Origin of the sequence: Streptomyces sp. NPDC090106 (genome assembly GCF_044747265.1) — a bacterium.
Lineage (GTDB): Bacteria > Actinomycetota > Actinomycetes > Streptomycetales > Streptomycetaceae > Streptomyces.
In genome coordinates, this window is the sequence record NZ_JBIVDS010000014.1 from 156412 (window position 1) to 268588 (window position 112177).

101 protein-coding genes (2 of these 101 running past the window's edge) are annotated in these 112177 nt (G+C 72.1%); 52 read left to right on the top strand and 49 right to left on the bottom strand.

Annotation, left to right across the window (positions count from 1 at the left end; genetic code table 11):
* The 3 genes from ACIPSE_RS36835 to ACIPSE_RS36845 all read right to left on the bottom strand — a co-directional run.
* Positions 1 to 435, bottom strand: the 5' portion of a protein-coding gene (locus ACIPSE_RS36835) for a PTS transporter subunit EIIC (RefSeq protein ID WP_401671650.1). It extends 930 nt beyond the left edge of the window; the window shows 435 of its 1365 coding nt (coding positions 1-435); the start codon lies at positions 433 to 435; its stop codon lies off the left edge, out of view.
* A 16-nt stretch (positions 436 to 451) separates the two neighbouring features.
* The gene (murQ, locus tag ACIPSE_RS36840) at positions 452 to 1381 is read right to left on the bottom strand and encodes an N-acetylmuramic acid 6-phosphate etherase (protein WP_401671653.1); all 930 of its coding nucleotides are present in this window, start codon (positions 1379 to 1381) and stop codon (positions 452 to 454) included.
* 69 nt (positions 1382 to 1450) lie between these two features.
* Positions 1451 to 2371, bottom strand: coding sequence for a MurR/RpiR family transcriptional regulator (locus ACIPSE_RS36845; protein WP_401671655.1), 921 nt, complete (start codon positions 2369 to 2371; stop codon positions 1451 to 1453).
* Between the two features lie 55 nt (positions 2372 to 2426).
* Here ACIPSE_RS36845 and ACIPSE_RS36850 point away from each other — a divergent pair, with 55 nt between their 5' ends.
* Together ACIPSE_RS36850 and ACIPSE_RS36855 are read left to right on the top strand one after the other, a co-directional pair.
* Positions 2427 to 2813 carry a hypothetical protein gene (locus ACIPSE_RS36850; RefSeq protein WP_401671658.1) on the top strand — a complete coding sequence of 129 codons (387 nt, stop codon included), beginning with the start codon at positions 2427 to 2429 and terminating at the stop codon, positions 2811 to 2813.
* Positions 2810 to 3079 (top strand): DUF4031 domain-containing protein, encoded by a 270-nt coding sequence (locus ACIPSE_RS36855; protein WP_401671660.1) that lies wholly within the window; start codon positions 2810 to 2812, stop codon positions 3077 to 3079. Before ACIPSE_RS36850 ends, ACIPSE_RS36855 begins: the two co-directional genes overlap by 4 nt.
* A gap of 28 nt (positions 3080 to 3107) precedes the next feature.
* Here the strand turns inward: ACIPSE_RS36855 and ACIPSE_RS36860 are convergent, their stop codons facing one another.
* Together ACIPSE_RS36860 and ACIPSE_RS36865 are read right to left on the bottom strand one after the other, a co-directional pair.
* Positions 3108 to 4214 carry a GNAT family N-acetyltransferase gene (locus ACIPSE_RS36860; RefSeq protein WP_401671662.1) on the bottom strand — a complete coding sequence of 369 codons (1107 nt, stop codon included), beginning with the start codon at positions 4212 to 4214 and terminating at the stop codon, positions 3108 to 3110.
* A 27-nt stretch (positions 4215 to 4241) separates the two neighbouring features.
* Entirely contained in the window at positions 4242 to 4880 is a 639-nt protein-coding gene (locus tag ACIPSE_RS36865; RefSeq protein WP_401671664.1) for a hypothetical protein, read from the bottom strand.
* Between the two features lie 114 nt (positions 4881 to 4994).
* Here ACIPSE_RS36865 and ACIPSE_RS36870 point away from each other — a divergent pair, with 114 nt between their 5' ends.
* Positions 4995 to 5687 carry a copper homeostasis protein CutC gene (locus tag ACIPSE_RS36870; RefSeq protein ID WP_401671666.1) on the top strand — a complete coding sequence of 231 codons (693 nt, stop codon included), beginning with the start codon at positions 4995 to 4997 and terminating at the stop codon, positions 5685 to 5687.
* Between the two features lie 526 nt (positions 5688 to 6213).
* Here the strand turns inward: ACIPSE_RS36870 and ACIPSE_RS36875 are convergent.
* Positions 6214 to 8250: a HelD family protein gene (locus ACIPSE_RS36875; protein WP_401671669.1), complete on the bottom strand. Its 2037-nt coding sequence runs from the start codon at positions 8248 to 8250 to the stop codon at positions 6214 to 6216.
* A 325-nt stretch (positions 8251 to 8575) separates the two neighbouring features.
* Between ACIPSE_RS36875 and ACIPSE_RS36880 the strand changes: the two genes are divergently transcribed.
* A complete protein-coding gene (locus tag ACIPSE_RS36880) occupies positions 8576 to 8758 on the top strand; it encodes a hypothetical protein (RefSeq protein WP_401671672.1) in 183 nt (60 codons plus the stop codon).
* A gap of 19 nt (positions 8759 to 8777) precedes the next feature.
* Here ACIPSE_RS36880 and ACIPSE_RS36885 read toward each other — a convergent pair whose 3' ends face one another.
* On the bottom strand, positions 8778 to 10421 hold the full coding sequence (locus ACIPSE_RS36885) for a DNA repair helicase XPB (protein ID WP_401671675.1): 1644 nt from the start codon (positions 10419 to 10421) through the stop codon (positions 8778 to 8780).
* A gap of 130 nt (positions 10422 to 10551) precedes the next feature.
* Here ACIPSE_RS36885 and ACIPSE_RS36890 point away from each other — a divergent pair, with 130 nt between their 5' ends.
* Complete coding sequence (locus tag ACIPSE_RS36890; RefSeq protein ID WP_401671677.1) at positions 10552 to 11094, top strand: hypothetical protein; 543 nt, start codon at positions 10552 to 10554, stop codon at positions 11092 to 11094.
* Between the two features lie 4 nt (positions 11095 to 11098).
* Here the strand turns inward: ACIPSE_RS36890 and ACIPSE_RS36895 are convergent, their stop codons facing one another.
* The gene (locus ACIPSE_RS36895) at positions 11099 to 13621 is read right to left on the bottom strand and encodes a helicase-associated domain-containing protein (RefSeq protein WP_401671679.1); all 2523 of its coding nucleotides are present in this window, start codon (positions 13619 to 13621) and stop codon (positions 11099 to 11101) included.
* 157 nt (positions 13622 to 13778) lie between these two features.
* Here ACIPSE_RS36895 and ACIPSE_RS36900 point away from each other — a divergent pair, with 157 nt between their 5' ends.
* Together ACIPSE_RS36900 and ACIPSE_RS36905 are read left to right on the top strand one after the other, a co-directional pair.
* Positions 13779 to 14735: a hypothetical protein gene (locus tag ACIPSE_RS36900; protein ID WP_401671681.1), complete on the top strand. Its 957-nt coding sequence runs from the start codon at positions 13779 to 13781 to the stop codon at positions 14733 to 14735.
* Positions 14736 to 14768: 33 nt separating this feature from the next.
* Positions 14769 to 15422, top strand: coding sequence for an HAD family hydrolase (locus ACIPSE_RS36905; RefSeq protein ID WP_401671683.1), 654 nt, complete (start codon positions 14769 to 14771; stop codon positions 15420 to 15422).
* A 16-nt stretch (positions 15423 to 15438) separates the two neighbouring features.
* Here ACIPSE_RS36905 and ACIPSE_RS36910 read toward each other — a convergent pair whose 3' ends face one another.
* The gene (locus tag ACIPSE_RS36910; protein ID WP_401671686.1) at positions 15439 to 15687 is read right to left on the bottom strand and encodes a hypothetical protein; all 249 of its coding nucleotides are present in this window, start codon (positions 15685 to 15687) and stop codon (positions 15439 to 15441) included.
* A 226-nt stretch (positions 15688 to 15913) separates the two neighbouring features.
* Here ACIPSE_RS36910 and ACIPSE_RS36915 point away from each other — a divergent pair, with 226 nt between their 5' ends.
* Complete coding sequence (locus tag ACIPSE_RS36915; protein ID WP_401671688.1) at positions 15914 to 17608, top strand: recombinase family protein; 1695 nt, start codon at positions 15914 to 15916, stop codon at positions 17606 to 17608.
* Positions 17609 to 18134: 526 nt separating this feature from the next.
* Here ACIPSE_RS36915 and ACIPSE_RS36920 read toward each other — a convergent pair.
* Positions 18135 to 18437, bottom strand: coding sequence for a GntR family transcriptional regulator (locus ACIPSE_RS36920; protein WP_401671690.1), 303 nt, complete (start codon positions 18435 to 18437; stop codon positions 18135 to 18137).
* A gap of 37 nt (positions 18438 to 18474) precedes the next feature.
* On the opposite strand from ACIPSE_RS36920, the gene ACIPSE_RS36925 reads away from it, so the two are divergent.
* Together ACIPSE_RS36925 and ACIPSE_RS36930 are read left to right on the top strand one after the other, a co-directional pair.
* Positions 18475 to 18807 carry a hypothetical protein gene (locus ACIPSE_RS36925; RefSeq protein WP_401671693.1) on the top strand — a complete coding sequence of 111 codons (333 nt, stop codon included), beginning with the start codon at positions 18475 to 18477 and terminating at the stop codon, positions 18805 to 18807.
* Positions 18808 to 18938: 131 nt separating this feature from the next.
* Positions 18939 to 19478, top strand: a complete 540-nt coding sequence (locus ACIPSE_RS36930; protein ID WP_401671695.1) for a hypothetical protein — start codon at positions 18939 to 18941, stop codon at positions 19476 to 19478.
* 899 nt (positions 19479 to 20377) lie between these two features.
* Here ACIPSE_RS36930 and ACIPSE_RS36935 read toward each other — a convergent pair.
* The 4 genes from ACIPSE_RS36935 to ACIPSE_RS36950 form a co-directional block, all read right to left on the bottom strand.
* Complete coding sequence (locus ACIPSE_RS36935; RefSeq protein WP_401671697.1) at positions 20378 to 20854, bottom strand: helix-turn-helix domain-containing protein; 477 nt, start codon at positions 20852 to 20854, stop codon at positions 20378 to 20380.
* Positions 20851 to 21108: a hypothetical protein gene (locus ACIPSE_RS36940; RefSeq protein ID WP_401671699.1), complete on the bottom strand. Its 258-nt coding sequence runs from the start codon at positions 21106 to 21108 to the stop codon at positions 20851 to 20853. The genes ACIPSE_RS36935 and ACIPSE_RS36940 overlap by 4 nt, the downstream gene beginning before the upstream one ends.
* 2 nt (positions 21109 to 21110) lie before the next feature.
* On the bottom strand, positions 21111 to 21512 hold the full coding sequence (locus ACIPSE_RS36945; RefSeq protein ID WP_401671702.1) for a hypothetical protein: 402 nt from the start codon (positions 21510 to 21512) through the stop codon (positions 21111 to 21113).
* 929 nt (positions 21513 to 22441) lie between these two features.
* On the bottom strand, positions 22442 to 22633 hold the full coding sequence (locus ACIPSE_RS36950) for a hypothetical protein (protein ID WP_401671703.1): 192 nt from the start codon (positions 22631 to 22633) through the stop codon (positions 22442 to 22444).
* Between the two features lie 282 nt (positions 22634 to 22915).
* On the opposite strand from ACIPSE_RS36950, the gene ACIPSE_RS36955 reads away from it, so the two are divergent.
* Both ACIPSE_RS36955 and ACIPSE_RS36960 read left to right on the top strand, forming a co-directional pair.
* Positions 22916 to 23485 (top strand): recombinase family protein, encoded by a 570-nt coding sequence (locus ACIPSE_RS36955; protein WP_401671705.1) that lies wholly within the window; start codon positions 22916 to 22918, stop codon positions 23483 to 23485.
* A gap of 173 nt (positions 23486 to 23658) precedes the next feature.
* Entirely contained in the window at positions 23659 to 24042 is a 384-nt protein-coding gene (locus ACIPSE_RS36960) for a cold-shock protein (RefSeq protein ID WP_401671707.1), read from the top strand.
* Positions 24043 to 24098: 56 nt separating this feature from the next.
* Here ACIPSE_RS36960 and ACIPSE_RS36965 read toward each other — a convergent pair whose 3' ends face one another.
* The 4 genes from ACIPSE_RS36965 to ACIPSE_RS36980 form a co-directional block, all read right to left on the bottom strand.
* Positions 24099 to 24962 (bottom strand): 1,4-dihydroxy-6-naphthoate synthase, encoded by an 864-nt coding sequence (locus ACIPSE_RS36965; RefSeq protein ID WP_401671709.1) that lies wholly within the window; start codon positions 24960 to 24962, stop codon positions 24099 to 24101.
* On the bottom strand, positions 24959 to 25600 hold the full coding sequence (locus tag ACIPSE_RS36970; RefSeq protein ID WP_401671712.1) for a futalosine hydrolase: 642 nt from the start codon (positions 25598 to 25600) through the stop codon (positions 24959 to 24961). Before ACIPSE_RS36970 ends, ACIPSE_RS36965 begins: the two co-directional genes overlap by 4 nt.
* Positions 25601 to 25613: 13 nt before the next feature.
* Complete coding sequence (locus ACIPSE_RS36975; RefSeq protein ID WP_401671714.1) at positions 25614 to 26138, bottom strand: hypothetical protein; 525 nt, start codon at positions 26136 to 26138, stop codon at positions 25614 to 25616.
* A 75-nt stretch (positions 26139 to 26213) separates the two neighbouring features.
* On the bottom strand, positions 26214 to 27611 hold the full coding sequence (locus tag ACIPSE_RS36980; RefSeq protein WP_401671717.1) for an MFS transporter: 1398 nt from the start codon (positions 27609 to 27611) through the stop codon (positions 26214 to 26216).
* Positions 27612 to 27902: 291 nt separating this feature from the next.
* Here ACIPSE_RS36980 and ACIPSE_RS36985 point away from each other — a divergent pair, with 291 nt between their 5' ends.
* The 4 genes from ACIPSE_RS36985 to ACIPSE_RS37000 all read left to right on the top strand — a co-directional run bounded on the left by ACIPSE_RS36985 (position 27903) and on the right by ACIPSE_RS37000 (position 33395).
* Entirely contained in the window at positions 27903 to 28829 is a 927-nt protein-coding gene (locus tag ACIPSE_RS36985) for a DUF3027 domain-containing protein (RefSeq protein WP_401671719.1), read from the top strand.
* Positions 28830 to 28983: 154 nt separating this feature from the next.
* Positions 28984 to 32103 carry a sacsin N-terminal ATP-binding-like domain-containing protein gene (locus ACIPSE_RS36990; protein ID WP_401671722.1) on the top strand — a complete coding sequence of 1040 codons (3120 nt, stop codon included), beginning with the start codon at positions 28984 to 28986 and terminating at the stop codon, positions 32101 to 32103.
* Between the two features lie 199 nt (positions 32104 to 32302).
* Positions 32303 to 32434 carry a hypothetical protein gene (locus ACIPSE_RS36995; protein ID WP_401671724.1) on the top strand — a complete coding sequence of 44 codons (132 nt, stop codon included), beginning with the start codon at positions 32303 to 32305 and terminating at the stop codon, positions 32432 to 32434.
* Between the two features lie 46 nt (positions 32435 to 32480).
* Complete coding sequence (locus tag ACIPSE_RS37000) at positions 32481 to 33395, top strand: hypothetical protein (protein WP_401671727.1); 915 nt, start codon at positions 32481 to 32483, stop codon at positions 33393 to 33395.
* 158 nt (positions 33396 to 33553) lie between these two features.
* Here ACIPSE_RS37000 and ACIPSE_RS37005 read toward each other — a convergent pair whose 3' ends face one another.
* Both ACIPSE_RS37005 and ACIPSE_RS37010 read right to left on the bottom strand, forming a co-directional pair.
* Entirely contained in the window at positions 33554 to 35947 is a 2394-nt protein-coding gene (locus ACIPSE_RS37005; RefSeq protein ID WP_401671729.1) for an HAD-IC family P-type ATPase, read from the bottom strand.
* Positions 35948 to 36017: 70 nt separating this feature from the next.
* Positions 36018 to 36281 (bottom strand): DUF2530 domain-containing protein, encoded by a 264-nt coding sequence (locus ACIPSE_RS37010; protein ID WP_401671732.1) that lies wholly within the window; start codon positions 36279 to 36281, stop codon positions 36018 to 36020.
* Positions 36282 to 36424: 143 nt separating this feature from the next.
* Here ACIPSE_RS37010 and ACIPSE_RS37015 point away from each other — a divergent pair, with 143 nt between their 5' ends.
* A complete protein-coding gene (locus ACIPSE_RS37015) occupies positions 36425 to 37822 on the top strand; it encodes an NCS2 family permease (RefSeq protein ID WP_401671734.1) in 1398 nt (465 codons plus the stop codon).
* 30 nt (positions 37823 to 37852) lie between these two features.
* Here ACIPSE_RS37015 and ACIPSE_RS37020 read toward each other — a convergent pair whose 3' ends face one another.
* A complete protein-coding gene (locus ACIPSE_RS37020; protein ID WP_401671735.1) occupies positions 37853 to 38035 on the bottom strand; it encodes a ribbon-helix-helix protein, CopG family in 183 nt (60 codons plus the stop codon).
* Between the two features lie 151 nt (positions 38036 to 38186).
* On the opposite strand from ACIPSE_RS37020, the gene ACIPSE_RS37025 reads away from it, so the two are divergent.
* Together ACIPSE_RS37025 and ACIPSE_RS37030 are read left to right on the top strand one after the other, a co-directional pair.
* Entirely contained in the window at positions 38187 to 38624 is a 438-nt protein-coding gene (locus tag ACIPSE_RS37025; protein ID WP_401671738.1) for a MarR family winged helix-turn-helix transcriptional regulator, read from the top strand.
* Positions 38625 to 38651: 27 nt separating this feature from the next.
* Positions 38652 to 39995 carry an MFS transporter gene (locus ACIPSE_RS37030; protein ID WP_401671741.1) on the top strand — a complete coding sequence of 448 codons (1344 nt, stop codon included), beginning with the start codon at positions 38652 to 38654 and terminating at the stop codon, positions 39993 to 39995.
* 57 nt (positions 39996 to 40052) lie between these two features.
* Here ACIPSE_RS37030 and ACIPSE_RS37035 read toward each other — a convergent pair whose 3' ends face one another.
* A complete protein-coding gene (locus tag ACIPSE_RS37035; RefSeq protein WP_401671743.1) occupies positions 40053 to 40571 on the bottom strand; it encodes a GNAT family N-acetyltransferase in 519 nt (172 codons plus the stop codon).
* Between the two features lie 25 nt (positions 40572 to 40596).
* Between ACIPSE_RS37035 and thpR the strand changes: the two genes are divergently transcribed.
* Positions 40597 to 41175: an RNA 2',3'-cyclic phosphodiesterase gene (gene thpR, locus ACIPSE_RS37040; RefSeq protein WP_401671745.1), complete on the top strand. Its 579-nt coding sequence runs from the start codon at positions 40597 to 40599 to the stop codon at positions 41173 to 41175.
* A 524-nt stretch (positions 41176 to 41699) separates the two neighbouring features.
* Here the strand turns inward: thpR and ACIPSE_RS37045 are convergent.
* Both ACIPSE_RS37045 and ACIPSE_RS37050 read right to left on the bottom strand, forming a co-directional pair.
* Positions 41700 to 42689 carry an aldo/keto reductase gene (locus ACIPSE_RS37045; RefSeq protein ID WP_401671747.1) on the bottom strand — a complete coding sequence of 330 codons (990 nt, stop codon included), beginning with the start codon at positions 42687 to 42689 and terminating at the stop codon, positions 41700 to 41702.
* Positions 42690 to 42694: 5 nt separating this feature from the next.
* Entirely contained in the window at positions 42695 to 43405 is a 711-nt protein-coding gene (locus tag ACIPSE_RS37050) for a GDSL-type esterase/lipase family protein (protein ID WP_401671749.1), read from the bottom strand.
* 95 nt (positions 43406 to 43500) lie between these two features.
* Here ACIPSE_RS37050 and ACIPSE_RS37055 point away from each other — a divergent pair, with 95 nt between their 5' ends.
* A complete protein-coding gene (locus tag ACIPSE_RS37055; RefSeq protein WP_401671751.1) occupies positions 43501 to 44481 on the top strand; it encodes a WD40 repeat domain-containing protein in 981 nt (326 codons plus the stop codon).
* Positions 44482 to 44669: 188 nt separating this feature from the next.
* Entirely contained in the window at positions 44670 to 46187 is a 1518-nt protein-coding gene (locus ACIPSE_RS37060; protein WP_401671753.1) for a cellulase family glycosylhydrolase, read from the top strand.
* A 53-nt stretch (positions 46188 to 46240) separates the two neighbouring features.
* On the opposite strand, the gene serC is transcribed toward ACIPSE_RS37060, so the two are convergent.
* The 7 genes from serC to ACIPSE_RS37095 all read right to left on the bottom strand — a co-directional run bounded on the left by serC (position 46241) and on the right by ACIPSE_RS37095 (position 53334).
* Complete coding sequence (serC, locus tag ACIPSE_RS37065; protein ID WP_401671755.1) at positions 46241 to 47359, bottom strand: phosphoserine transaminase; 1119 nt, start codon at positions 47357 to 47359, stop codon at positions 46241 to 46243.
* Positions 47360 to 47447: 88 nt separating this feature from the next.
* Positions 47448 to 48701 carry a cytochrome P450 gene (locus ACIPSE_RS37070; protein WP_401671758.1) on the bottom strand — a complete coding sequence of 418 codons (1254 nt, stop codon included), beginning with the start codon at positions 48699 to 48701 and terminating at the stop codon, positions 47448 to 47450.
* A gap of 219 nt (positions 48702 to 48920) precedes the next feature.
* Positions 48921 to 50126, bottom strand: a complete 1206-nt coding sequence (locus tag ACIPSE_RS37075; protein WP_401671761.1) for a cytochrome P450 — start codon at positions 50124 to 50126, stop codon at positions 48921 to 48923.
* The gene (locus ACIPSE_RS37080) at positions 50123 to 50743 is read right to left on the bottom strand and encodes a GTP-binding protein (protein WP_401671763.1); all 621 of its coding nucleotides are present in this window, start codon (positions 50741 to 50743) and stop codon (positions 50123 to 50125) included. Before ACIPSE_RS37080 ends, ACIPSE_RS37075 begins: the two co-directional genes overlap by 4 nt.
* Positions 50724 to 51071, bottom strand: coding sequence for a DUF742 domain-containing protein (locus ACIPSE_RS37085; RefSeq protein WP_401671766.1), 348 nt, complete (start codon positions 51069 to 51071; stop codon positions 50724 to 50726). The genes ACIPSE_RS37080 and ACIPSE_RS37085 overlap by 20 nt, the downstream gene beginning before the upstream one ends.
* Positions 51068 to 51475: a roadblock/LC7 domain-containing protein gene (locus tag ACIPSE_RS37090; RefSeq protein WP_401671768.1), complete on the bottom strand. Its 408-nt coding sequence runs from the start codon at positions 51473 to 51475 to the stop codon at positions 51068 to 51070. The genes ACIPSE_RS37085 and ACIPSE_RS37090 overlap by 4 nt, the downstream gene beginning before the upstream one ends.
* Positions 51472 to 53334, bottom strand: coding sequence for an ATP-binding protein (locus ACIPSE_RS37095; RefSeq protein WP_401671770.1), 1863 nt, complete (start codon positions 53332 to 53334; stop codon positions 51472 to 51474). Before ACIPSE_RS37095 ends, ACIPSE_RS37090 begins: the two co-directional genes overlap by 4 nt.
* Positions 53335 to 53530: 196 nt before the next feature.
* On the opposite strand from ACIPSE_RS37095, the gene ACIPSE_RS37100 reads away from it, so the two are divergent.
* Together ACIPSE_RS37100 and ACIPSE_RS37105 are read left to right on the top strand one after the other, a co-directional pair.
* On the top strand, positions 53531 to 56374 hold the full coding sequence (locus ACIPSE_RS37100; RefSeq protein WP_401671772.1) for an FAD-binding and (Fe-S)-binding domain-containing protein: 2844 nt from the start codon (positions 53531 to 53533) through the stop codon (positions 56372 to 56374).
* Between the two features lie 231 nt (positions 56375 to 56605).
* Entirely contained in the window at positions 56606 to 57358 is a 753-nt protein-coding gene (locus ACIPSE_RS37105) for a DUF4232 domain-containing protein (protein ID WP_401671774.1), read from the top strand.
* A gap of 22 nt (positions 57359 to 57380) precedes the next feature.
* On the opposite strand, the gene ACIPSE_RS37110 is transcribed toward ACIPSE_RS37105, so the two are convergent.
* Positions 57381 to 58754: a helix-turn-helix domain-containing protein gene (locus tag ACIPSE_RS37110; RefSeq protein ID WP_401671776.1), complete on the bottom strand. Its 1374-nt coding sequence runs from the start codon at positions 58752 to 58754 to the stop codon at positions 57381 to 57383.
* Positions 58755 to 58926: 172 nt separating this feature from the next.
* On the opposite strand from ACIPSE_RS37110, the gene ACIPSE_RS37115 reads away from it, so the two are divergent.
* The 9 genes from ACIPSE_RS37115 to ACIPSE_RS37155 all read left to right on the top strand — a co-directional run bounded on the left by ACIPSE_RS37115 (position 58927) and on the right by ACIPSE_RS37155 (position 70555).
* Positions 58927 to 59949 (top strand): EamA family transporter, encoded by a 1023-nt coding sequence (locus ACIPSE_RS37115; protein ID WP_401671778.1) that lies wholly within the window; start codon positions 58927 to 58929, stop codon positions 59947 to 59949.
* A 519-nt stretch (positions 59950 to 60468) separates the two neighbouring features.
* Positions 60469 to 61263, top strand: coding sequence for a TIGR03084 family metal-binding protein (locus ACIPSE_RS37120; RefSeq protein ID WP_401671781.1), 795 nt, complete (start codon positions 60469 to 60471; stop codon positions 61261 to 61263).
* 50 nt (positions 61264 to 61313) lie between these two features.
* On the top strand, positions 61314 to 62927 hold the full coding sequence (locus tag ACIPSE_RS37125; RefSeq protein ID WP_401671978.1) for an acyclic terpene utilization AtuA family protein: 1614 nt from the start codon (positions 61314 to 61316) through the stop codon (positions 62925 to 62927).
* Positions 62924 to 64522 (top strand): acyl-CoA carboxylase subunit beta, encoded by a 1599-nt coding sequence (locus ACIPSE_RS37130; RefSeq protein ID WP_401671784.1) that lies wholly within the window; start codon positions 62924 to 62926, stop codon positions 64520 to 64522. Before ACIPSE_RS37125 ends, ACIPSE_RS37130 begins: the two co-directional genes overlap by 4 nt.
* A gap of 13 nt (positions 64523 to 64535) precedes the next feature.
* On the top strand, positions 64536 to 66380 hold the full coding sequence (locus ACIPSE_RS37135; protein WP_401671786.1) for a biotin carboxylase N-terminal domain-containing protein: 1845 nt from the start codon (positions 64536 to 64538) through the stop codon (positions 66378 to 66380).
* 83 nt (positions 66381 to 66463) lie between these two features.
* Positions 66464 to 67597 carry an acyl-CoA dehydrogenase family protein gene (locus tag ACIPSE_RS37140; protein WP_401671789.1) on the top strand — a complete coding sequence of 378 codons (1134 nt, stop codon included), beginning with the start codon at positions 66464 to 66466 and terminating at the stop codon, positions 67595 to 67597.
* A gap of 47 nt (positions 67598 to 67644) precedes the next feature.
* Positions 67645 to 69213 (top strand): 4-coumarate--CoA ligase family protein, encoded by a 1569-nt coding sequence (locus tag ACIPSE_RS37145; protein ID WP_401671791.1) that lies wholly within the window; start codon positions 67645 to 67647, stop codon positions 69211 to 69213.
* Positions 69210 to 69944: an enoyl-CoA hydratase family protein gene (locus ACIPSE_RS37150; RefSeq protein ID WP_401671794.1), complete on the top strand. Its 735-nt coding sequence runs from the start codon at positions 69210 to 69212 to the stop codon at positions 69942 to 69944. Before ACIPSE_RS37145 ends, ACIPSE_RS37150 begins: the two co-directional genes overlap by 4 nt.
* Positions 69932 to 70555 carry a TetR/AcrR family transcriptional regulator gene (locus tag ACIPSE_RS37155; protein WP_401671796.1) on the top strand — a complete coding sequence of 208 codons (624 nt, stop codon included), beginning with the start codon at positions 69932 to 69934 and terminating at the stop codon, positions 70553 to 70555. Before ACIPSE_RS37150 ends, ACIPSE_RS37155 begins: the two co-directional genes overlap by 13 nt.
* A 37-nt stretch (positions 70556 to 70592) precedes the next feature.
* Here the strand turns inward: ACIPSE_RS37155 and pdxH are convergent, their stop codons facing one another.
* Entirely contained in the window at positions 70593 to 71222 is a 630-nt protein-coding gene (pdxH, locus tag ACIPSE_RS37160; protein ID WP_401671981.1) for a pyridoxamine 5'-phosphate oxidase, read from the bottom strand.
* Positions 71223 to 71394: 172 nt separating this feature from the next.
* On the opposite strand from pdxH, the gene ACIPSE_RS37165 reads away from it, so the two are divergent.
* Positions 71395 to 72507 (top strand): citrate synthase 2, encoded by a 1113-nt coding sequence (locus ACIPSE_RS37165; RefSeq protein WP_401671983.1) that lies wholly within the window; start codon positions 71395 to 71397, stop codon positions 72505 to 72507.
* Between the two features lie 13 nt (positions 72508 to 72520).
* Here the strand turns inward: ACIPSE_RS37165 and ACIPSE_RS37170 are convergent, their stop codons facing one another.
* A complete protein-coding gene (locus ACIPSE_RS37170) occupies positions 72521 to 73549 on the bottom strand; it encodes an isopenicillin N synthase family dioxygenase (protein ID WP_401671798.1) in 1029 nt (342 codons plus the stop codon).
* Positions 73550 to 74203: 654 nt separating this feature from the next.
* On the opposite strand from ACIPSE_RS37170, the gene ACIPSE_RS37175 reads away from it, so the two are divergent.
* Entirely contained in the window at positions 74204 to 75601 is a 1398-nt protein-coding gene (locus ACIPSE_RS37175; RefSeq protein WP_401671800.1) for a PAS domain-containing protein, read from the top strand.
* Positions 75602 to 75763: 162 nt separating this feature from the next.
* Here the strand turns inward: ACIPSE_RS37175 and ACIPSE_RS37180 are convergent, their stop codons facing one another.
* Positions 75764 to 76519, bottom strand: a complete 756-nt coding sequence (locus tag ACIPSE_RS37180; protein WP_401671802.1) for an SIS domain-containing protein — start codon at positions 76517 to 76519, stop codon at positions 75764 to 75766.
* A 270-nt stretch (positions 76520 to 76789) separates the two neighbouring features.
* Between ACIPSE_RS37180 and ACIPSE_RS37185 the strand changes: the two genes are divergently transcribed.
* The gene (locus ACIPSE_RS37185; RefSeq protein ID WP_067120881.1) at positions 76790 to 77482 is read left to right on the top strand and encodes a metal-dependent transcriptional regulator; all 693 of its coding nucleotides are present in this window, start codon (positions 76790 to 76792) and stop codon (positions 77480 to 77482) included.
* Between the two features lie 542 nt (positions 77483 to 78024).
* Complete coding sequence (locus tag ACIPSE_RS37190; protein WP_401671804.1) at positions 78025 to 78912, top strand: alpha/beta fold hydrolase; 888 nt, start codon at positions 78025 to 78027, stop codon at positions 78910 to 78912.
* A gap of 21 nt (positions 78913 to 78933) precedes the next feature.
* Here the strand turns inward: ACIPSE_RS37190 and ACIPSE_RS37195 are convergent, their stop codons facing one another.
* The 3 genes from ACIPSE_RS37195 to ACIPSE_RS37205 are packed head-to-tail and all read right to left on the bottom strand — an operon-like array spanning position 78934 to position 81988.
* A complete protein-coding gene (locus ACIPSE_RS37195; protein WP_401671807.1) occupies positions 78934 to 80526 on the bottom strand; it encodes a transporter in 1593 nt (530 codons plus the stop codon).
* Positions 80523 to 81296, bottom strand: coding sequence for an ABC transporter ATP-binding protein (locus ACIPSE_RS37200; protein ID WP_401671809.1), 774 nt, complete (start codon positions 81294 to 81296; stop codon positions 80523 to 80525). The genes ACIPSE_RS37195 and ACIPSE_RS37200 overlap by 4 nt, the downstream gene beginning before the upstream one ends.
* A 29-nt stretch (positions 81297 to 81325) precedes the next feature.
* Positions 81326 to 81988: a bifunctional DNA primase/polymerase gene (locus ACIPSE_RS37205; protein ID WP_401671812.1), complete on the bottom strand. Its 663-nt coding sequence runs from the start codon at positions 81986 to 81988 to the stop codon at positions 81326 to 81328.
* 306 nt (positions 81989 to 82294) lie between these two features.
* Between ACIPSE_RS37205 and ACIPSE_RS37210 the strand changes: the two genes are divergently transcribed.
* Together ACIPSE_RS37210 and ACIPSE_RS37215 are read left to right on the top strand one after the other, a co-directional pair.
* Positions 82295 to 83680: a transcriptional regulator gene (locus tag ACIPSE_RS37210; RefSeq protein ID WP_401671814.1), complete on the top strand. Its 1386-nt coding sequence runs from the start codon at positions 82295 to 82297 to the stop codon at positions 83678 to 83680.
* 200 nt (positions 83681 to 83880) lie between these two features.
* On the top strand, positions 83881 to 85515 hold the full coding sequence (locus tag ACIPSE_RS37215) for a hypothetical protein (protein WP_401671817.1): 1635 nt from the start codon (positions 83881 to 83883) through the stop codon (positions 85513 to 85515).
* Between the two features lie 23 nt (positions 85516 to 85538).
* Here the strand turns inward: ACIPSE_RS37215 and ACIPSE_RS37220 are convergent, their stop codons facing one another.
* Complete coding sequence (locus ACIPSE_RS37220) at positions 85539 to 86846, bottom strand: ABC transporter substrate-binding protein (protein ID WP_401671819.1); 1308 nt, start codon at positions 86844 to 86846, stop codon at positions 85539 to 85541.
* Positions 86847 to 86963: 117 nt separating this feature from the next.
* Here ACIPSE_RS37220 and ACIPSE_RS37225 point away from each other — a divergent pair, with 117 nt between their 5' ends.
* Together ACIPSE_RS37225 and purU are read left to right on the top strand one after the other, a co-directional pair.
* Positions 86964 to 87464, top strand: coding sequence for a hypothetical protein (locus tag ACIPSE_RS37225; RefSeq protein ID WP_401671821.1), 501 nt, complete (start codon positions 86964 to 86966; stop codon positions 87462 to 87464).
* 46 nt (positions 87465 to 87510) lie between these two features.
* Positions 87511 to 88392, top strand: a complete 882-nt coding sequence (gene purU, locus ACIPSE_RS37230) for a formyltetrahydrofolate deformylase (RefSeq protein WP_401671824.1) — start codon at positions 87511 to 87513, stop codon at positions 88390 to 88392.
* Between the two features lie 106 nt (positions 88393 to 88498).
* Here the strand turns inward: purU and ACIPSE_RS37235 are convergent, their stop codons facing one another.
* Positions 88499 to 89911 carry an MDMPI N domain containing protein gene (locus tag ACIPSE_RS37235; RefSeq protein WP_401671827.1) on the bottom strand — a complete coding sequence of 471 codons (1413 nt, stop codon included), beginning with the start codon at positions 89909 to 89911 and terminating at the stop codon, positions 88499 to 88501.
* Positions 89908 to 90489 carry an RNA polymerase sigma factor gene (locus ACIPSE_RS37240; RefSeq protein ID WP_401671830.1) on the bottom strand — a complete coding sequence of 194 codons (582 nt, stop codon included), beginning with the start codon at positions 90487 to 90489 and terminating at the stop codon, positions 89908 to 89910. Before ACIPSE_RS37240 ends, ACIPSE_RS37235 begins: the two co-directional genes overlap by 4 nt.
* Before the next feature lie 367 nt (positions 90490 to 90856).
* Here ACIPSE_RS37240 and ACIPSE_RS37245 point away from each other — a divergent pair, with 367 nt between their 5' ends.
* Positions 90857 to 91231, top strand: coding sequence for an STAS domain-containing protein (locus ACIPSE_RS37245; protein ID WP_401671832.1), 375 nt, complete (start codon positions 90857 to 90859; stop codon positions 91229 to 91231).
* Positions 91232 to 91383: 152 nt separating this feature from the next.
* Entirely contained in the window at positions 91384 to 91896 is a 513-nt protein-coding gene (locus ACIPSE_RS37250; RefSeq protein ID WP_401671835.1) for an EF-hand domain-containing protein, read from the top strand.
* Here the strand turns inward: ACIPSE_RS37250 and ACIPSE_RS37255 are convergent.
* Positions 91875 to 93386: a class I adenylate-forming enzyme family protein gene (locus tag ACIPSE_RS37255; protein WP_401671837.1), complete on the bottom strand. Its 1512-nt coding sequence runs from the start codon at positions 93384 to 93386 to the stop codon at positions 91875 to 91877. The two genes, ACIPSE_RS37250 and ACIPSE_RS37255, sit on opposite strands and share 22 nt — an antisense overlap.
* A gap of 114 nt (positions 93387 to 93500) precedes the next feature.
* Here ACIPSE_RS37255 and ACIPSE_RS37260 point away from each other — a divergent pair, with 114 nt between their 5' ends.
* The 4 genes from ACIPSE_RS37260 to ACIPSE_RS37275 all read left to right on the top strand — a co-directional run bounded on the left by ACIPSE_RS37260 (position 93501) and on the right by ACIPSE_RS37275 (position 97732).
* On the top strand, positions 93501 to 94706 hold the full coding sequence (locus ACIPSE_RS37260; RefSeq protein WP_401671840.1) for an amidohydrolase family protein: 1206 nt from the start codon (positions 93501 to 93503) through the stop codon (positions 94704 to 94706).
* Positions 94706 to 95839, top strand: coding sequence for an acyl-CoA dehydrogenase family protein (locus tag ACIPSE_RS37265; RefSeq protein ID WP_401671842.1), 1134 nt, complete (start codon positions 94706 to 94708; stop codon positions 95837 to 95839). Before ACIPSE_RS37260 ends, ACIPSE_RS37265 begins: the two co-directional genes overlap by 1 nt.
* Positions 95840 to 95847: 8 nt before the next feature.
* Positions 95848 to 96723 (top strand): acyl-CoA dehydrogenase family protein, encoded by an 876-nt coding sequence (locus ACIPSE_RS37270; RefSeq protein WP_401671845.1) that lies wholly within the window; start codon positions 95848 to 95850, stop codon positions 96721 to 96723.
* Positions 96724 to 97243: 520 nt separating this feature from the next.
* Complete coding sequence (locus ACIPSE_RS37275) at positions 97244 to 97732, top strand: ATP-binding protein (RefSeq protein WP_401671986.1); 489 nt, start codon at positions 97244 to 97246, stop codon at positions 97730 to 97732.
* A 384-nt stretch (positions 97733 to 98116) separates the two neighbouring features.
* Here the strand turns inward: ACIPSE_RS37275 and ACIPSE_RS37280 are convergent, their stop codons facing one another.
* Complete coding sequence (locus tag ACIPSE_RS37280) at positions 98117 to 99043, bottom strand: cyclase family protein (protein ID WP_401671847.1); 927 nt, start codon at positions 99041 to 99043, stop codon at positions 98117 to 98119.
* Between the two features lie 99 nt (positions 99044 to 99142).
* Here ACIPSE_RS37280 and ACIPSE_RS37285 point away from each other — a divergent pair, with 99 nt between their 5' ends.
* From ACIPSE_RS37285 to ACIPSE_RS37300, 4 genes are all read left to right on the top strand, one after another.
* Positions 99143 to 100051 (top strand): SDR family oxidoreductase, encoded by a 909-nt coding sequence (locus tag ACIPSE_RS37285; protein WP_401671850.1) that lies wholly within the window; start codon positions 99143 to 99145, stop codon positions 100049 to 100051.
* Positions 100052 to 100079: 28 nt separating this feature from the next.
* Positions 100080 to 101225 (top strand): acyl-CoA dehydrogenase family protein, encoded by a 1146-nt coding sequence (locus ACIPSE_RS37290; RefSeq protein ID WP_401671853.1) that lies wholly within the window; start codon positions 100080 to 100082, stop codon positions 101223 to 101225.
* Positions 101225 to 102274 (top strand): Zn-dependent alcohol dehydrogenase, encoded by a 1050-nt coding sequence (locus ACIPSE_RS37295; RefSeq protein ID WP_401671855.1) that lies wholly within the window; start codon positions 101225 to 101227, stop codon positions 102272 to 102274. The genes ACIPSE_RS37290 and ACIPSE_RS37295 overlap by 1 nt, the downstream gene beginning before the upstream one ends.
* A gap of 93 nt (positions 102275 to 102367) precedes the next feature.
* Positions 102368 to 103621, top strand: coding sequence for an MFS transporter (locus ACIPSE_RS37300; RefSeq protein WP_401671857.1), 1254 nt, complete (start codon positions 102368 to 102370; stop codon positions 103619 to 103621).
* Here the strand turns inward: ACIPSE_RS37300 and ACIPSE_RS37305 are convergent.
* Positions 103555 to 104580 (bottom strand): GlxA family transcriptional regulator, encoded by a 1026-nt coding sequence (locus ACIPSE_RS37305; protein WP_401671860.1) that lies wholly within the window; start codon positions 104578 to 104580, stop codon positions 103555 to 103557. The two genes, ACIPSE_RS37300 and ACIPSE_RS37305, sit on opposite strands and share 67 nt — an antisense overlap.
* A 72-nt stretch (positions 104581 to 104652) precedes the next feature.
* On the opposite strand from ACIPSE_RS37305, the gene ACIPSE_RS37310 reads away from it, so the two are divergent.
* Positions 104653 to 105972, top strand: coding sequence for an MFS transporter (locus ACIPSE_RS37310; RefSeq protein ID WP_401671862.1), 1320 nt, complete (start codon positions 104653 to 104655; stop codon positions 105970 to 105972).
* Between the two features lie 132 nt (positions 105973 to 106104).
* Here the strand turns inward: ACIPSE_RS37310 and ACIPSE_RS37315 are convergent, their stop codons facing one another.
* From ACIPSE_RS37315 to ACIPSE_RS37335, 5 genes are all read right to left on the bottom strand, one after another.
* On the bottom strand, positions 106105 to 106686 hold the full coding sequence (locus ACIPSE_RS37315; protein WP_401671864.1) for a flavin reductase family protein: 582 nt from the start codon (positions 106684 to 106686) through the stop codon (positions 106105 to 106107).
* A 56-nt stretch (positions 106687 to 106742) separates the two neighbouring features.
* Complete coding sequence (locus tag ACIPSE_RS37320; protein WP_401671865.1) at positions 106743 to 107597, bottom strand: enoyl-CoA hydratase/isomerase family protein; 855 nt, start codon at positions 107595 to 107597, stop codon at positions 106743 to 106745.
* Positions 107588 to 109813, bottom strand: coding sequence for an acetate--CoA ligase family protein (locus tag ACIPSE_RS37325; protein WP_401671867.1), 2226 nt, complete (start codon positions 109811 to 109813; stop codon positions 107588 to 107590). Before ACIPSE_RS37325 ends, ACIPSE_RS37320 begins: the two co-directional genes overlap by 10 nt.
* A 173-nt stretch (positions 109814 to 109986) precedes the next feature.
* A complete protein-coding gene (locus tag ACIPSE_RS37330) occupies positions 109987 to 111174 on the bottom strand; it encodes a flavin-containing monooxygenase (RefSeq protein WP_401671870.1) in 1188 nt (395 codons plus the stop codon).
* A gap of 275 nt (positions 111175 to 111449) precedes the next feature.
* Positions 111450 to 112177: the 3' end of a subtype B tannase gene (locus ACIPSE_RS37335; protein WP_401671989.1), read on the bottom strand. The gene runs 901 nt beyond the window's last position; 728 of the gene's 1629 nt are visible here — the last part of the coding sequence; the start codon falls outside the window, past its right edge; it ends in the stop codon at positions 111450 to 111452.

Below are 112177 nucleotides of genomic sequence, written 5' to 3' on the forward strand. Positions count from 1 at the left end.
CGCCGACGCGATCGCGGTCAGCGCCGGGGTCACCCCGGTCAGCCGGCCGGAGTTCACGAGCAGCCCGTTGACGCCCGCGAGGACGCCGCAGCCGATCAGCGCGGGGATCAGCGGCACGAAGATGTTCGCCACCCGGCGCAGGAGCAGCTTGAGCGGGGTCGCGTTGCGGTCCTTCTGCCGCTCCTTGCGCAGCAGCGCCTCGAACTCGGCGGTCACCCGCGCGACGACCCCGGGGCCGAGCACCACCTGCCAGGAGTCGCCGTCCTCGACCACGCCGAGCACCCCGGGCAGCGCCCGCACCGCCTCCCCGTCCACCCGTGAGCCGTCCGCGAGACCCAGCCGCAGCCGGGTCATGCAGTGGGCCACGGACGTCACGTTGGAGGGGCCGCCGACAAGGGGCAGGAGGGCGGTGGCGAGGTCGTACGAGGTGGGCATGGCACGAGCGTGCTGGTCAGCTCCCCGCCGCCGCCAGCGCGGCGCGCAGTCGGCCGCCGGACTCCTCCAGAAGGCGGGTGGCACGCGGCCCGTCGACTCCGGCGAGGAGCACGAGGATCGCGTCCTTCACCTCGCCGTCGGTCGCCGCGAGGGCCCGCTCGATCTCCTCGTCCCCGGCGCCCGTCGCGAGGGCGACGATCCGGCGGGAGCGGGCGCGCAGCTTCTCGTTGGAGGCCCGCACGTCCACCATCAGGTTCCCGTACGTCTTGCCCAGCCGGATCATCGTGATCGTCGACAGCATGTTCAGGACCAGCTTCTGGGCCGTGCCCGCCTTCAGCCGGGTGGAGCCGGTCAGCAGCTCGGGGCCCACGACGATCTCGATGCCGTGGTCGGCCGCCGCCGCGAGTGCGCTGTGCGCGTTGCAGGACAGCCCGACCGTCAACGCGCCCCGCGCCCGCGCGTGCGCGACGGCGGCGATCGCGTACGGGGTGCGGCCCGACGCCGAGACGCCCACCACCGTGTCGGCCGGGCCGAGGGCGATCCCGTCCAGGTCCGCGCGCGCCAGCTCCGCCGAGTCCTCCGCGCCCTCCACGGACGACACCATCGCCGCCGGGCCGCCCGCGAGGACGCCGATCACCTGGCCGGGGCCGGTGTTGAAGGTCGGCGGGCACTCGGAGGCGTCCAGCACCCCGAGCCGGCCCGCCGTGCCCGCGCCGGCGTAGACCAGCCGGCCGCCGCGCGCCATCCGCTCGGCGAGGGCGTCGATGGCGGCGGCGATCTCGGGCAGCTTCTCCCGCACGGCCGTCGGCACGGTCGCGTCCTCGCCGTTCATCAGGCGGGCGATGTCGAGGGTGGGCAGCCGGTCGATGTCGGCGAGCTCCGGGCGGAACGCCTCGGTGGTCAGGGTCTCCAGCTCGGCGCGCAGGTCACGGGGGGCAGAGGTCATGGGGGAGCGGCTCTCTCGGATCCAGGACGGTACGGAAGGCTCTCTACGGTCGGCGCTCTGGGGTCGGTCTCATCGGCGGTGCCGGTGCGCCAGCGCCTCGTAGGACGCGGACAGCGCGGGCGCGGCGGTGTCGTACGTCCGCTGCGCCACCCCGACGAACAGACAGTCCACCACCAGCAGCTGGCTCGTGCGCGACGACATGGCCGCCGGGCGCAGCTCGCTCTCCCGGGCGGTGGACGTGGTCAGGACGTGGTCGGCGTACTGGGTGACCGCGCCGTCCGGGCGGCCGGTGATCGCCACCGTCGTCGCCCCGCGCTCGAAGGCCACCCGCAGGGGTTCGATGACGTCCCCGGTCGAGCCGGAGTGGGTGATGGCGATGGCGACGTCGCCCGCGCGCAGCTGCACCGCGTTGGTCACGGCGAGATGCGGGTCGCTGTGGGCGTGCGCTATCAGGCCTATGCGCAGGAGCTTCTGGGTCAGGTCCTGGGCGACCAGGCCGGAGGCGCCGATGCCGTACACGTCGATGCGGCGGGCGCTCGCCGCGGCCGACACCGCCGCCGTGAGCTGGACCGTGTCCAGGCCGGCCGCCGTGTCGGCGAGGGTCTGCTGCTCGTCGTACGCCAGTTTCGCGACGACGTCCGCGATCGGGTCGTCCACCGCGATGTCCGTGGTGATCGCGGGCGCGCGCCCCGACTGCTGCTGGGCGGCCAGCCCCGCCAGGGCGAGCCGCAGATCGCGGTAGCCGGGGTAGCCGAGGAGGCGGGCCGTGCGCACGACCGTCGCCTCGCTGGTGCCCGTCAGTCCGGCGAGCCCGGTGACCGTGAGGGCCGCGCAGCCCGCCGGGTCGGCGGCGACGGCCTCGGCGACGCGCTGCATGGAGCGGGTCATGGACGGGGCCAGGGTGCGCACCTTGGCGGCGAGGGCGGCGGGCGCGGGCGGTGTGCTCGGGGCCGCGGCGCCGTCGAAAATTTCCTTCACCTTCTGGGTCACCTCTGAAAGATATTTTCGGGCCGGTGGATCGGTCAAGAGTGCGCACAATGGGTGCATGGATCCCTCGGTCAGTCCCCTGGAACAGGCGTTGCACGCGGCACGCGCCCTCGTGCTCGCCGATCTGGTCGCGGGCGAGGTGGCCGAGGCGGACGTGGTGTCGCTCGTCGAGGAGTCCGTCGTCCAGCGGCGGTGGTGGGTGGAGCAGTGGCCCGAGGGCGTCGGCTTCGTCGCCGGGCTCGTCGCGCAGGACGTGCAGGACGCGCTGCTGGAGCGGTACGGACGCTGGCCGCTGTGCCCGGTGTGCGGCGCGGGCGACCCGCACGCCCTCGACGTCGAACCGGAACTGGGGCCCGACCCGCACTGGGTGTGCCACAAGGCGGGCGTGAAGGTCGCCGCCGTCGGCTCCCTCGCACCGGCCGGCGGCGGGGCGCCCGCCTCGTGACCGTCTACGTCGACCCGCCCACCTGGCCGGGCCACGGCCGCCTCTGGTCCCACCTCGTCAGCGACGTCTCCTACGACGAGCTCCACGCCTTCGCCGACGGCCTCGGCGTGCCCCGGCGCGCCTTCGAACGCGACCACTACGACATCCCCTCCCACCGGTACGCGGACGTCGTCGCCGCCGGCGCGGTCGAGGTCAGCAGCCGCGAGGTGGTCCGGCTGCTCACCGCCGCCGGCCTGCGCCGCCCCAAGGGCCGCCCGAGCGCGTAGGCAGGCCCTGGGCGCTGGGCGTGCCGGACTAGGCGTGCCGGACGTACAGGCGCAGTGCCTGGTCGTGGTCGCGTTCCTCGTTGACCGCGCGCTCCTCCTCGGCCGGGGCCCGCCGGAAGCCGGTGCGGGCGACCACGCGCTGGGAGGCGGCGTTGTCGTGGTCGATCGTCGCGACCAGGGAGCGGACCCCGTCCTGGGCCAGCGCCCATTCCGTCATCGCGGCGAGCGCCTCGGTGGCGTACCCCCGGCCCCGCGCGGACGGCGCCAGGTCGTAGCCGACCTCCGCGCGGCCGTCCTCGTCCGGGGCGCTGTGGAAGCCCATGCCGCCGACCGCCCGGCCGTCGTCGCGCCGGACCAGGACGAACACGCCCCACCCCGGGCGGTGCGTGCCCTCCTCGTACGCCTTGGCGAGCATTCCCGACGCCTGCCGGGTGCCCTCGAAGGGGCCGTCCTCCACCCACGCGAAACCGCCGTCGCCGCCGAGGTGCAGATCGAGCGCGGCGGCCGGCGTGAGCGCCTCCAGGGTGAGCCGGCCGGTGTCGAGGACGAGGTTGTTGTACCAGGCCCAGTCCCCGGTGACCGGCTCCCGCCCGGGCAGCTCCCCGCGGCCGGTGGCCCACAGCAGGGTCCGCCAGTGGTCGGCGTCCGGCCGCACGTGCGGGAACATCCGGGTCAGGACGAACTCGGCGAGCTCCCCCGGGGGTTCGTAGACCAGCTCCAGGCCCTCGGCGATGTCGTGGGTGTGCAGCAGCACCTCGCCGACGGCCAGCGCCGCGAACCCCTCCGGGTTGGCGCTCAGGAACGGGCGCGGGTGATAGGCGCGGACCCGCGGGGGCGTCGTACGGACCGTCGCCGCGAGCAGGGCGCCGCCGCCCTCGACGAGCTGGAGCGCGCGGGCGTTGTCGGTGCTGTCGTCCACGACCACGTCGAAGGGGCGGTAGGCGTCCTGCACCCGGCTCGCCAGCCGTCCCGCGTACACGATCAGGTCCTGCGCGATGTGCACGGCGGTCTCGTGACAACTCCACTCCACCCGGCCTGCCCTGACCGCCTTCCAGTCCCGGTCGACCGCCGTCCGCAGCACCGCCACCGCACCCGCGACGGCCTCGGCCACCCGTTCCCCGCCCTTGTGTTCCATGCGGGGAAGGCTAGGCGGCGCCCGCCCTCACGGCGACAGCAATGCGACTTCCCCCGCGAGGTTGTAACGGGCCGTGGCCTCCCAGTGCTCCGCCCCGTACGGCGTCCGGAACAGCCGGGGCAGCTCCAGCAACTGCCGCAGCACCGCCGAGCGGCCCTCCCGGAACGCCTCGTCCGGCACGAAGTGGTACTCCTCGCGCACGGCCGCCGTGTACGCCGCGTACGCCGACGGGGGCGCCGCCAGGATCGCCAGATCGGCGTCGCACAGCACCTGGCCGTCGCGGTCGTCCTCGCCGGGGTCGTGCGTCACGGTCAGCAGCACCAGCCGGGCCACCTCCGCGGCCTTCGCCGCCGCCACCCCGGCCTCGGTGAGCGCCCGTTCCGCGATCCGCGCGGAACGCTCCTCGTTCGTCGACCGCTCCGGCAGATACACCGCGTCGTGGAACCAGGCGGCCAGCCGCACGGTGCCGGGGTCGTCCGCGTACGCCTCCAGCGTGTCGATGTGATCGAGGACGGCGGTGAGGTGCGCGAGCGTGTGGTACCGCCGCTGGGGCTCCCGCCAGCGGGCGAGGAGGTCGTCCGCGTACGGCAGGGGATCGGGTCCGGTGTCCCGGGCACCGTCCAGGGCGTGGACGAAACGGCTGCGAAGGGCGTCGAGATCGGCCATGCCCTGATTGTCGCGCGCCGCTGGCGTAGGGTGTGATTGGACTAGACCTGTATCGACGAGTGTCGACCCGTACCGCTCCTCGCCGGACGAAGCCAGTGACATGAATGGGGTGCCATGAGCAAGCGCGCAGTCCTGGAGGTGATCGCCCTCGACGCCGAGGACGCGGTCGCGGCGCAGGCCGGTGGCGCCGACAGGCTGGAACTGGTCACCGACATGGCGGCCGACGGCCTGACGCCCTCCGTCGCGACCTTCGCGCGCGTCCGGGCCGCCGTCGACATCGACCTGCGGGTGATGCTGCGGCTGTCCGACGGGTTCGCCGCGGGCGACGTCCACCGGCTGGTGCGGGTCGCGGGGGAGCTGCGGGCGGCCGGCGCCGACCAGTTCGTGCTCGGCTTCCTGGACGCGGAGGGCGGGGTCGACCTCGACGCGGTCGAGACACTGGCGGCGGCGATCGACGGCTGCCGCTGGACCTTCCACCGGGCCCTCGACCACGCCGCCGACCGCGACGCCCTGCGCAAGCAGCTCGCGGACCTGCCCGGCCTCGACACCTACCTCACGGCAGGCGCCCCCACCGGAGTCGACGACGGCCTCCCCACCCTCCTCACGGAAGCCGCCCGCACCGGCGACCCCGGCTACGAACAGCACCTCCTCATCGGCGGCGGCCTCCACCTCCCCCACGTCCCCCGCCTCCGCACCGCGGGCATCGACGCCTTCCACATCGGCGGAGCAGCAAGACCGAACGGCTGGCAGTCCCCGGTGTCGCAGGAAGCGGTACGGGAGTGGCGCAGAGCAGTGGACGACAACTGACCCACACGGGCTCCGCCGCCTGACCTCAGGGGCGCGGGACTGCATTGCTCGGCGGCTCCGCCGCGTGGGCGAGATCGGGTGGAACGCGGGCTGCGGTGCCTGACTTTAGGGGCGCGGGGAACTGCGCGAACGGCCACGGCGGGCCCGCACCCGGCGGCGGGGAGTGCGAGGCACTCTCTTGGCCGCCGAGCCGTGGAACGCGGGCTGCGGTGCCTGACCTCAGGGGCGCGGGGCTGTATTGCTCGGCGGCTCCGCCGCGTGGGCGCGATCGGGTGGGGCGCGGGCTGCGGCGCCCAGGGGCGCGGGGAGCTGCGCGAACGGCCACGGCGGGCCCGCACCCGGCGGCGGGGAGTGCGGGGCACTTTCTTGGCCGCCGAGCGGTGGAACGCGGGCTGCGGCGCCTGACTTCAGGGGCGCGGGGAACTGCGCGAACGGCCACGGCGGGCCCGCACCCGGGGGTCGGCGGCGCGTGGCCTCCGTCCCCGCGCACCCGGGGGTCGGCGGTGCGTGGCCTCCGTCCCCGCCGTCACAGCTCGGCCGGCAACGCCATCTCGTGGGTCACGATCAGGCCCGAGACCGCCCGCGTCAGCGCCACGTACAGGCGTCGCAGGCCGGTGCGTTCGTCGGGCTCCCCGTCCACCACCGCCTGGGGCTCGTCCAGGACCACGTAGTCGTACTCCAGACCCTTGGCCAGCGACGCCGGCACCAGCGTCAGCCGGGTCTCCTCGGTGGTCTCCTCACCGGGGCCGAGATACCCGATCCCCGCGCCCGCCAGCGCAGCGCCCAGCTCGGCCACCCGCGCGTCCGCGACGATGAGCCCGGTCGACCCCTCGTTGCGGAGCAGCTCCTCGCACGCGGCGACCACCTCCGCCACGCCACCGACCTCCCGCACCGAGAAGAACCCCGGGTTCTCCCGTACGGAGGCGACCGGCGTCAGCCCGGGCGCGATGTGCGGCAGCAGCCGCGACGCGTAGGTGATGACGTCCGTGGGGACACGGAACCCGGCCGTCAGCTCCTCGATCACCCCGTCGGCCTTGCCGAGATGGGCCAGCGCCTCGCCCCAGCTCCGCGTCGCCCACGGCGTCGTGCCCTGCGCCAGGTCGCCGAGGACGGTCGCGCTCCCGGTGGAGCAGCGGCGCCCCACGGCCCGGTACTGCATGGGGGACAGGTCCTGCGCCTCGTCCAGCACCACATGCCCCAGCGAATGCGTCCGCTCGACGATGTCCGCCGCCTCGTCGATCAGCACGGCGTCCGCGGCGGACCACCGGGCGGACTTCACCGACCGCACCGGCTTCGCCCACAGGATCGTCCTGCGCTCGTCCTCGTCGAGGATCCCGTCCGCGTGCGCGGCCAGGAAGTCCGCGTCGGTGAGCAGCCGCAGCACGAGCTTCGCCGGGTCGACGGGCGGCCAGATCGCCTTCACCGCCGCCTTGACCGCCGCGTTGCGTGCCACCGCGTCCTGCACCCGGTCGTCCGGCGCCTCGCCCGAGCGCTCCATCTGCACCAGCACGGCATGCGCGATGCGCTGCGGCAGGGCCTCGCGCGCGGCGCCGTACCGGATGCCCCGGTCGAGCAACTCGCGGACGATCCGCTCCAGTTCGTACGCCGGTACCCGCCAGCGCCGGGAGCCGCGCACCACCATGACGGGCTCGGTGGGCAGGGTGACGTGCGCGTAGACGGCCCTGCGCAGCACCTCCGCGAGCCGGGCGTCGCCCTTGACGATCGCGGCGGGCGCCTCGTCGGTGCCGCGGACCTCGACATGGGCGACGAGGTCGTCGACCGTGGCCTGCCGCACCGTCAGCTCGCCGAGCGCGGGCAGCACCTGCTCGATGTAGTGCAGGAAGGACTTGTTCGGCCCGATGACCAGCGTGCCGGTACGGGCGAGCCGCTCGCGGTGGGCGTAGAGGAGGTAGGCGACCCGGTGCAGGCCGACCGCGGTCTTCCCGGTGCCGGGCCCGCCCTGGACACAGACGGTGCCGCCGAGCCCCGACCGGACGATCTCGTCCTGCTCGGGCTGGATCGTCGCGACGATGTCCCGCATGGGACCGACACGGGGCCGCTCGATCTCCTGCTGGAGGAGCTTGCTGGTGGCCGCCGCCTCGGCGGGGTCCGACAGGTGCTCGTCCTCGTAGGCGGTGATGTCGCCGCGCGTGTAGCCGAAGCGGCGGCGCAGCGCGATGTCCAGCGGGTCCTTCTTGGAGGCCCGGTAGAAGGGCTGCGAGACGGGCGCCCGCCAGTCGATGACCATCGGGTCGCCGTCGTGGTCGTGGACGTGCCGGCGCCCGATGTAGAAGCGCTCGCCCTCCGCGCCCTCGGCCCGCTCGGCGCCGGGTGCGTGCAGGTAGTCGAGGCGGCCGAAGAACAGCGGGGTGTCGCTGAGGTCGGCGAGGGCCTTGATGCGCTCGTCGATCTGCCGGGCGAGGATCTGGGCGTTGACCCAGTTCGCGGCGACGTCCTTGATGTCGAGGGACTCGACGTCCTCGCGCATCGCGCGCAGGGCCGCACGGGACTCGGCGAGATGGGTGCGCTCGCGGCCGAGGGGGTCGTCGACGTGCGTGGACAAGGGGGTGCCTCCGAAGGTGCTGCGGGCGGGTTCGCTGCTGCGCGCGGCGGGCGGGCCGCCGCTGCGGGATACCGACCGGTTTCCGTCCGGGCGGCGGCACTCCGGGTGGGAGGCGGGCAAGAGCGGAGATTCTAGAGCAGCGCCCCGGCACCCCGCGAACGCATTTCCCCGCCTCCGCGGGTGATCCCCGGGGGTGGCCGCCCCCTAGGGGATCACCCCTCCCTCCATCGGGTGAGGCGGGACCCACAGGCCGTCCTCAGGTATCACAGCAAGTCGGGACCTTGGACCGATGCCCTCCTTATGCCGTGAAAGCCACCATGGAGTCATGAGCGCAGCGACCATCACCCCGGCCCGCGGTCGCCCCTCCGGAGCGACCTCCCTCACCGACACCCACCGCACCCACCGCCTCGGCGACGCCCTGCGCGCGATACGCGTGTACACGCGCGCCGCCTTCGACGTGGTGATCCTCGGCGACTACGACGAACGGGCGGGCGTCCGCCGCAGGTGACGCCCGGCCCGCACCCGGCTCAGCCCTCCGCGAGGAGCTCGTCCGCGTCGACGATCCGGTACGCGTACCCCTGCTCCGCCAGGAACCGCTGCCGGTGGGCGGCGAAGTCCTGGTCGATGGTGTCGCGGGCGACCACCGAGTAGAAGTGCGCCTGATGCCCGTCCGCCTTGGGGCGCAGCACCCGGCCCAGCCGCTGCGCCTCCTCCTGCCGTGAACCGAACGTGCCGGAGACCTGGATGGCGACCGTCGCCTCGGGCAGGTCGATGGAGAAGTTCGCCACCTTCGACACCACCAGCACGCTGATCTCGCCCTCCCGGAAGGCGTCGAAGAGCTTCTCGCGCTGCGCGTTGGACGTCTCGCCCTTGATCACGGGGGCGTTCAGGTGCTCGCCCAGCTCGTCGAGCTGGTCGATGTACTGGCCGATGACGAGGATCTGCTGCCCGGCGAACCGCCGCACGATCGCCTCGGTCACCTTCCGCTTGGTGGCCGTCGTCGCACAGAACCGGTACTTCTCCTCGGCCTCCGCGGTCGCGTACGCGAGCCGCTCGGAGTCCGTCAGGTTGACCCGCACCTCGACGCAGTCCGCGGGCGCGATGTACCCCTGCGCCTCGATCTCCTTCCACGGCGCGTCGAACCGCTTGGGGCCGATCAGCGAGAACACGTCCGACTCACGGCCGTCCTCGCGCACCAGCGTCGCCGTCAGGCCGAGCCGCCGCCGCGCCTGGAGGTCCGCGGTGAACTTGAAGACGGGAGCGGGCAGCAGATGCACCTCGTCGTAGATGATCAGCCCCCAGTCCCGGGAGTCGAACAGCTCCAGGTGCGGGTAGACGCCCTTCCGCCGGGTCGTCAGCACCTGGTAGGTGGCGATCGTGACGGGCCGGATCTCCTTGCGGGTCCCGCTGTACTCGCCGATCTCGTCCTCGGTCAGCGAGGTCCGCTTGACCAGCTCGTGCTTCCACTGCCGCGCCGAGACGGTGTTCGTGACGAGGATCAGCGTCGTCGACTTGGCCTGCGCCATCGACCCGGCCCCGACGAGCGTCTTGCCCGCGCCGCACGGGAGCACCACGACTCCGCTGCCGCCGTGCCAGAAGTTCTCCACCGCCTGCTTCTGGTACGGGCGCAGCGCCCACCCGTCCTCGGCGAGGTCGATGGGGTGCGCCTCGCCGTCGACGTACCCGGCGAGGTCCTCGGCGGGCCAGCCCAGCTTCAGCAGCGTCTGCTTGATCTGCCCCCGCTCGGAGGGGTGCACGGCGACCGTGTCCGGGTCGATCCGCGCCCCGACCAGCGGCGCGATCCGCTTGGAGCGCAGCACCTCCTCCAGCACCGGCCGGTCGGTCGTCGTCAGCACCAGCCCGTGCGTGGGGTGCTTGCTCAGCGTCAGCCGCCCGTAGCGGTCCATGGTCTCGGCGATGTCGACGAGCAGCGCGTGCGGCACCGGATACCGGCTGTACTGCACGAGCGCGTCCACGACCTGCTCGGCGTCGTGCCCCGCCGCCCGCGCGTTCCACAGGCCCAGCGGCGTCACCCGGTAGGTGTGGATGTGCTCCGGCGCCCGCTCCAGCTCCGCGAACGGCGCGATGACCCGCCGGCACGCGTCCGCCTGCTCGTGGTCGACCTCCAGGAGCAGGGTCTTGTCCGACTGGACGATCAGCGGTCCGTTCACGTACGCCATCCCTTCGCACCGGCCAAACGTCCAGTGTGCCTGACCGGCGGGCGATCAGGGCGGGCCGTGCAACCCTGCCCCCGTTTCGGCTGTCTTGACCGGCGGGAGACAGGGCGGGGAGGAGCGCACGGTGACGACGGGCAGATGGGTGGTCGGCGGGGGAGCCGTGGTCGTGCTGGCGGCGAGCGCGGCGTGGGTGGTGCGGCCCGCCGACGTCGACGACCGGCTGTGGGCCCAGGTGCGGCCCGCCATAGAGGCGAGGCTGGTGGCCGCGTCGCAGGGCACCGGGTACGGCGAGAGCGTGCCGCGGCTCGACGCGCACTGGTTCTGCGAGGCCGAGGCGCTGGAGCTGGACGAGCGGGACGGCGTCGTCCGGGCCGGCGTGGACACGTTCTGCGTGGAGTACGGGGTGCGGGCGGCGTCCCTCGTGGAGTGCAGCAGCTCGCGCTTCCCCCAGGTGGTGCGGCTGAAGCGGGGCGCGGACGGCGGCTACCGGGTCCTCACCCGGGAGGAGCCGCCGGACGGGGAGGGGTACGCGCGGTGGACCTCGTCCCACTTCGGCCACTTCGCCGTCTCCGAACTCGGCGGGGCCGCCCCCGAGCCCACCGCCCTGGAGGCCGCCGCCCGTACCCACTTCGGCCTGCCCGCCGACGCGCCCGTCAGCCCGTGCTGAACCCTCAGTCCTCGGCCAGCTCGGCGACCCCGGTCACCCGGTGCAGCGGATACGTCCGCACCTCGTCGGCCGTGTGGTCGTACGCCGTCACGAAGCCGCCCTCGACGCGGATCGGGGCGATCACCCGCTGGCTGGCGGCGCCGTCCGCGTTGACGTAGCCGATCCACAGGGCCTCGCCCGTCAGGACGGCGGCCTGCATGGTGGCGAGGGTCTCGGCGGAGCTGGTGCGCGGGAGGTCACCGCCCGCGGGCGGTGCCTCGCCGGACTGCTTGCGCGGGGCCGTGGAGGCCAGGTCGCCCGCCCTGATCGCGCGGATCGCCGCCGACAGCAGCGTGGCGTCCGGGACGGGCGGACCGTCCGGGACCGGCTCGGGCGCGGTGCGCGGCGGGGTGCGGTGGGCGTGCGCCCGCGCGATCAGCACATCGCCCTCGGCGGACTCGGCGGCCGGCGCGAACCCCATCGCCCGCAGCCCGTCGAGCAGGCTCGCGGGGTCGGCCTGCGCGGCCAGCACCGTCGGCGCCAGGCGGCGCAGCCCGAGGGACTCGGCCCGCTTGTCGGCGAGGATCTCGTTGAGCAGGGCGTCGTCGTCGCAGCGGACGTACGCGGAGGCCGCGCCGACCCGCAGATGCCCGTGCCTGCGGGCCACGTCGTCGATCAGATACGCGAGCGGCTGCGGCACCGGGGTCCGCGAGTGCGCCGCCAGGAAGGCCTGGAGGTCGGAGGCGGACCGCCCGGCGTCCAGGGCCCGCCGTACGGAGGCGGGCGTGAACCGGTAGACGGTCGCGCCGCCCTTGGACTCCACGTCCGCGAGCACGTCGAGGGTCTGTGCGAGGGGCCGCTGGAGCGGGCCGGGCGCCACCGCCGTCAGGTCCGCCTGGAGCAGGACGTGGTCCAGCGGCTCGGGCAGCAGCGGGGCCAGCAGCCGGGCGGCGGCAGCGGAGGCGACGGCCTGCCCGGCGGCCGAAAGCGGCTCCGGGACCGGCGGGGCGTGGTGGTGATGGTGCACGGGCAGCTTGTCGCCGGGACCCCGCGGCTCCGCCCGCCCCGCGGCCTTCGCGGGGGCCGCCCCGAGCAGCGCCCGGCCCTGGGCCGACAGCGCGCCGCGTCCCGTGACGCCCAGCAGCTCCGCCTCGGTGAGCGTCCAGCCGGCGAGCCGGGCCCGCAGATCGTCCTCGCGGCGCGGAGGCCGCTCCCAGGCCAGCCGCGCCCGCACGGACCCGGGGCTCGGCGCCGCCCCCTCCGGCAGCCCGGCCAGCAGGGTCAGCACCCGGTGCCGCACCTCGGGCGCCGCGCTGCGGTCGAGGCCCGGGCCGAGCGCCGACAGGGAGCGGTCCTTCGCGTCGCGCCCGCCGACCACCCCGGAGGTCCGGGTCGCCGTCAGCCACGCCTCGGCGAGCCCCGCCCACCGCTCGGCCGCCGGACGCTCCAGCCACTCGTCGTAGGCCGGGGTCGCCGCGTACCGCTCGTCGGCCTCCCCGTCGGAGGCCAGCAGCCCGGCCGCGTAGGCGAGTTCCACCCAGAACGCGGCGACCGGCTCCGGCACGTCCAGCGCGACCGCCGTCCGCTTCAGGTCGCGCACGCTCAGCCCGCCCGCCCGCAGCACGGCCGGCCCGCCCTCGTCCCAGTCCTTCAGCAGCTCCTCGACGGTCGCCAGCGCGGTGTACGCCTGTCCGGCCGCCGTCGCGTCCACGACCGTCGCCGCGTGCGTCGCAGCCGCCTCCACCACGGGCGGCACCGGTTCCGTCGTCCGGTGCGCGAGCCCGCCGCGCAGATGCAGCGCCACCTCGCGCGGCAGGACGACCGTGCCCGGCGTGGTCGGCAGCAGCAGCCCGAGGTCGAGCAGCGCGCGCAGCCGGGGCGCGGGATCGGCGGTGACCTGCCCGTACGGCGGCCCCCACACCAGGCGCCGCAGCACCTCCAGGGACTCCTCGGGCAGCGTGCCGAGCAGCGCGGCCATCCGCGCCCGGTCCGTGAACAGCCCGGTCAGCGCGGTCACCGCGGACACCGAGTCATGGGTCGAGGCGAGCCCCGCCGCGCCCACGATCGTCTGGATGCGGCCCGGCGACATCCCCGCGGTCGCCTCCTGCACGGTCGGCCCGAGCCCGGTCGGCGACGGATGCTGCGGGGAGGGCGCGAGCAGCTCCCGCGCGGTCCGCACCAGCCGCAGCCGGTCGTCCTCGCCCCAGACGAGGGCCTGCGCGCGCAGGGTGCGCAGCGCCCGCGGCAGCGCGGCGGCGACGGCCGGGTCACCGGCGTCCCCCGCCATCAGCCCCAGCAGCTCCCCGGACGACGCCGGTTCGCCCGCCACGGCCAGCGCCTCCGCGCTCTGCAGCGCGAACCGGTCCAGCCGCTCCAGTGCCCGGACGACGGAGGCCCGCGTCCCGGCGCGCGTGGCGAGCTGGGTCAGGTCGGTAGGGACGGGCGTGATGAGGTCGGGGCGGGCACGGAGAAGCGCGGCGAGGAAGTCGTCGTCCCGCGCGCGGAGGGCTTCGGCGAGGGAGCGGGGCGAGGGTGCCGGGGTGCTCATCCGAGTCACGGTACCGGGTGGTCATGACGAGCGGGTTCCGCTCCGCTCATGCCTCCTGCCCGCCCCGCGGCACGGCCCGGCGCAGCTAGGTGGTGGGGGGTGTGCGCGATAACGTCGTCCCTCGGGGTTTCAACGCACCACCCCCCGGAGGGACTTCGTGGATATCGAGAGCGACCAGGTCGTCTACGAGTATCTGAGCCGCGTCGGTGACGTGGCCCACCAGCGGCAGTTGCCCTCCGGGGCACGGATGCGGCTCGTGTCGGAGTTGCGCGCGGAGATCGACCGGCGGCGGGCCAGGACCCCCGTCGACAGCCCGGCGGCGGTCCGGCGGATCATCGACCGGCTCGGCAGCCCGGACGACGTCGTCACCGCGGCGGGCGGCACCACACGCCCCGAACCGGCGCCCACCCCCACCGCCGTCCCCGCGCAGCGGGAGGCCGAGCCGGTACGGCCCAAGGGGCTGCGCCGGATCGTGCCGAAGCCCCGCCCCGCCGACCCGGAGCCCGAGCCCCGGCCGACCGGCCCGCATCTGGCGACCACGGAGGAACGCGGCGACAGCACGCTCCACCCGGACTGGTGGCGGATCGACGACACCACGTTCGGACCCGGCGAGAGCGTGCCCGGTTTCGTCGGCGGCGTGGAGATCCCCGAACTGCTCAAGCCGCCCCCGCCGAAGGAGCCTTCGGGGAAACCGGAGCAGAAGCCGGTGGCCGCGGCGCCCGTGAAGGCGGAGGAGGAGGCGGCGCCCCGGCGGCGGCTGCTCTCCCTGCCCCGGGGCCGCTGGACCAACCCCCTGCTGCTCCTCGCCGCCGCGGCCCTGGTCGCCGGGGCGGTCATCGGGAACCTGATCGTGCTGCTCGTCGGCTGGGTCGTCGCGTACGCGTCGCGCCGGCTCAGCGAGCGGGAGACGAAGTGGGCGGTGATGTTCCTGCCCGGCCTCGCGCTCGCCACCGGTGTCGGCTGGCTGTGGGGCAGGACCGAGGGCCGCTGGGGCGAACCGATCCTCGAGGGACACATGAACGACGCGATCGCCGAGACCTGGCCGTGGGTGGTGCGGGGCGCGGCGATCGCCTCGGCCCTGTTCCTGGTCTGGCGTTCACAGAGGCAGCGCTAGACCCTTACGGGACCGTTCCGTGCCCCGGGCACAATGGCTCATATGGCCTCTACACCTGTTTCCGCGTCCGTCTCCGCGCCCACGGTCGGCTTCGACCTCGACATGACCCTCATCGACTCCCGGCCCGGCATCCACGCCTGCTACCGGGCGCTGGCCGAGCGGACCGGGACGTACATCGACGCCGACCTCGCGGTCACCCGGCTCGGGCCGCCGCTCGCGGAGGAGCTGATCAACTGGTTCCCGGCGGAGCAGGTGCCGGCGATGGCCGACCTGTACCGCTCGATGTACCCGTCGATCGCCATCGAGGCGACCCCGGCGATGCCCGGCGCCCGTGAGGCCGTCGCGGCGGTACGGGAGGCCGGGGGCCGGGCGATCGTGGTGACGGCCAAGTACGAGCCCAACGCCGAGCTGCACCTGGCGCACCTCGGCATCGCACCGGACGCGGTCGTCGGCGACCTGTGGGCGGAGCAGAAGGCGCAGGCGCTGCGCGAGCACGGCGCGACCGTCTACGTCGGCGACCACGTCGGCGACGTACGCGGTGCCCGCACGGCGCGGGCGCTCTCCGTGGCCGTCCCGACGGGCCCCTGCGACGCCGCCGAACTCACCGAGGCCGGCGCCGACGTGATCCTCGCCGACCTGACCCGGTTCCCCGCGTGGCTCACGGAGACCTACGGCACGGCGAGTTGACCCCGGTGGCCGGAAACTACCGGCCCGCCCGGGCCTGCCGGCGTCCCGCGGTGACCGATTGCAGTACGCCCGCGGCGGCCAGCAGGAAGCCGACGCCCATGAGCATGCTCAGCAGGAACATGTAGGTCGGAAATGGGGTCGTTCCGAGGAACAGCGGGGCCACGGTGACGAGAGTGGCGGCCGTGCCGAGGAAGAACACGATGGCACCGGCACGGATCAGTCGGTCACCGGGCCCGGCGGAATTCGTTTGGGTTTTGTCACGCACCGGACCAGGGTAGTTCCCTGCCCGAAGGAACAACCGGGCGACGTCTTGTCACCGGCCTGAAGACCATTAGCCTTGGTACCGGCGGGTCGTGGTCGACCCGCCCCAGTGCTATCAGGACCAGTTTTCCGATGCAGTTTTCCGACGAGTACGAGGACGAGGACAGACGTGCCTACCGGCAAGGTCAAGTCGGTTACCTAGGCACAGACTTCGCGCTAGCCTCGCTCCCATGACTCCTGGTCTGCGGTACCTCTCCTGTCTCCGCCTCTCTGCCGACTCGGACGGCTCGACGTCCATCGAGTGGCAGCGTGGCGTCATCCGACACCACGTCAACGCCCCTCAGCGCTCCGGCATCCTGGTGGGCGAGGCAGAGGACACGGACGTCTCAGGCTCCATCTCTCCGTTCAAGCGCCCCAGGCTTGGACGCTGGCTCACGTCCCGGGCCGATGAGTTCGACGTGATCATCGCGGCCAAGATGGACAGGCTCACCCGTCGCGCCATGCACTTCCATGAGCTTGCCCAGTGGGCACGTGAGAATGGAAAGTTCATCATCTGCGTTGAAGAGGGGTTCGACCTGTCGAATACTCAAGGCAAGATGATGGCGGGTATGACAGCCGTATTCGCTGAGGCTGAGTACGACACGATCCAGGCACGCATCCTCAACGGAGTACAGGAGCGTCTGGAGAACCGCTCATGGCTCACAGGTGCTCCGCCTACCGGCTACCGCATCAAGGCCGTAGAGGGAGGCAAGAGGAAGGTTCTGGAGATTGACCAGGACTTCCACCCCTACGTAGAAGAGATCTTCTCTCGCGTCCGTGAGGGTCAGTCCACACACAGGATTGCCCGGGACTTCAATAAGCGTGGCGTACTCACATGGGGAGACCACCTCAGGAAGTTGAAGGGGGAGGAGACTAAGGGGACGCAGTGGCAATCGACTATCATCAACAAGTTCATCCGCTCATCCTGGGTTCCCGGTCTCTATACGTACAAGGGTGAGGCTGTTCTGGATAACGAGGGAGAGCCCGTTATTCTTCCGGAGAAACCCCTAGCGACCATGGATGAATGGACAGATCTGGTCGACCGGATTAAACCCGCTCCCAAGCCTGTAGGGGCGGAAAGCCGTACCGGCGCTAAGAGTCTGCTTGCTGGTATTGCACGCTGCGGTCATTGTGGAGCGCCCGTTAGCTCACTGCTGGGTTCTGGTCATACCAAGAAAGACGGTACGAAGGTTCCTGGTCACAGGTACTACCGGTGCTCCAACAAGTTTAAGGGCGGAGCCTGTGCGGACGGCTTGTATGTCCGTGCTGACGCTCTCGATGCACACGTTGACCAAGCAGTCCGTGACAGCATCGGGGCGTGGGATATGTACGAGCGTGCCGGTACGGGACCTTCGCAAGCAAGGGAACTACAGGACACCAGGGCGCGCCTGGAGAATCTGGAAGCCAAGTACATCGCTGGGGAGTACGACGGAGAGGGACAGGAAGAGTCGTACATGCGGATGCACAAGAGCTTGTCGGCAAAGGTTGCTCTCCTGGCAAAGCTGGAAGCGGAGAGGGCTAACCCGACTCTCAAGGCAACGGGTAAGAAGTACGGGGAAGTCTGGGAAGCGAAAGACCAGGAAGACCGTAGGGAATTCCTCCGTGCCTATGATGTAAAGGTCTGGGCGTGGAGGGAAGGTGTCATTCTCAATGACTTGGGAATGGTTATGGATCTCGGAGATATTCAGGCTATGGCGCAAGAGCTGAACCTGAATAAGGAAGAGGAAATGGATAGGATCCTGGTTAGCCAGAACGCGCCTAGTCACTGGACTAATCCTGAACTCACGGCAAGTCCAGAGATTCTGGAGATAGTTCGGAAGACTTATCCGGACGCACCTGATGGCATCCCGGAATTCCTTAGGGGATTCTGGAGAGAATCGAAGTGAAGAGATAAGGCTCTGCCGAAATGGCGGGGCCTTATTCTTTTTCCGGATTGTTTATGAATTTGACCACCCCCTACCATTACCAATCGAATACAAATGAGGGGTGGTGTGGTCTTTCGAGTGGATATGCATTTCCAAGGGGTAGGCAGTAGCTGCCTCTCCAGGAAAACTCCCTGGTCAGGACCGTGATGATCTCCATCCCTTGACAAACCCAATCGATCCCGGTATCACGCGCACGCGCCCGTTATTTAGCCCTAAGTAGGGCCTATAAGGGTTGTATAGCTATAGCTATATGGAGAGAGTATATGTATCTAACTCAATCCAGACATTAGGTATTAGGGGGAGTGTGAGGGGGAGATGATCTTGAGGGAGTCCTACCCCTGGAATCGCCGCACGGCTCCCCAGGGTCTCCCGTTTCCCGTGGCGACCCCTCCAGGGGGCCTGTACGCCCTTCTGTGCCCCTCTCGGGGCTTCAGGGCCTCCCTGTGCCGGACGACGCCTCAGAGCCCTTCAGGGGCGCCACGGAGCCTCAAGGGGCCCCTGGGGGAGTGTCCGTGACGTAGTTGCCCCGTCCGACTTCCAGGCGTAGCCAGCCTTCCGCGCGGAGCGCTACGACGGCCTTCTGTGTCGTCGCCTGTGCCGTCCCGTACTCCGCTGCCAGTGCGACCGTTCCCGGGAATCGTTCACCAGGTGCCCACTCTCCGGCGCGCAACCGGCGTCGCAGGTCGTCAGCAATCTGCGGCCACAGGTTCCGGGTCCGGTCAAGATCAGGCATACGGCCAGCCTCTGCGGTATCGCAGATCTCTGCTACCGCGCTTACGCGTAACCGCATAAGCTCAGCTCACACCGGCTGTGAGGAGCTGAGGGCAGTGAACGACCGAGTAAGAGCACTGGACGTTGACGGACGGAGCCATGTCCGGCTGTTGCCCTGGAAGGGGCCGGAAGGGAAGCCAGCACACCTGATCACGGATGACGCTTCCTCGCCGCTCTCACTTCTGGCGGACAGAGTCGAGAGCCAGCAGATCAACAACGCTGCGGTCATCGTGGAGTTGGCGCGGCCGATGGTGACTCCGGAAGCTCAGCTCACAGCGGATGAGCTGTGCTGGATCTGCGGACGCCTGATCGAGAGCCTGACAGAGGTTCTGAACGTCGCTGAGAGCCGCGCACAGAGGATTCCGGCATACGAGGAGCCGGGGGAGTAGTTCAAGCTCTCAGAGAGCCCTCAGACACTTCGTGCGCCTTTCGCACAGGCATCTGAGGGCTCTTTCGCGTCCAACCGCAGATGTTCCTCAAATCCGCATACAACTGTCCCGGCTATGGGCACTATGAGTTCATGTCTATTACTGAATGGGCTCTAGTTGTAGCCGCGTTCGCCGCTTTTGGCACTGTAATGAACATGCTCGCATCTTGGGCTACTTATCGTAGGGCTACGCCTAGTGTCGAAATGAGATTGCATGCCCACATTGAGCAGCGTGAAGACAGTGATGTAGTGGTTTGCGGCATCAGGTTTATTAGCAAGAGCCTGACACCATTCTCGATCGAAAGGATTGAAATGGTGGAGAGGTTCCCTGAGTCTCGGGACATTACCTTTAGATATCTCCCGATCATCGCGGGTGATGAGGGTGGGCTGGTTCCCCCTAAAAATAGTTTGATCTGGGCCACTTTTATCAGGCGTGAAATGTTTGCCGGTATTGGCGCCAAGCGAGTCAATATTCGAGCCTATTTGTCCAATGGGACAATTGTGCACCTCGATCGGAAAAACGAACTACTGCTTGCCTCTCGACTCGAACTTCTACAAAATAAACTCGCCAGTGTCGAGCTGGGAGGAATCGGATATTCGGCGGACAGGCAGCTCACATTTGATGACATTTGAGCTGCGGATTAACGCTCGGCTCCCTTGTCGGAGCCGGGCGCTCTTCTGTGTCCGGAAGCGGAATGAGTCATTCTCGTTTGTCAGTGGTGGCTGAGATGATGGAGGTACCTCAAAAGAAGGGAGGGGAACAACATCAACAAGCCCACACGTAAGCCAGCGAGGAAGTTGAAGGCGGGTGAACACCTGAGACTCTGGAACGGCAAGACTGCCGAGATTCTATCTATCGAGGAAGCGGTGAACCAGACAGGGAGGAAGGCTCTCATCCTGCGGCTGTACAAGGCAGGGACCATGGTTGTTAAGCGGGATAGGCACATGACCATGCACTATCCAAAGTAGTTACTGCTCTAGGAAATGCCGATAACTCTGAAACTCGGAGTTATCGGCACTTCTGTTTCAGGCGGTCCCGAGTAGTTACTTATGTCAATCGCCAAGCATCGTGAAGTACCCACATTCCTTGGTGTCGCAGGTGGAATACCTTTGGAATTGCTATTCAGTAGCCTGGATTTCCTATTGAATAAAGGAATTAATGTACCTCAGTCGACTGGGGTATTCCATTACCAGAGGAATAGTCGGGAATGCGTGAATACCTGTACAGCTCCACTTGTCAAAGGGAATTCAGGGATGCCTTATAGGTTAACCAGAGGAGAAACCCAATCCGCCGAAGGCGGGTATTAGTCTCAACCAGGGGATATCCCATTCTCTCTATCCCTTGGTTTTCCCTGGTCTATTGAATTACTGTCTCTGTCTTCCCTTCTCTCCCTGGCTGCGCCTGGGAGAGAATTAGTTAGGTCTATATCGTTAGCTCTATCTGGTTTCTCTCTATATAGTTAGTAGCTCACTGATGACCTACCCGGTAGCTCACTGGCGACCTACCCCCTAGCTCATCCATGAGCTACCCCCTAGCTCACTGGCGAGCTACCCCCTGTTTGACCAGGTAGAAGCTCTGGAAGACTTCTGCCACTCTCAAGGGTGCTTGTCGGCGTGTAACCCGTGGTTTTGGGATCGAATGCTTTGTAGTGCTCCATGGGAATTGCGCAGTAGTAGAAGTTCGACGTTCCAATACGGTTCTGTGCGGTGAGCCAGCGGTTACGGATCAATTCTTCAATGTATCGCTTGATAGAGGCCACGGACTTCCCCATGTCATCAGCCAGTTTCTTGTGGGAGGGGAAAGCTAGTCGATTGCTCCCGGCGTAGTCATTGATGATCTGCCATAGAACCTTTGCGTCACTGCCCAGTTCGGGGGCTCTGAGTAGGGCTCTCGGTACGACAGTGAAGTGTCCGGCCGCGTACTGCGGTAGCTCCTTATCGAGAATCATCTTATGCTCGGCCAGATTGTACTTGGCTACATTCAGAGCCACTGCCTTGTTGTCGTTCATTTGGTGTATCCTTGTCTTAGGTCGATAACTTGCATGGTTTTCACTGTGAAGATGACTCCTCTGGTTCCCTCGTACTTGAAAGCCTGTCCTGGTCCGGCAGACAGCCCCGCATTTTTCATTTCCTCCAACGCTTCTGAAAGCGCTGTGTCGTAGTCGTTCCCTGGAAACTCTCGCTCGAATGCATCTCTCGGGTACTTCTCTCCGGTATCCCGTAGCTCTGTGAAGAGCGCGGTAGCCGGAAGACTGAGATTCATGGTTAGCCTCCAAGCGTGTAAAGATGACTCGTACGCTCACCCATGAACCCTTGCGTGCTTGAGACCAGTTCGTGTACATGGCCTCCCTGCTTCAGATACTCAAGGGCTGTACGGAATTCTCCAGGAGTGGCGCCAGGGAGCGCCTGAGTGAAGTCATGCTCTACCTGGCTCTTCACGGCCGGTGAGTTGCGGTTCAGGTATCCCTCAATCAGTTCGAGGATCGCAGGTCCAGCCTGGCTCATGATTGCCTGCCCTCTTTGCTGCTCCTGGTGGGCTGAAATCATGCGCTGCTGTTCTGCTTCCATCGCGCGCTTCTTCGCCTCGCGCTCCGGAGTGCTGGCTACGTAGCTAGCCCACCAATTCCCTTCCTGTGCTCCGGCGCTGAATGCGTTTGTGTTCGTCATGTGGTCTCTCCTAGTTGGTATCGGTGGGGCTTGTGAAGTCGGTCGACGATCAGCCACCCCTTGCTCTCCAGCTTCCGCAGTGCGTCTCTCAGATCTTTGCCGTCGGCATTCGATCCGATCACCTTGCACAGGTGCGGCTGGTTGAATCTGGCCTCTCCGTTTTCCCCGGCGTGGCTCTTCAGGTACAGCCACAGGACTTTTGCCTTGGCTGACAGCATGTCGTCTCTGACAAGAGGCACTGGAGCCTCAACGGATCGTGTTTCTGCTGGCATGGCTTCCTTTCTCTGTTTGTTGTGGTGTTGCTACACGGCTAGGGCTGCCTTCTCAGGCCAGTTCCCAAGCTCTCTGAGGCAGTCTCGGATGTGTTCGGTACTCATACGCGTCTCATGTGCCAGAACCCCGGGAGAAACCGATTCACGGTTCTCCTGGTGGAAGCGGAGCACGTGTAGGACGGTAAAAGCGTCTGGGCTGATGTCGCCGATGCTCTGTTGCATGCCTGTATCCCTAGCCGATGAGTCCGGCTGCTCTCAGCTCATAGAGGCAGTTCTCACGGGATACGTACGGCTGCCCCATCTTGGCGAGGAAGTCTCTCCACGCGTCCTCTGAAACGGGGATGCCAGCGTGAAACGCTACGAAGGTCATCTTGGCCCCGAACGAGATGCCTCGCTCTTTCCAGATGGGCAAGGTGGTAATGCTCATGGTGTCTCCAGGTTGGTCGATTCTCTCTGCCGACCTCCCCTCTGCTACTAATTATCCAAGGGATACGCCGGGAAGTGGTAACGGTGGTACCAGCCTTGGGCAGCGAAAAGCCCTAGAAATCACAATTAGTAATCTCTAGGGCTCCATTGGTAACACTGCGCTATTGGCAAGTTGGTACTCTGTCCGCTATCCGGTTATATAGTGAGCAAGATCACATCGCTAGACCTTGCCTAGTAGGTCTCGCTACTAGTATAGGCGGGCATCTGGCGCCCCTCCTGGAATCCCTGACCGAAGCTTCGTCTGCGCCCCTCCTGGAATCCCTCGGAGATGTCTCGGGCGTTCTGTAGCCCTTGCTCGCTGCGCGCCGCTGTATCGGCACCCATCTCGTCGACTGCCTTCATGTTGACGGGTTCCATGCCCATGCCTGTCTCCTGACTGTCTCGTCGGTCTCTTCTCTCTGCCCCCTGCCACTATTGTCTCAAGGTTTGTAGCAGTCTTGGCCTTGCCGACCGTTCCGTGAGGGGGTCTCAGATTCTTGCTTATGAGACCCCGTCTCACGACCCTTGCTGACCGTGTCCCTATGTCTGTTTTCGGGGTGGTTTGCCGCCCGATTGCTGGGGTCTCGCTTGACTCCTGTCCCAGAGTGAGTTTTGATACCCGTATCGCAAGTCATGCAGAGACAGTCTGAGACCAGGGGAGACGAAATGACCACCTACGACTACGGCTACGCACGAGTCAGCACCACGGCGCAGGACCTGAAGCGTCAGTTGGACTGGCTGGCCTCTCAGGGTGTGCCGACGGGGCGCACCTATGCCGACAAGAAGACCGGTACCGACTTTGAGCGTCAGGGCTTGGGTGCTGTGCTCGCCCAACTTCGTTCCGGCGACGTGCTGTACGTGGCTTCCCTGGACAGGCTTGGGCGCACCATGCACAAAGTGCTCGCGCTTGTCGCCGAACTCCGTGAGAAGGGTGTGCATCTGGTCATTGGTGGGGCGATGACCATTGACACGCGGGTAGGCGGTCCGGCTACGGACATGGCGCTCTTGATGCTCGGCACGTTCGCTGAGATGGAACTGATCTTCCAGCGTGAGCGCCGTGCCTCTGCGCGGGCTTCCAGGGAGGCCAGCGGTAAGGCGTGGGGGCGTCCCAGGGAGATTGACCGCGCTGCGGTGCTGGCAGACCTTGAAGAGATGAGCGCCATGAAAGTTGCTGCCAAGCACGGAATCGGCCGTGCAACTGTCTTCCGGATCAAGGCGGAAGCCAAGGAAGGCTGAGCCCCTCACATCTCCTGCACCACTTTGAGCCTCTGTCGACACAGGCGGGGGCTCAGTGCTGTTTTAAGGCGTGTTCGGCTGGAGAGACCCCCGGTAGGCTGTCGAGACGGCAGTTCAACAAGGGTGAAACCGGCGTCAGGAAGCGTCCGGGACCGATCGAGGGAGTGTGTGCTTTGCCGACTGGCAAGGTCAAGTGGTTCAACAGCGAGAAGGGCTTCGGCTTCCTCTCCCGTGACGACGGCGGCGACGTCTTCGTCCATTCCTCGGTCCTCCCCGCCGGAGTCGAGACGCTGAAGCCCGGCCAGCGGGTGGAGTTCGGAGTCGTCGCCGGTCAGCGCGGCGATCAGGCGCTCTCGGTCACGATCCTCGACCCGACTCCCTCGGTCGCGGCGGCCACCCGCAAGAAGCCCGACGAACTGGCGTCCATCGTCCAGGATTTGACGACCCTCCTGGAGAACATCACGCCGATGCTGGAGCGGGGCCGCTACCCCGACAAGGTCGCGGGCAAGAAGATCGCCGGACTGCTGCGCGCGGTCGCCGACCAGCTCGACGTATAGAACTCCACCGCACCGGCCCCGACTTCGTCGGGATCCGGTGGAGAAAACCTGGATTTCTAGGGGAATTGCAGTGCGTCCGGGCCGAGGGGCGGAACGAGTCCCTCGGCCGCCGCGCGGGTGAGCAGTCCGCGGACGGCCGCGTAACCGTCCTCGCCGAGTTCGGCGGTGAACTCGTTCACGTACAGCCCGATGTGCTGGTCGGCGACGGCCGGGTCCATCTCCTGGGCGTGCTCCATCACGTAGGGGCGGGAGACCTCCGGGTCGTCCCAGGCGGCGCGGACGGACGTACGGATGGAGTCGGCGAGCCCGGTCAGCGCCTCGGCGCCCAGTGAGCGCTTCGCGATGATCGCGCCCAGCGGGATCGGCAGCCCGGTCGTCGACTCCCAGTGCTCGCCCATGTCGGCCAGCTTGTGCAGCCCGTAGTTCTGGTACGTGAAGCGCGCCTCGTGGATGACGAGCCCCGCGTCGACCTTCCCGTCCCGCACGGCCGGCATGATCTCGTGGAACGGCATCACGACGATCTCGCCGACGCCGCCGGGGACCGTGTCCGCCGCCCACAGCCGGAACAGCAGATACGCCGTCGACCGCTCGGACGGCACCGCGACCGTGCGGCCGGTGAGGTCCGCGCCCGCCTCGCGCGTCAGCACCAGCGGCCCGCAGCCCCGCCCCAGCGCGCCCCCGCAGGGCAGCAGGGCGTACTCGTCGAGCACGTACGGCAGCACGGCGTACGACACCTTCAGCACGTCGAGCTCACCGCGCTCGGCCATGCCGTTGGTGAGGTCGATGTCCGCGAACGTGACATCGAGGGCGGGCGCCCCGTCGACGCGGCCGTGGGCCAGGGCGTCGAAGACGAAGGTGTCGTTGGGGCAGGGGGAGTAGGCGATCCGCAGCGCGGCGCTCTCGTCGTTCTTCGTGGTCATGATTGCCTCCAACCGTCCAGTACGGGTACGAGCTTCCCGAATCCGGTGCCCAGTGCGCCGAGCGCGTCACCGATCCGCCAGGCCGCGCGGTCCCGGGGGCCGACCGGATTGGACACGGCGCGCACCTCCAGCACCGGCACCCCGTGCAGCACCGCCGCCTCGGCGACCCCGAACCCCTCCATGGCCTCGGCGAGCGCGCTCGGGTGACGCCGCCTCAGCAGTGCCGCGCGCTCGGCGGTCCCGGTCACCGTGGAGACGGTGAGGACGGCGCCCGTGCGCGCCCCGGTGGCCGCCGCGGCCTCCCGGACGAGGGCCGGCGGCGGACGGTGGGTGACGGTCCCGAAACCGAGCTCGGTGACGGGCAGGAAGCCGTCGGGGGTCTCGGCTCCCAGGTCGGCCGCGGTGATCTCGTCGGCGACGACGAGCGAGCCGACGGGCGCGTCGGGCACGAAGCCGCCCGCGATGCCCGCCGAGACGACCAGGCCGTAGGGGGCGCGGGCGAGGGCGGTGGCGGTGGCCGCGGCGGCGAGCGCGGGGCCCACACCCACCGCGAGGACGTCCAGGTCCGCGGCCCCCTCGCACGCGCGAGCCACCGCGTCCCGTTCGGCCGGGACGGCGGTGGCTACGAGGATGCGCATGACGCGTCGCGGATCAGGCGTCGGCGTTGACGAGCTTGAAGTTCCACACGCCCTTGTACTGCTCGCTGACCCCGCTCTTCGTCTTGTCCTGCTGGACGACGGAGATGTACAGCTGCTTCGGCGCGGCCTGCCCCGACTGCTCGGAGAACAGGTCGACGCCCTGGAACGAGTAGTACGTCTTCTTGTAGACCGGCGTGACCTGCTGGCCGTTGAGCCACAGCGCCCAGCCGGTGTCGGCGATCTCGGGGTCGACACCGATGCGCAGGGTCTCGGACTGCGTGACCTCGATGGAGTCGGTCGCCTTCTTCAGCGCGCACTTGGTGGCCTTGGCCTGGCCGAGGTTGTCGCCGCCCTCGTAGCAGGCGGCCTCGGTGCTGAGCGTGTTCGTGCCGAAGGTCACGGTGGCACGGGGCGTCGGCTTGTCGCAGGCCGACAGGACGAGCAGTCCGGCGGAGACGGCACCGGCGACGGCGACGGCGCGGCGGCGTCGCACGGCGCGGAGTGCAGGAGCGGCTTCGCCGCGGGGCTTCACGGTCATGGCCGAAGGCTATCGGGCGCGTCCCGTGCTCCCTTTACGTGGGGTGCGGCGTGCCCCGATCGTCACTCGGCCTCGTTACTCCACGCGCGTGCGCGGCCCGTGCCCCTGACGGGCCGAGCCGAGCAGCCCCTTCACGGTCGTCAGCCAGCCCGCGGCGACGAACGCGGCGCCCACCGACAGGCCCAGGGTGCCGTTCAGCGGCATGACGATCCCGACGGCGCCGCCGAACACCCAGGCCATCTGCAACAGGGTCTCCGAACGGGCGAACGCGGACGTCCTGACCTGCTCGGGCACGTCCCGCTGGATCAGCGCGTCCAGCGACAGCTTCGCCAGCGCCTGGCAGAACCCGGCGACCGCGGTGAGCACGGCCACCAGGAACGCGCCGAAGAACACCGCCGCCGTGATCGCCGTACCGAGGACGCACGCGACGACCGTGACGATGATGATCTCCGGGGCGCGGGAGCGCAGCCAGGCCCCCATCGCGGTGCCGATGGCGTTGCCCACGCCGGCCGAGACGGCGACTATCCCGAGCGAGACGGCGGCGCTCTGCCCGGACAGCGGGTGCTCGCGCAGCAGGAACGCCAGGAAGAAGATCAGGAAGCCGGACAGACAGCGCAGCGAGGCGTTGGCGCCGAGGGCGTGGGTGACGGCGATACCGACGGTCCGCAGCCCCGGACGCTTGACCGGCTGCCGGTGCGGGCCGTGCAGATGGTCCTCGTCGGCCGCGAGCAGCGCGAAGTCCTCGCCCTTGGCCGAGTCGACCTTCGGCGGCAGCGTGAAGGACAGGAACGTCCCCGCCACGAAGATCACGAACGCGCCGTAGAGCGGCCAGCGCGGCCCGAGGGACTGGAGCCCGGCCGCGACGGGCGCGGCGATGCCCGTGGCGAGGAGCCCCCCGAGGGTCACCCGGGAGTTCGCCTTCACCAGCGAGAAGCGCGGGGGCAGCAGCCGCGGCACGACGGCGGATCTCACCACCCCGTACGCCTTGGAGGCGACCAGCACCCCGAGCGCCGCCGGGTACATCTCCAGGCTTCCCGTGATGACCGCCCCCGACAGGACCAGCGCGAGCAGGGCCCGGGCGAGCATGGCGCCGGCCATCGCGGCACGGCGGCCGTGCGGCAGCCGGTCCAGCAGGGGGCCGATCACGGGGGCCAGGACGGTGAAGGGGGCCATCGTGATGGCGAGGTAGAGGGCGACACGCCCGCGCGCCTCGTCGGTGGGCACGGAGAAGAAGACGGTGGAGGCGAGGGAGACGGTGATCATGACGTCCCCGGCGCCGTTGACGCCGTGCAGCTCGATCAGTTTGCCGAGGCCGGACTCGCCCGCTCCGTGCGCGTGCGTGGCCTTGCGGATGCCACGCGCGGGGCCGGTGACGGGCAGGTGCAGGGCACGCCCGACCGACCGCAGGGAAGCCCGGCTCCTGCCGTTCCCCTTGATCCCGGTGGCCCCATGGGGCGTCTTCGCGGCTGCCACGACGTTCATAGTGCCCCGAGAGTGGCGTTCGTAGTGCGGTTACCGCGCGTATGTCCCCTCATTCACAGAGGTCCGCACGGAGCGCAGGGGTGGTAAACGTCCCGTCGGTGTAGGCCGTACGCACGCGAGCAGGTAGCGTGCGTATCTCAACCATCCCGCAGAATGGATGGCAGGTGCGCCCGAGCGTGAGCGGGCGCGGACGTCGACGCGGTCCCTCGGTCCGCTCCGTCCGCCCCACCGCGCTTTCAGGCAGGCGCACCAGAGAGACGGCGTAGGAGAGAAGCGATACCTGTGAGCGCAGCGAGCACGCGAAGCCGCACCCCCGACCGCCTGTGCACCGAGGCCGTCGACCTCGCCCGCGCCGCAGCCGAGGAGGCGGCGGCGCCCGGGGTGGTCGGCGAGCACTCGGGTGCCGTCTCCGAGGGCGACCGGGTGGTCACCCACTTCTTCGAGTGCAAGGAACTCGGCTACCGGGGCTGGCGCTGGGCCGTCACGGTGGCGCGGGCCTCCCGGGCGAAGAACGTCACCCTGGACGAGGTCGTGCTCCTGCCGGGGCCCGACGCGCTGCTCGCCCCCGAATGGGTGCCGTGGAGCGAACGGCTGCGCCCCGGCGACATGGGACCGGGCGATCTGCTGCCCACCGACGCCGAGGACCTGCGCCTGGAACCCGGCTACTCCGGCGAGGACGAGCCGGAGCCGGACTCCGCGGTCTCCTCGGAGATGGCCGAGCTGGTCGAGGCGGAGGACGCGGAGGTCACCGCGGGCGCCCCGGCGCATCTGCCGCTGGCGCCCACCCGGGGCTCCATCGCGGCGGTCGCCGAGGAACTCGGCATGCGCCGTGCCCGCGTCCTGTCCCGCTACGGCCTGCACGTCGCCGCGGACCGCTGGGAGGAGGCCTTCGGCTCCAAGACCCCCATGGCCCAGGCGGCCCCCGCCACCTGCGTCAGCTGCGGCTTCCTCACCCCGATCGGCGGCAGCCTCGGCCAGGCCTTCGGTGTCTGCGCCAACGAGTTCGCCCCGGCGGACGGCCGGGTCGTCTCCCTCGCCTACGGCTGCGGCGGCCACAGCGAGGCGGCCGTCATGCCCAAGCCGCCCCGCCCCGCCCCGCCCGTGGTCGACGAGACCAAGGTCGACGCCTTCCCCCTGCGCCCGTCCCCGGACTCCGGCTCGGTCCCGGTGACGACGGACGCGGACACGGCGGAACTGGGCCACTCCTAGCCCTCGCCCACCTCCTCTCCAGGGCTTGTCCTCCGGGGCGGGCCCCGGCTCCGCCCGGGTCGTCGCGGGTGCCGTCCGCCGCGCCTCACCGCGGTGAGAGCCGTGCGGTGGGGCGCGGTACCTTCGTCGTCACGCCGACGAGGAGAGTGTGAACGTGAGCAAGTTCGTGCGGCCCGCTGCCGAGGGTGCCGATCCTTTCGGGACCGCCCGTCTTCGCCGGGGCGTGCTCGACGCCTGGGCCACCAGCCCCGCCCGGTTCCGGGAGGACGCCAACGCCGAGGAGGACCTCGTCCTCGGCGGGTACCGGGACCGGCTCGTCGTCGAGCTGGCCCAGAACGCCGCCGACGCCGCCGCACGGGCCGGCGTGCCCGGACGGCTCCGGCTCACCCTGCGCGACTCCGTCCTCGTCGCCGCCAACACGGGCGCCCCGCTGGACGCGGCCGGCGTCGAGTCGCTCTCCACGCTCCGCGCCTCCGCCAAGCGCGACAACTCCGTCTCCATCGGCCGCTTCGGCGTCGGCTTCGCCGCGGTCCTCGCCGTCACCGACGAGCCCGCCGTCGTCGGCCGGCACGGCGGCGTGCGCTGGTCGCTCGCCGAGGCCCGCGACCTGGCCCTGGAGACGGCCGCCGGCAGCCCCGGCCTGGGCGACGAGATCCGCCGCCGGGACGGCCATGTGCCGCTGCTGCGCCTCCCGTTCGCCGCCGAGGGCACCGCCCCCGACACCTACGACACCGCCGTCATCCTCCCGCTGCGCGACACCGCCGCCGTCGACCTCGCCGAGCGGCTCCTGAAGGCCGTCGACGACGCCCTGCTGCTGGCCCTGCCCGGCCTGGAGGAAGTCGTCGTCGAGACCGACGGGGAGCGGATCGTCCGGCGCCGCGCCGAAGGACCCTTCACCGTCGTGGAGGACTCGCGCGAGGGCACCACCCGCTGGCGCACCGTCTCCGCGCACGGCCCGCTCACCCCCGAACTCCTCGCCGACCGGCCCGTGGAGGAGCGGCTGCGCCCCCACTGGTCCCTGACCTGGGCGGTGCCCGTGGACGCGGACGGCGCCCCCGCCGCCCCCCGCACCAGCCCCGTCGTGCACGCCCCCACCCCCAGCGACGAGCCGCTCGGCGTGCCCGCGCTGCTCATCGCCTCGTTCCCGCTCGACCCCACCCGGCGGCACGCCGCCCCCGGCCCGCTGACCGACTTCCTCACCGGGCGCGCCGCCGACGCCTACGCCGAACTCCTCGCCGCGTGGCGGCCGGTGGGCCCGGGGATCATCGGCCTGGTGCCCGGACCGCTGGGCAAGGGCGAGCTGGACGGGGCGCTGCGCGCGGCCGTCCTGGAGCGGCTGCCCCGCACCTCCTTCCTGCCGCCCGCCCTGAAGCCCGCGGGCGACCCGGACGACGAGGACCTCCCGGAGTCGCTGCGCCCCCGGGACGCCGAGGTCGTCGAGGGCGCGGGCGCCGACACCGTACGGGTGCTCGCCGAGGTCCTGCCCACCCTGCTGCCCGCCGGGCTGGAGCGCCGCGCCGAGCTGCGCACCCTCGGGGTCGCCCGGGTCCCGCTGACCGACGCCGTGGACCGCCTCGCGGGCCTGGAGAAGGACCCCGGCTGGTGGCGGCGGCTGTACGACAGCCTCGCCGGCGTCGACCCCGACCGGCTCTCCGGCCTTCCGGTGCCGCTGGCCGACGGGCGGACGACGATCGGGCCCCGCCAGGTCCTGCTGCCCACGCCGGACGACGGACGCATCGAGCCGGAGGCCCTCGCCCGGCTCGGTCTGAAGGTCGCCCACCCCGACGCCGCCCACCCGCTGCTGGAGAAGCTCGGCGCGCTGCCCGCCACCCCCCGGGCGGTCCTCACCACGCCCCAGGTGCGGGCCGCGGTCGCCGCGTCCCTCGACGACGACGGCGGCGCCTGGGACGAGGACGCCCCGGACGCCGAGGAACTCGCCGACATCGTCCTGGCGCTGGTCCGCGACGCCGGCCTCGAACCCGGTGACGAACCCTGGCTCGGCGCCCTCGCGCTCCCGGACGAGGACGGGGAACCGGCCCCCGCCGGTGAACTCGTGCTGCCCGGCAGCCCCTTCCACCAGGTCATGCGGGAGGGCGAACTCGCCGCCGTCGACGCCGAGCTGGCCGAGCGCTGGGGCGAACAGCCGCTGGCCGCCTGCGGGGTCCTCGCCGACTTCGCCCTGGTGCGCGCCTCCGACGTGGTCCTGGACCCCGACGAACTGGAGCCCCGCGACTCGGACTTCGCCGAACCCGACGACGCCGGACTGCTGGACGCCGTCGACGTGTGGAGCGAGGACGTCCTCGACCGCTTCCCCGACTCGCCGGTGCCGCCGGTCGCCACCGAGCTGATCGCGGTCCGGGACCTGGACCTCGTCGACGAGGACAAGTGGCCCCAGGCGCTGGCCCTGCTGTCCCGGCCGCCGCTGCGCGACGCGCTCACCCAGCCGGTGCGCGTCCTGCTCGCCGACGGCACCCACGAGCTCGTCCGGCCGTACACGGCCTGGTGGCTGCGCGGGCACCCGGTCCTCGACGGACGGCGCCCCGCCGGTCTCCTCGCCGCCGGGGGCGACCCGCTGCTGCGCGGACTGTACGAGGAGGCCGACGCCACCGGGTTCGACGACGAGCAGGTGCTGCGGGCGCTCGGGGTGCGCACCTCGGTGGCGGCGCTGCTGGACGAGCCGGGCGGCGCCGCCGAACTGCTGGAGCGTCTCGCCGACCCGGACGCGGAGGTGACCGGCGCCCAACTGCACGCCCTGTACGGGGCGCTGGCCGACCTGGACCCCGAGCAGGTCACGCTGCCGGACGACGTGCGGGCGGTGGTGGACGGCCGGGTGGAGGTCGTGGACGCGGCCGACGCGGTCGTCGTCGACTCGCCCGATCTGCTGCCGTTCACCGCGGGCGTGCCGCTGCTGCCGGTGCGTCCGGCGCGCGCCGCCGAGCTGGCCGAGCTGTTCCAGGTGCGGCGGCTGAGCGAGTCCGTCACCGCGTCGGTGGACTCCGTGGGCACCGAGCACGACGTACCGGAACCGGTGCGGGTGCTGCTGGGACCGCGCACCCCGGACACCTATGTCGAGCACGAGGAACTCGTCGTGGACGGCGTGGAGATCGACTGGCGGCTGACCGGCGACAAGGTGCTGCACGCCGCGACCCTGGAGGGGGTCGCCGCCGGGCTCGCCTGGGCGGCCGGGCAGTGGCCGCGGCGGTTCGAGGTGGCGGCGCTGCTGGAGGACCCGTCGCGGACGGCGGAACTGGCGCGCGACCGCTGGTTCGACTGATCCGCCCGGACCGGCCGGCCGGAGTGCGGGGGTCCTGAAAACTCCCGCACAAATTTCTCACGACTCGTACAACCATTCACCTCCGACAGCGATCTGATCATGTGAGTCAACAGACTCACGAGATCACTGGGGCCCCGGCGGGACGACGAGCCGTGGGGGACGAGCACCACCTGGGCCCCTGTGCGTACACGGGGATCGCATGCGCATACGAGCCATCGGGGCTGCCTCCATCGGCGTCCTGACGCTGTCCGCCCTCGCCGTCGCGACCGCTCACGCGGGCGAGGGGCAGGGCTTCACGGCCTCCGAGCCGGCCTGTGGCGCGGTGAAGTAACCCGGCGCTCCCCTCTCCTTCCACCTTTTCTCTCCGAAGGACACACATGCGTATACGCGCCACCGTGGCCGCCGTCTCCGGCGCCCTGGCCCTGTCCGCCCTGGCCGTCCCGGCCGCGCAGGCCGCCGACACCCCGAAGGTCCCGGCCTCCATCGCCGCGGCCTCCCAGGTGGCCCACTCCCTCGGCGGCACCACCACGTTCGCCTCCTCGGTGAGCGGCACGCCGTACGAGCTCGACGCCTCCTTCTCCAACGTGAAGGTCAACAACGCCAAGAACGTCGTCGTCGGCACCACGGCCGTCGTCAAGGTTCCGGTCTCCTTCACGCTGAACCACGCCGCGGACGTCGACATCTACGCCGACGACTTCTTCGGCGGCATCGAGATCTACCGCGGCACGGACTACGTCAACGCCATCTGGTGGTTCGACAGCGGCGACGCGACCTGCTCCGACCCGTCCGGCACCTCCGCCAGCTGCACCGCCACCATCGCGGTCGACCCGGCCGAGCTGCTCAACGAGGACGCCGGTTCCTGGAAGGCGGCCGGCTTCGCCGTCGCGTTCAACGATGAGGACCTGGAGAACCCGAACCTGGACAACGTCGGTGTCGCGATCACCGACAAGACCAACTCCCTCAAGGTGCAGCGCCTGTCGAAGCTGACGGTCAACGCCTCCCCGGAGCCGGTCAAGAAGGGCAAGACCATCACGGTCACGGGCAAGCTGACCCGCGCCGACTGGAACAACACCAAGTACGCGGGCCTGCCCGCCGGCCAGGCGGTGAAGCTGCAGTTCCGCAAGAAGGGCTCCAGCACCTACACCACCGTCAAGACCATCAAGACCACCACCGGTGGCGCCCTGAAGACGACGGTCAAGGCCGCGTCCGACGGTTACTGGCGCTACGCCTACGCGGGCATCACCAGCACCGCCCCCTCCACGGCGACGGGCGACTACGTCGACGTGAAGTAGCCGACGCCCCGCTGAGCCCAGCGGTACGTTCCGAGGCCGGTCCCGGGGTTTCCCGGGGCCGGCCTCGTTCTTTCAGGGGCGCGGGGAACCGCGCGAACGGCCACGACGGGCCCGCGGTCGACCGCCGGGCCCGGCAGCCCCCGTCCTCCCGCGGAGCGTCACGCGGGGAAGCGGCGGTCGACCCATCTCCACAGGAACTCCAGGACGGCCGCCGACACCGCCGAGATGGCCACCGCCAGCCAGGGCATGGTCACCCCGACGAGCTTCAGGGCGAAGAAGTCCTGGAGCCACGGCACCACCAGCACCAGCAGGAACCCGGCCCCCATCGAGGCGACCAGCAGCACCCGCCACCAGGTGTAGGGCCGGGCCACGATCGCCAGCACCCACATGGAGATCAGGAACAGGGTCAGCGTCGCCACACTCGTCTCCGCGCCCAGCGAGCCGGAGCCCGTGTAGTGGTGACGGGCGATCAGGTACGTCACGAAGGTCGCCACCCCGGCCACCAGCCCGCCCGGCACGGAGTACCGCATGACCCGCCGCACGAAGTGGGGTTTCGCGCGCTCCTTGTTGGGGGCGAGGGCGAGGAAGAAGGCGGGGACGCCGATGGTCAGCGTCGACAGCAGGGTCAGATGGCGGGGCAGGAACGGGTACTCGATCTGCCAGCACACCACCAGCACGGCCAGCAGCACCGAGTAGACGGTCTTGACCAGGAACAGCGTCGCCACCCGGGTGATGTTGCCGATGACCCGGCGCCCCTCGGCCACCACCGAGGGCAGCGTCGCGAAGCTGTTGTTGAGCAGCACGATCTGCGCGACGGCCCGGGTCGCCTCCGAGCCCGACCCCATGGACACCCCGATGTCGGCGTCCTTGAGGGCGAGGACGTCGTTGACGCCGTCGCCGGTCATCGCGACGGTGTGCCCGTGGGACTGCAACGCGCCCACCATGTCCCGCTTCTGCTGCGGGGTGACCCGCCCGAACACGGTGCCCTCGTCGAGGGCCCGCGCCATCTCCTCGCGGTCGGCGGGCAGGTGCCGCGCGTCGACCGTCGCCCCCTCCAGGCCCAGCTTGGCGGCGACCGCGCCCACGGACACCGCGTTGTCACCGGAGATCACCTTCGCGCTGACGTCCTGCTCGGCGAAGTAGCGCAGGGTGTCGGCGGCATCGGGCCGCAGCCGCTGCTCCAGCACGACGAGCGCGGCCGGAGCGGCGCCCCGGGCGACCTCGGGATCGTCCAGGTCCCGGGCCGCCCGCGCCAGCAGCAGCACCCGCAGCCCCTGTTCGTTGAGCCGCCCGGTCTCCGCGAGCGCCGGGTCGTCGGCGCCGAGCAGCACGTCCGGGGCGCCCAGCAGCCAGGTGCTGGTCACGCCGCTGCCCTCGCTGAAGGCCGCCCCGCTGTACTTGCGGGCGGAGGAAAAGGGGAGCGACTCGGTGCAGCGCCAGTCCTCGGCGTCCGGGTAGGCCTCGATGATCGCGGCGAGGGAGGCGTTGGGCCGCGGGTCGGACTCCCCGAGGGCGCCCAGCACCTTGCGGACGTAGGCCTCGTCGCTGCCGTTCAGGGGCCGCAGCTCGGTGACGTCCATGCCGCCCTCGGTCAGCGTGCCCGTCTTGTCGAGGCAGACGGTGTCGATGCGGGCGAGCCCCTCGATGGCGGGCAACTCCTGGACCAGGCACTGTTTCCGGCCAAGCCGGATGACGCCTATGGCGAAGGCCACGGAGGTGAGCAGGACCAGCCCCTCCGGGACCATCGGGACGATCCCGCCGACCGTGCGGGCGATGGCGTCCTTCAGTTCGTTGTTCTTGACGACCAGTTGGGTGATGACCAGACCGGTCGCGGCCGGGATCATCATCCACGTCACGTACTTGAGGATGGTGGAGATGCCGGAGCGCAGCTCGGAGTGGACGAGCGTGAACCGGGACGCCTCCTCGGCGAGCTGGGCGGCGTACGCCTCGCGGCCCACCTTGGTCGCCCGGAACGCGCCGCCGCCCGCGACGACGAAACTGCCCGACATGACCTGGTCCCCGGGCCGTTTGACCACGGGGTCGGCCTCGCCGGTGAGCAGGGACTCGTCGATCTCCAGGCCGTCGGCCTCGACGCACTCCCCGTCGACCACGGCCTTGTCGCCGGGTCCGATCTCGATCAGGTCGTCCAGCACGATCTCGGAGGTGCCGACCTCCACGGCCGCGCCGTCGCGCCGTACCGTCGGGCGGGCCTCGCCGATCACGGCCAGGGAGTCCAGGGTCTTCTTCGCCCGCCACTCCTGGATGATGCCGATGCCGGTGTTGGCGAGGATGACGTATCCGAACAGGCTGTCCTGGAACGGCGCGACGAACAGCATCACCAGCCAGAGCACGCCGATGATCGCGTTGAACCGGGTGAAGACGTTGGCCCGCACGATGTCGGCCATGGACCGGCTGCTGCGCACCGGCACGTCGTTGATCTCACCGCGCGCGATCCGCTCGGCGACCTCGGCCGAGGTGAGTCCGCCCACGCTCACGGGGACGGGTACGGGATGCACAGGATCGAGTTCGGCGCCCGCGTCGATGTGCGTCATGCACTCGACGGTACGTGCGGATTTACGGCTTCACCCGCCGAGTGCGCGGAAGATCCGACCTGCGGATGAGCTAGGGGCTTTCGTCTCCTACCGCGGTCGCCCTCTTGATGGCCGCGTCGCGCCTGCGGACGTAGTAGACGCCGATCAGTCCGAGGCCCCCGCCGGCCAGGCAGGTCCACAGCCACCACAGGCGCCCGTGGTCGTCGAACCAGCCGTAGAAGGGGAGCTGGACGAGGAAGAGGGCGAACCAGAGGATCGTGCCGCCGGTGATGGTGGCGACCACGGGGCCCTCAAGGGGCTCCGGCGCCTCGTGCGTGGGTGTCCACTTCGCCATGGACACAGCTTACGAGGCGGTCCCGGCTGGGCCGACACGGTCGTCCGCTCCCGGGTCTACGCGCGGAGATAGCTAACGGGCGGTTTATGTGTTCATACTGAAACGGTTTGCTCCTGACCGGTTCTGTTCGTAGGAAATGCCAAATGCCCACCACGGCCCTCGACCGCTACTTCAAGATCTCGGAGCGTGGCAGCACGCTCGCGCGTGAGGTCCGCGGTGGTTTCGCCACCTTCTTCGCGATGGCCTACATCATCGTGCTGAACCCGATCATCCTCGGCAGCGCGAAGGACATGTACGGCCATCAGCTCGACAACGGCCAGCTCGTCACCGCCACCGCCCTGACCGCCGCCTTCACCACCCTCCTCATGGGTGTCATCGGCAACGTCCCGATCGCCCTGGCCGCCGGCCTCGGCGTGAACTCGGTCGTGGCGCTCCAGCTCGCGCCCCGGATGTCCTGGCCCGACGCGATGGGCATGGTCGTCCTGGCCGGCTTCATCGTGATGCTGCTGGTCGCCACCGGTCTGCGCGAGCGCGTGATGAACGCGGTGCCCTTCGGGCTGCGCAAGGCCATCTCGATCGGTATCGGCCTGTTCATCATGCTGATCGGACTCGTCGACTCCGGCTTCGTCTCCCGCATCCCGGACGCCGCCCAGACCACGGTCCCGCTCCAGCTCGGCGGCGACGGTCACCTCAACGGCTGGCCGGTGCTCATCTTCGTGCTGGGCGCGCTGCTCACCCTCGCGCTGATCGTCCGCAAGGTCCCCGGCGCGATCCTGATCTCGATCGTCGCCATGACCGTCCTCGCGATGATCATCGAGGCCGTCGCCACGGTGCCGTCCTGGGGTCTGACGACCCCGAAGTGGCCCGGCAACCCGGTCGCCAGCCCCGACTTCGGCCTGGTCGGCGACTTCAGCCTCTTCGGCGGCTTCGGCAAGGTCGGCGTGCTGACCGGCATCCTGTTCGTCTTCACGGTCCTGCTGTCGTGCTTCTTCGACGCGATGGGCACGATCATGGGCGTCTCCGACGAGGCCAAGCTCACCGACGCCGACGGCCAGATGCCCGGCATCAACAAGGTCCTGTTCGTCGACGGCCTCGCGGTCGCGGCGGGCGGCGCGAGCAGCTCGTCGGCGACGACCGCCTTCGTCGAGTCCACCGCGGGCGTCGGCGAGGGAGCGCGCACCGGCTTCGCCAACCTGGTCACCGGCGGCCTCTTCGTCGTCGCCCTGTTCCTGACCCCGGTCGCCACGATGGTCCCGTCCCAGGCCGCCACCCCGGCGCTGCTCGCGGTCGGCTTCCTGATCCTGGCCGGTTCGGTCAAGGAGATCGACTGGGCCGACCACACGATCGCGATCCCCGCCTTCATCACCATGGTGATGATGCCGTTCACCTACTCCATCACCAACGGCATCGGCATGGGCTTCATCACCTTCGTGGTGCTGCGCCTGGCGGCCGGGCGGGGCAAGGAGATCCCCGCCGCGATGTACGTCGTCTCCGCCGTCTTCGCCTTCTACTACCTGATGCCGGCCCTGGGCCTGACGTAGGAAGGGCCCCGCCCGGGGCCCGGACGGGCTCTAGGTGCGCCCGTAGAACTTCTCTGTCTCCTCGACGGCGGTCTGGAACCGCTCGTCGAAGTCATCTCGAATGAGCGTCCGGACGACATAGTCCTGGACGCTCATTCCCCTTTTGGCCGCATGGTCCCGGAGCCGGTCGAGCAGCTCCCCGTCTATCCGCAGGCTGAGCACGCTGGTCCCCATGGACACGAGGGTCCGGGTCGCGGAGGCGCGCCGTTCACTTTCCGCTTCCGTCTCACCCGTACGAGTGATGATCCGGTTTCAGTGGCGGGACTCACGGGAATCGATGCGCACACGAGCTTGTTTAGCGAGAGTAATGAGTTACCCTAAAGAGATGCCGGACCTTACCCATGGCGACGACGACGCCGCCGTGAACTCCCTGCGCTCAGCCGTGATGCGACTGTCCCGCCGACTCAAGCACCAGCGGGTCGACGAATCGCTCAGCCCGACCGAGATGTCGGTCCTGGGCACCCTGTCCCTGTGCGGCCAGGCCACCCCGGGCGAACTCGCCCGCAAGGAGCACGTCCAGCCGCCGTCGATGACCCGCATCGTCGCGCTGCTGGAGGCCAAGGGTCTCGTCCGGCTGGAGCCGCACCCCGAGGACCGGCGCCAGAAGGTCGTCACGAAGACGGAACAGGCCGAGGCGATGCTCGCCGAGAGCCGCGCCAAGCGCAACGCCTTCCTGGCCACCCTCGTCGACGGTCTCGACGAGGACGAGTGGGCGAAACTGCGCGCCGCCGCCCCCGTGCTGGAGAAGCTCGCCCACCTGTAAGCCGCGCCACGAGGAGGCGAACCCACGTTGAGTACGGGATCCGGAGCAGCTTCCGCCCCCGCACCGTCCGTCACCACCCCCGTCGGGGACACCCGCAAGTCCTCGATGTTCAGTTCCCTGAAGATCCGCAACTACCGGCTGTTCTTCGCCGGCCAGGTCGTCTCCAACACCGGCACCTGGATGCAGCGCATCGCTCAGGACTGGCTGGTCCTCAGCCTCACCGGCTCCGCGACCGCCGTAGGTGTCACGACGGCCCTCCAGTTCCTGCCGATGCTGCTCTTCGGCCTCTACGGCGGCGTCCTGGTGGACCGGCTCCCCAAGCGCCCCACGCTGCTGGTCACCCAGTCGGCGATGGCGCTCACCGGCCTCGCGCTCGCCTTCCTCACCCTGACCGGCCATGTCGAGGTCTGGCACGTGTACCTGGCGGCGTTCGCCGTCGGACTCGCGACCGTCGTCGACAACCCGGCCCGGCAGACCTTCGTCTCCGAGATGGTCGGCCCCGAGCAGGTGCAGAACGCGGTCAGCCTCAACTCCGCCAACTTCCAGTCCGCCCGGCTCGTCGGCCCGGCCGTCGCCGGTGTCCTGATCACCGGGGTCGGCACCGGATGGGCGTTCCTGCTCAACGGCCTCAGCTTCGTTGCGCCCATAGCCGGACTGCTCCTCATGCGCTCGCGCGAGCTGCACGCCGTCGAGCGCTCGCCGCGCGGCAAGGGCCAGCTGCGGGAGGGACTGCACTACGTCGCCGGGCGGCCGGACCTGATCTGGACCATCGTCCTCGTCGGGTTCGTCAGCACCTTCGGCTTCAACTTCCCCGTGTACCTCTCGGCCTTCGCGGACGACGTCTTCCACGCGGGAGCCGGTTCCTACAGCCTCTTCAACATCATGATGGCGCTGGGCTCCCTCGCGGGCGCCCTGCTCGCCGCCCGTCGCGGCACCGCCCGGATGCGGGTGCTGGTGGCGGGGGCGGTCGCCTTCGGCGCGCTGGAGATCGTGGCCTCGCTCGCCCCTGAGCTGTGGCTGTTCGCCCTGCTGATGGTCCCCATCGGCATGTTCGGCATGACCGTCAACGTCACCGCCAACAGCAGCGTCCAGCTGGGCACCGACCCGGCCATGCGCGGCCGGGTCATGTCCCTCTACATGATGGTGTTCATGGGCGGCGCGCCGCTCGGGGCGCCCATCGCGGGCTGGATCACCGACGCGTACGGGGTCCGGGCCGGGCTGGCCGCCGGCGGTGCCGTCGCCGCGGGGGCCGCGATCGTGATCGGGCTCGTGCTGGCCCGGGTCGGCAACCTCAGACTGGCCGTGGGCTGGCACCGCGGGCATCCGCAGGTGCGTTTCGTGCCGCGCGAGGAACTGGCCGCGGTGGCGTGAGCCCTCGCTTTCGGGACGTCCGTCCCCGCACCCCTCGGCCGGGGTGCGGGGACGGTGTCACACCCGGCGGGCGAGCAACTGGCCCGGCCAGTTCCGCTCGCCGACGGTGAACGCCTCCACCCGGGAGAAGCCTTCGGCCTCGTAGTACCGCACCAGCTTGCCGTCGTCCCCGGCGTAGCAGTCCACCCGCAGCAGGGAGACCCCCGCCCGCCGGGTCTCCTCGGCGGCGTGGGCGAGCAGGGCACCGCCGATGCCGTGGCCGCGGTAGCGGCGGTCGGAGGCGAGCCAGTGGATGTAGCGCTCGGGCTCGCCGGGGTCCAGATGGGCGAGATAGGCGCCGGGCCCGTCGGTGAGGGAGAGCGTCGCGACGGGCACCCCGTCGGCCTCGGCGAGAAAGGTGGCGTCCTCCCGCAGGTACCGGGTCACCGACTCGACGGTCCCGGCGTTCCGCGACAGCGGCTGCGTCCCCCACTGCCCGGTGCGGCCCTGCGCGACCAGCCACTCCACGCTGCTGTCGAGCATGCCGAGTATCGCGGGGATGTCGTCGGGAGTGCCGTTCCTGATCGTGATCTCCATGCGCCCATGGTGGCAGGGTGAGGCCATGAGACTCTTCGCGGCCGTGCTGCCGCCGCCGGACGTGGCCGCCGAACTCGCCGACGCCGTCCAGGCGTTGAGGGCACTGCCCGGCGCGGACGAGCTGCGCTGGACCGGCCGCCCGGGCTGGCACTTCACGCTCGCCTTCTACGGCGAGGTCGACGACGGCACCGTCCCGGACCTCACCGCCCGCCTGGCCCGGGCCGCCCACCGCACGGCCCCCTTCCCGCTCGCGCTGCACGGGTCCGGACAGTTCGGCCGGGGCCGCGCCCTGTGGACCGGGGCGACCGGCGACACCGACACCCTGCGCCTCCTCGCGGCCCGCACGGAGGCCGCCGCCCGCAAGGCAGGCGTCCCCATGGCCGACCACCGCCGCTACACCCCCCACCTCACCCTCGCCCGCAGCCGCACCGACACGGACGTGAGCCCGTACGTCCGGACACTCGCCCCCTTCACCGGCCGCACCTGGACGGCCGACGAGCTGACCCTCGTCCGCAGCAACCTCCCGGTGTCGGGGGTGGCCGGGGAGCAGCCCCGCTACGAGCCGGTCGCCCGGTGGCCCCTGAGCGGCCCACCGTCCGCCTGACAGCCACACGCCCGTCCCCGCCCCGGCGTGCAGCGACCCGCCGGGGCCCGGGGCGCGACCCCGCCACGGAAGTCGGGGCTTGTGCGGGGTGGTCTGCCGGTGTCGGGGGTGGCGGGGGAGCGGCTCCGGTGCGGGCTGGTCGCCCGTCGGTCCTGGGGCGGGCCGGTCTTCGGATGAGGCCGGCCCCGCGGCCGGTGTGGCTTCGAGGCGGGGGTCGGTGGGCGCAGGCGCTCCCGGGGCTTGGGCGGGCCGGACGGTGGTGGGGGTGCTCGTGGGGCTGAGCGGGTGGAGTCCGTCGGCGGGGGAGTCGGTGCTTGTGCGGGGGCGATCCGCTGGTGCCGGGGAGCGGAGCCGGTACGGGGCACTCGATCGTCGGCCCCCGGGCGGGGGGGCGTTAGGGTCGGTGGCGTGGATCCCAAAACCCGGAACCGGATCATGGCCGGTGCGCTCGTGCTGATGTTCGTCGTCGTGGCCCTCGCGGCGGCCCTCGGGAAGTGAGGGCCGCCGCTGTCAGGGGCGGACGGTCACCAGGCGAAGGCCTCCGGTGACGGGCCGGGGCCCGGGAAGATCTCGTCCAGCGCGGTGAGGACGTCCTCGCCGAGGTCCAGCTCGCTCGCCCGGACCGCCGAGGCGAGCTGTTCGGCCGTGCGCGGGCCCACGATCGGGCCGGTCACGCCCGGCCGGGTCAGCAGCCAGGCCAGCGCGGCCTCGCCCGGCTCCAGCCCGTGCTTGTCGAGCAGATCCTCGTACGACTGGATCTGCGCGCGCACCGCGGGATCGGCGAGCGCCTCCGCCGTACGGCCGGACGTGCGCCGGCCGCCCTGGACCTCCTTCTTGATGACCCCGCCCAGCATGCCGCCGTGCAGCGGCGACCAGGGGATCACCCCGAGCCCGTACTCCTCGGCCGCCGGGATGACTTCCATCTCGGCCCGCCGCTCGAAGAGGTTGTACAGGCACTGCTCGCTGACGAGCCCGACCCGGCCGTGCGCCTTCGCGGTCTCGTTCGCCTGGGCGATCTTGTAGCCGGGAAAGTTGGAGGATCCGGCGTACAGGATCTTGCCCTGCTGGACCAGGGCGTCGATCGCCTGCCAGATCTCCTCGAAGGGCGTGTCACGGTCGACGTGGTGGAACTGGTAGACGTCGATGTGGTCCGTGCGCAGCCGCTGGAGGCTGGCGTCGACCGCCCGCCGGATGTTGAGCGCCGAGAGCTTGTCGTGGTTGGGCCACGCGGGCCCGTCGAGGCCCATGTTGCCGTACACCTTGGTGGCGAGGACGACCTTGTCGCGCCGGTCGCCGCCCTGTGAGAACCAGTTGCCGATGATCTCCTCGGTCCGGCCCTTGTTCTCGCCCCACCCGTAGACGTTGGCCGTGTCGAAGAGGTTGATTCCCGCGTCCAGCGCCGCGTCCATGATCGCGTGCGAGTCGGCCTCGTCGGTCTGCGGACCGAAGTTCATGGTCCCGAGGACCAGTCGGCTGACCTTGAGTCCCGTACGTCCGAGCTGTGTGTACCTCATGACCGTCAAGCCAACGGCGTGGAGTGCGCTCTAGGCAAGTGCCCGCCGGTGTACGGCTCGCCCAGGGCCCATGCCTGGTGCATCGCGTCCGCGAAGGCCGCCGCGATGCGGTGTTCGCCCGCCGTGTTGGGGTGGGTGCCGTCGTAGGTGTCGTGGCGGAAGTCGTACGACGGTGGCGGGGAGGCGAGCAGGAGCGGGGAGCGGGGCTCGTCCAGGTCGGCGGCCGTCTTCGCCAACAGCTCGTTGAACCGGGCCACTTGGGCGGCGAAGAGCGGGTCGTCCTCGGCCTTGGTGTTGTGGATCACCGGCAGCAGCACCATCCGGACGCGGGGGTCGGCCCCGCGCGCCTCCGCCACGAAACGGCGGACGTTCTCCGCGGTCTGCTCCGCGTTGGTGTAGAAGCCCAGGTCGATCAGGCCGAGCGAGACGAGCAGGACGTCCGCCCGGTGGGCGCGGACCGCGTCGCCGATCAGGGGTGCCATGTGGAGCCAGCCCTCGCCCCAGCCGGCCAGATGGGCGCGGGGGAAGTCCGGGTCGGCGTACGCGTGGGACGTCGGGGTGTCCGTGGCCTTGTCGTGGAGCGTCTCGCGGGGGCCGACCAGGGTGAACGGGCCGCCGTACGTGTCGCGCAGGTGTTCCCAGAGGCGGTAACGCCATGTGTGTTCGCCGGCGCTGCCGATGGTCATGGAGTCACCGACGGGCATGAACCTGAGCATCCGCTCATGATGGACGATCTCCCGGGGCGGCAGGGGGTGACGAGGTGTGAGGCCGGACACGCACCCGGCCCCCGGCGGATGGCAGGCTTGGCCGTATGCGCCGACCGCTCGCCCTGTTCGCCGGGGTCCTCCTCACGGGTGTCTTCGCCCTGCTCCCCGCCGCCGCGTCCGCCGCCGACGGGGACGACGGGTTCACCATCACCGACCCCAGGATCACCGAGTCCAGCGGCCTCGCCGCCTCCCGGCAGCATCCGGGCGTCTACTGGACCCACAACGACCAGGACAGCGGCAGCTATCTGTACGCCGTCGACAGTTCCACCGGGAAGACGGTCGCCCGGATCACGCTCGCCGGGGTCGGGCAGCAGCGGGACGTCGAGGCGATCTCCATCGGGCCCGACAACGAGATCTACGTCGGGGACATCGGCGACAACGACGGCGTCTCCTGGCCGTACGTGTGGATCTACCGGCTGCCCGAGCCCAAGAAGCTGGTGGACCAGACGGTGCGGGCCACGCAGTACGTCGTGAAGTACACCGACGGTTCGCGCGACGCCGAGTCGATGGTCGTGCACCCGAAGACCGGGCGCGTGTACATCATCGACAAGCAGGAGGACGGCGGCCATCTCTACGCGGGGCCCGCCGAGCTCTCCGCCTCCGGCACCAACGTCTTCGAGCCGGTCGCCCCCATCGACCTGTGGGCCACCGACGCCGCGTTCTCCCCCGACGGGCAACAGCTGGTCGTGCGCGGGTACTTCGGGGGGATCTGGTACGACTGGAACGGCGGGAAGCCGGAGCGGAAGGGGCGGATCAGTGTGCCCCTGGGGCAGGGGGAGTCCGTCTCCTACTCCGCCGACGGCACGAAGATCCTCCTCGGCATGGAGGGCGCCGACAGCGAGGTCGAGGCGCAGGACGCCCCCGGCGACGCCGGTTCCGGGTCCAAGTCGCCTTCGGGCGGCGGGAGTTCCGCGCAGTCCGGTGACGACGACGGCGGCGGTGTGAAGGTCGGCGCCGTGGCCGTGGCGGCCGTCGTGCTCGCGTTCCTCGGGCTGCGCCGGCTCCTGCGCCCCCGGCGTGAGTGACGTCCCCGGCGTGAGTGACGTCCCCGGCGCGAGTGACGCCCCCGCCGGGGTGCCCGGGGACCGGTCCGGGCGGCAAGTGACGTCAGGTGTCTTGACGTGTCCCAGTGACCTGACTTCCATAGGAGACGCGGGAAGTGGGAGCGCTCCCATCCGTTCCGGGCCCGCGGCTCCCGAGAGGAAGCAGCGACATGTTCCGCACCTTGCGAAGAGCGTTGTGCGCGGCGGCGCTTCTCCTGCCGCTCCTGGCCGGCGCTCCGGCGGCCCAGGGCGCCGAGGCCGAGGTCCAGGCCGAGGCCGGTGCCGGCTACTGGCACACCAGCGGCCGGCAGATCCTGGACGCGGCCGGACAGCCGGTCCGGATCGCCGGGATCAACTGGTTCGGCTTCGAGACCTCCAACCACGTGGTCCACGGCCTCTGGTCACGCGACTACAAGAGCATGATCGACCAGATGAGATCGCTGGGCTACAACACCCTCCGCATCCCGTTCAGCGACGACATCCTCAAGTCCGGCACCGTCCCCGACAGCATCGACTTCAGCGGCGGCAAGAACGCCGACCTCCAGGGTCTGACCTCCCTCCAGGTCCTGGACCGGATCGTCGCCTACGCCGGCCAGGACGGTCTCAAGGTCGTCCTGGACCGGCACCGGCCCGACTCGGGCGGCCAGTCGGCGCTCTGGTACACGGCGGCGGTGCCGGAGTCGACCTGGATCGCCAACCTGCGCGCGCTCGCGACGCGTTACCTCGGCCAGGACACCGTCATCGGCATCGACCTGCACAACGAACCCCACGACCCGGCCTGCTGGGGCTGCGGGGACACGGCCCTGGACTGGCGGCTGGCCGCCCAGCGGGCCGGCAACGCCGTCCTCGCCGTCAACCCGGAGCTGCTGGTCTTCGTGGAGGGCGTGCAGACCGTGGGCGGGGTCTCCGGGTGGTGGGGCGGCAACCTGATGGGCGTCGCCCAGTACCCCGTGCAACTGGACGTGGCGAACCGGGTCGTCTACTCCGCCCACGACTACGCGACCAGCGTGGCGCAGCAGAGCTGGTTCAGCGACCCGTCCTTCCCCGCCAACATGCCGGGCATCTGGGACAAGTACTGGGGCTACATCTTCAAGCAGAACATCGCCCCGGTCTGGGTCGGCGAGTTCGGCACCACGCTCGCCTCCACGGTCGACCAGCGCTGGCTCGCGGCCCTCGTGGAGTATCTCCGCCCCACCGCGACCTACGGCTCCGACTCCTTCCACTGGACCTTCTGGTCCTGGAACCCCAACTCCGGTGACACCGGGGGAATCCTGAAGGACGACTGGCAGACCGTGGACACGGTGAAGGACGGCTATCTGGCGAGCGTGAAGGCGCCCGGCTTCCCGGCGGGCGGCGGTGGCGGAGGAGGCGGTGGCGGGGGCTCCGCGGCCGCCTGCACCGCCGCCTACACCGTCAGCAGCGACTGGGGCGGCGGCTTCAACGCCGAGGTGAAGGTGACCAACTCCGGGAGCACCGCGCTCAGTTCCTGGAAGGTGAGCTGGACCTGGAGCGGCGCGCAGCAGGTGACGAACATGTGGAACGCGTCCTACACCCAGTCCGGTGCGACGGTGACGGCGGTGAACGCCGCGCACAACGGGGCCGTCGCGGTGGGTGGTTCGGCGAGCCTCGGGTTCGGCGGGGCGCCCGGGGGCGGAGGCGTGCCGAGCGTGACCTGCACGGCCACGTGAGAAAGGGCGCCCGGTGTGCTCACCGGGCGCCCCTCACCGTCGTACGGGGACGGCTACAGCTTCTCGATGACGTAGTCGATGCACCGCGTCAGCGCCTCGACGTCCGCCGGGTCGATCGCCGGGAACATGGCGACGCGCAGCTGGTTGCGGCCGAGCTTGCGGTACGGCTCGGTGTCGACGACGCCGTTGGCGCGCAGCACCTTGGCGATCGCGGCGGCGTCGATCTCGTCCGCGAAGTCGATCGTGCCGATGACCTGGGAGCGCTTGGCCGGGTCCGTGACGAACGGGGTGGCGTGCTTGGACTCCTCGGCCCAGCCGTACAGGCGGGTGGAGGAGTCCTTGGTGCGGCCCGTCGAGAAGGCGAGGCCGCCCTGGCCGTTGATCCACTTCAGCTGCTCGTTGAGCAGGAAGAGGGTCGAGAGGGCCGGGGTGTTGTACGTCTGGTTCTTGCGGGAGTTGTCGATCGCGGTGGGCAGCGAGAAGAACTCCGGGATGTGCCGGCCGGAGGCGTGGATCCGCTCGGCACGCTCGATCGCGGCGGGGGAGAAGACGCCGATCCACAGGCCGCCGTCGGAGGCGAAGGACTTCTGCGGGGCGAAGTAGTAGACGTCCGTCTCGGCGATGTCGACCGGGAGGCCGCCCGCGCCGGAGGTGGCGTCGACCAGGACCAGGGAGCCCTCGTCCGCGCCCGCGACGCGCTGGACGGGCGCGGCGACACCGGTGGAGGTCTCGTTGTGGGTGAAGGCGTAGACGTCGACGCCCGCCTCGGCGGCCGGCTCCGGGTGGGTGCCCGGGTCGGAGGCGATGACGGTCGGCTCGGCCAGCCACGGGGCGAGCTTCGCGGCCTTGGCGAACTTGGAGCTGAACTCGCCGAAGTTCAGGTGCTGCGACCTGTTCTCGATGAGGCCGTGCGTCGCGACGTCCCAGAACGCGGTGGAGCCGCCGTTGCCGAGGACGACCTCGTAGCCCTCGGGGAGGGAGAACAGCGCACTGATGCCCTCACGGACCTCGCCGACCAGGTTCTTCACCGGGGCCTGGCGATGGGAGGTGCCGAGCAGGGACGTACCCGTAGCGGCCAGGGCGTCCAGCGCCTCCGTCCGCACCTTGGAGGGGCCCGCGCCGAATCGACCGTCGGCGGGCTTGATGTCAGCGGGAATCTGGATCTCAGCCACGAGCCGGAGGGTATCGCCTCGGTGAAACGGGACGGAAACGTGTCCGTTCGATGAGACGACGGCCTCCGGCTCGTGGACCGGTGAGGAGCTACGGCAGACGGGGGTCCGCGTCGGGCGCGCCGAGCCGGACGGGCAGTTCGAACAGGTCGTTCTGGGTGACCACCGGCTTGTTGCGGAGCTCGGTCGCGGGGATCGCGAGGTCGAGGGCGGGGAAGCGCTCGTAGAGGGCCGGGAGGGCGACGCCCGCCTCCAGTCGGGAGAGGGCCGCGCCGGGGCAGACGTGGGGGCCGTGGCCGAAGGAGATGTGGCGGTTCTCCGAGGTGCGGGAGACGTCGAAGTCGCCCGCGGAGGGGCCGTGGGCCTTCTCGTCGCGGCCGATCGCGGCGTACGACACGATCAGTGCGTCACCCGCGGGGATGACCTTGTCGCCGACCGGGACGTCCTCCGTGGCGAAGCGGATCAGGACGTGCGAGGTGGGCGTGGAGTGGCGCAGGGTCTCCTCGACGACCGAGGACCAGTCGACCTCGCCGGCCAGGACCAGGGCCCGCTGGTCGGGGTGGAGGGAGAGCTGGACCACCGCGTTGACGATGAGGGAGATCGTCGTCTCGTGGCCGGCCGCGACCATGAGCTGGAGCGTGGAGACGATCTCCTCGTCGGTGAGGTGGTCGCCGTCCTCCGAGGCCTGGATGAGGGCCGAGGTCAGGTCGTCCCCCGGCTCCGCGCGCTTGGCGGCGACCGTCTCGGCCATGATGCCCGCCAGCTCCATCAGGGTGGCGATGACCTCCTCGGGCGGGGTCTGCGTCGAGAAGAACTTCTCGAACAGCTCCTTCAGCCGCGGCAGCCTCTCCTCGGCGAGGCCCATCAGGTCGGCGATGACGTACATCGGCAGGGGGTAGGCGAAGACCGACTTGAGGTCGACGACGTCCCCCTCGGTCTTGGCGAGGCTGTCGAGGAGCCCCTCGGTGAGCTTGGTGATGCGCTCCCGCATCCGCTCCACCCGGCGCGGGGTGAGTGCCTGGGCGACCAGGGTGCGCATCCGGCGGTGGTCGGCGCCGTCCACGGTGAGCATGGAGCGGCCCGGGTTGGCGAGCCCGATCAGCGGCCAGTCGGCGGGGATCTCGCCGCGCCGCCAGGCGCCCCAGACCTCGATGTCCTTCACCAGGCGTGGATCGGTGAGCAGCTGTTTCGCCTCGGCGTGGTGGGTCACCGCCCAGACGGGGACCCCGCCGGGGAGTTCCACGGCGGCCAGCGGCCCGGCCTCGCGGAGCCTGGTGCTCTCGCCGTCCAGGTCGGTGACGAACGGGTCGAGGGCGATGCGGGTCTCTTCGGTGCCGGTGCTCATCGGGGCGCCTCCATGGGCAGGGGTGAGTCGGGCGGGGCGTCGTGCGGGGGTGACCCGGGACGCGGACGGGAGGGGCGCGGCGGGCGCGGGAGGCCCGGCGTGCCGGGGAGCCGGGAGGGCGGGCGGATCGGCGCGCGGGTCCCGGCTCGGGTGGGTGAAGGGAGGGAGCGGGCCCGCGGCGGTGTGTCCCGCCGCGGGCGCGTCGCACGGCCCGGTGGTTCAGGCCGCCGGGACCGGGGTGAACTTCACCGGGAGGGCCCTCAGGCCGCGCAGCCACGGCGAGGGGCGGCGCGTGAGCTCGTCCGCCGGGACGGCCAGGTCGATGTCGGGGAGGCGGTCCAGGACGACCTCGATGCCCGTCCGGGCGATGACCTCCGCGACCTCCTGCGCCGGGAACGGACAGCGGTGCTCGCCGTGGCCGAAGGAGAAGTGGGCGTTGTTGCCGCCGGTGAGCTCCGAGCCGTCGGTGCGCACCTGGGGGTCGGAGTTGGCGCCCTGGAGGCCGAGCAGCAGCAGGTCGCCGGCGCGGATGCGGCGGCCCCCGAGCTGGGTGTCGCGGGAGGCCCAGCGGCCCGCCACGTTCTGGGTGGGGGTGTCCTCCCAGAGCACCTCGTTCATCGCCTCGCCGACGCTGTGCCGGCCGCCGAACAGGGAGGCCGCGAACCGGTCGTCGGTCAGCATCAGCCGCAGCGAGTTGCCGATCCAGTCTGCGGTGGGCTGGTGGCCCGCCGCCATCATCACCATCAGGTCCTGCGCGATCTCCTCGTCGGTGAAGCCGCTGGAGTGCGCGAGCATCCGCGAGACGACGTCGTCGGCGGGCGCGGCCTTCCGGTCGGCCAGCAGCTGCGCCATGGAGCCGGCGAGGTGGATCTGCCCCTCGATGGCCCGCTCGGTGCCGTTGATCATGTCGTTGAGCGCGGTCACCAGGCCGGGGCCCTGCTCGTCGGTGAACCCGTAGAGCCGGGCGAGGACCCGCACGGGCAGCAGCATGGCGTACTCGCCGATGATGTCCGTCTCGCCCTTGGCGCAGATCGCGTCGAGCAGCTCGTCGGCGAACTGCTCGGCGAACGCCCGCAGTTCGGAGGGGTTCACGGCCTCCAGGGCGTCGCTGATCATCTGCGCGCGCTCACGGTGGCGTTCGCCGACCGTGTAGAGGATCGAGGGCTGCTTGCGGCCGATCATCGGCAGCAGCGGCCAGTCGTCCGGGATGCGGTCCCACTGGTTCCACAGCTCGGAGTCCCGGCTGAAGAGCACCGGGTCGCCCGTCACCTGGTGCAGTTCGCGGTAGCCGACGACGAGCCACGCCGGTATGTCGCCGTCGAGGATGACGGGCGCGACGGAGCCGTGCCTGCGCCGCATCTCCCGGTACAGGTCGCCGGGGTCGGCCTGGAACCGGGGGCCGCTCAGGGGGATGGGGGGCGTCACAGGGCCAACTCCTCGTGCTGGGCCGGGGAACGGCCGGCGTACCGGCGCTGGACGTGCTCGACGAGACTGATCAGGACCTGCTTGCCGGAGGCCCGCGAGCGGGCGTCGCAGTCGAGCAGCGGGATGTCCGGGTCGAGGTCGAGGGCCTCGCGGATCTGCGAGGGCGCGTAGGCCGGGCCGCCGAAGTCGTTGCAGGCCACGATGAACGGCGTGCCGTGGTGTTCGAGCCGGTCGATCGCGTACCAGGAGTCGTCGATGCGGCGGGTGTCGACGAGGACGACCGCGCCGAGCGTCCCGGAGAACAGCCGGTCCCACAGGAACCAGAACCGCTCCTGTCCCGGCGCCCCGAACAGGTACAGCACGTTGCGGGCGTCCAGGGTGATGCGGCCGAAGTCGAAGGCGACGGTGGTGGCGGTCTTGTCGCGCACCTCGCTGATGTCGTCGACGGCCGCGCCGGCCTGGGTCATCGTCTCCTCGGTGTTGAGGGGACGTATCTCGCTGACCGAGCGGACCAGCGTGGTCTTGCCGACGCCGAAGCCGCCGACGACGACGATCTTCAGGCCGTTGTCGGCGGTGGCACCCAGTGGGGTGCGCGCGTCAGAGATTGCGGAGTCCAACGAGCACCTGTTCCAGGACGTCGGGATCGGGGACGACTGCCTTGCGGGGGTGGCGGGCGCTGACGCGGCCCGCCGCGAGGAGGTCGCCGAGCAGGATCTTGGTGATGGACACCGGGAGCTTCAGCTCGGCGGCCAGCTCGACCACAGCGGTGGGGAGGTGGGTGATCCGAAGGATCGACGCGTGCTCCGACGGCATGCCGGGCGTCGGATCGCACTCGGCGACCACCAGCGTCACCAGGTCGAACGGGCTGTCGGGGCCGGACTCGGCACGGCCGCCGGTGAGGGTGTAGAGCCGGTCGGGCGAATCGTCCCTGCCGGGGCGGCTCATGAGGTACGGGGCTGAGCGGTCAGGTGTGCGCCGAGTTGCTCGACCAGTTCGCTCATGTTGTGCCCGACCAGGCCCGCGTCCGCCTCCTCGGTGGTCACCAGGGCCAGATGCGCGCCCTGTCCCGCCTCGACGATGAACAGCACACCGCCGTAGAACTCGGTCATGGCCGAGCGGACTCCGCCGCTGCCGTCCCCGAACTCGACGGAGGCGCCCTGGGACAGGGCCTGGATGCCGGCGGAGATCGCGGCGAGCTGGTCGGCCTGGTCGACGGAGAGCTCCGGGGTCCGGCACAGCTTGAGCCCGTCCCGGGACAGCACGAGCGCGTGCCGCGCGCCCGGCGTGCGCTCGAGGAGGCCCTCGATGAGCCAGGTGAGCTTCTCGTCGGCGGTGGTCGTGCCGGTCATGAGGTGGGATCGCCTTCCGGGTGCGGGTGGGATGAGGGGGTGTCTGCGGTGGCCGGCGCGGGGGTGCCGGCCGGCTCGTCCGCCGTGCTCGGTCGCGGGGGTGCCGTGTCCGTCGCCGTGTCCGTCGCCGTCGTGCCCGTCGGGTCGCCCTGGTCGGACAGGGAGCCGCGGACGGCCTTGCGGAAGCTGCTGAAGCGGGCGGCGCGGGTCGGCGGGTCGTCCTGGGCGGCGGCGGGCGCCTCCCCCGCGGGCGGCGTGTAGTCGTCGGCCCGGACACGCGCGCGTGCCTTCTCGCGCTCGCGTTCCGCCTGGGCCAGCGCCCGGCCGCGGCGCCGCTTGGGCAGACCGTCGGGCAGGGCGGCGGCCGGACGCTCGGACAGGGGGTCGGGGAAGCGGCCGGTGAGCCCGTCGGGGGCGGGGACGGCGGCCCGGTCGGGGGCGCCGTGCGCGGGGACGGGGTCCGGGGCGGCGTCGGCCGTGGCGTGCTCGTCGTCGACGGTGCCGGAGGCGGCGTCGGACGGTTCCGGCGTTCCGGCGTCCGGGGCCGGCGGCCGGGCGCCGTCCGCGGCCGGTGTCCCGGGGAGCGCGGCGAGGGTGTCGGGGGTGGCGGGGCGCTTGGCGTACGGATCGGCGACGAGGATGTCCTGCGGGACGAGCAGCAGCACGCCGGTTCCGCCGCGCGCGGAGGGCCGGTAGGAGACCTTCAGGCCGTACCGCCGGGCCAGCCGCCCCACGACCGCGAGGCCGAGCCGGGTGCCGGTGAGACCGCCGAGCCCCTCGCCCTCGCCGGAGACGGCCTTCTCGGCGCGGCGCAGCTGCACCTCGCCCATGACCAGGCCGCTGTCCTCGACGGAGACGATGACCCCGGCGGGCACCTCCTCGACGTACACGTGGACTTCGGCGGTGGGCGGGGAGAAATTGGCGGCGTTGTCGAGGAGTTCGGCGAGCGCGTGCATCACGCCCTCGGCGGCGTGCCCGGCGACGGCGGCCTCGCTGGCGGAGTGCACCCGCACCCGCTGGTAGCCGCTGATCCGGCCCATCGCGCCGCGCAGGATGGACTCCATGGCGATGGGGCGGGCCCAGCGCCGTCCCGAGCGGGCGCCCGCGAGCACGGCGACGGAGTCGGCGAGCCGGCCCGCCTGGGCGGTGCGGTGGTCGAGGTGGAGCAGGTCGGTGAGGACGGCCGGGTCGTCGTGCCGCTCCTCCATGGCGCGCAGGTCGGCGAGCATGCCGGTGGACAGGGCCTGCATGCGGCCCGCCGCGTTGGCGGTCGCGGCGACCGCGGCGGCCCGTTCGTGGGCGGCCTGCCGGGCCTGGGCGGTGAGCCGGGTGACCTCGGCGGTGAGCCGTACGCGCTCCTCGGCGTACTCGCTCATCAGGCGCGCGTTCTCCTCGGTGTACCGGTCCGTCAGCCGGTCGCGTTCCTCGGCGAACTCCTGGGTGAAGCGGTCGCGTTCGTCGACGAGTTCGCGGTTCAGCCGGCCGCGTTCCTCGGCGAGGGCGGTGGTCAGGCGGGCCTGCTCGGTCAGGGCGTCGTCCGTCAGCCGGGTGCGCTCCTGCTCGAACTCGGTGCGCTGGCGGGCCCGGTCCTGGAGCAGCCGGCCGGCGTCCAGGGTGACCGCCTCCAGCCGGCGGCGGGTGGTCCGGGCGGTCTGGAAGGCGTGTGCGGCCACGGCCACGGCGACGGTCAGCAGCAGCGCGCCCGCGCCCGCGCCGCACGCCAGGGGGACCCGTACGGAGGCGGGTGCCGCGGCGACCGCTCCGACGACCGCGACCGCGGCCAGGACGGCGGTGAGCAGCGGCGCGGGCGCGAGGGTACGGAGGCTGGGGCGATCGCCGGGCAGGGTGGGGGCGGTCATGAAATTGGTCCTCAGTCGGGTTCCTGGGCGATTAGCGACACCTGTTGCTCAACTGGCGAGCACTATATGAGAGTTCGTGATCGAATTGGAAAGGTTCTGGAGGCGTTCACAGGATCCGGCCATGGATCCGCTGGTCCGGGGCCGTTTTCGCGCTCCGGGAACGGTCACTGTCAGTAGCGGGATGCATGCTTGACCCATGACGGATCCAGTGACGGCTCTCGCGGCGGACCTGCGCGCCGCGGTCCGGGGCGAGGTCGACTTCGGTGTCACGGCCCGGGCGCTCACGACCATGGACGCGTCCAACTACCGGCGGGTACCGCTGGGAGTGGTCGCGCCACGGGACGCCGACGACGTGGCGGCCGTGCTCCAGGTGTGCCGGACCCATGAGGTGCCCGTCGTCCCACGTGGGGGCGGTACGTCCATCGCCGGGCAGGCCACGGGAACCGGCGTGGTCCTGGACCTCGCCCGGCACATGAACCGGCTGCTCGCCCTCGACCCCGGCGCGCGCACCGCCGTCGTCCAGCCCGGTCTCGTCCTGGACCGCCTCCAGGAGGCCGCCGCCCCGCACGGCCTGCGCTTCGGCCCCGACCCCTCCACGCACAGCCGCTGCACCCTCGGCGGGATGATCGGCAACAACTCCTGCGGGTCACACAGCGTGGCGTGGGGGACGACCGCGGACAACGTCCACGGACTGGACGTGACGACCGTCCGGGGCGACCGGCTGCGCCTGGGAACGGACTGGGCGGGCGCCCCGGCCGGACTGCGGGAGCTGGTGGACGGCGAACTGGCCCGCCTGCGCACCGGCTTCCCCGACCTGCCCCGCCGCATCTCCGGATACGCCCTGGACGCGCTGCTCCCGGAGCGCGGCGCCGACGTGGCCCGCGCCTTCTGCGGCACCGAGGGCACCTGGGCCGTCCTCACGCAGGCCGAGGTACGGCTGGTCGCGGCACCGCGCGCGCGTGCCCTCGCCGTTCTGGGATACCCGGACGAAGGCGCGGCCGCCGAGGCCGCCGCCGGGCTCCTGCCCCATCGCCCCCTGACGGTGGAGGGCATGGCGGCCGACCTGGTGCCCTCGGCGGTCGCGTTGCCGCGCGGCGGCGCCTGGCTGTTCGTGGAGACCGGCGGCGACACCGGGGCCGAGGCACGCGCGCGTGCGGAGACGATCGTGCGCGCCGCCGACGCCCTCGACGCCCTGGTGGTCACCGACCCGGCCGCCCAACGGGCCCTGTGGCGCATCCGCGAGGACGCCTCCGGCACCGCGACCCGGATGCCGGACGGTACGGAGGCCTGGCCCGGCTGGGAGGACTGCGCGGTGCCACCGGCCCGACTGGGCCCCTACCTGCGGGACTTCAGGGACCTGCTCGGCGAGCACGGGCTGCGCGGAACGCCGTACGGACACTTCGGTGACGGGTGCATCCACGTCCGCATCGACTTCGACCTGCTGACCGCGCCCGGGGTCGCCCGCTTCCGCCGCTTCTCGCAGGACCTCGCCGACCTGGTGGTCTCCCACGGCGGCTCGCTCTCCGGGGAGCACGGCGACGGGCAGGCCCGCGCGGAACTCCTGCCGCGCATGTACGGCACCGGGACGGTGGCCCTCTTCGAACGCGCGAAACACCTCTGGGACCCGGACGGCCTGCTCAACCCGGGCATGCTGGTCCGCCCGCTGCCCCTCGACTCCGGGCTGCGCTTCTCCGTCCTGCCCCGCGAACCCGTCGACGTCGCCTTCGGCTACCCCGCCGACGGCGGCGACTTCACGGCCGCGGTCCGCCGCTGCGTCGGCGTCGCCAAGTGCCGTACGACGTCGGCGTCCGGCCCGGCCGTCATGTGCCCGTCCTTCCGCGCCACCGGCGAGGAGGAGCACTCCACCCGGGGCCGGGCCCGGCTGCTGCACGAGATGCTCGCGGGCGAGGTCGTCACCGACGGCTGGCGCTCGACGGAGGTCCGCGACGCGCTGGACCTGTGCCTGTCCTGCAAGGGCTGCCGCACGGACTGCCCCGTCGGGGTCGACATGGCCACCTACAAGGCGGAGTTCCTGCACCACCACTACGCGGGGCGCCGCCGGCCGGCCGCCCACCACACCATGGGCCGGCTGCCGGTGTGGCTGCGCGCGGTGGCGCTGACCCGGACGGCACGGCTGGTCAACGCCCTCGCCTCGGTACGGGTGCTGGCGTCGCTGGGCAAACGGCTGGGCGGAGTGGCGGCGGAGCGGCGGATTCCGCGGCTGGCGACCCGGACGTTCAGCCGCTGGTGGCGCGGCCGGAGAGGCGCCGCGGACACGGCCCGCCGGGTGGTGCTGTGGCCCGACACCTTCACCGAGCATCTCTCGCCCGAGGTGGGCCGCGCGGCCGTCCGGGTCCTGGAGGCGGCGGGCCTCGGCGTGGTCCTGCCGCCCACCCTGCGCCCCACCTCCCTCTTCAGCCCGCTCACCGCCCGCCGGGGCCGGGTCTGCTGCGGTCTGACCTATGTCTCCACGGGCCAGCTCGACCGCGCCCGCGAGGTGCTGCGCCGCACCCTCGACCTGATGGCGCCGGTCCTGGCGGCCGGCCTCCCGGTCGTCGTCCTCGAACCGAGCTGCGCGGCGGCGCTCCGCACCGACCTGCCCGAGCTGCTGCACGACGACCCGCGGGCACGGCGGCTCGCGGACCGGGTCCTGACCTTCGCCGAGGCCCTGGAGCGCCTCGCCCCCGACTGGACCCCGCCCCGCCTGGACCGCCCGGTCACCGGCCAGACCCACTGCCACCAGCACGCGGTCCTCGGTGACACGGCCGACCGGCGGCTGCGCGAGGCGGCGGGCCTGACCGGTGAGCTGGCCGGGGGCTGCTGCGGGCTCGCGGGCAACTTCGGCTTCGAGAAGGGCCACTTCGAGGTGTCGTCGGCCTGCGCCGAGGACCAGCTCCTCCCGGCGGTACGGGAGGCCGCGCAGGGCACGGTGGTCCTCGCGGACGGCTTCTCCTGCCGGACCCAGCTGGAGCAGCTGGCGGGCGTACGGGGACGGCATCTGGCGGAGGTGCTGGCGCGGGGGCTGCGGGAAGCGCCGTAGGTTCCGTCCCGTCCGGGGCCCGGCCGCGTCCCGGACCGCCGTTCCAGGCACCCCCTGTTCTCGCAGGTCACAGTGGGTGCGAACGTTCCAGCGTCCCTGGACGGCCGGATCTCCTGGCGGGCGGGACGGACGGCGGCACATGATCCGGTCGTCGAACGGCGCGGCCCGCCGCAACCGGGGGAGCGCCCGTTCGGATCCGTCGACCGACCGCCGTCCCAGGGGGAACACACCATGTCCGTCACCGTCTCTCGCCGCCGCGCCACCCTGCTCACCGCCGCCGTCGGCGCGCTCGCCTCGCTCACGCTCACGGCCTGCGGGGCGTCCGGCGCGGACGTCGGCCGGGCGATCGGTGGCGAGCCGTCCCCGGCCGGGGCGTCGGCCGGGGCGTCGGCCTCGGCGTCGGGGCAGGGCGCCTCGGACGGCACGTCCGGTGACGCCAAGACGCCGGTGTCGGACAAGGGCTCCTCGTCCGGCACGTCGGGCGGGAGCGGCACGTCGGGCTCCGGCAAGGAGTCCTCCTCCGGCAAGGACTCGTCCTCCGGCAACGACTCCTCCGGTTCCTCGGCCGGCTCCATGTGCACCGACACCGAGGTCACCGCGCAGGCCGTGTCCCGCCCGATCAACCACCTGCTGCTGACCGTCACCAACACCGGCTCCCGCACGTGCAGCGTCTACGGCTACCCGGCGCTGCGGTTCACCGGCGCCCAGTCGGTGCCCCCGGTCATCGAGGACTCGCAGCCCCAGGCGGTCCTCACCCTCGCCCCCGGCGAGAAGGGGTACGCGGGCGTCGGCCTGTCCGCCGCCGACGGCAGCGGCACCGGCGGCTACCGGGCCAAGACCCTCTCCCTCTCCTACCAGGACCGGAACCTGGAGTTCACCGACGAGGGCGCCGAGGTCCCGCTGCCCGCGAAGGGCGTGTACGTCGACAGCTCCCTGAGCGTCACCTACTGGCAGTACGACGCGCAGACGGCCCTGACCTGGTAGCGGATGCCTTCGAGGGCCCGGCCTACGGGACGGTCGTCCCCGCCTCCACCCAGCCGTCCCCGTGGAGCGGGAACTCGTAGGCCGGGCGTCCGTTGCTGCCGCTGGTGCGGAACGGCCGCCCGGTGTCGTCGACGGTGACGCCGCCGTGCCGGGAACCGCTGGTCCAGCTCAGCTCCAGGTACCAGCTGACGTCGTACGCGGAGGCGTCCGCGGTGATGTGGAAGACCACCGGGTCGGACTCGCTCACCTTGAACGGGAAGTCCCGCTGTCCCGCCACCGGCGCGACGGCGGGCCGCGTCGCGTCCAGGGCGACGGTGAAGGAGTGGGTCGGCACGTTGCCGCCGCAGCCGACGCCCGGGTAGCCCATGGCGTAGTCGCTCCAGGCGAGGGGCGTGCGCCGGCCGGCCATGCGCACGACGAGACTGTCGAGGACGACGGTCTCCTCGCCGGTGCCCTGCACGGTGAGCGTCACGAACTGCTCGCCCGCCGACACCGCCCCGGCCGCCCGCACCCACGCGGACGCGTCCGCCTCCAGCGGCGGCGGCGCCACCTTGGCGGGCGGCTGGTCGACCAGGTAGTGCTGGCTGCACGGATCGGTCCAGGAGTACGGCTGGGTGGTCACCGTCAGCGGAATGCCCGTCGCGGTGTCGCCGCCGGCCGTCTCCGAGGGGGCCGGGGAGGTGGTCCGGCCGGCGCCGGGCGCACCGGTCGCGGAGCCCGAGGGCCGGGCGGGCGAGGGCGACGGCGAGGGCGAACCGGACCCGGTTCCCTCCGCCGTACCGGGCGTCGTGCCGTCCGCGGCGGACACGGCACCGGCGGCGCCGTCCCGGGCGTCGTCGCCGCGCGGAGCGGCCAGGTTCGCGCCGACCGCGATCACCCCGGCGACGGCGCACACGACGAGCACGGCGAGCGCGGCCCGGCGGACCCGGCGCCGCGCCCCGCCCGCAGGGGAAGTCACGGCGCCTCGCGCGGTGACGGTCAGCTCGGCGGAGGCGTCCGGAGCGGGCGTCGGCTCGGGGGCGGGGGCCGGCTCGGGCTCGCTCTCGGGCTCGGGTTCGTTCTCGGGATCGAGGCCGGTATCGGGATCGAGGCCGGGAGCGAGGCCGGGGCCGGGATCGGGCCGAGGTGCCGCCGACGGCTTCCGCCCGCGGTCCGCGTCGGCCAGCACCCATCGCCGGTGCAGTGCGACGAGTTCCGCCGGGGAGGCCTTGCAGAGGCGGGCGAGGCGTTCGACGGGCGCGTAGTCGGCGGGGACGGCGTCGCCGTTGCAGTAGCGGTGCAGCGTCGACGTACTCATGTGCAGGCGCTTGGCGAGCGTTCCGTAGCTGAGTCCGGAGCGGTCCTTCAACTCCCGCAGCAGCCCGGCGAATTCGGCCGCGGCCGTGTCCTCCGACACCGTTCCCCCACCCTCGTAGTCCAGGTCGAGGCAATCCAAGCACGTCACCGCCGGGGGTACCGAGTCGGCGCGGCACGGGCCCGGCGGCGTGAGCGGAGTCATGCGGGACAGTTCCAAATCGGGTTCACACACCTGACGGAGTCCATTACTCTGGACTCATCAGTGCACCCTGATGAACGATCCCGCAGCGAGTCCCCTGGAAGGCCCCGTGAGCACGTCGACCCCGGTTTCCCCGCAGCGCCGGGGCTCTCTCGGCTCCATCGGTCTGGTGCTGTCCGCGGGGATCTCGGTGCAGTTCGGCGGTGCCCTCGCGGCGAGCCTGATGCCGCGCGCCGGGGCGCTCGGCGTGGTGACGCTGCGGCTGGTCGCGGCGGCGCTCGTGCTGCTGGTGGTGTGCCGGCCGAGGCTGCGCGGGCACGGCCGGGCGGACTGGGGCACGGTGATCGTGTTCGGTCTGACCATGGCCGGCATGAACGGCCTCTTCTACCAGGCCATCGACCGCATCCCGCTCGGTCCCGCGGTCGCCCTGGAGGTCCTCGGCCCACTGGCCCTGAGCGTCCTCGCCTCCCGCCGTGCGCTGAACGCCGTCTGGGCGGTCCTCGCGCTGGCCGGTGTGGTCCTGCTGGGCGGCGGCGGATTCGGCGGCCTGGACGTGGTGGGTGTCCTGTACGCGCTCGGCGCGGGCGCGATGTGGGCGGCGTACATCGTCTTCAGCGCCCGTACGGGCCGCCGCTTCCCCCAGGCCGACGGGCTGGCGCTGGCCATGGTCGTGGCGGCGGTCGTGATCCTGCCGATGGGCATCGTCGAGTCCGGCGCCAAGCTCACCGACCCGACGACCGTCGCCCTCGGCTCGGCCGTCGGTGTCCTGTCCTCGGTGCTGCCCTACACCCTCGAACTCATCGCGCTGCGCCGCCTTCCCGCCTCCACCTTCGCCGTCCTCATGAGCCTCGAACCCGCGATCGCCGCCACCGCCGGTTTCCTCATCCTCGACCAGGCCCTCGCCACCTCCCAGGCCCTGGCCATCGCCCTGATCATCGCGGCGAGCATGGGCGCGGTCCGCACCCAGACGGGCCGAAGGAGGCGCTCCGCGAGGTCCGCGAGGACCGCGAGGTCCGCCGAGGGGGCGGAGAGGGCGAAGACCGGCGAGGCCGAGAACGCCACGGACGCCGCACCGGCACCCGCCAGGACCGGCTGACCGGCTGACCGGCTCCGGGTCGTGCCGGATTCCCTTCCGGTGCGGCCGGATGTGGTCCTGGGCGTCATGCGGTTGCCCGTGTGCGGGCGTCCCGGGCGGCTGTGGGTGGGTGTGCGGTCCGCGCCTGGGTGGGCCGCGTGGGCTGTCGAGTCCGCGGGGCCGCCGCGGAGGCTGCCGGGGCCGACTTGTCCCCTCCGGTCGTGCCGGATTCCCCTTCGGTGCGGCCGGGTGTCCTGAGGGTTGCCCATGTGAGGGCGTCCCGGGCGGTCGGGGGCGTGTGTGCCGTCCGGGCTCGGGCGGGCCGCGTCGGTTGCCGAGTTCGCGGAGGGTGCCGAGGTCGGCCGGTCCGGTCCCCTGCCGTGCCGGACCCCGGTGAGGCATGCGCCCCGGGGCCTCGCGTGGGCGCAGTCCTGCCGAGCCCGCGCGCACCCGGCTCCCGCCCCGGTCCAGGAACCCCGCCCCTCATAAAATCATGCAAGCACGCTTGATTGTTTATCCGGCCGCTGCCATGCTCCCCCCATGGCCGACCCCACGCCCGTCATCGACGACCTGCGCGCGGAGAGCGAGGATCTCGACCGGCTCGTAGCCGCCTCGGATCCCGACCGCTGGCGTCTCGCGACGCCCGCGCCCCGCTGGACCATCGCCCACCAGATCGCCCACCTCGCGTGGACGGACCACTCGGCCCTGCTGGCCGTGACCGACGCCGAGGCGTTCCAGGGGCTGGTGGAAGGAGCGCTGAAGGCGCCGGAGACGTTCGTCGACGACGGGGCCGACGCGGGCGCCGCGCTGGCGCCGGAGGAGTTGCTGGGGCGGTGGCGGGAGGGGCGTACCGCGCTCGACCGTGCGCTGCGCGCCGCGCCCGCCGGGGCCCGCTTCCCCTGGTACGGGCCGCCCATGTCGACCGCCTCGATGGCGACCGGGCGGCTCATGGAGACCTGGGCGCACGGCCAGGACGTCGCCGACGCGCTGGGCGTCGAGCGGGAGCCCACCGACCGGCTGCGTCACGTCGTGCGGATCGGCGTGCGGGCGCGGGACTTCGCGTTCGGGGCGCGCGGGATCACCCCGCCGGCCGGCGAGTTCCGGCTCGAACTCCGCTCACCCTCAGGTGACGTGTGGACGTACGGCCCCGGGGACGCGCCCCAGCGGGTCACCGGCTCCGCCCTCGACTTCTGCCTGCTCGTCACCCAGCGCGCCCACCGTGCCGACCTCGCGCTCGACGCCGTCGGCCCGGACGCCGACCGCTGGCTGGACATCGCGCAGGCCTTCGCGGGCCCGCCCGGCGAGGGCCGCGCGCCCAAGGGGGCCACGGCGTGACCTTCCGCATCGGCAACGCCTCCGGCTTCTACGGCGACCGCTTCGACGCGATGCGCGAGATGCTCACCGGCGGTGAACTCGACGTCCTCACCGGGGACTACCTCGCCGAACTCACCATGCTCATCCTCGGCCGCGACCGCCTGAAGGACCCCGCCGCCGGTTACGCCCGCACGTTCGTGAGGCAGTTGGAGGAGTGCCTCGGCACCGCCCAGGAACGCGGGGTGCGGATCGTCGCCAACGCCGGCGGCCTCAACCCGGCCGGACTCGCGCAGACCGTACGGGAGTTGGCCGACCGGCTCGGCATCCCCGTCCGCGTGGCGCACGTCGAGGGCGACGACCTGAGGGCCGCGCACCCCGACAGCCTCGCCGCGCACGCCTACCTCGGCGGCTTCGGCATCACGGAGTGCCTGCGCGCGGGCGCGGACGTCGTCGTCACCGGCCGGGTCACGGACGCGGCCCTGGTCACCGGGCCCGCCGCCGCGCACTTCGGCTGGGGGCCGGGGGAGTACGACCGGCTGGCGGGCGCCGTCGTCGCCGGGCACGTCCTGGAGTGCGGCACCCAGGCCACCGGCGGCAACTACTCCTTCTTCACCGAGGGCGACGTCCGCAGGCCCGGCTTCCCGCTCGCCGAGATCCACGAGGACGGCAGCGCCGTCATCACCAAGCACCCCGGCACCGGCGGCTTCGTCGACGTCGGCACGGTCACCGCGCAGCTCCTGTACGAGACGGGCGGCGCCCGGTACGCCGGACCCGACGTCACCACCCGCCTCGACACGGTCCGCCTCACCCAGGAGGGCCCCGACCGGGTCCGGATCGACGGCGTCCGCGGCGAGGCGCCGCCCCCGGACCTCAAGGTGGGGCTCAACCGCCTCGGAGGCTTCCGCAACGAGGTCGTCTTCGTGCTGACCGGCCTCGGCATCGAGGCCAAGGCGGCGCTGGTGCGCGCCCAGATGGAACCGCACCTCGGCAAGGTCGCCGACGTCCGCTGGGACCTGGCCCGCACCGACCACCCCGACGCCCCGACCGAGGAGACCGCGAGCGCCCTGCTCCGGCTCGTCGTCCGCGACCCCGGGCAGGAGGCCGTCGGGCGGGCGCTCAGCGGCGCCGCGATCGAACTCGCCCTCGCCAGCTACCCCGGCTTCCATGTCCTCGCCCCGCCCGGGAAGGGCGCGCCCTACGGGGTCTTCGAGGACGTGTACGTGCCCCAGGACGCCGTGGACCAAGTGGCCGTCCTGCCCGACGGGCGGCGGGTCGCCGTGCCCCCGGCCGCCGACGCCCTCGCCCTGGCGCCGCTCCCGGAGCCGCCGCTGCCCGAGCCGCCGCCGCCCGGCCCCACCCGCCGCGCGCCGCTCGGGCTCGTCGTCGGCGCCCGCAGCGGCGACAAGGGCGGCAACGCCAACATCGGGGTGTGGGCGCGCACCGACGACGCCTGGCGGTGGCTGGCCCACACGCTCACCGTCGACCTCCTGCGCGAACTCCTCCCGGAGACGGCCCCGCTGCCCGTCACCCGGCACGTCCTGCCGGAGCTCCGGGCCCTGAACTTCGTCGTCGAGGGCGTCCTCGGCGCCGGGGTCGCCGCCCAGCACCGCTTCGACCCGCAGGCCAAGGCGCTCGGCGAATGGCTGCGCTCCCGCCACCTCGACCTACCGGAGGCCCTGCTGTGACCGTCCTGTCGTCGGTGCTGGACACCGGCAGCCCCGACTACCGCGCCCACCGCGACGCGATGCTCGCCAGACTCGCCGATCTGGACGCCGAGCACGCCAAGGCCCTCGCGGGCGGCGGCCCCAAGTACGTCGAACGGCACCGCGCGCGCGGCAAGCTGCTCGCCCGGGAGCGCATCGAACTGCTCCTCGACCCGGACACGCCCTTCCTGGAACTGTCGCCGCTGGCGGCCTGGGGCAGCGACTACGCGGTCGGCGCCTCGCTGGTCACCGGGATCGGGGTCGTCGAGGGCGTGGAGTGCCTGATCACGGCCAACGACCCGACCGTGCGCGGCGGCGCCAGCAACCCCTGGTCGCTGAAGAAGGCCCTGCGCGCCAACGACATCGCGCTCGCCAACCGGCTGCCCTGCATCAGCCTGGTGGAGTCCGGGGGCGCCGATCTCCCCTCCCAGAAGGAGATCTTCATCCCCGGCGGGGCCGTCTTCCGCGATCTGACCCGCCTGTCGGCCGCGGGCATCCCCACCGTCGCCGTCGTCTTCGGCAACTCCACGGCCGGAGGCGCCTACGTCCCCGGCATGTCCGACCACGTCATCATGGTCAAGGAGCGGGCCAAGGTGTTCCTCGGCGGTCCGCCGCTGGTGAAGATGGCCACCGGCGAGGAGAGCGACGACGAGTCGCTCGGCGGCGCCGAGATGCACGCGCGCGTGTCGGGCCTCGCGGACCACTTCGCGGTCGACGAGCAGGACGCCCTGCGCCAGGCCCGCAGGGTGGTGGCCCGCCTCAACCACCGCAAGGCGTACGGCGATCCGGGCCCGGCCGAGCCGCCCAGGTATTCGGCCGAGGAGCTCGTCGGGATCGTCCCCGGCGATCTGAGGACGCCCTTCGACCCGCGCGAGGTCATCGCCCGGATCGTCGACGCCTCCGACTTCGACGAGTTCAAGCCGCTGTACGGGACGAGCCTGGTGACCGGCTGGGCCGCCCTGCACGGCTACCCGGTCGGCATCCTCGCCAACGCCCAGGGCGTGCTGTTCAGCCAGGAGTCCCAGAAGGCCGCCCAGTTCATCCAGCTGGCGAACCAGCGCGACATCCCCCTCCTCTTCCTCCACAACACCACCGGCTACATGGTCGGCAAGGAGTACGAGCAGGGCGGCATCATCAAGCACGGCGCGATGATGATCAACGCGGTCTCCAACTCCCGGGTGCCGCACCTGTCCGTCCTGATGGGCGCCTCCTACGGGGCCGGCCACTACGGCATGTGCGGACGCGCCTACGACCCGCGCTTCCTGTTCGCCTGGCCGAGCGCCAAGTCGGCCGTCATGGGCCCCCAGCAGCTCGCCGGGGTCCTCTCGATCGTCGCCCGCCAGTCCGCGGCGGCCAAGGGACAGCCGTACGACGACGACGCGGACGCGGCGCTGCGCGCGATGGTGGAGCAGCAGATCGAGTCCGAGTCCCTGCCGATGTTCCTGTCCGGGCGGCTGTACGACGACGGCGTCATCGACCCGCGCGACACCCGCACCGTCCTCGGCCTGTGCCTGTCCGCCCTGCACACCGCGCCCTACGAGGGCGCGCGCGGCGGCTTCGGCGTCTTCCGGATGTGAGGGAAACCCTTCAGTGATCACTTCTGTTCTGGTCGCCAACCGCGGCGAGATCGCCTGCCGCGTCTTCCGCACCTGCCACGCGCTGGGCATCCGCACGGTCGCCGTGCACTCCGACGCCGACGAGGACGCCCTGCACGCGCGCGTGGCCGACGCGGCCGTACGCCTGCCCGGGGCGACCCCCGCCGAGACGTATCTGCGCGGTGACCTGGTCGTGAAGGCCGCGATCGCCGCCGGCGCGGACGCCGTGCACCCCGGGTACGGCTTCCTGTCCGAGAACGCGGACTTCGCGCGGGCCGTGCGCGACGCGGGCCTGGTGTGGATCGGGCCGCCGCCGGAGGCGATCGAGGCGATGGCGTCCAAGACGCGCGCCAAGGAACTGATGGGGCTCGCCCCGCTGGGGGAGGTGCGCGAGGAGGACCTCCCGGTGCTGGTGAAGGCCGCCGCCGGGGGCGGGGGGCGCGGGATGCGGATCGTGCGCCGCCTGGAGGAGCTGGACGCCGCCCTGGAGGGCGCGGGCGCCGAGGCCGCGAGCGCCTTCGGGGACGGCGAGGTGTTCGTCGAGCCCTACCTGGAGAACGGCCGCCACGTCGAGGTGCAGATCCTCGCCGACACCCACGGCACGGTGTGGGCGCTCGGCACCCGCGACTGCTCCCTCCAGCGCCGCCACCAGAAGGTCGTCGAGGAGGCCCCGGCCCCCGGGCTCTCGGACCGGCTCGAAGAAGAGCTGCGCACGCTGGCCGTACGCGCCGCGCGCGCCGTCTCGTACGTCGGCGCGGGCACGGTGGAGTTCCTCGTCGCGGACGACCGGGCGCACTTCCTGGAGATGAACACCCGCCTCCAGGTCGAGCACCCGGTCACCGAGGAGGTGTTCGGCGTCGACCTGGTCGCCCTCCAGCTCCAGGTCGCCGAGGGCGAGGCGCTCGCCCCCGAGCCGCCCGCCGCGCGCGGCCACGCCGTCGAGGCCCGCCTCTACGCCGAGGACCCGGCCCGCGACTGGACCCCGCAGACCGGCACCCTGCACCGCCTGGCCGTACCGGACGGCGTCCGCCTGGACACCGGCTACACCGACGGCGACGGGATCGGCGTCCACTACGACCCGATGCTCGCCAAGGTCGTCGCCCACGCCCCCACCCGGGCCGAGGCGCTGCGCAAGCTCGCGGGCGCCCTGGAACGCGCCACGATCCACGGCCCGGTCACCAACCGGACCCTGCTGGTGAACTCCCTGCGCCACGCCGAGTTCACCTCCGCCGCCATGGACACCGGCTTCTACGACCGTCACCTCGCCCGCCTCACCGAGGCCGCCCCCGACCCGTACGCGCCTCTCGCGGCGGCCCTCGCGGACGCGGCCGGCCGCTCCCGCTTCGGCGGCTGGCGCAACGTGCCCTCCCAGCCCCAGGTCAAGCGGTACGCGACGGCGGACGGCGAGGAGCACGAGGTGCGCTACCGCCACACCCGCACCGGCCCGGAGGCCGACGGGGTGCGCGTGGTCCACGCCGGCGCCGACCGTGTCGTCCTCGAAGCGGACGGTGTGCGCCGCACGTTCGAGGTGGCCCGCCACGGCGACGAGGTGTACGTCGGCCCCACAGCCCTCACCGCCCTGCCCCGCTTCCCCGACCCCGCGGCCCAGCTCGCCCCCGGTTCCCTGCTGGCGCCCATGCCGGGCACGGTCGTGCGGATCGCGCCCGGTCTGGCGGAGGGCGCGCAGGTCGAGGCGGGCGCCCCGATCCTCTGGCTGGAGGCGATGAAGATGCAGCACCGCATCACGGCCCCGGCCACCGGAACCCTGACGGCGATCCGGGTGAGCGAAGGCCAACAGGTGGCGGTGGGCGCCCTGTTGGCGGTAGTGGAACCCGCCTGAAGAGGAGCGCGCGACGGTATCGCCGTGCCGCCGCCGCGTGAGCACGACCGGCCACCGACCACCCGCACCCGGGAAGGGAACCCATGACCCCCACCCTCGAATCCGAAGAACACAAGGCCCTGCGCTCGGCCGTCGCCGCCCTGGGCAAACGCCACGGCCGCACCTACGACCGGGAGGCCCTCTGGGCGGAAGCGGCCAAGCTCGGCTACCTCGGCGTCAACCTGCCGGAGGCGTACGGCGGGGGAGGCGGCGGCATCAGCGAACTCTCCATCGTCCTGGAGGAACTGGGCGCGGCCGGCTGCCCCCTGCTGATGATGGTCGTCTCCCCGGCGATCTGCGGCACGGTCATCGCCCGCTTCGGCACCGACGCCCAGAAGCGGGAGTGGCTGCCGGGACTCGCCGACGGCACCCGCACCATGGCCTTCGGCATCACCGAACCCGACGCGGGCTCCAACAGCCACCGCATCACCACCACCGCCCGCAGGGACGGCACCGACTGGCTGCTCACCGGCCGCAAGGTCTTCATCTCCGGAGTGGACCTCGCCGACGCCACCCTCATCGTCGGCCGCACCGAGGACGCCCGCACGGGCCGCCTCAAGCCCTGCCTGTTCATCGTCCCCAGGGACGCGCCCGGCTTCCAGCGGCGCGCCATCGACATGCAACTGGACGCCGTGGAGAAGCAGTTCGAGCTCACCCTCGACGACGTACGGCTGCCCGCGGACGCGCTCGTCGGCGACGAGGACGCGGGCCTGCTCCAGCTCTTCGCCGGACTCAACCCCGAGCGGATCATGACGGCCGCGTTCGCGGTCGGCATGGGCCGCTACGCCCTCGCGCAGGCCCTGTCGTACGCCAAGGACCGCAGCGTGTGGAACACGCCCATCGGCGCCCACCAGGCCATCGCCCACCCCCTCGCGCAGGCGCACATCGACCTGGAGCTGACCCGCCTCATGATGCAGAAGGCGGCGCATCTCTACGACGCGGGCGACGACGTCGGCGCGGGCGAGGCGGCCAACATGGCCAAGTACGCGGCGGGCGAGGCCTGCGTGAAGGCGGTCGACCAGGCGGTGCACACCCTCGGCGGCAACGGGCTCACCCGGGAATTCGGGCTCGCCTCGTTGATAACGGCGGCGCGCGTGGCTCGTATTGCTCCGGTGAGCAGGGAGATGATTCTCAACTACGTCTCCCACCAGACCCTGGGCCTGCCCAAGTCGTACTGAGCCGCGCCGCGCCGAGCCGCGCCGCATCGAGCCGTTCTGGAGGAACCGTGTTCCGCAGCGAGTACGCAGACGTCCCACCGCTCGAACTCCCCATCCACGAGGCGGTGCTGGGCCGGGCCGCCGAGTTCGGCGACACCCCGGCACTGATCGACGGAACCGACGGCACCACCCTGACCTACGCCCAACTGGACGCCTTCCACCGCAAGGTGTCCGCCGGGCTCGCCGAGGCGGGCGTCCGCAAGGGCGACGTCCTCGCCCTGCACAGCCCCAACACGGTCGCCTTCCCTACGGTGTTCTACGCGGCCACCCGCGCGGGCGCCTCGGTCACGACCGTGCACCCGCTCGCGACCGCCGAGGAGTTCGCCAAACAGCTGACCGACTCGGCGGCCCGCTGGATCGTCACCGTCTCCCCGCTCCTGGAGACGGCCCGCCGGGCGGCCGAACTCGCGGGCGGCGTCGAGGAGATCTTCGTCTGCGACAGCGCCCCCGGGCACCGCTCGCTCCTCGACATGCTCGCGACGACGGCCCCCGAACCCCAGGTCGCCATCGACCCGGCCGAGGACGTGGCGGCGCTGCCGTACTCCTCGGGCACCACCGGCGTCCCCAAGGGCGTGATGCTCACCCACCGGCAGATCGCCACCAACCTGGCCCAGCTCGAACCGCTGATGCCGGCGAAACCCGGCGACCGCATCCTCGCCGTCCTGCCCTTCTTCCACATCTACGGCCTGACCGCCCTGATGAACGCACCGCTGCGGCACGGCGCCACGGTCGTCGTCCTGCCCCGCTTCGACCTGGAGTCCTTCCTCGCGGCCATCCAGAACCACCGCATCACCGACCTGTTCGTGGCGCCGCCGATCGTCCTCGCCCTCGCCAAGCACCCGCTGGTCGCCGAGTACGACCTGTCGTCGCTGCGGCACATCGTCAGCGCCGCCGCCCCGCTGGACGCCCAGCTCGCCGCCGCCTGCTCGGCCCGGCTGAACCTGCCGCCGGTGGGCCAGGCGTACGGCATGACGGAGCTGTCGCCCGGCACCCATGTCGTCCCCGTGGACCTCATGCGGGACGCGCCGCCCGGGACCGTCGGCAAGCTCATCGCCGGGACCGAGATGCGGATCGTCTCCCTCGACGATCCCGCCAAGGACGTCGGCGTCGGCGAACCCGGCGAGATCGTCATCCGGGGCCCGCAGGTCATGAAGGGCTATCTGGGCCGCCCCGACGCCACCGCCGACATGATCGACCCCGACGGCTGGCTGCGCACCGGGGACGTCGGCCATGTCGACGCGGACGGCTGGCTGTTCGTCGTCGACCGGGTCAAGGAACTCATCAAGTACAAGGGCTTCCAGGTCGCCCCCGCCGAACTGGAGGCGCTGCTCCTCACCCACGCGGGCATAGCGGACGCCGCCGTCATCGGCGTCTACAACGACGAGGGCAACGAGGTCCCCCGCGCGTACGTGGTGCGCCAGCAGGCCGCGGCCGACCTCACCGAGAGCGAGATCATGATGTACGTCGCCGAACGCGTCGCCCCCTACAAACGGGTCCGCCAGGTCACCTTCATCGACGGCGTGCCCCGGGCCGCCTCGGGGAAGATCCTCCGACGGCAGCTCAGGGAGCTCCGGTGACCGTGATCGGCCGTACCCGCACCCGGGGGGTGGAGACCCTCACCCTCGACTCCCCGCACACCCGCAACGCCCTGTCGGCCACGCTCGTCGGCGAGCTCGCGGACGCGCTGGCGGAGTGCGCGAAGGACGGCGACGTGCGCGCCGTCGTCCTCGCGCACACCGGCTCCACCTTCAGCGCGGGCGCCGACCTGCGCGAACCGCCCGACCCGGACGCGTTCGTCGGGCTGCTCCGGCAGATCGTCGAACTCCCCAAGCCGGTCCTCGCGCGCGTCACCGGCCATGTCCGCGCGGGCGGGCTCGGGCTGCTGGCCGCCTGCGACCTGCCGGTCGCCGCACCGACCGCGACCTTCGCGTTCACCGAGGTCAGGATCGGGGTGGCGCCCGCGGTGATCTCCCTGACACTGCTGCCGCGCACCGACCCGCGCGCTCTCGCCCGTCACTACCTCACCGGCGAGCGGTTCGACGCCGCCGAGGCCGTCCGCACCGGCCTGCTCACGGCGGTCGGGGACGACGTGGACGCCGTACTGGAGGGGATGCTGGAGGGGGTGCGCAGGTCGTCCCCGCAGGGCCTGGCGGAGACGAAACGGCTGCTCACGGTTAGGGTGCTGGAAGCCTTCGACCGGGATGCGGCCGACCTGACCGCGCTCTCGGCCCGCCTGTTCGCCTCCGCGCAGGCCCGCGAGGGCATGACGGCCTTCCTTGAACGACGGGACCCCTCATGGGCGCTGTGAGCGCCGACCGCACCGACCGCACGCCCAAGCAGGACCGCAGCCGGGCCACCCGGCAGCGCCTCCTGGAGTCCGCCGTGGCCTGCCTCGCCGAACGCGGCTGGGCGGGCTCCACGGTGACCGTCGTCGCCGAGCACGCCGGCGTCTCCCGGGGCGCCGCCCAGCACCACTTCCCGACCCGCGAGGACCTCTTCACCGCGGCCGTCGAGTACGTCGCCGAGGAACGCTCCACGGCGTTGCGCGCCCTGTTCCCCCAAGGGGTGGTCCAGGACCGCCGGGCGGCCGTCTCCGCCCTGGTCGACCTGTACACGGGACCGCTGTTCCGGGCGGCCCTGCACCTGTGGGTCGCCGCGTCCGACGAGGAGCAGCTGCGCCCGCGCGTCACCGAACTGGAGGCCCGCGTCGGCCGCGAGACCCACCGCATCGCCGTGGACCTCCTCGGCGTCGACGAGTCCGCGCCCGGCGTGCGCGAGACGGTCCAGGGCCTTCTCGACATGGCCCGCGGCCTCGGCCTCGCCAACCTCCTCACCGACGACCGCAGCCGCCGCGAGCGGGTGGTCACCCACTGGGCGGGGCTGCTCGACGACGTCCTGGGCGGGACGTCCACGGACTGAGACGGCCGGGGACCGAGACGGCCAGGGACCGGGACGGTCAGGGGCTGAGGCGTTCCACCCGCCAGCTCCCGTCCGGCCGCGCCACGTACCGCAGCCGGTCGTGCAGCCGGTTCTCCCGGCCCTGCCAGAACTCCACCGTCTCCGGAGCGACCCGGAAGCCGCCCCAGTCCGGCGGCACCGGCACCTGCCCGCCCTCGGGATAGCGGGCGGCGAGCTCGGCGTAGGAGGTCTCCAGCTCCGCGCGGGTGGCGATCACCGAGGACTGGGCGCTGGCCCACGCGCCGAGCTGGGAGCCGTGCGGCCGGGTGCGGAAGTAGGCGGCGGTCTCGTCCCGCCCGGTCCGCCGGGCGACCCCGCCGACGATGACCTGCCGTGCCATCGGATGCCACGGGAAGAGCAACGAGACGTACGGGTTCTCCGCGAGGTCGCGGCCCTTGCGGGAGCCGTAGTTGGTGTAGAAGACGAAGCCCCGCTCGTCGAACTGCTTCAGCAGCACCGTGCGGGAGGCGGGCCGCCCCTGCGCGTCCGCGGTGGAGACCACCATCGCGTTCGGCTCGAACAGTCCCGCCTGCGTGGCGGCCTGCCGGAACCAGCGCGCGAACTGTTCCACCGGGGTGGCGGCGAGGCCGGCCTCGGCGAGCCCTTCGGCACGGTACTGCTCACGCATGGAGGCGGGGTCGGGGCCGCCGGAACGGGCGTCTGCGTCGGTCACGCGGTCATCCTGCCGTATCGCACGTCACTCCACGGAGGGTGGCACTCAGTGCCGCGAACTCTCCCCAAAGGTGGCACTCGGAGATATCGTGCAGATGACCGTCGTCCACATCATGAGGAGCCGCCTGATGTCCGACTTCGACCCCGGATTCGTCCCTGGCCTCGAAGGAGTCGTCGCGTTCGAGACGGAGATCGCCGAACCGGACAAGGAAGGCGGCGCCCTGCGGTACCGGGGCGTCGACATCGAGGACCTGGTCGGCCACGTCTCGTTCGGCAACGTGTGGGGCCTGCTCGTCGACGGGGCCTTCCGCCCCGGTCTGCCGCCCGCGGAGCCGTTCCCGATCCCCGTCCACTCCGGTGACATCCGCGTCGACGTCCAGTCCGCGCTGGCCATGCTCGCCCCCGTGTGGGGCCTCAGGCCGCTGCTCGACATCGACGCCGACCAGGCCCGCGACGACCTCGCCCGGGCCGCCGTCATGGCCCTGTCCTACGTTGCCCAGTCCGCCCGCGGCCAGGGCCGGCCCATGGTCCCGCAGAGCGAGATCGACAAGGCGCAGTCCGTCGTCGAACGCTTCATGATCCGCTGGCGCGGCGAGCCCGACCCCAAGCACGTGGCCGCCGTCGACGCCTACTGGACCAGCGCCGCCGAGCACGGCATGAACGCCTCCACCTTCACCGCCCGGGTCATCGCCTCCACCGGCGCGGACGTCGCCGCCGCCCTCTCCGGCGCGGTGGGCGCCATGTCCGGGCCGCTGCACGGCGGCGCCCCCTCCCGCGTGCTCCACATGATCGAGGAGATCGAGCGGACCGGGGACGCCGACGCGTACGTGCGCCAGGCCCTCGACAAGGGCGAGCGCCTCATGGGCTTCGGCCACCGCGTCTACCGCGCCGAGGACCCCCGCGCGCGCGTGCTGCGCCGCACCGCCCGCGAGCTGGGCGCACCCCGCTTCGAGGTCGCCGAGGCCCTGGAGAAGGCCGCGCTCGCCGAACTGCACGCCCGCCGCCCCGACCGGGTGCTGGCCACCAACGTCGAGTTCTGGGCCGCGATCGTCCTCGACTTCGCCGAGGTCCCGGCGCACATGTTCACCTCGATGTTCACCTGTGCCCGCACCGCGGGCTGGTCGGCGCACATCCTGGAGCAGAAGCGCACCGGCCGCCTCGTCCGTCCCTCCGCCCGCTACATCGGCCCCGGCACCCGCGGCCCGCAGGAGATCGAGGGCTACGAGGACATCGCCCGCTGAGCCCCGGGCCCGCTCACGCGGGAGCGAGCAGGTCCCCGTGGTGGCGCTCGGCCACCAGGGGATGCGCCCGCAGCTTGCCCTTGAGCTCGTTGTAGCCGTACTCGGCGAACAGGGGGTTGGCCGGGTCGTCCGTCACCCCCGGCGCGGTGCCCGCGTGCGGGAACGGCAGCGGCTCCACGCGCGCGTCCAGCCGCGGGTTGTAGAAGAACGGCACGGAGAACCGCTCGGTCGCCCCGGGCGGGGACACCACCCGGTGGTTGGTGGCGACCAGGTATCCGTCGGTCGCCACCTCCAGCAGCTCGCCGAGGTTGACGACGAAGGCTCCCTCCAGCGGCGGCACGTCATGGAAGAGGCCGTCCTCCCGCTGCACCTGCAACCCGCCGACCTGGTCCTGGAGCAGCAGGGTCAGGAACCCGTAGTCCTTGTGGGCGCCGACCCCCTGACCGGCCCCGTCCCCGGCGCTGCCCGGGTAGCGCACCAGCTTCAGATGCGGATGCGCCCGCTCGCCGAAGACCCGGTCGTAGAAGTCGGCGGGCGCCCCGATGGAGGCGAGCAGCTCGTGCAGCAGCCGCTCGGCGACCGCGCCGAGCCGCTCGATCCACCCGAGGGCGGCCTCCCGCAGCTCGGGCAGGGCCGCGGGCCACTGGTTGGGCCCCTGGAGCCACCAGTACGCCGGCTCCCCGGTCCCGGGAGCCCGCGCCGGCCGCTCGGCGCCTATGTCGAGCTGGTCCCGCCAGTCGCGGCTGCCGCCGGTGCGCTCGTCGCCGGTGCGCGTGTAGCCGCGGAAGTGCGGCGAGTTGACGTTGTCGAGGGCGAGCCGGTCCGTCTCCGGCAGCGCGAAGAAGGCCCGCATCGCGCCGGTCAGCCGCTCGGTCTCCTCCCGGGTGACGCCGTGCCCGATGAGCTGGAAGAACCCCACGTCGTGCGCGGCGCTGTGCAACTGGGCCCGCAGCAGCGCACGGGCCTGCGGCCCGCGGTCCGCGGCGGAGAGGTCGATGATCGGGAGCTGCTGGTACGACGGATTCGCCGACACGTGGGTCATGGTGCGTCCACAGGGTGAGATGAGGAACGAAGAAGGCAGTGCGCTGCCCAGGGGGCCGGAGTGCTCAGAAGGAGCGTCGACAGCCCGTGCTCGTGACGCGGACGTAGTCCACGTGGCGGCGTCGAACGAGCGGAAGCATGGCGCAAGCGTACTGCGCCCGGGACGCAGGCGACCCGCGAGCTCGGGTTCCCCCACCTGGGCAGAGCCTGGGTGCGGGAGCCGGCCGGACGTACCGGCGAACTCGCGGGTCGGGTGACTGCTGGGATTGGGCCGGCCGTACGCGTGGTTCGCGCACCGGTCCGGCACCGCACTGAGTGTGGTGGCGGGCCGCTAGCCCGCAGCCACCTCGCGCGTCCGGGTTTCACTCATGTACCCGATCACCTCCCTTCGACGTAGGCCACACCCTAGGAAGCCCCCGGCGGCGGCTCAACCGGTTTTTTCGCGAAGCGACCGAATCATCTTTTGTGAAGATCGAGATTGAGGCGGCCACGGGGCGGGGAGGTGGGACGTGACATGCCCGGATACGGGAGCGGCGTACAACGATTCCCCCAACTTGTGGGAACCCGGTGTGTGCTGTGTCACGTTCCAGTTAGATGATTGCAAGTGAGCGAACCGACGTGCCGTACGTACGGACGCAGCCTGCAGGGGGTCCAGTTGAGTGCTTCCCGGCGTAGTGGGACCACCGACGAGCTGGGGCCGGAAGAACCCGGCCGGCCCGAGCGGCCCGGCTCGGACCTGCTCGCGGCCCTGCTCGACGGCATGGACGCGGCGCTGTGCGCCTTCGACGCGGACGGCGTCGTCACGCACTGGAACCGCGAGGCCGAGCGCATCCTCGGCTGGACCGCCGCCGAGGCGGTGGGACGCCAGGGCTTCGCGGGCTGGGCGGTGCGCAGCGCCGACGCCGAGGAGGTCGAGGAGCGGCTGATGTCCGCCATGCGGGCCCCCGGGCGGCAGGTGCACGAGTTCGCGCTGCTCACCAAGGACGGCGGACGGGTGCTGGTGCGGACCCAGTCCGCCGCCGTGCGCGGCGCCGACGGCAAGCCCGCCGGCGTGTACTGCGCGTTCAGCGAGGTGCATACACAGATCGACCTGGAGCGCTCCATCGCGCTCAGCGAGGCCCTCTTCGAGGACGCGAGCTGGGGCGTCGTGCTCGTCGACGCCGATCTGCGGCCCGCGGTCGTCAACGCGCACGCGGCCCGCGCGCTCGGCATCGGCCGCACCGCCGTCCTCGGGCGGCCCCTCGGGGAGCTCCTCGCGCAGGGCGTGGAGGAGCTGGAGAGCGCCCTCACCCACGTGCTGGCGGAGGGCGCCCCGCCCGCGCCCGCCGAGATCTGGGTGAGCGTGCGCACGCCCGACGGCGAGCAGCGGCGCTGCTGGCGCTGCGGCTTCGTCCGGCTGGCCTCGCCGCTGGCCGAGGAGCCCGTGCCGCTGGGCGTGGGCTGGCTCTTCAACGACATCACCGGGTCCAAGCTGGCCGAGCAGGAGGCGGCCATGCTGCGCTTCCGCACCAACCAGCTGCACCGCGCGGCCCGTGCCGCCACCGAGTGCGAGGACCCCGCCGAGGCGGCCACGATCCATCTCGACTTCGCCCTCGCGGGCTTCGCCGACCACGCCCTCATCGACCGGGTCGCGGGCGAGGCGGCCACCGCCGACTCCCAGACCGACACCCCGGTCCGCCTGGTGCGGGCCGCGGCGACCCCTTCCGGGGCGCCGGGGCCGAGCCTGATCATCGGCCAGGCCGGACTGCCGGTGCGCTACGCCGACGGCCACCCCGCCCTCCAGTGCGTGGAGCGGGCGGGCTCGGTACGGGCCAGTGTCGGCTCGGTCCCGGCGGAACGCGCGCGGGAGTGGGCCTCGGCCCGGCAGTGGCCCCAGGAGACGGTGCACGCCCTGTGCGCGGTGCTGCGCAGCCGGGGCCGCACCCTCGGCGTCGTGACGTTCCTGCGCACGGCCGGGCGGACCCCGTTCGAGCGCTCCGACGCGACGTACGCCGAGGACATCGCGGCCCGGATCGCGGCGGCGCTGGACCTCGCGGGGGCGCTGGAGAAGTGAGGCGGGCGCCCGGGCCGCCGCGGCTGCCGCCGGGCGGGGTCCGGTCCGGGTGCGAGTCCGGGTGCGGGAAGTCCCGCCTGTCCCGCGGCGTCCGGCCCGTTTCCCGCTGCCGTGAGGGCGTGGGCGGCGCCCCCGCTCGCCGACGCGCCCCGGCGGCCGGGCTCAGCGGCGGTAGAAGATCCGGTCGCCGTACTCCTCGAAGACCCGGTCGTTCCAGGCCAGGCCCCCGTCCACGTTCCCCGACCGCAGCAGCGGCGGCTCCACGCCCCGCTCGGCCAGCCGGGTCGCCGCCGTCGCCAGGACCGCCTGCATCAGGGCCGAGGTGACGACCGTCGAGGCGGGCGCGAAGGGCGCGGGCACGGTGTCGAGGGTCAGCTCCGCGTCACCGGGGGCGATCTTGGAGTCGAGGACGATGTCGCACTGGTCCTTCAGGAAGGTGCCGGAGGAGTGCCGCGAGGAGGTCTCCGAGGCGTACGCCACCGAGGTCACGCCGATCACCTTCACGCCCCGCGCGCGGGCCGCCGCCGCCATCTCGACGGGCAGCGCGTTGCGGCCCGACAGGGAGATGATCACCAGGGCGTCGCCCGCGCGCAGCGGCGAGCAGTCCAGGACGGTCGTCGCGAGTCCGTCGACCCGCTCCAGCGCGGAGCCGAGCGTCGCCGGCATCACGTCGACGCCCACCACCCCGGGGACCACGAGCAGGTTCATCAGCGCGAGCCCGCCGGCCCGGTAGACGACGTCCTGCGCGGGCAGCGAGGAGTGCCCGGCGCCGAAGGCGAAGAGGCGCCCCCCTGCGGCCACGGTGTCCGCGAGGGCGGCACCGGCCGCTTCGATCGACTCGCCCTCCTCGTCGCGGGCCCGCTGGAGCAGGCCGATCGCGGCGTCGAAGAACCGTTCGGCGGGCGTGCCGTCGCTCATACGGGCCCCTTCGGGTCGGCTGGATCGAGGATCGTCGGCTGTGTCGCGGATCACCGTGCGGTCTGGACCATCGCGGTGTCAATACGGCGACGCCCCGGGCGGCCGGAAGGCCCGTCCGGGGCGCCGGAACACCCGGGAAACCCGCTCGTTTCACCGGCGAGGCACGGTTGTCAGTGCTATGCGTCAGAATTGAGGTCAGGGCCAGCGCACGCGCCGCGAAGTGGTCGCGCTTGTGGCGGAGCTAATCGCAGAGCTAATCGAGGGGCACGTATGTCCGGACTGATCGACACCACGGAGATGTATCTCCGCACCATCCTCGAGCTGGAGGAGGAAGGTGTGGTCCCCATGCGCGCCCGGATCGCGGAACGGCTCGACCAGAGCGGCCCGACCGTCTCGCAGACGGTGGCGCGGATGGAGCGGGACGGACTGGTGTCCGTGGCGAGCGACCGGCATCTGGAGCTGACCGACGAGGGCCGCCGGCTGGCGACGCGCGTGATGCGCAAGCACCGCCTCGCCGAGTGCCTCCTGGTCGACGTGATCGGCCTGGAGTGGGAACAGGTCCACGCCGAGGCGTGCCGCTGGGAGCACGTGATGAGCGAGGCCGTCGAGCGCCGCGTGCTGGAGCTGCTGCGCCACCCCACCGAGTCGCCGTACGGCAACCCCATCCCCGGTCTGGAGGAGCTCGGCGAGAAGGACGGCGCCGACCCGTTCCTGGACGAGGGCATGGTCTCGCTCGCCGACCTCGACCCGGGCAGCGACGGCAAGACGGTCGTCGTGCGCCGGATCGGGGAGCCCATCCAGACCGACGCGCAGCTCATGTACACGCTGCGGCGCGCGGGCGTGCAGCCCGGCTCCGTGGTGAGCGTGACGGAGTCCGCGGGCGGTGTGCTGGTGGGCAGCGGGGGTGAGGCGGCCGAGCTGGAGGCGGACGTCGCCTCGCATGTCTTCGTCGCCAAGCGCTGACCGCGGACGGACGGGCCCGTCGGTCAACTTCCGTGACCTCGGGGGCAGTTGTTTCGTCCGGGCGGCAGCCCGGCGGTGACCTGGCGTCCTGTCGGCGCGGTCGCCGATCGCACAAGATTCAGTGCGACGAATCGCAGCGCTCGCCCGTCTCGCGTGCAAGGCTGTCGCTTGAGGCATATGACCGGAGGGGGCGGGATGATGTGCCGCAGACGTACGGAGGGCCCCGGCGCCTCGCGGCGCCGGGGCCTGTCCTCCCCTGTGCCGACCCGGAGCCCCGAGCTCCCAGGGTCGATCCCCTCGGACCGGTTTCCCCGACCGGTCCGCCTCCCGCTGAACATCTCCCCTCGGCGACGGCGATCATTCCGCGGGCATGGTCACTCGAACGAGGGGTGTTGGCGGCACCAGCCGCATCTTCGAATGGGAGTTCTATAGCCTTCGGGTGACACGCCACATGGAACGCGCGCTTCAGGGAGGGGCGGCAAGGACACCGAGTACGTCGGACATGGCAGGCGGAAGACGGTTCAAGGGGGGTGCCAGGACCAATGGCGCGGCGCATCGACGTGACCGGAGCGGGCGGCGTACGTCTCGCGGCCTGGGAGTTCGGCGACCCTCCCAAGCCCGACCAGACGGCACCGGAACGGGACGCACGGGAGCGCGAGGACCACACGCCCGGCGTGCTGTTACTCCACGGACTGATGGGCCGGGCCTCCCACTGGGCCTCCACCGCGCGCTGGCTGTCCGGCCGCCACCGTGCCGTCGCCCTCGACCAGCGCGGCCACGGACAGAGCGGCAAGCCCCCGCGGGCCGCCTTCACCCGCGAGGCCTACGTCGAGGACGCCGAGGCCGCCCTCGAACAGCTCGGCCTCGGCCCGGCCGTCCTCATCGGACACGCCATGGGCGCGCTCACCGCCTGGCAGCTCGCCGCGAAACGGCCCGACCTGGTCTCGGGCGTCATCATCTGCGACATGCGGGCCTCCGCCCTCGGCTCGGCCTCCCAGCGCGAGTGGTCCGCCTGGTTCGACTCCTGGCCCGTCCCCTTCGCCACGCTCGCCGACGTCCGCAAGTGGTTCGGCGAGGACGACCCCTGGGTCGAGCGCCCCAACCCCGCGCGCGGCGAGTTCTACGCCGAGGTCATGTCCGAGTCACCGGACGGCTGGCGGCCGGTTTTCGAGCCCGAGCAGATGCTCAAGTCCCGCGAGACGTGGGTGTACGACGCGCACTGGGAGGAGCTGGCCCAGGTCCGCTGCCCGACGCTCGTCGTCCGCGGCCTGGACGGGGAGCTGGGGCGGGCGGAGGCCCAGGAGATGGTGCGGGTCCTGCCGCTCGGGCAGTACGCGGAGGTCGCCGACGCGGGTCACCTCGTCCACTACGACCAGCCGGTGGCCTGGCGGGGCGCCATCGAACCGTTCCTCGACGGGCTCACGGGGTGAGCGGCGCCCCGCCCGGGCCGGTCACGCCTTGCTCACCGCCGTGAGGATCTCCGGCAGCCGGGACGCCGTCCTCGGCGCGGCCAGCCGCAGCCCCAGCAGCGTGATCACCGAGCCGTACAGCGCGCCCACCGGCAGCAGCAGCCAGGCCCAGCGATGGCCGTCGGCGCTGACGCCGGACCAGATCGTGAGGGCGATCACCGGGGAGCACAGCAGGGCCGCGCCGACCATGCCGCCGAAGATGGAGATCCAGGCCAGCCCGGCCTGACCGGGGGCCACGTTCTTGTAGCCCTCCTGCGGGATGGAGTACGGGAAGCGGGCCGAGGTCCAGGCGCCGGTGGCGAGCATCGCGCCGAGCAGCGCGAGGGACAGGCCGAGCACCGCGGGGAGCTGGGACCAGGCACCCAGCAGCGACGTCGTCACGACGGTGACGAGCGTGGCGTACGGGAGGGTGATGAGCAGCAGCGCCAGCGCCCGGCCGCGCAGTTCGAGATAGGCGTCACGGGGCGAGGAAATGGTCAGGGCGACGATCCAGAAGGCCGAGGTGTCCTGGCCGAACTGGTTGTACATCATGATCCCGAGCATCCCCGAGGCGAAGCACGCGAAGTAGACCGAGCCGGTGCCCTGGAGCGCGTTGAACACGGGCACGATCAGCCCGATCGCCAGCGAGGTCACCCACGCGGACTTGGTCTTCGGGTCCCGCCAGATGTACCGCAGGCTGCGCTCGACGACCGTGCCCGTCCGTCCGGCCGGCAGCAGCCGCGCCAGTCCGGTGGACGACCGCTCCCGCACCGCCGACTCCGCCCCGGCCGGCAGCGTCGACCCGTCCGGCTCGGTCATCAGCCGCGTCAGATGCCGTGACCACACGGCGAGCAGCGCACCCAACGCCAGCGCGCTCAGCGCGAGTTGGCCGGCCGCGATCCCGTACGAGCCCTCGCTCGCGCTGCGCACCGCGTCGATCGCGGACGCCGGGGGCACCCAGCGCAGCACGTCCGCGACCGGGTCCAGCTGGGACAGGCCGCTCGAACCGAGGCGCTGCGCACCGAAGTTGAGCAACTGGGCGCCGACCGCGACGACCAGCCCGCTCAGCACCGCCAGATCGCGGCCCTTGCGGCTGCTCAGCAACCGGATGTTGGCGGCGGCCACCGTCCGCGCGAGGGCCACGCACACCAGCAGCGCCAGTGCGACCCCGACGACGGCGACGACGTAGCCGGCCGCCCCGTGCGCCACCGCGATCACGGAACCGACGAGCAGGCACAGCGTGAACAGCGGCCCGATCCCCACCAGCGAGGCCGCCAGCAGCGCGCGGACCAGAGGGCGGGGGTGCAGGGGGAGCATGACCAGGCGCGTCGGGTCGAGGGTCTCGTCGCCGCTGGGGAAGAACAGCGGCATCACCGCCCAGCCCAGCGCCAGCACCGCCACCAGCGGGACCACCACCGACCCGGCGTGCGCGTTGCCCCGCAGCGCGATCAGCCCGAGCAGCTGCAACCCGGCGAACAGCAGCGACACCACGGCCGAGGCGACATACGCGGTGGCCCGCCCGCTGGACTGCTTCAGCCCGTTGCGCAACAGCGACAGCTTCAGCCGTACGACGACGGCGGTGACGTCCGCGCTCACCGGGCCGCCCCGCCGCCCAGCCAGTCCAGATCGCTCCCGGTGTCCCGGCCGTGCGCCCCCACCAGCTCCAGGAAGGCCTGCTGGAGCGAGTCGGCGTCCCCGCGGACCTCCGCCAGCGGGCCGTGCGCCCGGATCCGGCCCGCGGCGAGCACCGCCACCCAGTCGCACAGCGACTCGACGAGCTCCATGACGTGGGAGGAGAAGACGACGGTGGCGCCGGAGGCGGTGTACCGCTCCAGGACACCCCGGATGATCTGCGCGGAGACCGGGTCGACGCCCTCGAACGGCTCGTCCAGGAAGAGGACTTCGGGGTTGTGCAGGAGGGCCGCGGCCAGCCCGATCTTCTTGCGCATGCCGGTCGAGTAGTCCACGACCAGCTTGTGCTGCGCGCCCGCGAGGTCCAGGACCTCCAGGAGCTGGGTGGCCCGCTTGTCGACCTCGGTGCCGGGCAGCCCCCGCAACCGCCCCGAGTAGGCGAGCAGTTCACGCCCCGACAGCCGCTCGAAGAGCCGCAGGCCCTCCGGGAGCACCCCGATCCGCGCCTTGACCTCCACGGGGTCGCGCCACACGTCGTGCCCGACGACCTCCACCGAGCCGTGATCGGGGCGGAGCAGCCCCGTGATCATGGACAGGGTGGTGGTCTTGCCGGCCCCGTTCGGCCCGACCAGCCCGATGAACTTCCCCGCGGGCAGCTCCAGATCGATCCCGGCAACGGCGATCTGCTGCCCGAACCGCTTCCAGAGCCCACGCACACTCACGGCCGACGTCATGCGTGAACCCTACGGCCGGGCGGCGCTCCTCACCTGTCCCGGCCGCACGCGTAGGCCAGCGGGGAGATCAACTCCTCGGCGTCCGGCAGCCATCGGTTGGCCGGCGTGGGGCGGCACGCCCACTGCACGGCGCCGCTGGACCCGAAGCGGGTGGGCGGCGCGGCCACGTAGGCGCCCTCGCCGAGGGCCTCCAGAGCCAGCGAGGACGGCGCCCAGCCCAGCTTGCGGACCAGGTCCGGCACCTTCACCGAGGCACCCGGCAGCACGAAGAAGTGCATCCGGCGGTCCGGGGAGAGCGTCACCGGACCCAGGGTCAGCTCCATGCGCTCCATCCGCGCCAGCGCCAGGAACCCGGCCGTCTCCGGCACGGACACCGCGTCGAACGTGCGCCCCGTCGGCAGCAGGATCGACGCCAGGGGCTGCTTGGACCACAACCGGCGCGCGACGGTCGCACTGCCCGTGGCCTGCGTCGCCCAGTCGTCGCGCGCCGGGTGCGCGCCGGGTGCGGCGCACGCCGGTTCGCCGCAGGAGCAGCGCTGCACCCCGTCGACGGCTTCCAGCCAGGTGCCGGGGAAGACGTCCCAGTGGCGCTCCTCGGCGTACCGGACGGCGGTCTCCAGCAGGGATTCCCCACGCTGCTTCGGAATCTGGGCGGCTTCGGCGCCGGCGATGGTCTCTTCCACGATGAACACAACTCCCGCACCCACCTCGGGTTACGGGCGTAACGCGCGCGGGGGAGGGGCATCGATTCCGCATCTGGGGCGCATGGATGCACGTGTGGGGGCGCGCGGGAGGAACCGTGGCGTGATCCGGGTAGCCAGAGGTGGGGGCGGCAACCGCCTTTACCCCGGCAATCCTCGCATGCCTCGCATATGCCCTTCGACCATGGGGCATCGATCTTCACGGCCGGATCTTTTCGGTGGAAGACACGTCAACCCGGTGCACGGGAAGGCACCGCAGCCTCGGGCTGTGAGCTGCCAGAAAGCAGGGGGTACGCCATGGCCGCAAGGCCGCTTGTCGCGCGGCAGCCGAACGAACGGCTGCAGGCGCTGATTCAGGAAGCGGGGTGCTCGAACGCCGGGCTGGCCCGAAGGGTCAACATGTGCGGCGCCGAGCACGGTCTCGACCTGCGCTACGACAAGACGTCCGTGGCCCGCTGGCTGCGCGGCCAGCAGCCGCGGGGACGGGCGCCCGCGATCATCGCGGAGGCGCTCGGGCGCAAACTGGGCCGGACGGTCACGATCGACGAGATCGGCATGGCCAACGGCAAGAACCTCGCCTCCGGCGTCGGTCTCCAGTTCTCGCCGACGGTGCTGGGGGCCATCGAGCAGGTCTGCGAGCTGTGGCGCAGCGACGTGGGCCGCCGCGACTTCCTGTCCGGGTCCTCGGTCGCCGCGTCCGCGCTCGTCGAGCCGAGCCGGGACTGGCTGATCTCGTCCCCCGACTCGCAGGTGGCGCGGTCCGCGGGACCCCGGGTCGGACAGTCCGACGTGGCCGCCGTGAAGGCCATGACGCAGGCACTGGTCGACCTCGACCACCAGTACGGCAGCGGGCATGTGCGCCCGGTCGTCGTGCACTACCTCAACAGTGTCGTCAGCGGGCTGCTCGCCGGGTCGTACCGCGAGGCCGTCGGACGGGACCTGTTCGCGGCCGTCGCCCGACTCACCGAACTCGCCGGGTACATGGCCATCGACACCGGTCAACCCGGCCTGGCCCAGCGGTACTACATCCAGGCGCTGCGCCTGGCCCAGGCCGCGGGCGACCGCGGGTACGGCGGGTACGTCCTCGCCGCGTCCATGAGCCATCTCGCCGCGCAGCTCGGAAACCCGCGCGAGATCGCCCAGTTGGCGCGGGCGGCGCAGGAGGGGGCGCGCGGCCGGGTCACCCCGCGCGCGGAGTCGATGTTCCACGCGGCGGAGGCCCGCGGGCACGCGCTCCTCGGGGACGCGCGCGCGGCCCAGCTGGCGTCCGGGCGGGCGGTCGGCGCGCTGGAGGCCGCGGACCCGGACTCCGGGGACGACCCGCCGTGGATCCAGCACTTCGACGAGGCCTATCTCGCCGACGAGTTGGCGCACTGCCACCGCGACCTCGGCCAGGCCGACGCGGCGGCCCGGCGCGCGCAGGAGGCGCTGGACGCGCTCCCGGAGACCAAGGCGCGGCGCCGCGCCATCGGGTACGTCCTGCTCGCCACCGCGCTGGTGCAGCAGCGCGAGGTCGAACAGGCCTGCCACACCGGCCTGAAGGCCGTGGAACTGCTGGAGACCCTGCGCTCCAACCGGGGCGCCGAGTACCTGGAGGATTTCCAGACCCGGCTCGAACCGTTCCGGGAGGAGCCCGTGGTAAGGGAGTTCGGGGCGCGCGTCGAGTTGCAGGCCGCCGCGTGAAACCCGTGGCCACGCGCGCGTGAACACAGCGGAAACGAAGGCCAGTAGGGCGAAAGGGGGTGCACGGAGCGGACAGGAGCCCGGTCTGTTACCGCCGTCACAGGGACGTACGTCACGCCCGGTGCTGCGTGGCACCGGGCTCGGGGGACCCGGTAGCGTGAGCCGACGATTCACAAGGTCCCCCATTAGTAGGAGTCCCGGTGACGCAGAGTGGACAGGGCGAGGAGCCCTCGCAGCGCGTGGCGCGCGAAGGCATCGTGCTGCCCTCCGACGGTGGCGAACCGCTGCTGCCGGGCATGGCGGGCGGACCGGTCGGCCCCCACATCCCCGCGCAGCCCACGCCCCCCGCCCCCGCCGCGCCTCCCGGCGGCCAGTCCTGGGGCAACGCCTGGGGCCCCGAGCAGCAGGCGCCGGCCCCGCAGCCGGGTGACGGCTGGGGCGCCCAGCAGGGCCAGTCGTGGAGCGCTCCGGACCCCTACGGGCCGCAGACGCAGCAGTGGAGCGCGCAGGATCTCTCGGGCGGCGTACCGGAGCAGCCGCAGGCGGGCGGCCAGGCGCCCGGCGGCGCCTACGACGCGGACCAGCCCACCTCCTACTACCTGCCCCCGGCCGGCCAGGACACCCCGGCGGCCCCGCCCCAGGCGGCGCACCCCGGGTACGACGCCGACCAGGCGACCTCCTACTACCTGCCCCCGGTCGCCGGAACCGGCGTGAGCGCGCCGCTGCCGCCCGCCGACCCCTACGGGAACCCGGCCGGGAACGGCGCCTCCACCGGCGTACCGCTGCCGCCCGTGGACGAGGGCGCCACGCAGTACATCCCGCCCGTCCAGGCACAGGGCCCCTACGGGCAGCCGGCGCCCGACGAGGGGGCGACGCAGTTCATCCCGCCGGTCGGGCCGGGGGCGCTCCCGCCGGAGGTGCCGGCCGGGGGCGGGCAGCCGCAGTTCCCGGGGCAGCAGCCGCACGCGGCCGGGCCGGACGCGCAGGCCACCCAGTTCATCCCGCCGGTGACGGACGACAGTCGGCAGCCGCCCTCCGAGTTCGACAACCTCTTCCGGGACGACGCCGCCGGGGCCGCCCCGTCCACGCAGCAGCTGCCGCGCTTCGACCAGGCGGCGCCCCCGCCCGCGTACGCCGCGCCGCAGCCGTCGTACGGCTCGCCTGGGCGGCGGGCCGCCGCCCCGGACCGGGACGGCGGGCGTCCGCGCTCGCGGGTGCCGGTCATCGCGGCCGTCGGGATCGGGATCGCCGTGCTCGGCATCGGCGCGGGCGCGCTGATGGCCGGGGGCGGCGGGGACGACAAGAGCGACGCCAACCAGCCGGTCTCCGCGACCGCGCCCGCCACCGAGGAATCCGCCTCGCCGTCCTCCGACGCCGTCAAGGAGCAGGCGGTGGCGCTGGACAAGCTGCTCGCGGACAGCGGGAACAGCCGCTCGTCGGTGATCAGCGCCGTGGCGGACGTGAAGGCGTGCAAGGACCTCGGGCAGGCGGGCACCGATCTGCGCAACGCGGCCACCCAGCGCAACGACCTGGTGACCCGGCTCGGCGAGCTGTCCGTGGACCAGCTCCCGGACCACGAGAAGCTGACCAGCGCGCTCACCGACGCGTGGAAGGCGTCCGCCTCCGCCGACACCCACTACGCGGCCTGGGCCGACCAGGTCGGCGCGAAGAAGAACAAGCTCTGCCGCAAGGGCCAGGCCAGTTCCACCGGCCAGACCCAGCAGGGCAACCGGGCCAGCGGCGAGGCGACCACCGCGAAGAAGACGGCCGCCCAGCTGTGGAACACGATCGCCAAGCAGTACGGCCTGACCGAGCGCACCTACACCCAGCTCTGATGCCCGCGGCGGCCTGACAGGCCCTAGCCGACGTCGGCGGACTCCAGGGTCTTGCTGACGTCGGTGAAGTCCTTGGTCACCGACACCAGCCGGCCGCGGCGCACCGCCTGGAGCATCACGTCGGTGTTGACGAGCCGGGGCAGCCCGATGACGGCGAGCCCTTCGTCGTAGCCCCAGCTCAGGGTGGGGGTCAGACCGCCGGTGCTGATCTTCAGGCCGCCGTCGAGGCTCCGCCGGATCGCGGAGCCGGTCACCTCGCCGCCGTCGATGGACTCCACGACCGCCTTCAGGACGGTGTACGCGAGCCAGGTGGTCTGCACCCCGGTGTCGTCGGCGTCGATGCGGTTGTCGGAGAAGGCCTGCTCCTTGATGACCTTCTTCATCCCGTCCCAGCGCTTGTCGGTGGAGGGCGGGTACCAGCCGGAGATGTACGCCCCCTCGTAGGGGCCCGACGCCCCGCCGGAGGCGTCGATCACGGTCTGGTCGACGCTGCCCATGACGGTGGCCACCCGCACGTCCGGGTAGTCCTCGCGGGCGCGCCGGAAGGAGTCCATGAAGGTGCTGGTGCGGTCGCCGAGGGCCGGTATCACGCAGCCCTTCTTCGCCGGGTCGGTCGTCACCCGGCCGAGGGCGCGCTCGGACTGGACGGAGTACTCGGTGGCGTCCTCGGCGGCCAGCTGGTCGGCCGCCGCCGCGTGCCGGCCCGCCTGGAGGCCGGAGTCGAGCATGGTGTGCAGTTCGTCGCCCGCGATGCTGTCGGGCCGCACGAGCGCGACGGGCCCGCACACGCCGCCCAGTTCCTCGCCGAGTCCGGCGAGCAGGCTGGGCTGGCCGCCGTTGACGGGGTACGACAGAGGGCTGTCGAACTCGGAGTTGGTGATGCCGAAGCCGCCTATGTAGGGGATGTCGGCGCTCTCCAGGGTGGGCAGGAACGCGTCGGCGTGCTGGCTGTAGGAGCCGACGACCGCGACGACGTTCTCGTCGGCGGCGCGCTGGGCGCACCGGGCGGCGGAGACGGTGTCGTTGTGGTCGTTGCAGACGAGGACCTGGAGCTTGCGGCCGTCGATGCCGCCCTGGGAGTTCACCCAGCGCGCGTACGCCTGGGCGAAGGCGGGCATTCCGGGCTTGTTGGTGGCGCGCGTGTCCATCGGCGCCCACGTCATGACCTTGATGGTGTCGTCCCCGGAGCCCCCCGTGACACCGGGGATGACACCACATCCGACGGCGAGCGACGCGCAGGCCGCCAAGGCCCCCGCCGCGAGGGCGGTGGCTCTGGCGGGCCGCTTGAACTCGGGGAGGAAGGTGCTGCGCGTACGTCGCCTGCCGGTCATGTCCACACACGCTTCCGCCACATGGCCAACCCGGGAGTGACTTACGGTCGACGTAGGGTGACGTGAAGGTGAATTGCGGGGGCCGGTGCGACGCGTGTGACGAGGAACGTACGATCGATGACCGTGCAAGGTTCGGAGAAGTCTTCCCGTCGCGGCCGTCGCTCATCCACCATGGGCGACATGCCACTCAACGACATGCCGTGGTGGCGCTGGCGCAGCAATGTGCGCTCCGCGCTGCACATGCTCTCCGACCCGGCGTTCCAGCGTGACGTCTGGCTGGCCGGCGTCGAGGGGTACGGCGACGTCACCGACGCCGTCTACCGCCTCGTCGAGGACACCTGGCTCGACAACTGGTCCGCCGAGAAGTACGTCGGCACGATCTTCCGGGACTCCCAGGAGGCGGCGCTCGTCGACACCGCCGTGCTGCGCGTCCTGCGGATCATGCACCAGGCCGGGCCGGACGCCCCCGTCTCCGTGTACATGGAGAACCCGGGCTGGCCCGAGGCCGTGCGCGCCGCCCGGGACGCCCACGTACGGATGGCGACCGCCGACGGCGAGGAGCCGGACACGCCGCCGCGGACCCTCCAGGTGCTGCAGATCATGACGCGTTCCGCGTGACGGACGCGTTCCCGGCGGCGCCGCCGGGCGTGAGACCCTGTCCCGCATGAACGAGCAGTCCGCCCGGGCCGCGGCCCCCGCCGAGCAGTACGTCCTCACGCTCTCCTGCCCCGACAAGCAGGGCATCGTGCACGCCGTGTCGAGCTACCTCTTCATGACCGGCTGCAACATCGAGGACAGCCAGCAGTTCGGCGACCACGACACGGGTCTGTTCTTCATGCGGGTCCACTTCTCGGCGGAGGCGCCGGTGACGGTGGACAAGCTGCGGGCCAGCTTCGCCGCGATCGGTGACTCCTTCCACATGGACTGGCAGATCCACCGGGCCGAGGACCGGATGAAGGTCGTCCTCATGGTCAGCAAGTTCGGCCACTGCCTCAACGACCTGCTCTTCCGCGCCAGCATCGGCGCCCTGCCCGTCGACATCGCGGCCGTGGTCTCCAACCACACCGACTTCGCCGAGCTCGTGGGCTCCTACGACCTTCCCTTCCACCACATTCCGGTGACGCGGGAGAACAAGGCCGAGGCGGAGGCGCGGCTGCTGGAGCTGGTACGCGAGGAGGGCGTCGAGCTCGTCGTCCTCGCCCGCTACATGCAGGTCCTCTCGGACGACCTGTGCAAGCAGCTCAGCGGGCGGATCATCAACATCCACCACTCCTTCCTGCCGAGCTTCAAGGGAGCCAAGCCGTACCACCAGGCGCATGCGCGCGGTGTGAAGCTGATCGGTGCCACCGCGCACTACGTCACCGCCGACCTCGACGAGGGGCCGATCATCGAGCAGGAGGTCGAGCGGGTCGGTCACGACGTCACGCCGGACCAGCTGGTCGCCATCGGGCGGGACGTCGAGTGCCAGGCGCTGGCGCGGGCGGTCAAGTGGCACGCGGAGCGGCGCATCCTGCTGAACGGGCGACGGACGGTCGTCTTCGCGTAGGCCTCGCGGCGGCCGGCTGAGGGTCCGTTGCCGGGTGCGGCACGGATGTGGCTGGTCGCGCAGTTCCCCGCGCCCCTGAAAGGCATGGGTCTTCGCCGCCACATGTCTACATCCGGCTCAGTGACGCCGTCGCGAACAGGACGTCGTTGATCGCCTCGGGGTCGCCCACCTGCCCCGCCGCCGCCTCCGTCGGGGACACATGGCCGGCCGCGAGGTGGCAGAACTCGACCCCGTCGAGGGCGATGTGCGCCACCTCGTGCGCGGCGGAGCCGATCGCGGCGGGGGAGTCGAGGGGGATCAGCCACTCGCCCCCGCCCAGCCCCTCGATCTCCAGCCGCAGACTGCGCCCCGGCTGCCCGGCCACGCCGAGATGACGCCCCCGGGCCGGCGCGGCCAGCCCCTGTCGCCGGCGCTCGGCCAGCGCGGCGGGCAGCATGCGGGCCGCGAGGTCGATCATGCGGTTGAGGTGGCGCGGCGACGGCGGCTGGTACGGGTAGTCGACCGCGTCGGCGATGTCCTCCGCGTGGATCCAGCACTCGAAGGCCCGGTCCAGCATGGCGTCGTGCAGGGGCAGTTCGAAGGCGCCGTAGGAGACGGCGAGCTTCCCGGCGCCGGTCCCGGTGAAGGAGACGGTGCGGACCAGGTCGTGGCTCTGCTCCCGCCACGGGGTGCGCACCGCGCGGGTCGGCGGGAAGTGGGAGCCGCGCCAGTACGCCTCCGTGCGGTCGGCCGGGGTGGGTGCCCCGGACGCGGCGTCGCCGAGCGGGTCGTCGAGTCCGAGGGCCACGCCGACCAGGCCGTCGACGGTCAGGAGATGGGCGATGACCCCGGCCACGGTGGTCCGGCGGCTGGTGGCCTTGTCGCCCTCGAACCAGCGCAGCCGCACCGGCGCGTGCCACTCGGAGTCGCCCATGTCGCGCAGCAGCGCGTCGAGGCGGGCGGTCTCGGCGTCGTACGGCGTGGCCCAGGCGGGCACCGGGATACGGGGCGGGCGGCGCTCCAGGCAGGCGTCCAGGACGCGGGTGCGCAGGGCGGGGTCCAGGTCGAGGCTCTCCGGCGGGTGGAGCAGGCCGACCGCGTCGCGCAGCCGCAGCGCCTCGTCGGCGCAGGTGCCGCACAGCCCCAGGTGGTCCTCGACGGCCGCGGCCTCCTCCGGCGAGCAGGCGGCGAGGGCCCACGCGCCGAGGAGCGACTTCAGGACGGGGTGGTCGAGCACGAGCGGCGGCGCCGTCGGCTCCGGCGGTCCGTCCAGGTCGGGCAGGGGGCGTCCGGTGTCCTCGATCGAGGCGCGCGGGAGCGGTATGCGGGGTGGGCGGGTGCCGCCGGTGACGGTCGGGCCGCTCCCGCCGTCCCCGCCTCCGCCGTCGGTGTCTCCGTCCCCGTGGCCGTGGCCGCCGGGGGCGCCGTGCGCGGGTCCGGCGGACGTGTCGCCGCTCCGCTCGGCGTCGGTGTCGTCCCGCCCGGGTTCCTCCGGGCCCTCGTGCTCGTCGTACGCCTCGTGCCGGCCGGCCCGCGTCACAGGGCACCCCCGTGGCCGGGAGGGGCTCCGGGGGTGGCCGCCTCGTGGGCGGTGGAGAGCAGCTGGAGGCCCAGGCGCAGGCGGCGGCGGGCCTCGTCCTCGGTGACACCGAGGTCGGCGGCGGTCTGGCGGTAGTCGCGGCGCTGGAAGTAGGCGAGGTCCAGGGCGGCGCGCAGCGGGGCCGGCATGGAGGTGACGATGTAGTCGGCGCGGGCGGCGACCGAGGCGTGGCGGACCTTGCGCTCCAGTTCCTCCAGGGAGCCGTGGCCCGCCTCGGCGAGCGCGGCCGTCTCCGTGGCGTGCAGGCGCCGTACGGCGAGGTGGTGGGTGAGGCCGGCGATCCAGGAGCGCAGGGGGCCCTGTTTGGGGTCGTAGGCGTCGGGGTGCTGCCAGACGTGGGTGAAGACCTCACGGGTGAGGGCGTCGGCGGCGTGCTCGTCGCCGAGGACGCGGTGGGCGAGGCCGTGCACCAGGGAGGCGAAGCGGTCGTAGAGTTCGCCGAGGGCCGCCGCCTCGCCGCGTGCCAGACGCTGCTGCATCTTGCGGTCCCAGCGGGGCGGTGCGTCCTTCTTCGCCATGGAGCCCCCTCGCCCTGTCGCGTACCCCGGCGTGCCCGTCAAGCCTGGACCCACCGTCTCCTCGAATGTAGTCGGCACCTGTGACAGCGCACGCCCCTTTGTCGCATTGCACGCCCCCCGGAGAAGCCGCGGGTGCCCCGGACGATGTTCCTCCACCTGCGCGGAGGTCCTCACCTCTCGTTCATGGTGCGCGCATCCACGATCGAACAGGATCGAAGACGGCTAGAACAAGCCTCTTCCGATCCGTTCTCGTTTCCGGCGCGGTGTTTCAGGGAACCGCCGGTGGGCAGCCGCGCTGCAGGGATGCGTAAGGAGCGCTTCCGTTTCCCCGTGTTTGCGGGGAGTTCCGGCGAACGAAGGGCGTGGTGTGGCGTTCAACGTGAGCGGCGGCGAGCACGGGGACTGGGCCGTGCTGCATGTGTCGGGCGAACTGGACCTGGTGACGTCGCCCGTGCTGCGGCAGCGGGTGCACGACGTGGTCGCCGAGGGGCGCCACGCGCTCGTCCTCGACCTCTCCGAGGTCTTCTTCTGCGACTCCAGCGGGGTCGGTGTCCTCATCGCCTCGCGGCGGCTGATCCGGTCCTGCCAGGGCAGCCTGCGGCTGATACTCCCGGACCGGGGGGCGGTGGAGGGCTCGCACGTGAACCGGGTGCTGGGGGCGCTGGGCGTCCGCCGGCTCTTCGACGTCCACGTGGACCTGAGCTCGGCCGTCAAGGACGAGGTGGGTCCCCTCTCGGCGTGAGCCGTGTGCCCCGTCCTGCCCCGGCGTGCCACGTTGTTGTCCCGAAATTCCCCCGGTCCTGGCACAACCGACGCTTTCCGCCGCCCGCCGCGCGCCGCGCGTCGTACGCTCCGTGGCAGGTGCACCCCCGACGTAAGGCGGCCCGAGAAGACATGGTCAGCAGCGAGTACGAGCGCAGGATCGCCGCCCGGTTCGCCGGTTTCGACCAGGACGGCAACGGCTACATCGACCGGGAGGACTTCAGCGCGGCGGCCAAGGGCCTGCTCGCGGAGTTCGGTACGACGGCCCGGTCGGACAAGGGCCAGGCGCTGTACGCCGGCGCCGAGGCGTTCTGGCAGGGCATGGCGGGCATAGCGGACCGCGACGGCGACCAGCGGATCACCAGGGACGAGTTCGTCAACGGAGCCGTGAAGCGGCTGCGGGACAACCCGGAGCGGTTCGCCGAGATCGCCCGCCCCTTCCTGCACGCGGCGCTCGACGTCGCCGGCAAGGGCGGCGACGGCACGGTCTCCGTCGAGGACACCGCCCGGGTCATCCGCATCCTGGGCGTCCCCGAGGAGATCGCCCTCGCGGCGGCGGCGTCCCTGGACGGCGACGGGGACGGAAAGGTCGGCGAGGCGGAGATCGTGCCCGCCTTCGCCCGCTACTTCACCGTGCCCGAGTAGCGCTCCCGCAGCTTGTACTTGAGCACCTTGCGCAGCGCGTCGTTGCGCGGGAGGGCGTCCACCACCTCCAGGCGTTCCGGCAGTTTGTGGACGGACAGCCCTTCCGCGCGCAGGTACGACACCAGCGCCTGAAGGGTCGGTTCCGGTGCGTCCGGGTGCCGTTCCACGACCGCGCAGACCAATTCACCGCGCTCGGTGTCCGGGAGGCCGACCACCGCCGCCTCCCCGACCGAGGGGTGCGCCGCGAGCAGGTCCTCTATCTCCTTCGCGGAGATGTTCTCGCCCTTGCGGATGATCACGTCCTTGAGGCGGCCGGTGAGGACGAGATGGCCGGTCGCCGTGACCCGCCCCAGGTCGCCGGTGCGCAGGAAGCCGTCCTCGTCGAAGGCCCGCGCCGACTGCTCCGGGTCCAGATAGCCCTGGCACACCGCCTCGCCGCGCAGCCGGATCTCGCCGTCCACGATCCGGATCTCCATGCCCTGCGGGGGGCGGCCCTCGGTCGTGGCGAGGAGGTCGGGGTCGTCGTCCGGGTCGCCCATCGTGATCATCGGCACCTCGGTCATGCCGTACCCGTGGGTGAGCTGGACGCCCATCTCGCGGACCACGGCGTGGTACACCTCGGGCGGCTTCGGCGCCCCGCCGCCCGCGAGCAGCCGCAGGGTGGGGATCACCTTCTCGCCGGGCGCCAGCCTGCGCTGCTCGGCGAGGAACATCGAGTAGAACGCCGTCGAACCGCCCGCGATGGTCACCCCGTGCTCCCGGTACCCCGCGAGCGCCTCCGGCAGCGCGAACTGCTCGAACATCACCGCCGGGAAGCCGTACAGGAGCAGCATCACCGTGTAGTCGGGGCCCGCTATGTGCGCGTACGGGAAGGCCATCGAGCCCACGTCGTCGGGGGACAGGTGCAGCGCGTGGGCCAGGCAGGAGCCGCCCGCGATCAGGGAACGGTCGGTGTGCCGTACGCCCTTGGGGTCGGAGGTGGTGCCGGAGGTCCAGTAGATCCAGCGCACCGAGGTGCCCTCCGAGGGCGGCGGGGGAAGGACTCCCGGGTCGCCGTCGGGGAGGTCGTCGTACGCCTCGAACAGGCCCTTCGCGCCCAGGCGCCGGCCCATCTCGGCGTGGTCGAAGCCGCGCCACCGGCCGGGCACCGCGAAGTACTCCGCCTTCGACTCCCTGAGCGCGAAGCCGACTTCGCGGTCCCGGTAGAAGGGGATGACCGGTGACTGCACCGCGCCGAGGCGGGCCAGCGCGAAGGAGAGCAGGGCCGTCTCGATCCGGGTCGGCAGCTGCCAGGCGACCACGGTGCCGGGGCGCACGCCCATGCCGTACAGGCCCGCCGCGACGCGCTCGGAGCGGGTGCGCAGGTCGCCGAAGGTGAGGGTGCGGTCGTCCTGGAGGAGGACCGGGCGGTCGGGAGTGAGGTCCGCGCGGCGCGCGACCAGCTCCCACAGGGTGCGGGACGAACTCAGGGAGTGCGGGGTCTCGCTCACGGGTGCCCCCTGCTGCCTTGGCTGACGACTCGTCAGGTGACATGCTATCTGACGAACCATCAGATTCAGCAGGGCCGGACAGCACCCGATACGTACTCCTTGGCGGAGGTGCCCATGACGAGCGAGACGAGCGAACTGCCCCGCATCATCAGCGTCGACGACCACGTGATCGAGCCCGCGCACCTCTTCGAGACCTGGCTGCCCGCGAAGTACCGGGAGCGGGGACCGCAGCCCCTCACCGCCGGGATCGGCGAACTCGCCTACGTCGGCGGCAGGTACCAGATCACGATGGACCCCGACGGGCCGCCCACCGACTGGTGGATCTACGAGGACCTGAAGTTCCCGTACAAGCGCAACATCGCCGCCGTCGGCTTCGACCGGGACGAGATGACCCTGGAGGGGATCACCCGCGAGGAGATGCGGCGCGGCTGCTGGGACCCCAAGGCACGCCTCGCGGACATGGACCTCAACCATGTCGAGGGGTCGCTGTGCTTCCCGACCTTCCCCCGGTTCTGCGGGCAGACCTTCGCCGAGGCGCACGACAAGGAGGTCGCCCTCGCCTGCGTGCGCGCCTACAACGACTGGATGGTCGAGGAGTGGTGCGGGGACAGCGGCGGGCGGCTCATCCCGCTGTGCCTGATCCCGCTGTGGGACGTCGGCCTGGCCGTCGCCGAGATCCGGCGCAACGCCGCGCGCGGGGTACGGGCCGTGACCTTCTCCGAGATCCCCACCCACCTGGGCCTGCCGTCCATCCACTCCGGCCACTGGGACCCGTTCTTCGCGGCGTGCCAGGAGACCGGCACGGTCGTCAACATGCACATCGGCAGCAGCTCCCAGATGCCCGCCGCCTCCCCCGACGCACCGCCCGCCGTCCAGGCCTCCCTCAGCTTCAACAACGCCATGGCCTCGATGATGGACTTCCTGTTCAGCGGCGTCCTGGTGAAGTTCCCGACCCTCAAACTCGCCTACAGCGAGGGCCAGATGGGATGGATCCCGTACGCCCTGGAGCGGGCCGACGACGTGTGGGAGGAGCACCGCGCCTGGGGCGGGGTGCGCGGGACCATCCCCGAGCCGCCGTCGACGTACTACTACCGGCAGATCTTCTGCTGCTTCTTCCGCGACAAGCACGGCGTCGCCTCGCTGGACGTCGTGGGCCGCGACAACGCCACCTTCGAGACCGACTACCCGCACGTCGACTCGACCTTCCCGCACACCAAGGAGGTCGCCCTCGACCATGTGAAGGGCCTCGACGACGAGACGGTCTACAAGCTGATGCGCGGCAACGCCATCCGCATGCTCGGCCTCGACCTGGACCGCTAGTGGACCTGACGTACACCGCCGAGGAGGAGGAGTTCCGGGCCCGGCTCAGGCAGTGGCTCGCCTCCGAGCTGCCCGGACTCCCGCCCCCGCCCCCGCCCGACGACTGGCCCGCCCGCCGCGCCCACGACATGGGCTGGCAGCGCAGGCTCCACGACGCCGGGTACGCCCACGTGCACTGGGACGCCTCCCCGACCCTGCGGCTGATCTTCCTGGAGGAGACCGAGAAGGCCGGGGCGCCCTACGTCGGGGCCGGGTTCGTCGGGCTGCTGCACGCCGGGCCGACCATCGCCGCCGAGGGGACCGAGGAGCAGCGGGCGCGCTGGCTGCCGCCGATCCTGCGCGGCGACGAGGTCTGGTGCCAGGGCTTCAGCGAACCCGGCGCCGGCTCCGACCTCGCCGCGCTGCGCACCCGTGCCCGGCGGGAGGGGGACACCTATGTGGTGAACGGGTCCAAGATCTGGACCTCGCACGCCGAAGTCGCCGACTGGTGCGAGCTGTTGGTGCGCACCGACCCCGACGCCCCCAAGCACCGCGGCATCACCTGGCTCGCCCTGCCCATGGACACCCCGGGCATCACGGTCCGCCCGCTGCGCACCCTCGCCGGGTCCGCGGAGTTCGCCGAGGTGTTCCTCGACGACGTGCGGGTGCCCGTCTCCCACCGGGTCGGCGAGGAGAACGACGGCTGGCGCGTGACGATGGTGACGCTCTCCTTCGAGCGGGGCACCGCCTTCGTCGGGGAAGTCGTCGCCTGCCGTCGCGTCCTGCGCGAACTCGCCGCCGAGGCACGCAAGAACGGACGCTGGGACGACCCGGTGCTCCGGCGGCGGCTGGGCCGGCTCAACGCCGGGTTCCGGGCGCTGTGGCGGCTCACCCAGTGGAACGTGAGCGAGGCGGAGGCCACCGGCGGCGTCCCGGGCGTCGGCGGTTCCGTCTTCAAGCTGAGCTACTCCCACGCCCGGCAGGAGCTGTACGACACGGCCGCCGAGGTGCTCGGCCCCGACGCCCTCGACCTCGACCGGCCCTGGACCCTGGACCGGCTCTCCTCGCTCTCGTACACCATCGCCGCCGGTACCTCCCAGATCCAGCGGAACATCGTGGCCGAGCGCATCCTGGGCCTGCCGAAGGGACGGTGAGCGGTTCCGTGCGTTTCCAACCGACCGATGACCAGAAGGCGTTGCGGGCCGGGATGCGGGAGCTGCTCGCCCGGCGCTTCGACCGGGACGCCCTGCGGGCCGCCGCGGCGCGGCCGGGGCGGCTCGACCGGGCCCTGTGGCGGGAGCTGGGCGGGGCCGGATTCTTCGCGCTGCGCCTGCCGCAGGACGAGGGCGGCGTCGGACTCGGCCTGGTGGAGGCCGTGTTGGTGTTCGAGGAGGCCGGGCGGGCGCTGCTGCCGGGCCCGCTGGTGGCCACCCATCTGGCGGCCGGGACGGTGCCCGGCGCGGACACCGGGGAGACCGTCGTCACGGCCGTCGACGCGGGGCTCGTGGAGTGGCTGGAGGAGGCCGACGTCGTCCTCGTGCGGGGCGGCTCGGCGGACACCGTCGCGCTGCGCTCCCTGGACCCGCTGACCCCGCTGCACCGGGTGCCCGGCACGGACCGCCCCGCCGACCCCGTCGCGGTCCTGCTCACCGCCGCCGAACAGCTCGGCACCGCCGCCCGCGCCTGCGAGCTGGCCGTGCAACACGCCCGGACCCGCGAGCAGTTCGGGCAGCCGATCGGAGCGTTCCAGGCCGTCAAGCATCTCTGCGCCGGGCTGCTCGTACGGGTGGAGGTGGCCCGCGCGGCGGTCTACGCCGCCGCCGTGACCGAGGACCGCGCCGACATCGCCGCCGCCCGGCTGCTCGCCGACGAGGCCGCCGTGCAGGGTGCCCGGGACTGTCTCCAGGTGCACGGCGGCATGGGCTTCACCTGGGAGTCCGAGGTGCATCTGCTGCTCAAGCGGGCCTGGGTGCGGGCGCGGCGCGGCGGGGGCGGGGCGCACGGCGAGGAGCTGCTCGCGGCCGAGCTGACGGCCTGACGGGCCGGGCGGGCGCCACGGACCCGGGCAGGCGTGGGAGCGCGCCCAGGGAATGTCGCGGATTGTGGCGTACCGGAATCACGGAGCGTTGATACCGGGTTGTGTCCTACGCGTGACTTGTCACGGCCTGGAGTCGGGACGCCGCTCCGGTACCTTGTGTGAGATGCGAGTGGTTCCGAGCACGAGCCATGCCGGTGTTGCCTCCGTGGCGGCGCCGGATACGGCGATGCGTGCCACTTCTCGCAGGGCAGGAGTGCTGTGGGCCTCCGCCTGTTCGACCCCTCGGGGCGAGCGTCGCACAGTATGCCGCACGGGTACTCCTTCGCGCTGGAATATGCCCGAAGCGCTTGTTGGGGTGACTGTACGTCAACCATGCTGTCTCGTAAGGGATTCACGTTCAGTGACCCCGACTTCGGCCGTTGTTCTGGTCATGCAAAAAATGGCTACGATCGTGGCCCTCGTGAGGCGCGAGGCTATGTGTCCGCCGGTTCGGATGGTGTGAGCGGTGCAGGTGCTTCAAGTGCAACTGGAGATCCGGCCCGACCCCGCTGAGGTGGGACGAGCCCGGAGGTGGGCCCGGTCGCGGCTCGCCGTGTCCGGCATAGAGGCCGACGAGCCGCTCGCCGAGACACTGATCCTCCTCGTCTCCGAACTCGTCACCAACGCCGTGGTGCACACCGGCTGTCCGGCCGTGCTGCGGCTGTCGCTGCCGGGTGTCGTCACCGAGGAGGCGACCGTCCGGCTGGAGGTCGCCGACGCCAGCAGCTGCGCGCCCGTTCCCCGCTGTGCCGACGGCGACGCGACCGGCGGCCGTGGACTCGCCCTTGTCGACGGGCTCGCCGACCGCTGGGGCTGGAGTCCCGAGGGCGCCGGCAAGCGCATCTGGTGCGAACTGGACCGCTGCACACGGCGCCAGGAGTCCGCGCCGTCCGCGTTCGGCGGCGGCGCCGCGTTCGAGGGCTACGGCGACTACGAGGGTTACGAGGGTCTGGCCTACGAGGCGGTGTAGCGCCGGCACGGGGCCGCGCGACGGGTGCGCGACGGCGGGGTGCCTGGTCGTGGCCGGTCGGCTCCGGGGCGATGCGCCGGGATGTGCTTCCGTGCGCGCCCATGACAAAAGGTGGCGTAAGTCATGAATCTCCGAACGGGTGTTGACGCCGTGTGCCCGGCTGCTCACGCTGGTGGTCAGCGATTCGCCGCGAGGGGACGCCGAGGGCTTCGGTGACGGAAGCCCCCGACGAGTGCGGGTCGCCCCGCGGCGTCGGTTCTCTCGGGGCATGGAAGAGCCGGGGCGGGAACGCCGGGCTGGACGGCGGCGCAGGGCACCGCGCCCGGGGCGGGCCGCGGAGCGCCGCCGTCCGGCTGTGTCCGCGCATGCCGTCGCGGCGCCGTCTCAGAGCACCGCCACGGGTGCCACCGGGGTGCCCGTCGCGCCGACGAACGGCTCGGGCATCGCCGACAGCAGGAAGGCGTACCGGCCCTCTTCTCCACAGGCTGTGGACAACTCTTCGAGATTCCAGTTCTGGCCCTGGAGCATCCCCATCTCCACCAGGTCCAGCGCGTGCACCGGCAGCCACAGGTCGTCGATCTCGGGCGGGAAGATCTCGAAGGTCATCGTGTCGTTCGCGACGGCCGCGACGTCCCGTGCGTGGAACCACTCCGGCGTGCGCACCGACAGGCCCGGCGACGGATAGGCGTAGGCGTGCTTGTCGCCCGCCAGGTACACCTGCGTCTGGCCCGTGCGCACGAGGACGACGTCCCCGGCGCGCACCCGCGTCCCCGCCAGGTCCTCCGCCGCCTCCAGGTCCTCCGGGGTCACCGCATGGCCGCCGTCGAGCCGCTCCCGGCCCAGGGCGCGCGCCACGTCCAGGAGCACCCCGCGCGAGACGATGTGCCGCGCCGTGGCGATGCCGCTGAACTCGGCGCCCCCGTGCGCGGTGACGGTCCCGGCGGGGCGGCCGTTGTAGAGCCGGCCCGAGTGCGAGACATGGGTCAGCGCGTCCCAGTGCGTCGCCGCCTGAAGGCCCATGGTCACGGCGTCGTCGCTGCACGCGACCGTCCCCGGGCCGAAGATCTCCTGGTTGATCTGCACCATCGTGTGCAGCGGGTTGACCCGCCCCGGGATCATCCCGGTCTGCACGCCGTCCTGCTGCAGGGGGAGCGCGAGCGGGACGCGGCGGCCGGTGCGGATCTCGGCCGCGGCCTGCCGGACCACCTCGTCGGTGATCAGGTTCAGGGTGCCGATCTCGTCGGCCGCACCCCAGCGGCCCCAGTTGTTCACGCGTTCGGCGATGGCGTGGAACTCGGCGGGCAGCGGCATCGGGCCTCCCCGGGTTGTCTTCGGACAGGGGCTTGTCACCTGGTGTGCGACGGGCCATAAAATCTAACGGTCCGTCAGAAACCGCGGGAAGGGGCCGGCGTGGGGAACTTCTTGGCAGGCAAGGTCATCGCCGTGACGGGGTCGGGACGGGGCATCGGCCGGGCCGTCGCGCTCGCCGCCGCCGCCGAGGGCGCGCGGGTCGTCGTCAACGACTACGGGGTGTCGGTCGACGGGTCGTCGCCGACCAGCGCGGTCGCCGAGGGCGTGGTGAAGGAGATCGAGGCCGCGGGCGGGGAGGCCGTCGCCGTCGCCGACGACGTGTCCACGATGGCCGGCGGGCAGCGGATCGTGGACGTGGCCCTCGCCTCCTTCGGGCGGCTCGACGGAGTCGTGTGCGTCGCCGGGATCCTGCGCGAACGCATGCTGTTCAACATGACCGAGGACGAGTGGGACCCGGTCGTCGCCACCCACCTCAAGGGCACCTTCACCGTGTTCCGGGCCGCCTCCGCGGTCATGCGCAAGCAGGGCGGCGGGACGCTGATCGGGTTCACCAGCGGCAACCACCAGGGATCCGTCTCGCAGGCCAACTACAGCGCCGCCAAGGGCGGGGTGATCTCCCTGGTGCGCAGCGCCGCGCTGGGGCTGAACAAGTACGGGGTGACCGCCAACGCGGTGGCACCGGTCGCACGGACCCGGATGTCCGCGGGCGTGCCCATGGAGCTGGCGGAGATCGGGGAGCCGGAGGACGTGGCGGCGCTCGTCGTCTATCTGCTCTCCGACCGGGCCCGGGAGATCACCGGGCAGGTGTACACCGTCGCCGGCGCGAAGCTCGCGGTGTGGGCGCAGCCGCGGGAGCTGCGCGCCGCGTTCTCGGAGGACGGCGCGTGGACGCCCGAGGGGATCGCGGCCGTGCTGCCCGAGTCGGTGGGGGTCGATCCGATGCCGATGCTGGTGCGCCTGGAGGAGATGGAACGGGCCGCGGCGCGGGGGGAACGCCCCAACGCCTGAGGGTGTCCGGCGAGTCGAGGAGGCGTCGATGGACTTTGGGTTCGCAGCTGAGGACGAGACGTTCCGGACGGAGGTCCGGGAGTGGCTCACCGCGCACGCCGGGGCCGGACAGGACCGCCGGACCTGGGAACGGACCCTCGGGCGGGCCGGGTGGATCGGCCTGGGCTGGCCCGCCGGGGGCTACGGCAACCGCCCGCTCCCGCTCACCCGGCAGGTCGTGTGGGCCGAGGAGTACGCGCGCTCCGGGGCCCCGCCGCGGTCCGGGCACATCGGGGAGAACCTGCTCGCCCCGACCCTGCTCGCGCACGGCACCGACGAGCAGAAGGACCGGTTCCTGCCCCCCGTCGCGGCCGGTGAGGAGCTGTGGTGCCAGGGCTACAGCGAACCCGGGGCCGGGTCCGACCTCGCCGGGGTGAGCACCAGGGCGGAACCCGGCGCGGACGGGGCGTACCGGATCACGGGACAGAAGATCTGGACGTCCCTCGCCCACGAGGCGGACTGGTGCTTCGTGCTCGCGCGGACCGAGCAGGGGTCGAAACGCCATCACGGCCTGTCCTTCCTGCTGGTGCCGATGGACCAGCCGGGCCGCATCGAGGTCCGGCCCATCCGTCAGCTCACCGGCACCGGCGACTTCAACGAGGTGTTCTTCGACGGGGCGCGCGCGGAGCATGTCGTCGGGGGCGCGGGACAGGGCTGGCGGGTGGCGATGAGCCTGCTCGGGTTCGAGCGGGGCGTGTCCACGCTCGCCCAGCAGGTCGGGTTCGCCGAGGAGTTGGACGGCGTCGTACGGGCCGCCGTCGCGTCGGGGGCGGTGCGCGACCCCGTCGTACGGGAGCGGCTGGTGCGGCAGTGGGCCGAGTTGCGGGTCATGCGGTGGAACGCGCTGCGCACCCTCGGGCGGGCCGGGGACGCCGGGGCGCCCAGTGTGGCCAAGCTGCTGTGGGGCGGCTGGCACCAGCGGCTCGGGGAGCTGGCGTTGGCGGTGCGCGGGCCCGCCGGGGGCGTCGGACCGGCCGACTGGACACCCGGCTCGCCGTACGAACTCGACGCGTTCCAGCACCTGTTCCTCTTCTCCCGCGCCGACACGATCTACGGCGGCTCGGATCAGGTCCAGCGCACGATCATCGCCGAGCGGGTGCTCGGACTGCCCAGGGAACCCAAGGGAGTTGTGTGATGCGTGCAGTGGTGTTCGACGGGAAGCGGGTCGAGGTCGTCGACGACCTCGACGTACGGGACCCCGGGCCGGGGGAGGTGCTCGTCGCGCTCGCCGCCGCCGGGCTCTGCCACAGCGATCTGTCCGTGGTCGACGGGACCATCCCCTTCCCCGCCCCCGTGGTGCTGGGGCACGAGGGCGCGGGGGTCGTGCAGGCCGTGGGGGCCGGGGTCACGCACGTCGGACCCGGGGACCACGTGGCGCTGTCCACGCTCGCCAACTGCGGGGCCTGCGCCGACTGCGACCGGGGGCGGCCGACCATGTGCCGCAAGGCGATCGGGCGGCCCGGACAGCCGTTCACCCGCGGCGGGCGCCCGGTGTACCAGTTCGCCTCCAACTCGGCCTTCGCGGAACGGACCGTCGTCAAGGCCGTGCAGGCGGTGCGCATCCCCGCGGACGTTCCGCTGACCTCCGCCGCGCTCATCGGCTGCGGGGTGCTGACGGGTGTCGGCGCCGTGCTCAACCGGGCGCGCGTCGACCGCGGGGACACCGTCGTCGTCATCGGCACGGGCGGCATCGGGCTCAACGTGCTCCAGGGGGCCCGGCTCGCGGGCGCCCTGCGGATCGTCGCCGTCGACGCCAATCCGGCCAAGGAGGCGGTCGCCCGGCAGTTCGGGGCGACCGACTTCCTCACCTCGGCGCAGGGGGTGCGGGAGCTGCTGCCCACCGGCGCCGACCACGTCTTCGAGTGCGTGGGACGCGTCGAACTGGTCCGCCAGGCGATCGAGTTGCTCGACCGGCACGGACAGGCGGTGCTGCTGGGCATGCCGGCCGCCGGCGCGGAGGCGTCCTTCGCCGTGGCCTCCATGTTCCTGGACAAGTCGATCCTCGGCTGCCGCTACGGCTCCTCCCGCCCCCAGCGGGACATCCCGCTCTACGCCGGGCTCTACCGGGACGGCCGGCTGCTCCTGGACGAACTGGTCACCCAGACCTACCCGCTGGAGGAGTTCGAACGGGCGGTCGCCGACGCGGAGGCGGGAAAGGTGGCCCGCGGGGTGCTGACCTTCTGACGGCGGACCATGCCCGATCCGGGCCGGGAGGGTGGTCCACAGGCCCGGAAATCCGCTGCCGTGATGTCGGTGCGGGCGCCTACCGTCGACTCCATGAGCTATCGAGACGTCGCCTCCAGACCGGTGCTGATCTGGGCCTGCACCGCCGTCGCCGCCCGCATGCCGGTCGCCATGGCGCCCCTGGCGCTGGTGTTCCTGGTACGGGAGCGGCCCGGCGGCTACAGCCTGGGCGCGGCGCTCGCGGCGGCCTATGTGATCGGCGAGATCCTCGGGGCGCCGGTGCTCGGGACGCGGCTCGACCCGGCGCGCGGACGGCGGCACCTGGTCGCCGGACTGGCGTGCGGGGCCGCGGGGTTCACCGGGCTCGGGGTGTTCGCCGGGGCGCACGCGGGGGTGCTCGCCGGGTTCGCGTTCGTCGCCGGGGCGGCACCGGCCGCGGTGGCGGGCGGGCAGCGGGCGCTGCTCACCTCGCTGGTGCCGGAGCGGGCCGTGGCACAGGCGCTGTCCACCGAGTCGATGCTGATGTCCGGGGTGTGGGCGGTGTCGCCGGTCGCCGTCGCGGGGCTCGCGCTCGGGGTGGCGCCCCGGCTGCCGCTGCTGCTGGCCGCCCTGCTGATGGCCGCGTCGATCGCGGGGCAGGTCCTGCTGCCCGCCGGATGGGACACGGGGGAGGAGTCCGTGAAGGGGGCCTCCGCGGTCCGGGCGCTGCTGCGGGCCTGGCCCGTGTACGTCACGGGCGCGGCCAGCCTGACCCTGCTGGGCCTCGCCGAACTGACCCTGCCCGCGCTGCTGGAGCAGCGCGGGATCGCCGTCGGCTGGTCCGGGCCCATGCTCGCCGGGCTGGCCGTGGGCTCGGGCCTCGGGGCGTTCGTGTACGGGCTGCGGTCCTGGCCGGGACGGCTCCGGGCGCGCAGCGTGGTGCTGATGTGCGGGATGTCGGTCTTCGTGACGCTCGCCGCGCTCGCGCCGGGCGCGGCCGGGATCGCCGTCGCCCTCGTCCTCGCGGGCACCCTCCAGTCCGGCGCCCTGATCACCCGGAACCTGTCCCTGCGGGAGGCCGTGCCGGCGGGGGCGCTCGCCGCGGGGTACTCCGTGATGTACGCGGCGGCGGGCGCCGGCTACGCGGCCACCGGGTCCCTCGCCGGCGGTCTCCTCCAGCTGGTGACCCCGTCCGCGGCGATCCTCGCCGGAGTGGCCCTGACCCTGCTCCTGACCGCGCTGGGCTGGTGGGGCGAGGTCCGGCGGGCGGAGGCGGGGACGGCACGGACGTCCGGGGGAGGTCAGGCGCCGCCGGTCCGGCGGGTCTCCGGGGCCGGGTTTGTTTCCGTGCGGAAGGTGCGGCGGTAGGTCGTCGGGGTGACGCCGAGGGCCGACTGGAGATGCTGGCGCATGGACTGGGCCGTGCCGAAGCCCGCGTCCCTGGCGACCTGGTCGACGGAGAGGTCCGAGGACTCCAGCAGGTGCCGGGCCCGTTCCACCCGCTGCTGGGTGAGCCACTGGCCGGGGCTGATGCCGACCTCCTCGCGGAAGCGGCGGGTGAAGGTCCGCACCGACATGGACTCCTGCTCGGCCAGGTCCCGCAGCTGGATCGGCTCGTGCAGCCGGCCCAGCGCCCAGGCGCGCGCCGCCGTGGTGCCGGCGAACTGCGGCTCCGGCACCGGACGCCGGACGTACTGCGCCTGGCCGCCCTCGCGGTGCGGCGGCACGACCGTGCGGCGCGCCACCTCGTTGGCGACGGCGGTGCCGTGGTCCCGGCGCAGCATGTGCAGGCACAGGTCGACCCCGGCGGCGACGCCCGCGGAGGTCAGGACGTCGCCGTCGTCCACGTACAGGACGTCCGCGTCCACCCTCACCCGCGGGAAGAGCCGCTGGAACCGCTCGGCCTCGGCCCAGTGCGTGGTGGCGGGGCGCCCGTCGAGACGGCCCGCGGCGGCCAGGACGTAACTGCCGGTGCAGATGGAGGCGAGCCGGGTGCCCGGGCGGATACGGGCGAACGCGGCGGCCAGTTCCCCGGTCAGCACCCCCTGCTCGAAGACCGGGCCGAGTTCGTACGACGCCGGGACGATCACCGTGTCGGCGGTGGCCAGTGCCTCGGGGCCGTGCTCGACCTGGATGGCGAAGTCGGCGTCGGTCCGTACCGGGCCCGGTGGCCGGACCGAGCAGGTCACCAGCTCGTACAGCGGCCGGCCGGAGGCGTCCCGGGGGCGGCCGAAGATGCGGTGCGGGATGCCCAGCTCGAAGGGGAGGATGCCGTCCAGGGCGAGGACGACCACGCGGTGCGGACGGTGCCCGGGCTCACGGCTCATGGCCCGATCCTAACGAATGCTGTCCTTCGGGCCAGTGGAAGGGGGCGGGCCCGGGGCCGGAAGCTCTAGGGCGTGACCCAGACAACCGACGCCGCCGGCCCCGACACCGCCACCACCGCCGGGCCCGCCCGGCGACGCCGCTCCCTCCACCGCGCGTGGTTCGTCGCCGCCGTCACCTTCGTGACGATCATCGGCGCCGCCGCCTTCCGCTCCCTGCCCGGACTGCTCATCGACCCCCTGCACCAGGACTTCGGCTGGTCACGCGGCACGATCAGCGCGGCCGTCTCGGTCAACCTCGCGCTGTACGGGCTCACCGCGCCCTTCGCGGCGGCGCTGATGGACCGGTTCGGCATCCGCCGGGTCGTCGCCGTCGCGCTGACGGTCATCGCGCTCGGCTCGGGCCTGACCGTGTGGATGACCGCGGCCTGGCAGCTGCTGCTGTGCTGGGGGCTGCTGGTCGGCCTCGGGTCCGGCTCGATGGCGCTGGCCTTCGCCGCGACCGTCACCAACCGCTGGTTCACCGAGCGGCGCGGTCTGGTCACCGGCATCCTCACCGCCGCCTCGGCCTCCGGGCAGCTCATCTTCCTGCCGGTGCTGTCCTGGATCGTCCAGACGCACGACTGGCGCCCCGCCGCCGTCACCGTCGCCCTCGCGGCCCTCGCCGTCGTGCCCTTCGTCTGGCTGCTGCTGCGCGACCACCCGGCGGACGTGGGCCTGAAGCCGTACGGGGCGAAGGAGTTCGTGCCCAAGCCCGCCCCGGTGCCGGGCGCCGCCCGCCGCGCGCTGCGGGTGCTGTTCCAGGCCTCCCGCACGGGCACCTTCTGGCTGCTCGCCGGGACCTTCGCCATCTGCGGCGCCTCCACCAACGGCCTGATCCAGACCCACTTCGTGCCCGCCGCCCACGACCACGGCATGCCCATCACGGCCGCCGCCGGACTCCTCGCGGTCATCGGTGTCTTCGACGTCGTCGGCACCATCGCCTCCGGCTGGTTCACCGACCGCTTCGACGCGCGCCGCCTGCTCGCCGTGTACTACGCGCTGCGCGGCGTCTCGCTGCTGTTCCTGCCGATGCTGCTCGCCCCGAGCGTGCACCCGCCGATGCTGTTCTTCATCGTCTTCTACGGCCTCGACTGGGTCGCCACCGTCCCGCCCACCGTGGCCCTGTGCCGCGAGGTCTACGGCGAGGACAGCGCCATCGTCTTCGGCTGGGTCCTCGCCTCCCACCAGGTCGGCGCCGCGCTCGTGGCCTTCGCGGGCGGCGTGGCACGGGACGCCTTCGGCTCCTACGACATGGTCTGGTACGCCTCCGGTGCGCTGTGCGCGGTGGCGGCGCTGATGGCGCTGGTGATCCGGCGCAGGCCGGCTCCGGCACCGGTGGCACTGCCGGCCTGAGACACGGCCGGCGGTCCTGGGCCGTAGCCGCGAAGTCCCGCCCGCCCCCGCGACGCCCGGCACGCCGAGAGCAGGCACCGGACGCCGCGGGGCCCGCCCTCCGGGCGGACGACGGGACTGTGCGGACACCCCCTAGAGGAACCGCCCCTGGTGGAACAGCAGCGGTGCGCGCTCCTCGGCGGAGTCGGACGTGCCCAGCGCGTCCACCCGGCCCACCACGATCAGATGGTCGCCCCCGGTGTGCACCGCGTGCACCGTGCAGTCGACCCAGGCGAGCGTGTCCGCGAGGCGGGGCGAGCCGGAGACGGGGGCCGCGTCGAAGGCGACGCCCGCGAACTTGTCGGCGCCGCTCACCGCGAAGCCCCGGCACAGCCCGCCCTGGTGCGCGGCCAGCACGTTGACGCAGAAGACGCCCGCGCGGGCGATACGGGGCCAGGTCGTGGACGTCCGGCCGACCATGAAGGCGACGAGCGGCGGATCGAGGGAGAGGGAGGAGAAGGACTGGCAGGCGAAACCCGCGGGGCCCCGCCCGTCGGCGCCCGGGGCCGTGACCACGACCACGCCCGTCGCGAAGCTCCCCAGCACCCGCCGGAACTCGGCCTGGCCGACCGGCGCCCGCTCGTCCGCGCGGACACAGCGCAGCGCGGGGCGCGGGAGCGGCTCCAGGGGGGCCGCTCCGGCGGAGCGGAGATAGCGGACGGCGGCTTCTGCCATGCCTGCTTGTCCCATCACCCTTCGATTGAACCTGACGGTGCGTCAGATAGGAAGGGTCAGCGGCCCCTGAACTCCGGGCTCCTGCGCTCCACGAAACTCGCCACGCCCTCCTGGGCGTCCGCCGTCGTCATGTTGATCTCCTGGGCCGCCGCCTCCGCGGCGAACGCCGTCGCGCGGTCGCTGTCCAGGGAGGTGTTGACGAGGTGCTTGGTGAGGGCGAGGGCGCGCGTGGGACCGGCCGCGAGCCGGGCCGCCCAGTCGCGGGACTCCTTGTCCAACTCGCCGTCCGGGACGGTCCGGTTGACCAGCCCCAGCCGTTCGGCGTCCGCCGCGGACAGCGCGTCGCCGAAGAACATCAGCTCCTTCGCCCGGTGGGGGCCGATCAGCCGCGGCAGGAGATACGCGCCCCCGCCGTCCGGGACCAGCCCGCGCCGGACGAACACCTCGATGAACCGCGCCGACTCCGCCGCCAGCACGAGATCGCAGGCGAGGGCGAGATGGGCGCCGAGACCGGCCGCCGTGCCGTTCACGGCGGCGATCACCGGCTTCTCGCAGTCGAGGACGGCGGAGACGAGCCGCTGCGCGCCCAGCCGCAGCATCCGGGCCACGTCCCCGGCGACGCGTTCCCCGGCGACGCGTTCACCGCCGCCGGAACCGTCTTCCGAACCGCCCCCCGAACCGCCCCGCGACCCGGCTCGCAGGTCCGCGCCCGCGCAGAAGGCCCGGCCCGTTCCGGTGAGGACCACCGCGCGGATCTCCGGATCGGCCGACGCGTCCCCCAACAGGCCGATGAGCCGGTTTCGTCCGGCGGGGGTGAGCGCGTTGAGGGCCCCGGGGCGGTTGAGGGTGAGGTGGGCGACCCGGCCCTCGACCGTGTGCAGCAGCTCGGTCGCGAGCCCGGTCACCGGCACACCACCAGCGCGTCCAGCGCCACCGCGCCCTGGCCCCGCTCCAGCACCATCAGCGGGTTGATGTCCAGCTCGGCGATGTCGTCGCCCAGTTCCATCGCCATGCGCTGCACCCGCAGCACGACCTCGACGAGCGCCTCGACGTCGGCGGGCGGCCGGCCCCGCACCCCGTCCAGCAGGGCCCGCCCGCGCAGATCGCCGAGCATGTCCCGCGCCTGGTCCTCGGTGAACGGCGGCACCCGCACGGCGGAGTCCCGCAGCACCTCCACGAGCACCCCGCCGAGCCCGACCGTGACGGTCGGCCCGAACAGGTCGTCGTGGGTGACGCCGACGACCATCTCCACGCCGGGCTCCACCATCTGGCAGACCAGGACGCCGTCCAGGGCGACGTCCTCGTAGCGGGCGATGTCGGTCAGCTCGCGGTAGGCGTCGCGCACCTGGCTGGCGGAGGTGAGGCCGATCTTCACCAGGCCCAGCTCCGTCTTGTGGGCGATCCGCGCGCCGGACGCCTTCATCACCACCGGGTAGCCCACCAGGCCCGCCGCCCGGACGGCCGCCGCCGCGCTGGTCACCAGCTGCTCGCGCGGCACGCGGATGCCGTACGCGCGCAGCAGCTGCTTCGCCGCGTGCTCGCTGAGCTGCTGGCCCGGGCGCATCAGGGCCTGGGCCTTGCGGAACGAGGGCGAGGGGGTGCGCGGGGCCTCGTCGAGGGGGGAGCGGTAGCGGGCCGTGAAGCGGTGGTGGCCGAGGTAGGCGCGGACCGCCGTGACACAGTTGCCGACCGTGCGGAAGGTGGCCACCCGGGACGACCCGAGCAGCACCTCGCGGTAGGCGGGTTCGGTGCCGACGGGCGAGCCCCACACCACGCACACCAGCTTGTCGGTCTGCTCGGCGGCGTCCACCAGGTCCCGCACCAGCCGGTCGCTGAGCGGCGGGAACGGGCCGGTGACCGGGCAGATCAGTACGCCCACCGACGGGTCGTCGAGGATCGCGTCGATGATCTTCCGGCCGCGCCAGTCGCCGACGGGATGCCCGCCGTTGTCGACCGGGTTGGCGACACCGAGGAACTCCGGTATCCACTGGTGCAGTTCGGCCTGCTTGGCCTCGGACAGGGTCGGCAGACTCAGCCCCGCCTCCGTCGCCAGGTCGGCGACGTGCGCGCCGGTGCCGCCCGAGATGGAGTAGACGACGACGCCGTCCGCGCGCGGCGGCCGGGCCCGCGCCAACAGGGCCGCGGTGTCCTGGAGTTCGTCGAGCCCGTCGACGCGGATCACGCCGTACTGCCGCATCGCCGCGTCCACCACCGCGTCCGCGCCGGTCAGTTTGCCGGTGTGCGAGGCGGCCGTACGGGCGCCGGTCTCGGTGCGGCCCACCTTGACGGCGACTACCGGCACCTTGCGGCGGGCGGCGCGGTCGGCGGCGAGCAGGAAGGAACGGCCGTCCTTCAGCCCTTCGACGTAACAGGCGATCGCGCCGACCTCGGGCCGCTCGGCGAAGTAGGACAGGAAGTCCGCGGTCTCCAGATCGGCCTCGTTGCCCGTCGGCGCCCAGTGGCTCAGCCGGACGCCGAGTTCCTGGAGGGCGAAGACGGGGCGCCCCTGGTGGCCGGACTGGGTGATGAGCGCGATCGCCGGTCCGCCGAGGTCGTCCCGGAACCGTTCGAAGGCGTTGAGGTTGGTGTTCGGGCCGAGCAGCCGCATCCCCGACCGCCGTACGGCCGCCGCCAGCCGGGCCTGGGCGAGGGCGCCCTCCTCGCCCGTCTCGGCGAACCCGGAGGCGAAGACGACGGCGAACCGCACCTTGGCCTCGGCGAGTTCCTCGATCACCGGCAGCGGGTCGGCCACCAGCAGGACGGCGAGGTCGACCTGCTCGGGCAGGTCGGCGACGGACGCCACGCAGTCGATGCCGAACACGGAGGGGCGGCCGGGATGCACCGGGTGCAGCCGCGCCCCGACCCGTTCGGACCAGGCGATCAGCTGCCGGGTGACGCCGGTGTTCGGGCGCCCTTCGGCGTCGGACGCGCCGATCACCGCGACCGACTCGGGCCGGAAGAACCGGTCCAGGTCGGGGACGTCCGAGTACAGCGGACGGCCGCCGACGTCGAGATCGCCGACGTCGGCCGGCCTGCCGTGGACGGCGGGGCCGGGTTGCTCGCCGCACGCGATGACCCGGGCCCGGCGGGAGTCGGTGGTGAGGGTGCCGTGGGTTGATCCAAGCATCGGTCCGCCCGCTCCTGTGTGACAGCCAAGACTGACGCCAGCCAACTGACGCACTGTCAGATTACATAACTGACGGTGTGTCAGGAATGCCTGTGCACACAGAAAGGAACGGACCTCAACCAACTGAGGCCCGTCACAGGGTCGTTCGAGCGGCGCCCGGCGCCGGGAGGTGCTCAGCGCCGGGCGGCGCTCCCCGTCCGCGCGATCGCCTTCGCGATCTTCTCCGCGTCGATCGCCAGCTCGCGGAACATGCCGCTGATGGGGTTGGTGAAGCCGGTGAAGTAGAGGCCGGGGGCGTCGGACGGGGTGCGGGCGCCGTGGACGCGGGGCCTGCCGCGGGCGTCGAGGACGTCCAGGTGGCCGATCAGGTCCTCCAGGGCGCGGGAGTAGCCCGTGGCCGCGATCACCGCGTCGGGGCCGATGCGGTCGCCGTCGGCGAGGACGACCTTGCCGTCCTCGAAGGACTCCACGGCGGCCACGATCTCCACCCGGCCCGAGCGGACGGCGTCGAGGAGACCCACGTCCTGGACCGGGATCGCGCCCTCCTTGACCCGGCTGTAGAGGCCGGTGTCGGGGCGGGGCAGGCCCTGGGCGGAGAGGTCGGGGACGCTGAGCTTCGCCATCGGCCCGGCGAGGCGGTCGACGAGGCCGACCGGCAGCCTGCGCACCAGGACGCCCGTGTACTGGGCGGCCCAGCCCGCGGTGGAGCGCCGCACGATGTGCGGGACCGTGCGCACGGCGAGGCGGACCCGGGACGCGCCGCCCTCCACCAGGTCCACCGCGATCTCCGCGCCCGTGTTGCCGACCCCGACGACCAGCACGTCCCGGCCGGCGTACGGCTCGGGGTTGCGGTACTCGTCGGCGTGGACGAGCTCGCCGGTGAAGGTGTCGCGGCCGGGCCACCGAGGCACCCGCGGGGTGTGGTTGAAGCCGGTGGCCACGACCACCGCGGCGCCCGTCAGCTCACGGCCGCCGGTCGCGTGCAGCAGCCAGCCCGTGCCGTCGGGGGCGCGGTCGACGCGGGAGACCTCCACGCCGGTGACGATCTCCAGCTCGTGGTGCTCGGCGTACTTCTCCAGGTAGCGCACCACGTTGTCGCGGGAGACCCAGCGCCCGAAGCGGCGCGGCATCGGCAGGCCGGGCAGGCCCGACAGGCGGCGGGTGGTGTGCAGATGGAGCCGGTCGTAGTGGCGCCGCCAGGAGGCGCCGACCCGGTCGGACTTCTCCAGGACGACGGCACGGACGCCCTGGGCGCGCAGCGCGTACGCCGCGGCGAGTCCGCCGGGGCCGCCGCCGATGACGTACACGGGGCGGGCGGCGGAAGACGCTGAGGTCGCGGGGGGCGTTGTGGAGTCGGCCATGAGCGCGAGCGTAATCACGTATGGGGTTGATGGGTCTCGGTCAAGCCCGGAATCGGTTGCGAATTGATCACGCCTGTAGGAGGGGTGGGTGGGGCCGGTGGCGTAGGGCCCCTGGTTGTGGCGGGCCGGTGTCCTCCGGGGCCGCCGGGGACAGCCCGGGGCGGCGGCGGAAAGGCCACGGCGCCGAGCCCGCGATCCGCGGTGGGGCTCGGCGCCGTGGTGGTGCGGTGGCCGGGGTCTGACGGGAAACCGGCACCGCGCTCAGGGGGAGGGGGCTACTTCCGCCGGGCGGTCCCGACGCCGGTCCTGTGGCCGGTCACCTGGGCGATCCAGGTGATGAAGTCGCCGGGGTCGGTGTTGGCGCCGTGGCCCTCGTCCCAGTAGTAGAGGTGGTTCACCTCGTCGCCCAGGCCCGCCGCGGCGGCGGCCAGGTTGGCGGAGACGGCGTGCGAGGTGTCGGTGTCGGCGGTGCCGAGGCGGATCCACCAGTGCTTGGCGCGCCCGGGGTTCTTCCGCTGGAGGAAGTACATCGGGTTCATCAGGTCCAGCTTCGCGGGGAGGTCGGAGGCGACCCGCCGACTGCTGAGCCCGGTGGTGTCGTTCTTCGCGCCGTACGCCGTGAAGTGGCGGCTCTGGGTGGTGCCCGTGCCGAAGAGGTTGTTCTCGCCGGCCGACAGGTCGAAGGCGTCGAAGGCCGGGGCGGACTTGCCGCGGGTGCCGACGTGGTCGAGGTACTGCTCCCAGGTGAAGCTCGCCCTGCCGCCGGACCAGGTGATGCCGGTGTGCGCGGCGAGATAGGTCGCGCGGTCGGCGTCGGACAGGGCGGCCAGATAGGTGGTCGCCGACGGCTCCAGGTACTGCTTGAGCAGATAGGCGTCGTAGTTGCGGGCGGTGAGGGTGCCGAAGCCGGAGCCCTTGAGGCCGCGCAGTCCGAGCGTGGCCTGGTACTCGGCGAACTGGGACCGCAGGGCCTTGGACACGGTCTGGTCGGCGGTGGAGCCGG

Excerpts from the sequence above, each read along its gene's own strand:
- murQ (WP_401671653.1), bottom strand. The coding sequence starts at position 1,381 with ATGACCTCTGCCCCCCGTGACCTGCGCGCCGAGCTGGAGACCCTGACC.
- ACIPSE_RS36850 (WP_401671658.1), top strand. The coding sequence starts at position 2,427 with ATGGATCCCTCGGTCAGTCCCCTGGAACAGGCGTTGCACGCGGCACGC.
- ACIPSE_RS36860 (WP_401671662.1), bottom strand. The coding sequence starts at position 4,214 with ATGGAACACAAGGGCGGGGAACGGGTGGCCGAGGCCGTCGCGGGTGCG.
- ACIPSE_RS36865 (WP_401671664.1), bottom strand. The coding sequence starts at position 4,880 with ATGGCCGATCTCGACGCCCTTCGCAGCCGTTTCGTCCACGCCCTGGAC.
- ACIPSE_RS36870 (WP_401671666.1), top strand. The coding sequence starts at position 4,995 with ATGAGCAAGCGCGCAGTCCTGGAGGTGATCGCCCTCGACGCCGAGGAC.
- ACIPSE_RS36880 (WP_401671672.1), top strand. The coding sequence starts at position 8,576 with ATGAGCGCAGCGACCATCACCCCGGCCCGCGGTCGCCCCTCCGGAGCG.
- ACIPSE_RS36895 (WP_401671679.1), bottom strand. The coding sequence starts at position 13,621 with ATGAGCACCCCGGCACCCTCGCCCCGCTCCCTCGCCGAAGCCCTCCGC.
- ACIPSE_RS36905 (WP_401671683.1), top strand. The coding sequence starts at position 14,769 with ATGGCTCATATGGCCTCTACACCTGTTTCCGCGTCCGTCTCCGCGCCC.
- ACIPSE_RS36915 (WP_401671688.1), top strand. The coding sequence starts at position 15,914 with ATGACTCCTGGTCTGCGGTACCTCTCCTGTCTCCGCCTCTCTGCCGAC.
- ACIPSE_RS36920 (WP_401671690.1), bottom strand. The coding sequence starts at position 18,437 with ATGCGGTTACGCGTAAGCGCGGTAGCAGAGATCTGCGATACCGCAGAG.
- ACIPSE_RS36930 (WP_401671695.1), top strand. The coding sequence starts at position 18,939 with ATGTCTATTACTGAATGGGCTCTAGTTGTAGCCGCGTTCGCCGCTTTT.
- ACIPSE_RS36935 (WP_401671697.1), bottom strand. The coding sequence starts at position 20,854 with ATGAACGACAACAAGGCAGTGGCTCTGAATGTAGCCAAGTACAATCTG.
- ACIPSE_RS36940 (WP_401671699.1), bottom strand. The coding sequence starts at position 21,108 with ATGAATCTCAGTCTTCCGGCTACCGCGCTCTTCACAGAGCTACGGGAT.
- ACIPSE_RS36945 (WP_401671702.1), bottom strand. The coding sequence starts at position 21,512 with ATGACGAACACAAACGCATTCAGCGCCGGAGCACAGGAAGGGAATTGG.
- ACIPSE_RS36950 (WP_401671703.1), bottom strand. The coding sequence starts at position 22,633 with ATGGGCATGGAACCCGTCAACATGAAGGCAGTCGACGAGATGGGTGCC.
- ACIPSE_RS36955 (WP_401671705.1), top strand. The coding sequence starts at position 22,916 with ATGACCACCTACGACTACGGCTACGCACGAGTCAGCACCACGGCGCAG.
- ACIPSE_RS36965 (WP_401671709.1), bottom strand. The coding sequence starts at position 24,962 with ATGACCACGAAGAACGACGAGAGCGCCGCGCTGCGGATCGCCTACTCC.
- ACIPSE_RS36970 (WP_401671712.1), bottom strand. The coding sequence starts at position 25,600 with ATGCGCATCCTCGTAGCCACCGCCGTCCCGGCCGAACGGGACGCGGTG.
- ACIPSE_RS36975 (WP_401671714.1), bottom strand. The coding sequence starts at position 26,138 with ATGACCGTGAAGCCCCGCGGCGAAGCCGCTCCTGCACTCCGCGCCGTG.
- ACIPSE_RS36995 (WP_401671724.1), top strand. The coding sequence starts at position 32,303 with ATGCGCATACGAGCCATCGGGGCTGCCTCCATCGGCGTCCTGACGCTG.
- ACIPSE_RS37000 (WP_401671727.1), top strand. The coding sequence starts at position 32,481 with ATGCGTATACGCGCCACCGTGGCCGCCGTCTCCGGCGCCCTGGCCCTG.
- ACIPSE_RS37005 (WP_401671729.1), bottom strand. The coding sequence starts at position 35,947 with ATGACGCACATCGACGCGGGCGCCGAACTCGATCCTGTGCATCCCGTA.
- ACIPSE_RS37010 (WP_401671732.1), bottom strand. The coding sequence starts at position 36,281 with ATGGCGAAGTGGACACCCACGCACGAGGCGCCGGAGCCCCTTGAGGGC.
- ACIPSE_RS37015 (WP_401671734.1), top strand. The coding sequence starts at position 36,425 with ATGCCCACCACGGCCCTCGACCGCTACTTCAAGATCTCGGAGCGTGGC.
- ACIPSE_RS37020 (WP_401671735.1), bottom strand. The coding sequence starts at position 38,035 with ATGGGGACCAGCGTGCTCAGCCTGCGGATAGACGGGGAGCTGCTCGAC.
- ACIPSE_RS37025 (WP_401671738.1), top strand. The coding sequence starts at position 38,187 with ATGCCGGACCTTACCCATGGCGACGACGACGCCGCCGTGAACTCCCTG.
- ACIPSE_RS37035 (WP_401671743.1), bottom strand. The coding sequence starts at position 40,571 with ATGGAGATCACGATCAGGAACGGCACTCCCGACGACATCCCCGCGATA.
- thpR (WP_401671745.1), top strand. The coding sequence starts at position 40,597 with ATGAGACTCTTCGCGGCCGTGCTGCCGCCGCCGGACGTGGCCGCCGAA.
- ACIPSE_RS37045 (WP_401671747.1), bottom strand. The coding sequence starts at position 42,689 with ATGAGGTACACACAGCTCGGACGTACGGGACTCAAGGTCAGCCGACTG.
- ACIPSE_RS37050 (WP_401671749.1), bottom strand. The coding sequence starts at position 43,405 with ATGCTCAGGTTCATGCCCGTCGGTGACTCCATGACCATCGGCAGCGCC.
- ACIPSE_RS37055 (WP_401671751.1), top strand. The coding sequence starts at position 43,501 with ATGCGCCGACCGCTCGCCCTGTTCGCCGGGGTCCTCCTCACGGGTGTC.
- ACIPSE_RS37060 (WP_401671753.1), top strand. The coding sequence starts at position 44,670 with ATGTTCCGCACCTTGCGAAGAGCGTTGTGCGCGGCGGCGCTTCTCCTG.
- ACIPSE_RS37070 (WP_401671758.1), bottom strand. The coding sequence starts at position 48,701 with ATGAGCACCGGCACCGAAGAGACCCGCATCGCCCTCGACCCGTTCGTC.
- ACIPSE_RS37085 (WP_401671766.1), bottom strand. The coding sequence starts at position 51,071 with ATGAGCCGCCCCGGCAGGGACGATTCGCCCGACCGGCTCTACACCCTC.
- ACIPSE_RS37090 (WP_401671768.1), bottom strand. The coding sequence starts at position 51,475 with ATGACCGGCACGACCACCGCCGACGAGAAGCTCACCTGGCTCATCGAG.
- ACIPSE_RS37095 (WP_401671770.1), bottom strand. The coding sequence starts at position 53,334 with ATGACCGCCCCCACCCTGCCCGGCGATCGCCCCAGCCTCCGTACCCTC.
- ACIPSE_RS37100 (WP_401671772.1), top strand. The coding sequence starts at position 53,531 with ATGACGGATCCAGTGACGGCTCTCGCGGCGGACCTGCGCGCCGCGGTC.
- ACIPSE_RS37105 (WP_401671774.1), top strand. The coding sequence starts at position 56,606 with ATGTCCGTCACCGTCTCTCGCCGCCGCGCCACCCTGCTCACCGCCGCC.
- ACIPSE_RS37115 (WP_401671778.1), top strand. The coding sequence starts at position 58,927 with ATGAACGATCCCGCAGCGAGTCCCCTGGAAGGCCCCGTGAGCACGTCG.
- ACIPSE_RS37120 (WP_401671781.1), top strand. The coding sequence starts at position 60,469 with ATGGCCGACCCCACGCCCGTCATCGACGACCTGCGCGCGGAGAGCGAG.
- ACIPSE_RS37125 (WP_401671978.1), top strand. The coding sequence starts at position 61,314 with ATGCGCGAGATGCTCACCGGCGGTGAACTCGACGTCCTCACCGGGGAC.
- ACIPSE_RS37140 (WP_401671789.1), top strand. The coding sequence starts at position 66,464 with ATGACCCCCACCCTCGAATCCGAAGAACACAAGGCCCTGCGCTCGGCC.
- ACIPSE_RS37155 (WP_401671796.1), top strand. The coding sequence starts at position 69,932 with ATGGGCGCTGTGAGCGCCGACCGCACCGACCGCACGCCCAAGCAGGAC.
- pdxH (WP_401671981.1), bottom strand. The coding sequence starts at position 71,222 with ATGCGTGAGCAGTACCGTGCCGAAGGGCTCGCCGAGGCCGGCCTCGCC.
- ACIPSE_RS37165 (WP_401671983.1), top strand. The coding sequence starts at position 71,395 with ATGTCCGACTTCGACCCCGGATTCGTCCCTGGCCTCGAAGGAGTCGTC.
- ACIPSE_RS37170 (WP_401671798.1), bottom strand. The coding sequence starts at position 73,549 with ATGACCCACGTGTCGGCGAATCCGTCGTACCAGCAGCTCCCGATCATC.
- ACIPSE_RS37180 (WP_401671802.1), bottom strand. The coding sequence starts at position 76,519 with ATGAGCGACGGCACGCCCGCCGAACGGTTCTTCGACGCCGCGATCGGC.
- ACIPSE_RS37185 (WP_067120881.1), top strand. The coding sequence starts at position 76,790 with ATGTCCGGACTGATCGACACCACGGAGATGTATCTCCGCACCATCCTC.
- ACIPSE_RS37190 (WP_401671804.1), top strand. The coding sequence starts at position 78,025 with ATGGCGCGGCGCATCGACGTGACCGGAGCGGGCGGCGTACGTCTCGCG.
- ACIPSE_RS37200 (WP_401671809.1), bottom strand. The coding sequence starts at position 81,296 with ATGACGTCGGCCGTGAGTGTGCGTGGGCTCTGGAAGCGGTTCGGGCAG.
- ACIPSE_RS37210 (WP_401671814.1), top strand. The coding sequence starts at position 82,295 with ATGGCCGCAAGGCCGCTTGTCGCGCGGCAGCCGAACGAACGGCTGCAG.
- ACIPSE_RS37220 (WP_401671819.1), bottom strand. The coding sequence starts at position 86,846 with ATGACCGGCAGGCGACGTACGCGCAGCACCTTCCTCCCCGAGTTCAAG.
- ACIPSE_RS37225 (WP_401671821.1), top strand. The coding sequence starts at position 86,964 with ATGACCGTGCAAGGTTCGGAGAAGTCTTCCCGTCGCGGCCGTCGCTCA.
- purU (WP_401671824.1), top strand. The coding sequence starts at position 87,511 with ATGAACGAGCAGTCCGCCCGGGCCGCGGCCCCCGCCGAGCAGTACGTC.
- ACIPSE_RS37240 (WP_401671830.1), bottom strand. The coding sequence starts at position 90,489 with ATGGCGAAGAAGGACGCACCGCCCCGCTGGGACCGCAAGATGCAGCAG.
- ACIPSE_RS37250 (WP_401671835.1), top strand. The coding sequence starts at position 91,384 with ATGGTCAGCAGCGAGTACGAGCGCAGGATCGCCGCCCGGTTCGCCGGT.
- ACIPSE_RS37260 (WP_401671840.1), top strand. The coding sequence starts at position 93,501 with ATGACGAGCGAGACGAGCGAACTGCCCCGCATCATCAGCGTCGACGAC.
- ACIPSE_RS37280 (WP_401671847.1), bottom strand. The coding sequence starts at position 99,043 with ATGCCGCTGCCCGCCGAGTTCCACGCCATCGCCGAACGCGTGAACAAC.
- ACIPSE_RS37290 (WP_401671853.1), top strand. The coding sequence starts at position 100,080 with ATGGACTTTGGGTTCGCAGCTGAGGACGAGACGTTCCGGACGGAGGTC.
- ACIPSE_RS37295 (WP_401671855.1), top strand. The coding sequence starts at position 101,225 with ATGCGTGCAGTGGTGTTCGACGGGAAGCGGGTCGAGGTCGTCGACGAC.
- ACIPSE_RS37300 (WP_401671857.1), top strand. The coding sequence starts at position 102,368 with ATGAGCTATCGAGACGTCGCCTCCAGACCGGTGCTGATCTGGGCCTGC.
- ACIPSE_RS37305 (WP_401671860.1), bottom strand. The coding sequence starts at position 104,580 with ATGAGCCGTGAGCCCGGGCACCGTCCGCACCGCGTGGTCGTCCTCGCC.
- ACIPSE_RS37315 (WP_401671864.1), bottom strand. The coding sequence starts at position 106,686 with ATGGCAGAAGCCGCCGTCCGCTATCTCCGCTCCGCCGGAGCGGCCCCC.
- ACIPSE_RS37325 (WP_401671867.1), bottom strand. The coding sequence starts at position 109,813 with ATGCTTGGATCAACCCACGGCACCCTCACCACCGACTCCCGCCGGGCC.
- ACIPSE_RS37330 (WP_401671870.1), bottom strand. The coding sequence starts at position 111,174 with ATGGCCGACTCCACAACGCCCCCCGCGACCTCAGCGTCTTCCGCCGCC.